The organism is Ralstonia pickettii, assembly GCF_030582395.1.
In the GTDB taxonomy this organism is placed as follows: Bacteria; Pseudomonadota; Gammaproteobacteria; order Burkholderiales; family Burkholderiaceae; genus Ralstonia; species Ralstonia pickettii_D.
This window is the reverse complement of record NZ_CP104381.1, coordinates 2,477,273-2,587,150: the sequence shown is the minus strand read 5'-3', so window position 1 is coordinate 2,587,150 and position 109,878 is coordinate 2,477,273. Positions and strand designations below refer to the sequence as shown.

Annotated in this window: 117 protein-coding genes (2 of these 117 only partly in view); 40 read left to right on the top strand and 77 right to left on the bottom strand. The window is 64.8% G+C overall.

Annotated features, from left to right (window positions below):
* The 4 genes from N5B55_RS12570 to N5B55_RS12555 form a co-directional block, all read right to left on the bottom strand.
* A protein-coding gene (locus N5B55_RS12570; protein ID WP_304538345.1) for a S8 family peptidase crosses the window boundary here: on the bottom strand, window positions 1-266 show its start. Its footprint begins 1,387 nt before the window's first position; the window shows 266 of its 1,653 coding nt (coding positions 1-266); the start codon lies at window positions 264-266; its stop codon lies off the left edge, out of view.
* 260 nt (window positions 267-526) lie between these two features.
* A complete protein-coding gene (locus N5B55_RS12565) occupies window positions 527-991 on the bottom strand; it encodes a hypothetical protein (protein WP_304538344.1) in 465 nt (154 codons plus the stop codon).
* A 90-nt stretch (window positions 992-1,081) separates the two neighbouring features.
* A complete protein-coding gene (recN, locus tag N5B55_RS12560) occupies window positions 1,082-2,788 on the bottom strand; it encodes a DNA repair protein RecN (protein WP_009241446.1) in 1,707 nt (568 codons plus the stop codon).
* A 145-nt stretch (window positions 2,789-2,933) separates the two neighbouring features.
* Window positions 2,934-3,872, bottom strand: a complete 939-nt coding sequence (locus tag N5B55_RS12555; protein ID WP_065859827.1) for an NAD kinase — start codon at window positions 3,870-3,872, stop codon at window positions 2,934-2,936.
* A gap of 111 nt (window positions 3,873-3,983) precedes the next feature.
* Between N5B55_RS12555 and hrcA the strand changes: the two genes are divergently transcribed.
* The 4 genes from hrcA to N5B55_RS12535 all read left to right on the top strand — a co-directional run bounded on the left by hrcA (window position 3,984) and on the right by N5B55_RS12535 (window position 7,886).
* On the top strand, window positions 3,984-5,042 hold the full coding sequence (gene hrcA / locus N5B55_RS12550) for a heat-inducible transcriptional repressor HrcA (RefSeq protein ID WP_009241444.1): 1,059 nt from the start codon (window positions 3,984-3,986) through the stop codon (window positions 5,040-5,042).
* A 125-nt stretch (window positions 5,043-5,167) separates the two neighbouring features.
* Window positions 5,168-6,232 (top strand): taurine ABC transporter substrate-binding protein, encoded by a 1,065-nt coding sequence (gene tauA, locus N5B55_RS12545; protein WP_304538343.1) that lies wholly within the window; start codon window positions 5,168-5,170, stop codon window positions 6,230-6,232.
* Complete coding sequence (locus N5B55_RS12540) at window positions 6,229-7,020, top strand: taurine ABC transporter ATP-binding protein (RefSeq protein ID WP_304538342.1); 792 nt, start codon at window positions 6,229-6,231, stop codon at window positions 7,018-7,020. Before tauA ends, N5B55_RS12540 begins: the two co-directional genes overlap by 4 nt.
* Complete coding sequence (locus N5B55_RS12535; protein WP_304538341.1) at window positions 7,017-7,886, top strand: ABC transporter permease subunit; 870 nt, start codon at window positions 7,017-7,019, stop codon at window positions 7,884-7,886. Before N5B55_RS12540 ends, N5B55_RS12535 begins: the two co-directional genes overlap by 4 nt.
* Before the next feature lie 7 nt (window positions 7,887-7,893).
* On the opposite strand, the gene hutC is transcribed toward N5B55_RS12535, so the two are convergent.
* The gene (gene hutC, locus N5B55_RS12530) at window positions 7,894-8,607 is read right to left on the bottom strand and encodes a histidine utilization repressor (RefSeq protein WP_012762808.1); all 714 of its coding nucleotides are present in this window, start codon (window positions 8,605-8,607) and stop codon (window positions 7,894-7,896) included.
* Window positions 8,608-8,761: 154 nt separating this feature from the next.
* Here hutC and hutU point away from each other — a divergent pair, with 154 nt between their 5' ends.
* Genes hutU through N5B55_RS12500 form a run of 6 tightly spaced genes read left to right on the top strand, consistent with a single transcriptional unit; the run spans window position 8,762 to window position 15,836 of the window.
* Window positions 8,762-10,480, top strand: a complete 1,719-nt coding sequence (gene hutU, locus N5B55_RS12525; RefSeq protein WP_012762807.1) for a urocanate hydratase — start codon at window positions 8,762-8,764, stop codon at window positions 10,478-10,480.
* A 24-nt stretch (window positions 10,481-10,504) separates the two neighbouring features.
* Entirely contained in the window at window positions 10,505-12,061 is a 1,557-nt protein-coding gene (gene hutH / locus N5B55_RS12520) for a histidine ammonia-lyase (protein WP_304538340.1), read from the top strand.
* A 2-nt stretch (window positions 12,062-12,063) separates the two neighbouring features.
* On the top strand, window positions 12,064-13,041 hold the full coding sequence (gene hutG, locus N5B55_RS12515; RefSeq protein WP_304538339.1) for a formimidoylglutamase: 978 nt from the start codon (window positions 12,064-12,066) through the stop codon (window positions 13,039-13,041).
* Window positions 13,034-14,269, top strand: a complete 1,236-nt coding sequence (gene hutI / locus N5B55_RS12510) for an imidazolonepropionase (protein ID WP_304538338.1) — start codon at window positions 13,034-13,036, stop codon at window positions 14,267-14,269. Before hutG (N5B55_RS12515) ends, hutI begins: the two co-directional genes overlap by 8 nt.
* 56 nt (window positions 14,270-14,325) lie before the next feature.
* Window positions 14,326-15,441, top strand: coding sequence for a ferrochelatase (gene hemH / locus N5B55_RS12505; RefSeq protein WP_116575630.1), 1,116 nt, complete (start codon window positions 14,326-14,328; stop codon window positions 15,439-15,441).
* Window positions 15,438-15,836, top strand: coding sequence for an RNA-binding S4 domain-containing protein (locus tag N5B55_RS12500; protein ID WP_304538337.1), 399 nt, complete (start codon window positions 15,438-15,440; stop codon window positions 15,834-15,836). The genes hemH and N5B55_RS12500 overlap by 4 nt, the downstream gene beginning before the upstream one ends.
* A gap of 21 nt (window positions 15,837-15,857) precedes the next feature.
* On the opposite strand, the gene N5B55_RS25315 is transcribed toward N5B55_RS12500, so the two are convergent.
* Window positions 15,858-16,055 (bottom strand): hypothetical protein, encoded by a 198-nt coding sequence (locus tag N5B55_RS25315; protein WP_369812405.1) that lies wholly within the window; start codon window positions 16,053-16,055, stop codon window positions 15,858-15,860.
* A gap of 262 nt (window positions 16,056-16,317) precedes the next feature.
* Between N5B55_RS25315 and grpE the strand changes: the two genes are divergently transcribed.
* The 3 genes from grpE (at window position 16,318) to rnk (ending at window position 18,144) form a co-directional block, all read left to right on the top strand.
* Window positions 16,318-16,965, top strand: coding sequence for a nucleotide exchange factor GrpE (gene grpE, locus N5B55_RS12490; protein WP_304538336.1), 648 nt, complete (start codon window positions 16,318-16,320; stop codon window positions 16,963-16,965).
* 14 nt (window positions 16,966-16,979) lie between these two features.
* Window positions 16,980-17,405, top strand: coding sequence for a thioredoxin family protein (locus N5B55_RS12485; RefSeq protein ID WP_178960626.1), 426 nt, complete (start codon window positions 16,980-16,982; stop codon window positions 17,403-17,405).
* Between the two features lie 331 nt (window positions 17,406-17,736).
* Entirely contained in the window at window positions 17,737-18,144 is a 408-nt protein-coding gene (rnk, locus tag N5B55_RS12480; RefSeq protein WP_178960625.1) for a nucleoside diphosphate kinase regulator, read from the top strand.
* 12 nt (window positions 18,145-18,156) lie between these two features.
* Here rnk and N5B55_RS12475 read toward each other — a convergent pair whose 3' ends face one another.
* Complete coding sequence (locus tag N5B55_RS12475; RefSeq protein WP_178960624.1) at window positions 18,157-19,452, bottom strand: phospholipase A; 1,296 nt, start codon at window positions 19,450-19,452, stop codon at window positions 18,157-18,159.
* 264 nt (window positions 19,453-19,716) lie between these two features.
* On the opposite strand from N5B55_RS12475, the gene dnaK reads away from it, so the two are divergent.
* From dnaK to N5B55_RS12460, 3 genes are all read left to right on the top strand, one after another.
* Window positions 19,717-21,672: a molecular chaperone DnaK gene (dnaK, locus tag N5B55_RS12470; protein ID WP_012762799.1), complete on the top strand. Its 1,956-nt coding sequence runs from the start codon at window positions 19,717-19,719 to the stop codon at window positions 21,670-21,672.
* A 135-nt stretch (window positions 21,673-21,807) separates the two neighbouring features.
* Window positions 21,808-22,956 carry a molecular chaperone DnaJ gene (dnaJ, locus tag N5B55_RS12465; protein WP_304538334.1) on the top strand — a complete coding sequence of 383 codons (1,149 nt, stop codon included), beginning with the start codon at window positions 21,808-21,810 and terminating at the stop codon, window positions 22,954-22,956.
* A gap of 149 nt (window positions 22,957-23,105) precedes the next feature.
* The gene (locus N5B55_RS12460) at window positions 23,106-25,004 is read left to right on the top strand and encodes a bifunctional chorismate-binding protein/class IV aminotransferase (protein ID WP_304538333.1); all 1,899 of its coding nucleotides are present in this window, start codon (window positions 23,106-23,108) and stop codon (window positions 25,002-25,004) included.
* Here the strand turns inward: N5B55_RS12460 and N5B55_RS12455 are convergent.
* From N5B55_RS12455 to N5B55_RS12415, 9 genes are read right to left on the bottom strand one after another with little or no spacing between them, the layout of a single operon-like run.
* Complete coding sequence (locus N5B55_RS12455) at window positions 24,948-25,646, bottom strand: ABC transporter ATP-binding protein (protein WP_304538332.1); 699 nt, start codon at window positions 25,644-25,646, stop codon at window positions 24,948-24,950. The genes N5B55_RS12460 and N5B55_RS12455 overlap by 57 nt on opposite strands.
* Window positions 25,643-26,350, bottom strand: coding sequence for an ABC transporter permease (locus N5B55_RS12450; protein WP_004631691.1), 708 nt, complete (start codon window positions 26,348-26,350; stop codon window positions 25,643-25,645). The genes N5B55_RS12455 and N5B55_RS12450 overlap by 4 nt, the downstream gene beginning before the upstream one ends.
* A gap of 11 nt (window positions 26,351-26,361) precedes the next feature.
* Window positions 26,362-27,180, bottom strand: a complete 819-nt coding sequence (panB, locus tag N5B55_RS12445; RefSeq protein ID WP_178960619.1) for a 3-methyl-2-oxobutanoate hydroxymethyltransferase — start codon at window positions 27,178-27,180, stop codon at window positions 26,362-26,364.
* Between the two features lie 56 nt (window positions 27,181-27,236).
* Window positions 27,237-27,881, bottom strand: coding sequence for a deoxynucleoside kinase (locus tag N5B55_RS12440; RefSeq protein WP_304538331.1), 645 nt, complete (start codon window positions 27,879-27,881; stop codon window positions 27,237-27,239).
* Between the two features lie 28 nt (window positions 27,882-27,909).
* A complete protein-coding gene (gene folK / locus N5B55_RS12435; RefSeq protein ID WP_009241422.1) occupies window positions 27,910-28,425 on the bottom strand; it encodes a 2-amino-4-hydroxy-6-hydroxymethyldihydropteridine diphosphokinase in 516 nt (171 codons plus the stop codon).
* On the bottom strand, window positions 28,422-29,984 hold the full coding sequence (gene pcnB / locus N5B55_RS12430) for a polynucleotide adenylyltransferase PcnB (RefSeq protein WP_178960618.1): 1,563 nt from the start codon (window positions 29,982-29,984) through the stop codon (window positions 28,422-28,424). The genes folK and pcnB overlap by 4 nt, the downstream gene beginning before the upstream one ends.
* Window positions 29,985-29,996: 12 nt before the next feature.
* On the bottom strand, window positions 29,997-30,671 hold the full coding sequence (locus N5B55_RS12425; protein ID WP_012762792.1) for an HAD family hydrolase: 675 nt from the start codon (window positions 30,669-30,671) through the stop codon (window positions 29,997-29,999).
* Between the two features lie 51 nt (window positions 30,672-30,722).
* On the bottom strand, window positions 30,723-31,424 hold the full coding sequence (gene hda / locus N5B55_RS12420) for a DnaA regulatory inactivator Hda (protein WP_004631704.1): 702 nt from the start codon (window positions 31,422-31,424) through the stop codon (window positions 30,723-30,725).
* A gap of 58 nt (window positions 31,425-31,482) precedes the next feature.
* Window positions 31,483-32,553, bottom strand: coding sequence for an AI-2E family transporter (locus N5B55_RS12415; protein ID WP_065859811.1), 1,071 nt, complete (start codon window positions 32,551-32,553; stop codon window positions 31,483-31,485).
* A 162-nt stretch (window positions 32,554-32,715) separates the two neighbouring features.
* On the opposite strand from N5B55_RS12415, the gene purM reads away from it, so the two are divergent.
* Entirely contained in the window at window positions 32,716-33,771 is a 1,056-nt protein-coding gene (gene purM, locus N5B55_RS12410; RefSeq protein ID WP_045202671.1) for a phosphoribosylformylglycinamidine cyclo-ligase, read from the top strand.
* A gap of 72 nt (window positions 33,772-33,843) precedes the next feature.
* Here purM and N5B55_RS12405 read toward each other — a convergent pair whose 3' ends face one another.
* The 23 genes from N5B55_RS12405 to mutL all read right to left on the bottom strand — a co-directional run bounded on the left by N5B55_RS12405 (window position 33,844) and on the right by mutL (window position 52,400).
* Window positions 33,844-34,284, bottom strand: coding sequence for a hypothetical protein (locus N5B55_RS12405; RefSeq protein ID WP_304538330.1), 441 nt, complete (start codon window positions 34,282-34,284; stop codon window positions 33,844-33,846).
* A gap of 38 nt (window positions 34,285-34,322) precedes the next feature.
* A complete protein-coding gene (locus N5B55_RS12400; RefSeq protein ID WP_178960616.1) occupies window positions 34,323-34,586 on the bottom strand; it encodes an Ada metal-binding domain-containing protein in 264 nt (87 codons plus the stop codon).
* Between the two features lie 6 nt (window positions 34,587-34,592).
* Entirely contained in the window at window positions 34,593-35,678 is a 1,086-nt protein-coding gene (gene ada, locus N5B55_RS12395) for a bifunctional DNA-binding transcriptional regulator/O6-methylguanine-DNA methyltransferase Ada (protein WP_304538329.1), read from the bottom strand.
* A 95-nt stretch (window positions 35,679-35,773) separates the two neighbouring features.
* Complete coding sequence (gene ccmI, locus N5B55_RS12390) at window positions 35,774-36,673, bottom strand: c-type cytochrome biogenesis protein CcmI (protein WP_304538328.1); 900 nt, start codon at window positions 36,671-36,673, stop codon at window positions 35,774-35,776.
* Window positions 36,670-37,140, bottom strand: coding sequence for a cytochrome c-type biogenesis protein (locus tag N5B55_RS12385; RefSeq protein ID WP_304538327.1), 471 nt, complete (start codon window positions 37,138-37,140; stop codon window positions 36,670-36,672). The genes ccmI and N5B55_RS12385 overlap by 4 nt, the downstream gene beginning before the upstream one ends.
* Entirely contained in the window at window positions 37,133-37,675 is a 543-nt protein-coding gene (locus N5B55_RS12380; protein ID WP_304538326.1) for a DsbE family thiol:disulfide interchange protein, read from the bottom strand. The genes N5B55_RS12385 and N5B55_RS12380 overlap by 8 nt, the downstream gene beginning before the upstream one ends.
* A complete protein-coding gene (locus N5B55_RS12375) occupies window positions 37,672-39,690 on the bottom strand; it encodes a heme lyase CcmF/NrfE family subunit (protein ID WP_304538325.1) in 2,019 nt (672 codons plus the stop codon). Before N5B55_RS12375 ends, N5B55_RS12380 begins: the two co-directional genes overlap by 4 nt.
* Complete coding sequence (gene ccmE / locus N5B55_RS12370; RefSeq protein WP_304538324.1) at window positions 39,687-40,157, bottom strand: cytochrome c maturation protein CcmE; 471 nt, start codon at window positions 40,155-40,157, stop codon at window positions 39,687-39,689. The genes N5B55_RS12375 and ccmE overlap by 4 nt, the downstream gene beginning before the upstream one ends.
* On the bottom strand, window positions 40,154-40,303 hold the full coding sequence (locus N5B55_RS12365) for a hypothetical protein (RefSeq protein WP_304538323.1): 150 nt from the start codon (window positions 40,301-40,303) through the stop codon (window positions 40,154-40,156). The genes ccmE and N5B55_RS12365 overlap by 4 nt, the downstream gene beginning before the upstream one ends.
* Window positions 40,300-41,085 (bottom strand): heme ABC transporter permease CcmC, encoded by a 786-nt coding sequence (gene ccmC, locus N5B55_RS12360; protein ID WP_304538322.1) that lies wholly within the window; start codon window positions 41,083-41,085, stop codon window positions 40,300-40,302. Before ccmC ends, N5B55_RS12365 begins: the two co-directional genes overlap by 4 nt.
* Before the next feature lie 4 nt (window positions 41,086-41,089).
* Window positions 41,090-41,758, bottom strand: coding sequence for a heme exporter protein CcmB (ccmB, locus tag N5B55_RS12355; protein WP_304538321.1), 669 nt, complete (start codon window positions 41,756-41,758; stop codon window positions 41,090-41,092).
* Window positions 41,755-42,387 (bottom strand): cytochrome c biogenesis heme-transporting ATPase CcmA, encoded by a 633-nt coding sequence (gene ccmA, locus N5B55_RS12350; RefSeq protein ID WP_304538320.1) that lies wholly within the window; start codon window positions 42,385-42,387, stop codon window positions 41,755-41,757. Before ccmA ends, ccmB begins: the two co-directional genes overlap by 4 nt.
* 54 nt (window positions 42,388-42,441) lie before the next feature.
* Window positions 42,442-43,029: a cytochrome c3 family protein gene (locus N5B55_RS12345; RefSeq protein WP_116575649.1), complete on the bottom strand. Its 588-nt coding sequence runs from the start codon at window positions 43,027-43,029 to the stop codon at window positions 42,442-42,444.
* Between the two features lie 12 nt (window positions 43,030-43,041).
* Window positions 43,042-43,545 carry a nitrate reductase cytochrome c-type subunit gene (locus N5B55_RS12340; RefSeq protein WP_304538319.1) on the bottom strand — a complete coding sequence of 168 codons (504 nt, stop codon included), beginning with the start codon at window positions 43,543-43,545 and terminating at the stop codon, window positions 43,042-43,044.
* Window positions 43,546-43,585: 40 nt separating this feature from the next.
* Window positions 43,586-46,102 (bottom strand): periplasmic nitrate reductase subunit alpha, encoded by a 2,517-nt coding sequence (gene napA, locus N5B55_RS12335; protein WP_304538318.1) that lies wholly within the window; start codon window positions 46,100-46,102, stop codon window positions 43,586-43,588.
* The gene (locus N5B55_RS12330) at window positions 46,074-46,418 is read right to left on the bottom strand and encodes a chaperone NapD (RefSeq protein WP_304538317.1); all 345 of its coding nucleotides are present in this window, start codon (window positions 46,416-46,418) and stop codon (window positions 46,074-46,076) included. Before N5B55_RS12330 ends, napA begins: the two co-directional genes overlap by 29 nt.
* 88 nt (window positions 46,419-46,506) lie before the next feature.
* Window positions 46,507-46,671: a periplasmic nitrate reductase, NapE protein gene (gene napE, locus N5B55_RS12325; protein ID WP_009277398.1), complete on the bottom strand. Its 165-nt coding sequence runs from the start codon at window positions 46,669-46,671 to the stop codon at window positions 46,507-46,509.
* A gap of 157 nt (window positions 46,672-46,828) precedes the next feature.
* Window positions 46,829-47,479 (bottom strand): DNA-3-methyladenine glycosylase family protein, encoded by a 651-nt coding sequence (locus tag N5B55_RS12320; protein ID WP_304538316.1) that lies wholly within the window; start codon window positions 47,477-47,479, stop codon window positions 46,829-46,831.
* A gap of 14 nt (window positions 47,480-47,493) precedes the next feature.
* Window positions 47,494-48,150 carry a DNA oxidative demethylase AlkB gene (alkB, locus tag N5B55_RS12315; protein ID WP_304538315.1) on the bottom strand — a complete coding sequence of 219 codons (657 nt, stop codon included), beginning with the start codon at window positions 48,148-48,150 and terminating at the stop codon, window positions 47,494-47,496.
* Between the two features lie 10 nt (window positions 48,151-48,160).
* Window positions 48,161-48,901, bottom strand: a complete 741-nt coding sequence (locus tag N5B55_RS12310; RefSeq protein ID WP_304538314.1) for a 2OG-Fe(II) oxygenase — start codon at window positions 48,899-48,901, stop codon at window positions 48,161-48,163.
* 80 nt (window positions 48,902-48,981) lie between these two features.
* Complete coding sequence (locus tag N5B55_RS12305; protein ID WP_304538313.1) at window positions 48,982-49,512, bottom strand: GNAT family N-acetyltransferase; 531 nt, start codon at window positions 49,510-49,512, stop codon at window positions 48,982-48,984.
* A complete protein-coding gene (gene miaA / locus N5B55_RS12300) occupies window positions 49,509-50,486 on the bottom strand; it encodes a tRNA (adenosine(37)-N6)-dimethylallyltransferase MiaA (RefSeq protein WP_304538312.1) in 978 nt (325 codons plus the stop codon). The genes N5B55_RS12305 and miaA overlap by 4 nt, the downstream gene beginning before the upstream one ends.
* A gap of 6 nt (window positions 50,487-50,492) precedes the next feature.
* Window positions 50,493-52,400: a DNA mismatch repair endonuclease MutL gene (gene mutL / locus N5B55_RS12295; protein WP_304538311.1), complete on the bottom strand. Its 1,908-nt coding sequence runs from the start codon at window positions 52,398-52,400 to the stop codon at window positions 50,493-50,495.
* Window positions 52,401-52,525: 125 nt separating this feature from the next.
* Here mutL and N5B55_RS12290 point away from each other — a divergent pair, with 125 nt between their 5' ends.
* Window positions 52,526-53,170, top strand: a complete 645-nt coding sequence (locus N5B55_RS12290; protein WP_037027145.1) for a VTT domain-containing protein — start codon at window positions 52,526-52,528, stop codon at window positions 53,168-53,170.
* A gap of 3 nt (window positions 53,171-53,173) precedes the next feature.
* Here the strand turns inward: N5B55_RS12290 and N5B55_RS12285 are convergent, their stop codons facing one another.
* Both N5B55_RS12285 and murJ read right to left on the bottom strand, forming a co-directional pair.
* The gene (locus N5B55_RS12285; protein WP_065859801.1) at window positions 53,174-54,019 is read right to left on the bottom strand and encodes a SirB1 family protein; all 846 of its coding nucleotides are present in this window, start codon (window positions 54,017-54,019) and stop codon (window positions 53,174-53,176) included.
* Window positions 54,019-55,572 carry a murein biosynthesis integral membrane protein MurJ gene (gene murJ / locus N5B55_RS12280; protein ID WP_041668532.1) on the bottom strand — a complete coding sequence of 518 codons (1,554 nt, stop codon included), beginning with the start codon at window positions 55,570-55,572 and terminating at the stop codon, window positions 54,019-54,021. The genes N5B55_RS12285 and murJ overlap by 1 nt, the downstream gene beginning before the upstream one ends.
* A gap of 315 nt (window positions 55,573-55,887) precedes the next feature.
* On the opposite strand from murJ, the gene rpsT reads away from it, so the two are divergent.
* Window positions 55,888-56,154, top strand: coding sequence for a 30S ribosomal protein S20 (rpsT, locus tag N5B55_RS12275; RefSeq protein WP_004631753.1), 267 nt, complete (start codon window positions 55,888-55,890; stop codon window positions 56,152-56,154).
* Between the two features lie 143 nt (window positions 56,155-56,297).
* Here the strand turns inward: rpsT and N5B55_RS12270 are convergent, their stop codons facing one another.
* On the bottom strand, window positions 56,298-56,621 hold the full coding sequence (locus tag N5B55_RS12270) for a DUF3579 domain-containing protein (protein ID WP_304538310.1): 324 nt from the start codon (window positions 56,619-56,621) through the stop codon (window positions 56,298-56,300).
* 368 nt (window positions 56,622-56,989) lie between these two features.
* Here N5B55_RS12270 and argF point away from each other — a divergent pair, with 368 nt between their 5' ends.
* A complete protein-coding gene (gene argF, locus N5B55_RS12265; protein WP_065859799.1) occupies window positions 56,990-57,916 on the top strand; it encodes an ornithine carbamoyltransferase in 927 nt (308 codons plus the stop codon).
* Between the two features lie 84 nt (window positions 57,917-58,000).
* Here the strand turns inward: argF and argG are convergent, their stop codons facing one another.
* The 3 genes from argG to murB form a co-directional block, all read right to left on the bottom strand.
* Window positions 58,001-59,338, bottom strand: a complete 1,338-nt coding sequence (argG, locus tag N5B55_RS12260; protein ID WP_065859798.1) for an argininosuccinate synthase — start codon at window positions 59,336-59,338, stop codon at window positions 58,001-58,003.
* A gap of 148 nt (window positions 59,339-59,486) precedes the next feature.
* On the bottom strand, window positions 59,487-59,804 hold the full coding sequence (locus N5B55_RS12255; protein WP_065859797.1) for a pyrimidine/purine nucleoside phosphorylase: 318 nt from the start codon (window positions 59,802-59,804) through the stop codon (window positions 59,487-59,489).
* Window positions 59,805-59,951: 147 nt separating this feature from the next.
* Window positions 59,952-60,980: a UDP-N-acetylmuramate dehydrogenase gene (gene murB / locus N5B55_RS12250; RefSeq protein WP_304538309.1), complete on the bottom strand. Its 1,029-nt coding sequence runs from the start codon at window positions 60,978-60,980 to the stop codon at window positions 59,952-59,954.
* A gap of 105 nt (window positions 60,981-61,085) precedes the next feature.
* On the opposite strand from murB, the gene N5B55_RS12245 reads away from it, so the two are divergent.
* Complete coding sequence (locus N5B55_RS12245; protein WP_009241389.1) at window positions 61,086-61,571, top strand: YajQ family cyclic di-GMP-binding protein; 486 nt, start codon at window positions 61,086-61,088, stop codon at window positions 61,569-61,571.
* A 66-nt stretch (window positions 61,572-61,637) separates the two neighbouring features.
* On the opposite strand, the gene N5B55_RS12240 is transcribed toward N5B55_RS12245, so the two are convergent.
* Complete coding sequence (locus N5B55_RS12240) at window positions 61,638-64,025, bottom strand: acylase (RefSeq protein ID WP_304538308.1); 2,388 nt, start codon at window positions 64,023-64,025, stop codon at window positions 61,638-61,640.
* A gap of 160 nt (window positions 64,026-64,185) precedes the next feature.
* On the opposite strand from N5B55_RS12240, the gene N5B55_RS12235 reads away from it, so the two are divergent.
* Window positions 64,186-65,202, top strand: a complete 1,017-nt coding sequence (locus N5B55_RS12235; protein WP_304538307.1) for a GlxA family transcriptional regulator — start codon at window positions 64,186-64,188, stop codon at window positions 65,200-65,202.
* On the opposite strand, the gene plsY is transcribed toward N5B55_RS12235, so the two are convergent.
* The 7 genes from plsY to queG all read right to left on the bottom strand — a co-directional run bounded on the left by plsY (window position 65,199) and on the right by queG (window position 71,038).
* Window positions 65,199-65,822 (bottom strand): glycerol-3-phosphate 1-O-acyltransferase PlsY, encoded by a 624-nt coding sequence (gene plsY / locus N5B55_RS12230; protein ID WP_065859793.1) that lies wholly within the window; start codon window positions 65,820-65,822, stop codon window positions 65,199-65,201. The two genes, N5B55_RS12235 and plsY, sit on opposite strands and share 4 nt — an antisense overlap.
* Window positions 65,823-65,892: 70 nt before the next feature.
* Complete coding sequence (gene ybaK, locus N5B55_RS12225) at window positions 65,893-66,384, bottom strand: Cys-tRNA(Pro) deacylase (protein WP_116575675.1); 492 nt, start codon at window positions 66,382-66,384, stop codon at window positions 65,893-65,895.
* A 22-nt stretch (window positions 66,385-66,406) separates the two neighbouring features.
* Complete coding sequence (gene xerD / locus N5B55_RS12220; protein ID WP_304538306.1) at window positions 66,407-67,342, bottom strand: site-specific tyrosine recombinase XerD; 936 nt, start codon at window positions 67,340-67,342, stop codon at window positions 66,407-66,409.
* A complete protein-coding gene (locus tag N5B55_RS12215; protein ID WP_304538305.1) occupies window positions 67,339-67,815 on the bottom strand; it encodes a methylated-DNA--[protein]-cysteine S-methyltransferase in 477 nt (158 codons plus the stop codon). The genes xerD and N5B55_RS12215 overlap by 4 nt, the downstream gene beginning before the upstream one ends.
* A gap of 60 nt (window positions 67,816-67,875) precedes the next feature.
* Window positions 67,876-68,853, bottom strand: a complete 978-nt coding sequence (locus N5B55_RS12210; RefSeq protein ID WP_304538304.1) for a tripartite tricarboxylate transporter substrate binding protein BugE — start codon at window positions 68,851-68,853, stop codon at window positions 67,876-67,878.
* A 122-nt stretch (window positions 68,854-68,975) separates the two neighbouring features.
* A complete protein-coding gene (locus N5B55_RS12205) occupies window positions 68,976-69,626 on the bottom strand; it encodes a chalcone isomerase family protein (RefSeq protein ID WP_304538303.1) in 651 nt (216 codons plus the stop codon).
* A gap of 260 nt (window positions 69,627-69,886) precedes the next feature.
* Window positions 69,887-71,038 carry a tRNA epoxyqueuosine(34) reductase QueG gene (gene queG, locus N5B55_RS12200; RefSeq protein ID WP_304538302.1) on the bottom strand — a complete coding sequence of 384 codons (1,152 nt, stop codon included), beginning with the start codon at window positions 71,036-71,038 and terminating at the stop codon, window positions 69,887-69,889.
* A gap of 16 nt (window positions 71,039-71,054) precedes the next feature.
* Between queG and tsaE the strand changes: the two genes are divergently transcribed.
* From tsaE to N5B55_RS12185, 3 genes are read left to right on the top strand one after another with little or no spacing between them, the layout of a single operon-like run.
* Window positions 71,055-71,633, top strand: a complete 579-nt coding sequence (gene tsaE / locus N5B55_RS12195; RefSeq protein WP_304539792.1) for a tRNA (adenosine(37)-N6)-threonylcarbamoyltransferase complex ATPase subunit type 1 TsaE — start codon at window positions 71,055-71,057, stop codon at window positions 71,631-71,633.
* On the top strand, window positions 71,627-73,150 hold the full coding sequence (locus N5B55_RS12190) for an N-acetylmuramoyl-L-alanine amidase (protein WP_154206761.1): 1,524 nt from the start codon (window positions 71,627-71,629) through the stop codon (window positions 73,148-73,150). Before tsaE ends, N5B55_RS12190 begins: the two co-directional genes overlap by 7 nt.
* A gap of 3 nt (window positions 73,151-73,153) precedes the next feature.
* Window positions 73,154-73,699, top strand: a complete 546-nt coding sequence (locus tag N5B55_RS12185) for a GNAT family N-acetyltransferase (RefSeq protein ID WP_304538301.1) — start codon at window positions 73,154-73,156, stop codon at window positions 73,697-73,699.
* On the opposite strand, the gene N5B55_RS12180 is transcribed toward N5B55_RS12185, so the two are convergent.
* Window positions 73,700-74,731, bottom strand: coding sequence for a bile acid:sodium symporter family protein (locus N5B55_RS12180; protein ID WP_065859784.1), 1,032 nt, complete (start codon window positions 74,729-74,731; stop codon window positions 73,700-73,702). It lies immediately after the preceding gene.
* A 118-nt stretch (window positions 74,732-74,849) separates the two neighbouring features.
* Between N5B55_RS12180 and N5B55_RS12175 the strand changes: the two genes are divergently transcribed.
* Entirely contained in the window at window positions 74,850-75,746 is an 897-nt protein-coding gene (locus N5B55_RS12175; RefSeq protein ID WP_012762754.1) for a LysR family transcriptional regulator, read from the top strand.
* A 13-nt stretch (window positions 75,747-75,759) separates the two neighbouring features.
* Here N5B55_RS12175 and N5B55_RS12170 read toward each other — a convergent pair whose 3' ends face one another.
* The 7 genes from N5B55_RS12170 to N5B55_RS12140 all read right to left on the bottom strand — a co-directional run bounded on the left by N5B55_RS12170 (window position 75,760) and on the right by N5B55_RS12140 (window position 80,923).
* Entirely contained in the window at window positions 75,760-76,518 is a 759-nt protein-coding gene (locus tag N5B55_RS12170) for a 3-hydroxyacyl-CoA dehydrogenase (protein ID WP_304538300.1), read from the bottom strand.
* A gap of 156 nt (window positions 76,519-76,674) precedes the next feature.
* Window positions 76,675-77,343: an adenylate kinase gene (gene adk, locus N5B55_RS12165; RefSeq protein ID WP_065859782.1), complete on the bottom strand. Its 669-nt coding sequence runs from the start codon at window positions 77,341-77,343 to the stop codon at window positions 76,675-76,677.
* Between the two features lie 345 nt (window positions 77,344-77,688).
* Window positions 77,689-78,495 carry a 3-deoxy-manno-octulosonate cytidylyltransferase gene (gene kdsB, locus N5B55_RS12160; protein ID WP_304538299.1) on the bottom strand — a complete coding sequence of 269 codons (807 nt, stop codon included), beginning with the start codon at window positions 78,493-78,495 and terminating at the stop codon, window positions 77,689-77,691.
* 16 nt (window positions 78,496-78,511) lie between these two features.
* Window positions 78,512-78,700, bottom strand: coding sequence for a Trm112 family protein (locus N5B55_RS12155; protein WP_004631803.1), 189 nt, complete (start codon window positions 78,698-78,700; stop codon window positions 78,512-78,514).
* A 68-nt stretch (window positions 78,701-78,768) separates the two neighbouring features.
* On the bottom strand, window positions 78,769-79,818 hold the full coding sequence (gene lpxK / locus N5B55_RS12150; protein WP_154206756.1) for a tetraacyldisaccharide 4'-kinase: 1,050 nt from the start codon (window positions 79,816-79,818) through the stop codon (window positions 78,769-78,771).
* A 27-nt stretch (window positions 79,819-79,845) separates the two neighbouring features.
* Complete coding sequence (locus N5B55_RS12145) at window positions 79,846-80,274, bottom strand: ExbD/TolR family protein (RefSeq protein WP_004631807.1); 429 nt, start codon at window positions 80,272-80,274, stop codon at window positions 79,846-79,848.
* 28 nt (window positions 80,275-80,302) lie between these two features.
* A complete protein-coding gene (locus N5B55_RS12140) occupies window positions 80,303-80,923 on the bottom strand; it encodes a MotA/TolQ/ExbB proton channel family protein (RefSeq protein ID WP_009241370.1) in 621 nt (206 codons plus the stop codon).
* Between the two features lie 1,069 nt (window positions 80,924-81,992).
* Here N5B55_RS12140 and xseA point away from each other — a divergent pair.
* Together xseA and sodB are read left to right on the top strand one after the other, a co-directional pair.
* On the top strand, window positions 81,993-83,402 hold the full coding sequence (xseA, locus tag N5B55_RS12135) for an exodeoxyribonuclease VII large subunit (RefSeq protein WP_304538298.1): 1,410 nt from the start codon (window positions 81,993-81,995) through the stop codon (window positions 83,400-83,402).
* A gap of 147 nt (window positions 83,403-83,549) precedes the next feature.
* Window positions 83,550-84,128, top strand: a complete 579-nt coding sequence (gene sodB, locus N5B55_RS12130; RefSeq protein WP_009241368.1) for a superoxide dismutase [Fe] — start codon at window positions 83,550-83,552, stop codon at window positions 84,126-84,128.
* Window positions 84,129-84,180: 52 nt separating this feature from the next.
* Here the strand turns inward: sodB and N5B55_RS12125 are convergent, their stop codons facing one another.
* The 3 genes from N5B55_RS12125 to N5B55_RS12115 form a co-directional block, all read right to left on the bottom strand.
* On the bottom strand, window positions 84,181-84,900 hold the full coding sequence (locus N5B55_RS12125) for a site-2 protease family protein (RefSeq protein WP_012762747.1): 720 nt from the start codon (window positions 84,898-84,900) through the stop codon (window positions 84,181-84,183).
* A 3-nt stretch (window positions 84,901-84,903) separates the two neighbouring features.
* A complete protein-coding gene (locus tag N5B55_RS12120; protein ID WP_304538297.1) occupies window positions 84,904-85,833 on the bottom strand; it encodes a DUF2167 domain-containing protein in 930 nt (309 codons plus the stop codon).
* Window positions 85,834-85,979: 146 nt separating this feature from the next.
* Window positions 85,980-86,522 carry an ester cyclase gene (locus N5B55_RS12115; protein ID WP_304538296.1) on the bottom strand — a complete coding sequence of 181 codons (543 nt, stop codon included), beginning with the start codon at window positions 86,520-86,522 and terminating at the stop codon, window positions 85,980-85,982.
* 249 nt (window positions 86,523-86,771) lie between these two features.
* Here N5B55_RS12115 and N5B55_RS12110 point away from each other — a divergent pair, with 249 nt between their 5' ends.
* From N5B55_RS12110 to N5B55_RS12080, 7 genes are all read left to right on the top strand, one after another.
* Entirely contained in the window at window positions 86,772-87,269 is a 498-nt protein-coding gene (locus tag N5B55_RS12110) for a hypothetical protein (RefSeq protein ID WP_304538295.1), read from the top strand.
* 123 nt (window positions 87,270-87,392) lie between these two features.
* Entirely contained in the window at window positions 87,393-88,163 is a 771-nt protein-coding gene (locus N5B55_RS12105) for an IclR family transcriptional regulator (protein WP_178960590.1), read from the top strand.
* 62 nt (window positions 88,164-88,225) lie between these two features.
* The gene (locus tag N5B55_RS12100; protein WP_304538294.1) at window positions 88,226-88,990 is read left to right on the top strand and encodes a glutamine ABC transporter substrate-binding protein; all 765 of its coding nucleotides are present in this window, start codon (window positions 88,226-88,228) and stop codon (window positions 88,988-88,990) included.
* 18 nt (window positions 88,991-89,008) lie between these two features.
* Window positions 89,009-89,677 carry an amino acid ABC transporter permease gene (locus tag N5B55_RS12095; RefSeq protein ID WP_147213372.1) on the top strand — a complete coding sequence of 223 codons (669 nt, stop codon included), beginning with the start codon at window positions 89,009-89,011 and terminating at the stop codon, window positions 89,675-89,677.
* The gene (locus tag N5B55_RS12090) at window positions 89,674-90,474 is read left to right on the top strand and encodes an amino acid ABC transporter ATP-binding protein (RefSeq protein ID WP_012762741.1); all 801 of its coding nucleotides are present in this window, start codon (window positions 89,674-89,676) and stop codon (window positions 90,472-90,474) included. The genes N5B55_RS12095 and N5B55_RS12090 overlap by 4 nt, the downstream gene beginning before the upstream one ends.
* Complete coding sequence (gene hutG, locus N5B55_RS12085; protein ID WP_116575498.1) at window positions 90,471-91,418, top strand: formimidoylglutamase; 948 nt, start codon at window positions 90,471-90,473, stop codon at window positions 91,416-91,418. The genes N5B55_RS12090 and hutG (N5B55_RS12085) overlap by 4 nt, the downstream gene beginning before the upstream one ends.
* Window positions 91,415-91,993, top strand: a complete 579-nt coding sequence (locus N5B55_RS12080; RefSeq protein ID WP_304538293.1) for a HutD/Ves family protein — start codon at window positions 91,415-91,417, stop codon at window positions 91,991-91,993. Before hutG (N5B55_RS12085) ends, N5B55_RS12080 begins: the two co-directional genes overlap by 4 nt.
* A 96-nt stretch (window positions 91,994-92,089) precedes the next feature.
* Here N5B55_RS12080 and N5B55_RS12075 read toward each other — a convergent pair whose 3' ends face one another.
* Window positions 92,090-92,374 (bottom strand): HU family DNA-binding protein, encoded by a 285-nt coding sequence (locus N5B55_RS12075; protein WP_003272088.1) that lies wholly within the window; start codon window positions 92,372-92,374, stop codon window positions 92,090-92,092.
* Between the two features lie 311 nt (window positions 92,375-92,685).
* On the opposite strand from N5B55_RS12075, the gene N5B55_RS12070 reads away from it, so the two are divergent.
* Entirely contained in the window at window positions 92,686-93,438 is a 753-nt protein-coding gene (locus N5B55_RS12070; protein ID WP_304538292.1) for an oxidoreductase, read from the top strand.
* Window positions 93,439-93,487: 49 nt separating this feature from the next.
* On the opposite strand, the gene N5B55_RS12065 is transcribed toward N5B55_RS12070, so the two are convergent.
* Complete coding sequence (locus N5B55_RS12065; RefSeq protein WP_304538291.1) at window positions 93,488-94,819, bottom strand: MFS transporter; 1,332 nt, start codon at window positions 94,817-94,819, stop codon at window positions 93,488-93,490.
* 180 nt (window positions 94,820-94,999) lie between these two features.
* On the opposite strand from N5B55_RS12065, the gene N5B55_RS12060 reads away from it, so the two are divergent.
* On the top strand, window positions 95,000-95,332 hold the full coding sequence (locus N5B55_RS12060) for a hypothetical protein (RefSeq protein WP_173004181.1): 333 nt from the start codon (window positions 95,000-95,002) through the stop codon (window positions 95,330-95,332).
* 163 nt (window positions 95,333-95,495) lie between these two features.
* Complete coding sequence (locus tag N5B55_RS12055; protein WP_304538290.1) at window positions 95,496-96,896, top strand: GntP family permease; 1,401 nt, start codon at window positions 95,496-95,498, stop codon at window positions 96,894-96,896.
* Between the two features lie 68 nt (window positions 96,897-96,964).
* Here N5B55_RS12055 and N5B55_RS12050 read toward each other — a convergent pair whose 3' ends face one another.
* The 5 genes from N5B55_RS12050 to N5B55_RS12030 form a co-directional block, all read right to left on the bottom strand.
* Complete coding sequence (locus N5B55_RS12050) at window positions 96,965-97,408, bottom strand: hypothetical protein (protein ID WP_304538289.1); 444 nt, start codon at window positions 97,406-97,408, stop codon at window positions 96,965-96,967.
* 167 nt (window positions 97,409-97,575) lie between these two features.
* Window positions 97,576-98,343: a sulfite exporter TauE/SafE family protein gene (locus N5B55_RS12045; RefSeq protein ID WP_178960584.1), complete on the bottom strand. Its 768-nt coding sequence runs from the start codon at window positions 98,341-98,343 to the stop codon at window positions 97,576-97,578.
* 68 nt (window positions 98,344-98,411) lie between these two features.
* On the bottom strand, window positions 98,412-99,968 hold the full coding sequence (locus N5B55_RS12040; RefSeq protein WP_304538288.1) for an ABC transporter permease/substrate-binding protein: 1,557 nt from the start codon (window positions 99,966-99,968) through the stop codon (window positions 98,412-98,414).
* On the bottom strand, window positions 99,950-101,158 hold the full coding sequence (locus N5B55_RS12035; protein WP_304538287.1) for an HD-GYP domain-containing protein: 1,209 nt from the start codon (window positions 101,156-101,158) through the stop codon (window positions 99,950-99,952). The genes N5B55_RS12040 and N5B55_RS12035 overlap by 19 nt, the downstream gene beginning before the upstream one ends.
* A gap of 279 nt (window positions 101,159-101,437) precedes the next feature.
* Window positions 101,438-101,710: a hypothetical protein gene (locus N5B55_RS12030; protein WP_304538286.1), complete on the bottom strand. Its 273-nt coding sequence runs from the start codon at window positions 101,708-101,710 to the stop codon at window positions 101,438-101,440.
* Window positions 101,711-102,119: 409 nt separating this feature from the next.
* Here N5B55_RS12030 and N5B55_RS12025 point away from each other — a divergent pair, with 409 nt between their 5' ends.
* The gene (locus N5B55_RS12025) at window positions 102,120-102,926 is read left to right on the top strand and encodes a hypothetical protein (protein WP_304538285.1); all 807 of its coding nucleotides are present in this window, start codon (window positions 102,120-102,122) and stop codon (window positions 102,924-102,926) included.
* A gap of 193 nt (window positions 102,927-103,119) precedes the next feature.
* Here N5B55_RS12025 and N5B55_RS12020 read toward each other — a convergent pair whose 3' ends face one another.
* Complete coding sequence (locus N5B55_RS12020; RefSeq protein WP_065859761.1) at window positions 103,120-103,935, bottom strand: transporter substrate-binding domain-containing protein; 816 nt, start codon at window positions 103,933-103,935, stop codon at window positions 103,120-103,122.
* A 74-nt stretch (window positions 103,936-104,009) separates the two neighbouring features.
* Entirely contained in the window at window positions 104,010-105,422 is a 1,413-nt protein-coding gene (locus N5B55_RS12015; protein ID WP_304538284.1) for a M20 family metallopeptidase, read from the bottom strand.
* 233 nt (window positions 105,423-105,655) lie between these two features.
* Here N5B55_RS12015 and N5B55_RS12010 point away from each other — a divergent pair, with 233 nt between their 5' ends.
* A complete protein-coding gene (locus N5B55_RS12010; protein ID WP_012762729.1) occupies window positions 105,656-105,931 on the top strand; it encodes a hypothetical protein in 276 nt (91 codons plus the stop codon).
* A gap of 30 nt (window positions 105,932-105,961) precedes the next feature.
* Here N5B55_RS12010 and N5B55_RS12005 read toward each other — a convergent pair whose 3' ends face one another.
* The 4 genes from N5B55_RS12005 to N5B55_RS11990 form a co-directional block, all read right to left on the bottom strand.
* A complete protein-coding gene (locus tag N5B55_RS12005; protein ID WP_012762728.1) occupies window positions 105,962-107,272 on the bottom strand; it encodes a HipA N-terminal domain-containing protein in 1,311 nt (436 codons plus the stop codon).
* A 498-nt stretch (window positions 107,273-107,770) separates the two neighbouring features.
* The gene (locus tag N5B55_RS12000; protein ID WP_304538283.1) at window positions 107,771-108,703 is read right to left on the bottom strand and encodes a DMT family transporter; all 933 of its coding nucleotides are present in this window, start codon (window positions 108,701-108,703) and stop codon (window positions 107,771-107,773) included.
* A 58-nt stretch (window positions 108,704-108,761) separates the two neighbouring features.
* Window positions 108,762-109,310 (bottom strand): methylated-DNA--[protein]-cysteine S-methyltransferase, encoded by a 549-nt coding sequence (locus N5B55_RS11995; protein ID WP_304539791.1) that lies wholly within the window; start codon window positions 109,308-109,310, stop codon window positions 108,762-108,764.
* Between the two features lie 13 nt (window positions 109,311-109,323).
* Window positions 109,324-109,878, bottom strand: partial view of a DNA-3-methyladenine glycosylase 2 family protein gene (locus N5B55_RS11990; RefSeq protein WP_304538282.1) — the final stretch only. Its footprint extends 921 nt past the window's final position; the window shows 555 of its 1,476 coding nt (coding positions 922-1,476); its start codon lies beyond the right edge, outside the window — the gene reads right to left on this strand; its stop codon occupies window positions 109,324-109,326.

Sequence of the window (109,878 nt, the reverse complement as noted above, 5' to 3'; positions counted from 1 at the left end):
TGCGCGTTCGTGGCCAGCGTGCGTTTGACCTGCAGCGCGCTGCCCGCAGCTTGCGCCACCGACAGCAAGCGGTTGCTCGCCTCGCTGGCCGGGAGCGTCTTGCGCGTGCCGCTCGTATCGTCACGCCATTTGATGATCAGGTCACCGGTGTATTGCGGCTGCGGTGCGGCTGCGGCGGCGACTTGGCCGCCCATGGCCCAGGCAAGACAGGCAAGGCCGGCACCTGTGCGGAGCCAAGACTTCAACCGGAAAAGGGAGGGGGTCATCAGCGCGTGCTCCGTGGTATCTCGTTGTGATGAGAAACGTCGTCAGGATGTGATCGTTGACAGACCGTTACACAAAAGCAAAGGTAGCACGCGACTCGTCCGCTCGGTGCGGGGACGAAGGCCGATGACGTTTGCGTCGGAAAAGGACCTGCCGGTGCGCTGCCATCGCAGCAGAATACGGACCTGGAAGCGAGGTGGAACCGTATTTCGGACGCCACGCGGCGCCCGATCATTCACAGTGTGGAGCGGGTTGCGGTGGTTCAGCGTTGAATCTTCATGACGCGATCTGGATCGGCCGAAGCAATGCCTGGCGTGCTGCGCAACGCTGTCACCGCGCCATCCAGCGTCGCCGAAGCGTCCCCTGAGCTGGCGCGCACCACCCAGAATCCACCAGACATCGGTCTTACCACCGCAAAGGCCAGTCGAGGCGTCGCACGCGCGCCGGCAGCATCCACCATGCCCTGCACCGTGGCGGATGACGTGGTCGGCGTGTTCAGGCCGATGATGACGTCGCCCACGCTGTGTGCAGCCGACACGGAAGCCGGTGGCTGGCTGTTGGCCGATGCAGAGTCCATGGCAGGCGGCTTGCCCGGATCAATCGCCGGCACGGACTTGCACGCGGCCAGCAGACACAGGCCGAGCGCCACAGCCAGCCCAGGTTTTGCAGACGACAACAGCGAGCGAGGACGGGTAGCCGGTTGGATCGTGCGGGCCATGCGGGCCATGAAGTTCTCCTTGGATTCGTTGGGCGATTGCGTCGGGTGCAGCCGGAACCTTCGTGCCAACGACGGCAGCCATGATTCCGGTATAGGCGATCACTGGGCCACGCGGCGGGATTTCCGCGCCGAGGGTTCTGGTGCCGATTGTGCACGGCCTGCGGCGAGCATTTCGTCCGCATGGCGGCGCGTCGTGTCGGTGAGGGACGCCCCTCCCAGCATGCGGGCGATCTCGTCCACGCGGCCCGTGGCGTCCAGCACCACGAGGTCGGATCGCGTGCTGCCGGCCACCGTCTGCTTGGCGACCTGAATGTGGTGGTTGGCCAGCGCGGCCACCTGCGGCAGGTGCGTGACGCACAGCACCTGGCGGCGCATGCCGAGTTCGCGCAGGCGTCGTCCCACGACTTCGGCCACTGCACCGCCGATGCCGGAATCGACTTCGTCGAAGATGAGCGTGGGCGTCGGGCTCGCCTCGCTGGCGATCACCGAGATGGCCAGGCTGATCCGCGCCAGTTCGCCGCCCGAGGCGACCTTCGCCAGCGGCCGCGGTGAAACACCCGCATGCCCGGCAACGAGGAATTCGACCTGCTCCAGCCCCGCCGCGCCGCCGTGTTCCAGCGCGTGCAGCGCGATGTCAAAGCGCCCACCGGCCATGGAGAGGCCTTGCATGGCGCCGGTCACCGCGTCCGCCAGCTCGCGCGCGGCCTTGGCGCGGTCGCGCGACAGCGCTTGCGCGACCGACATATATGCGGCGTGCGTTTGCGCTTCCTGGGCTTGCAGCGCATCCAGATCGGACGCGGCTTGCAGTGCAGCGAGTTGCGCCTGGCGCTCCGCCAGTTCAGCCGGCAGCGTTTCAGGAGCGACGCGGTATTTGCGCGCCATCGTGTGCAGGGCCTGCATGCGCGCGTCGACTTCGGCCAGGCGGTCCGGATCCAGTTCCGCGCGATCGGCATAGCGAGCGAGCGTATGCACCGCTTCCTGAATCTGCACCTCGGCCGGCTCCAGCGCGGCCAGCACATCGGCAAGCGCCGGATCGATCTCGGCCAGTTCACGCAGCGTATGGAGCGTCGTGCCCAGTTGCGTGAGCACCGCGCCTTCGGATTCGGACAAACCATCGAGCGCCGCGCGCGTGCCTTCGATCAGGCTGGCGGCGTGCGACAGACGATGGTGCTCGGCCTGGACTTCTTCCCACTCGCCGGGTTGGGGGCCAAGTTTCTGCAATTCGTTGACCTGCCATTCGATGCGCTCGCGCTCGAGCTGGGCTTCGCGCGACTGCTGCTCGGCGGCTTCGCGTGCGCGCACCACGGCGTGCCACTCGCGGTAGCGCTCGCCGACCACGCGCACAGCGCCTTCCAGGCCTGCGTGGGCATCGAGCAGGCTGCGCTGCGCATCCGCCTTGAGCAGCAGTTGATGCGCATGCTGGCCGTGAATGTCGACCAGTTGCTCGCCCACTTCGCGCAGCTGTGCGAGCGTGACGGCCGCGCCGTTGATGAAGGCTTTGCTGCGGCCTGCGGCATCGACTGTGCGGCGCAGCAGGATCACGCCCTCGTCGTCATGCAGTTCATGCGCTTCCAGCCATGCAGCTACATGCGGATGCACGTCGAACTCGGCGGTGATGTCGGCGCGCGGCGCGCCTTCGCGTACGACGGCCGCATCGGCGCGCTCGCCCAGCGTGAGTGCAAGCGCGTCGATCAGGATGGATTTGCCCGCGCCCGTCTCGCCCGTGAACACGGTGAAACCGTCGGCCAGATCAAGATCCAGCGCGTGAACGATGACGAAATCGCGGATGGTGAGGCTGCGCAGCATGGAAGCGGTGAGCGTGGGGTTTTAGAAGCTGCTCATGGTTCGTAGCGAGCGGCTCGAGGTTGAAGCGAAAAGCGCAGCCGTACACGCGTACGGCAAGCATCGCAGGTTCAAGATCGGGCCGCGCAGCAGGATCATGGGCAGGTTCCTAGAGCCGGTTGTCTTCGGTCGGGTACTCGTGCCAGTGCAGCTTTTTGCGCAGCGTGGCGTAGTAGTTGTAGCCGATGGGGTGCAGCAGCCGCACCGTGCGCTCGGAGCGGCGCACCACGATGCGGTCGCCGGGCAGCAGCGACGTGAGCGACTGCATGTCAAAGTTGACGCTGGCATCGCGCCCGCTGGTGACCTGGATGACCACCTCCGCGTCTTGCGGAATGACGATCGGCCGGTTCGACAGGGAGTGCGGCGCGATGGGCACCAGCACCAGACCCGAGAGCGCCGGATGCAGGATCGGCCCGCCAGCAGACAGCGCATACGCCGTCGAGCCGGTCGGCGTCGAGACGATCAAGCCGTCCGAACGCTGGTTGTACATGAAGAAGCCGTCGACGGACACGGCCAGTTCCACCATCCCCGAGGTGCCGGAGCGGTTGACCACCACGTCGTTGAAGGCGAGGGCCGAGAAGATGACTTCGTCGTCGCGCACGACCTGGGCCTGCAGCAGCGTCCGGGTTTCGGCCTCATAGCGGCCCGCCAACATGTCGGGCAGCACGGTGTGCACGTCGTCGAACGGGATGTCGGTCATGAAGCCGAGCCGCCCGTGGTTGACGCCGATCACGGGGACGCTGGCGCCGGCCAGGTGACGCCCGATGCCGAGCAGCGTGCCGTCGCCGCCGAGCACGACGGCCACATCAGCGTGGCGCGCCATCTCTTCGGGCGGCAGGGCGGGGTAGTCCTGGACGCCGATGTTGAGTGCCGTTTCGCGCTCGAACACAATGTCATGCCCGCGCCCGGCGATGCACGATGCCAGCTCCATGAGCGGGCCGGCAATGTTGGCGGCCGAATACCGGCCGACCAGCGCAACGGTCTTGAAAGGCGAGACAGGCGAGGCGGCGGGAGCTTGCGGGGCCACGGCGGACGGGGAAGTCGACATGCGCGCATTACACCATATCGATATGACCGTCGCCACGTTAGCGCGTGTTTCGTGGAGAAACGCCGACATCACCCGCAGGCGGGCGCCGATTTTGCGTAAAATTGACGAATCATGGACAAGCGCGCCACCATCCTCCTCAAGACCCTGATCGAACGGTATATCGCCGAGGGCCAGCCCGTGGGCTCCCGCACCTTGTCGAAATATTCGGGGCTCGATCTGTCGCCGGCCACCATCCGTAATGTGATGTCTGACCTGGAAGAGATGGGCTTCATTGCCAGCCCGCATACTTCGGCCGGCCGCGTGCCGACGCCGCGCGGCTACCGGCTCTTTGTCGATACGATGCTGACCGCCAGCCCGCTGGACGTGCTGAGCACGCAAGACCGCATGGCGCAACAGATGGTTGGCGCGATTGCCGAGCAGGTGCGTACGCAGCTGGCCTCGCATGGGTCGGAATCGTCGCAGCGGGTGATTGCGGCCGCTGCGCAAACCTTGTCCAACCTCTCGCAGTTTGCCGGCATCGTGATGACGCCGCGGCGCACGCATGCATTCCGGCAGATCGAATTCCTGCGCCTCTCGGAGTCGCGCATCCTGCTCATTGTCGTCACGCCCGAAGGCGACGTGCAGAACCGGATCATCCATACCGATACACCCTACACTCCGTCGCAGCTGGTGGAAGCGGCCAACTACATCAACGCGCATTACGGCGGCCAGACGTTCGATGCGGTGCGCGAAAGCCTGCGGGGTGAACTCTCTGCCCTGCAGGCCGACATGACGGCGCTGATGCAGGCGGCCGTGGAGGCGGGCAGCAGTGCCGTGTCAGAAGAGGATCCGGTCGTCATTTCGGGTGAGCGCAAGCTGCTGGAGGTGGAAGACCTGTCTTCGTCCATGGACAAGCTGCGCCGGCTCTTTGCCGTGTTCGAGCAGAAGACCGGCCTGCTGCAACTGCTCGACGTATCCAGCCGCGCCGAGGGCGTGCAGATCTTCATTGGCGGCGAAAGCAGCCTCGTCCCGCACGAGGATATGGCCGTCATCACCGCACCGTACGAGGTGGACGGCAAGATCGTCGGCACGCTCGGCGTGATCGGGCCGATGCGCATGGCATATGAGCGCGTGATCCCGATCGTGGATATCACGGCCAAGCTGCTGTCCAGCACACTCAGCCAATATTGATCTAACGGTTGTTCTGTCTGCGAGCTGCATAAGCTCAGCCGATTTTCTTCGACGACAGGCCACGCTGCCGTCTCTCACAATCGACTCCGGCGCATGTGCGCGATTCTTTTCTGCCGGAGTCTTTCATGGCTGGTTTTTCCTTCTCCCGTTTGCTGGCTGCAGCGATGTCTGCGGCCATTTCGCTCGCCTTGTTTGGAGCTGCTCCTGCACGGGCAGCCGACCGCGAGGTTGTGATCGCTTATCAGGACATGGTGCTGCCCTGGCGCTACGCCCAAGCCACGGGCGAGGTCGAGCGTGCCACCGGCTATAAGGTGACGTACCGCCAGCTCGCCAGCGGTGCCGACGTGGTGCGCGCCATCGCCTCGGGTTCCGTGCAGGTCGGCGAAGCGGGCTCCAGCCCGATTGCTGCCGGCGTGTCGCAGGGCGTGGACCTGTCGCTGTTCTGGATTCTCGACAACATCAACGATGCGGAAGCCCTGGTTGCCCGCAACGGCAGCGGCGTGTCGCGCGTGGCCGACCTGAGGGGCAAGACCTTGGGCGTGCCGTATGTGTCGACCTCGCATTTCCATGCGCTGGTCGCGCTGCAACAAGCCGGGCTCGAGCCGCGCGACGTGAAGGTCGTGAACCTGCGTCCGCAGGAGTTGTCGGCCGCGTGGGACCGGGGCGATGTCGATGCCGCTTTTATCTGGGATCCGGTACTCGCCAAGGTAAAGAAGACCGGTACGGTGCTGACCACCTCCGGCAAGATCGCCGCCGCCACCGGCAAGTCGACCTTTGATGGCTTCGTGGCGGACCGCAAGTTTGCGCGCGACCATGCCGAGTTCATCGCCAAGTTTGTCGAAGTGCTCGCCAAGGCCGATGCGGCCTATCGCGACAACAAGGCCGCGTGGACGGCGACATCGCCGCAGGTGGCAGCCGTGGCCAAGACGTCGGGCGCGGCGGCGGCGGACGTACCGGCAAGTCTTGCGCTATATGCCTTCCCCGATGCGGCGGAGCAGGCTTCCAAGCGCTGGCTGGGCGGCGGCGCGCAGTCGGGCGCGGCTCAATCCCTGCTGGCCACGGCGCAGTTCTTGAAGACGCAGGGCACGATCCAGACGGTGCTGCCGGACTACGCTGCCACCATCGACTCACGGTTTGTCCAACGTGCGGCCAACGCTGCCAACAAGGCCGTCGCCACCGCAGCCCGATGAGCCGCATCGATGTGCGCGGCCTGGGCGTCGACTACATCGACGCGCACGGCCGCACCACCCGCGCGCTGGCCGGTGTGGATTTGTCGATCGACGCCGGCGAATTCGTCGTTGCCCTGGGCGCCTCCGGCTGCGGCAAGACCACGCTGCTGAACTGCCTCGCGGGTTTTGTTGCCCCCACGTCGGGCCAGATCCTGCTGGACGACCGCGAAGTCGATGGCCCCGGCGCGGACCGCGGCGTGGTGTTCCAGCGCTATGGGCTCATGCCGTGGCTGAACGTGCGTGACAACATAGCGCTTGGCCTCAAGCTGCGCGGTGTCGACCGCAAGACGCGCCATGCGCGTGCGCTGGAGTTGCTCGGGCTGGTGGGCCTGGAAGCGCATGCCGCATCGCCCGTCTATGCGTTGTCAGGCGGCATGCAGCAACGCGTTGGCATCGCCCGTGCGCTGGCCACCGAGCCCCGCGTGCTGCTGATGGACGAACCGATGGGCGCGCTCGACGCGTTCACGCGCGAGACCATGCAGACGCTGGTGCTCGACGTCTGGAAACGCACCGGCACGACCGTCTTCTTCATCACCCACGACGTGGAGGAGGCGCTGTTCCTGGCGACGCGCCTGATCGTGATGTCGCCATCGCCGGGGCGCATCGTGCAGGCATTCGATTTGCCGTTCTCGCGGCAGGCTCTGGCAGGCGGGGACGCCCGCGCGGTGAAATCGTCGCCGGAATTCATTGCCTGGCGCGAGCGTGTGCTGGCGCTGATTCACCATGCGCCCGAGGCGCTGCTCGCATGAGCGCGCTCGAAACTGCCGTGCTGCAGCGCACCTCTGCCGAGGCAGCGCCGCCCTCCAGCAAACCGGTGCGCAAGCTGCGCGGCTATCGTTTGCCGGGGGAGGGCAGCGCATTCGGGCTCAGCGTGTTGTCGGTGACTGCGCTGCTCGTGCTCTGGTGGGCGGCCACCACCTTCCATTGGGTGCCGCCGTTGTTCCTGCCCTCACCGCAGGCCGTGGGGCGCGCATTCATCGATGCCTGGCGTGGCGATATTCAAGGCGGCCAGCCGCTGGCGGCACATCTTGGCTGGAGTGCGCTACGCGTGTTCGGCGCGTTTGCACTGGCTGCCGTGACGGCCATTCCGATCGGCCTCGCGATGGGTGTCTCCCGCACCGCGCGCGGCTTGCTGGACCCGCCCATCGAGTTCTATCGCCCGCTGCCGCCGCTGGCATACCTGCCGCTCGTGGTCATCTGGCTGGGCATTGATGAGCGCGCGAAGATTGTCGTCATCTATCTTGCCTGCTTCGCACCGATTGCCATGGCCGCGCGTGCCGGCGTGCGCAGCGCCACGCTTGAGCAGATCAACGCCGCGTATGCGCTGGGCGCGAGCTTCACGCAGGTGGTGCGGCATGTGATCTTGCCGGCGGCGCTGCCCGAGATCCTGACCGGCTTGCGCATCGCCATCGGCTTCGGCTGGACCACGCTGGTGGCGGCGGAAATGGTGGCGGCCACCGTGGGCGTGGGGCAGATGGTGCTCAATGCGTCGAGCTTTCTGCGCACCGACCTCGTGGTGATGGGCATCGTGCTGATCGGCGCGATTGCATGGGCGTTCGACTTGGCCATGCGCGCCATCGAAGCGCGCGTGGTGCCCTGGAAGGGCCGCAGCTAGCCGCGACTCAGAAGCTGCCCGTGAACTGATAACGCCCGCCGGGATGCCACATGGTCGCCACCGAGGCGACCTGGCCCTGCGACAGCGTTTTTCGCCGCAGCATCAGGCAGGGCTCGCGCACGTCCATGTGCAGCATCTCCGCAATCTCGCGCGGCGGCAGGCGCGCCTCGATGCCGTAATCCACGCCCTGCAACGGGGCGGCACGCATCAGGTAGGCGTTCGGCGTGGTCTGCGTGAAATCCTGCTCCATGTATTCGGGCGCTAACGCCGCGTTGACCCAACGGTCTTCTACCTGGATCGGCAGGTCGTTTTCAAAATGCACGATCAGTGAATGGAAGAGCACGCGGCCGGCGGGCACGCCAAACGAAGCCGCCATTGCCTCGTTGGCGCGGGCACGCTCCAACTTGTGCAGTTCGGCGCGATGCTGATGACCGCGCGCTGCAATTTCCTCGGCGATGTTGCGGATCGCCACCAGCGTCGCCTGGTACTTCTGCTGCGCGACGAACGTTCCCAGCCCCTGGACGCGCGTGAGGATCTGCTCGGCCGTCAACTCGCGCAGCGCCCGATTGACCGTCATGCGCGACACGCCAAAGGTCTGCGCGAGCGTCGTCTCCCCCGGAATCATTTCCCCTTCCTGCCACTCCCCGCTGCGAATGCGCGTGAGGATGTCTTCCTTGATGCGCTGGAAGGCGGGGGTGCTGGCGGACGGGTCGTGTGACATGGGCGTGGCTTGCGGTGCGGTTAGGGCCGCGGAAGTGATGTGCGGTTGGCGGTCATCATCAGGGTTTGCTCTTAGCTTGTAAAGTTTTCTTGCCTAAGTTGTATATACAACATAAGATGCGCTCCATGACAAAGGAGTTCGCAGGAGACCTCACATGAACGCCCCGACCAACGCTGCCCACCTGACCAACGACCCGCGCTACGACGCCTCGCGCGAAATCCGCGCCCCCCGCGGCACCGAACTGCACTGCAAGAGCTGGCTGACCGAAGCGGCCTATCGCATGCTGCAGAACAACCTCGACCCCGATGTGGCCGAGAACCCCAAGCACCTCGTGGTCTACGGCGGCATTGGCCGCGCCGCGCGCGACTGGGCCTGCTTCGACAAGATCCTGGAAACGCTGCGCGAACTGAACGACGACGAATCGCTGCTCGTGCAATCGGGCAAGCCGGTGGGCGTGTTCAAGACCCACCCGGATGCACCGCGCGTCTTGATCGCCAACTCCAACCTGGTGCCCAAGTGGGCGAACTGGGAACACTTCAACGAGCTGGATCGCAAGGGGCTGTTCATGTACGGCCAGATGACTGCCGGCAGCTGGATCTACATCGGCAGCCAGGGCATCGTGCAGGGCACGTACGAGACGTTTGCCGAAGCCGGCCGCCAACATTACGACGGCAAGCTGGCCGGCAAGTGGATCCTGACCGCCGGCCTGGGCGGCATGGGCGGCGCCCAGCCGCTGGCCGCCACGCTGGCCGGCGCCGTGTCGCTGAACATCGAATGCCAGCAATCGAGCATCGATTTCCGCCTGCGTACGCGCTACCTCGACAAGCAAGCCAAGGACATCGACGACGCATTCAACCTGATTCGCCACCATTGCGAGCGCGGCGAGGCCGTGTCCATCGGCCTGCTCGGCAATGCGGCGGAAATCCTGCCGGAGCTGGTCAAGCGTGCCCGCGCCGGTGGCCTGAAGCCGGATCTGGTGACCGACCAGACCTCGGCGCATGATCTGGTCAACGGCTATCTGCCGATGGGCTGGACGGTCGAGCAATGGCGTGCTGCGCAACGTGACCCGTCGCAGCACGCCCGCCTGACCGACGAGGCTGCCAAGTCGTGCGCCGTGCACGTGCAGGCCATGCTGGATTTCCAGGCCATGGGCATTCCGACGGTCGACTACGGCAACAACATCCGCCAGGTCGCGTTCGACCAGGGCGTGAAGAACGCCTTCGACTTCCCGGGCTTCGTGCCGGCCTACATCCGTCCGCTGTTCTGCGAGGGCAAGGGCCCGTTCCGCTGGGTGGCGCTGTCGGGCGATCCGGAAGACATCTACAAGACCGACGCCAAGATCAAGGAACTCTTCCCGCACAACACGCACGTGCATCGCTGGCTCGACATGGCGCGTGATCGCATCGCCTTCCAGGGCCTGCCCGCGCGCATCTGCTGGCTGGGCCTGGGCGAGCGTCACCTGGCCGGTCTGGCTTTCAACGAGATGGTCAAGAATGGGGAGTTGAAGGCGCCGATCGTGATCGGCCGCGATCACCTCGACACGGGCTCGGTGGCCAGCCCCAACCGCGAAACCGAAGCCATGCGCGACGGCACCGACGCCGTGTCGGACTGGCCGCTGCTCAACGCGCTGCTCAACACGGCCGGCGGTGCGACGTGGGTGTCGCTGCATCACGGCGGGGGTGTCGGCATGGGCTATTCGCAGCACTCGGGCGTGGTGATCGTCGCCGACGGCACCGACGCTGCAGCCAAGCGCCTGGGCCGTGTGCTCGTCAACGATTCGGGCTCGGGCGTCATGCGCCATGCCGATGCCGGTTACGAGACCGCCATCGCCTGCGCCAAGCGCAACGGTTTGAACCTGCCGATGATCGGCTAAGTTAAAGACATCCCTCGCATTGCTATGAACACCATGACCACGCCCACCATCATCACGTTGCAGCCGGGCGAAATGTCCTTTGCCGACCTGCGTCGCGTATGGCTCGCACCCACGCCTGTTGCGCTGTCGGGCGATTGCGCGGCCGCCATCGAAGCGTCGGCGGCCACCGTGCAGGCCATCGTTGCCAAGGGCGATCCGGCCTACGGCATCAATACCGGATTCGGCCTGCTGGCCAAGACGCAGATTCCCACGCACGAGCTGGAGCGCCTGCAACGCAACCTGATCCTCTCGCACGCCGTCGGCACGGGTGAAGACCTCAGCGATAACGTCGCGCGGCTGGTGCTGCTGATGAAGGCAGCGAGCCTCGCCCGTGGTTATTCGGGCGTGCGCCGTGTCGTGATCGATACGCTGCTCGCACTGCTGAACGCCGGCATCGTGCCGTGCATTCCGTCCAAGGGTTCGGTGGGCGCGTCGGGCGATCTGGCGCCGCTGGCGCACATGACGCTGGCCCTGCTGGGCGAAGGCGACGTGCGCGTGAACGGCGTACGCACGCCGGCACGTGCGGCATTGGCTGCCGCAGGCATCGAACCGATTGCGCTCGCCGCCAAGGAAGGCCTGGCGCTCATCAACGGCACGCAGGTGTCGACCGCGCTGGCGCTCAACGGCCTGTTCCTGGCCGAGCGCCTGCTGCAAGCCGCCACGGTGTCGGGTGCGTTGTCGGTGGATGCCGCCAAGGGCAGCGACGCGCCGTTCGATCCGCGCGTGCACACGGTGCGTGGGCAAGCCGGCCAGATCGCCACCGCGGCCGTGTATCGCAACCTGCTGGCCGGCAGCGCCATCCGACAGTCTCACCTGGTGGGCGACAAGCGCGTGCAAGACCCGTACAGCCTGCGCTGCCAGCCACAAGTCATGGGCGCGTGCTTCGACCTGATCCGCCAGGCTGGCGCCACGCTGCTCACCGAAGCCAACGCAGTGACCGATAACCCGCTGGTCTACGCCGATGCCGGTGAGGTGATCTCGGGCGGCAACTTCCACGCCGAGCCAGTGGCGTTTGCCGCCGACATGCTCGCGCTGGCGATTGCCGAAATCGGTGCGCTATCGGAGCGACGCATCGCGCTGCTGATCGACTCTACGCTGTCGGGCCTGCCGCCGTTCCTGGTCGAGCAGCCGGGCCTGAACTCGGGCTTCATGATCGCGCACGTCACGGCCGCGGCGCTGGCCTCGGAAAACAAGACGTTCGCCCACCCGGCCAGCGTCGACAGCCTGCCGACTTCGGCCAACCAGGAAGACCACGTCAGCATGGCGACCTTCGCCGGCCGCCGTTTGCAGGACATGGCGGAGAACACCGCCACCATCGTCGGCATCGAAGCGCTGGCGGCAGCGCAGGGCATCGACTTTCACAAGCCGCTGGCGACGTCCGACACGCTGCAGAAGGCACATGGCTGCATCCGTGCGCGCGTGGCGTACTACGGTGAAGATCGCCTGTTCGCTCCCGACATCGAAGCCGCCCGCCGCCTCGTGCTCGATGGCGACCTGGGTGACTCGTGCCGCGCGCACGTGGGCGAACTCGCACTCGTCTGACCATGCTCGCCCAAGCCGAACCGAACGTCTGGCAAGGCCGCGTTGATGCGGAGGAAGGCCCCCTGGGCAAGCGTTGGCACCAGACGGTGCGCCGTATCGATGCATCGACCCCGCTGGCCAACACCGTCGCCCTGGCGGGTTTTGCCTGCGATGCGGGTGTCGCGCGCAACCACGGGCGAACCGGTGCCCACGCGGGCCCCGCTGCCATCCGCAAGATGCTGGCGAACCTGCCCGCGCGTGCCGGCCGTGAGGTCGTCGACGCGGGAGATGTGACATGCCAGGGCGATGCGCTGGAAGACGCGCAAAGCGAGTTGTCCGGCGTGCTGCACGATCTGCTCGACCGCGGCGCATTTCCGATCGCGCTCGGCGGCGGGCACGAGATCGCATGGGCCTCGTTCGGCGGCTTGGCGCGGCACCTGGCGGCAAAATCCGACCAGCCGCCGCGTATCGGCATTCTCAACCTGGACGCGCATTTCGATTTGCGCGCCGGCGAGCGCGGCAGCTCGGGCACACCCTTCCGCCAGATCGCCGAAGACTGTGCGCGGCGCGGCTGGCCGTTCCACTACGCCTGCCTCGGCGTGAGCACTTACGCCAACACCGAAGCGCTGTTCGCGCGTGCGCGCCAGCTCGGCGTGCGCTGGATGCACGACGACGAGATGGACGTCACGCAGCTGGCGCACGTGCTGAAGGTGGTCGAGGTGTTCCTGAGTCAGGTCGACCACGTTTATCTGACGATGTGCCTGGACGTGCTGCCGGCCGCGGTGGCCCCGGGCGTGAGCGCGCCGTCGGCACGCGGCGTGGGGATGGACGTGATCGAGCCCATCGTCGATCGCGTGGTCAGCTCGGGCAAGCTGCGGCTGGCGGACGTGGCGGAACTGAACCCGGCGCTCGACATTGACAACCACACGGCACGTGTTGCTGCCCGCCTTGTGGCACGGGTAGCAGACGGCATTGGCCTGCAAGGAACCACACATGGCTGATCCGGCCAATCCGCACTGGGATGCGCTCTGGACCAACGTCCACCTCGCTACGCTCACCGCCGACGCTGACGGCTACGGCGAGATCCGCGACGGTGCCATCGCCGTAAAGAACGGCCGCATTGCGTGGCTTGGCTACCGGGCCGATCTGCCCGTCAACGCCCGTGCCACGCTGGAGCACGACGGCGGCGGCGCGTGGCTCACGCCGGGCCTGATCGATTGCCACACACACCTCGTCTACGCCGGCAACCGCAGCAATGAATTTGAAGCGCGCCTGAATGGCGTGCCATACGAAGAGATCGCGCGCGCGGGCGGCGGCATCCTCTCGACCGTTCGCGCCACGCGGGCGGCCAGCGAAGACGCGTTGGCCGAAGCCAGCCTGCCTCGCCTGAATGCGCTGCGCGCCGAAGGTGTCACCACAGTCGAAATCAAGTCCGGCTACGGCCTGAACCTCGAAACCGAGCGCCGCATGCTGCGTGTGGCGCGCCGCTTCGGCCAGGCATTGCCGGTGCGCGTGCGGACCACGTTCCTCGGCGCGCATGCCGTACCGCCTGAATTCGCCGGCCGCGCGGATGACTACATCGATCATCTCTGCGCCGATGTGCTGCCCGCGCTTGCCGCAGAAGGTCTCGTCGATGCGGTTGACGCTTTCTGCGAAACCATTGGTTTCACGCCCGCACAGACGGCGCGCATGTTCGACGCGGCGCAGCGCCACGGCCTGCCGGTCAAGCTGCATGCGGAACAGCTTTCCGACCAGGGTGGCGCGGCGCTGGTGGCTCGCTACGGCGGCCTGTCAGCGGATCACCTTGAATGTCTGACCGATGCAGGCGTTACCGCCATGGCGCAAGCCGGCACGGTGGCCGTGCTGCTGCCCGGCGCGTTCTACTGCCTGCGCGAAACGCGCCTCCCGCCGATGGCCGCGCTGCGCGCCGCCGGTGTGCCCATGGCCGTGTCGACCGACTGCAACCCCGGCACATCGCCGTTGTCGTCGCTGCTGCTGGCGATGAACATGGCGTGCACGCTGTTCCGCATGACGCCGTTGGAAGCGCTGACGGGCGCCACGCGTCATGCTGCCGCAGCGCTCGGTTTGTCCGGCACTTGTGGCGTGCTGGCTCCGGGCTGCGCGGCTGACTTCGCTCTGTGGCGCATCGACCGGCCCGCCGATCTGGCGTACGCGATGGGGCTTAACCCGTGTCTGGGTGTGGTCAAGGACGGCGCTGTGGCGGCGTAAGGAACACGCGGTGAGTCGGCTCGTATAATCGGCCGGTCTATCGCGAACCCGCGCCCATGCCATTCCTGCCCGAACCCCTGTTCCAGCACGGCCAGCCCGATCGCACGGCGATCCTGCTCGTCAACCTCGGTACGCCTGACGGTACATCGCCGCGCGAGGTCGGCCGCTACCTGCGTCAGTTCCTGTCCGACCCCCGCGTGGTCGAAATTCCGCGCGCGGTGTGGTGGTTCATCCTCAACGGGCTGATCGTGCCGCTGCGTTCGCGCGCGTCGGCGCACAAGTACGAAAGTATCTGGCTGCGCGAGGCCAACATGACGGGCTCGCCGTTGCTCGTCTACAGCGAGCGTCAGGCGCATGCGTTGCAGCAGTTACTAAACACCCAGGGCCACGATGTGGTGGTTGCCTGCGCGATGCGCTACGGCAATCCGTCGATCCCGTCCGTCATGCAGGCACTGCGCAAGCAGGGCGTCGAACGCATCCTCGTGCTGCCGATGTATCCGCAATATTCCGGCACCACCACCGCAACGGCCTTCGATGAGGTTTTCCGTGTGCTGGGCGAAATGCGCAATCAGCCGGAGTTGCGGCTGGTCAAGCATTTTCACGATGACCCTGCCTACATCAATGCGCTGCACCAGCAGGTGGGGGCGTATTGGGCACAGCATGGGGCACCCGACTTCGCGCACGGCGACAAGCTGGTGCTGTCGTTCCATGGTGTGCCGCGACGGACGCTGGAATTGGGCGATCCGTATCACTGCGAATGCCTGAAGACCGGTCGCTTGCTGGGTGAGGCGCTCGGCCTGCAGCCGGGTCAGTATCTGGTCACGTTCCAGTCACGCTTTGGCCGCGCCGAATGGCTTCAGCCGTACACCGCGCCCACGCTGGAAGAGCTTGGCCGCGTCGGCACCAATCGTGTGGACGTGTTCTGCCCGGGTTTTCCGGCCGATTGCCTGGAAACGCTGGAAGAGATCGCCATGGAAGGGCAGTCGACCTTCCGTGTCGCCGGCGGCAAGGAGTTCCACTACATCCCGTGCCTGAACGACAGCGAAGCGTGGATTGCCGGCATTGCCGACATCGCGCTGGCGCATCTGCAGGGCTGGCCGCTCACCCTTACGCATCCGCATGTACTGGAGGCCAGCCGCACGCGTGCGCAGAGCAAGGGGGCCGCCGCATGAAGGTGAGCACGGACGCTGCCGATCGCGTGCGCATCGACAAATGGCTGTGGGCGGCACGCTTTTTCAAAACGCGGTCTCAGGCGACGGATGCGGTGGAGCGTGGTCGCGTGCAGATCAACGATCAGGCGGTTCGCCCAGCCAAAGAAGTGAAAATCGGCGATCACGTGCGAGTGCACGCGCATGAACAGCAATGGGAAGTGGAGGTGGTGGCGCTGGCGGAAGTCCGCGGCCCGGCTTCGGTCGCTCAAACCCTCTATGCCGAGACGGACATCAGCCGCTTAAAACGCCAGGAGAGCGCCGACAAACGCCGACTGTATCGGGAACCCGCTACACAAATTGCCGGCCGGCCTACTAAGCGAGACCGGCGGCGCATCGACAAACTCGGCGGAGAATGAAGCAATCCGCGCGAGTGTGTGCTAACTTGACATGCTCATCAAGCCGCGCGGCATCTGCTGCATCTGTGCAGGCTTGATGATGTAATGCTTGAAAAATGCCTTACCGCTACCGTACTCCGTATAACGCGGCGTGACGGCACCAGACAGGCAAATGAACGTTGTGGCTGCGGTCAGGGTCAACAGCAGGAGCACGGTCAGAACGGGCAATTTGTTGTGCATGGTACGAACCCTCAAAGAAGCTCGCGCCCCCCAATTTTTTCTTGCATCATAGGCGGCCAATTGGGGCGTCGCAATTGCTGTGCCGTGGCAGTCTGATGAAAGTTGTAACCCCATATTTCGTGATGCACGGCGCACAGTTGTCGCGCATCCGGCGCCCTTGAAAAGCGCGCCAAATGCCCCATAACGGGGACAAATCGTTTGTAAAAATCCAGCGGATCGATTCCGGGCACATGCCGTGCGTCGATCCCCTTTATCCAGCGCTATGAAACACACTTCGGACACCCCCTCGAACTCGGACATGCCATCGGACAGCCAAGCCATCCAGCCGAACGCATCGGCGACGGGCCAAGCGGCCCATGCCTATTCGAGCCAGGCGCAGCGCGCAAGCGCGGACGCCCAGGCTGTCGCCGGTGACGAAGCCGCCGTGGCAGAAGCCGTGGCTGACGTAGACGTCGCTGAACTGCGCCGTCAACTCGAAGCCGCGGAAGAGAAGGCCCGCCAGAACTACGAAAACTGGGCCCGCGCCACCGCCGAATGCGAGAACATCCGCCGCCGTGGTCAGGACGATGTGGCCAAGGCCCACAAATTCGCCATCGAAGGCTTCGCTGAATATCTGCTGCCCGTCATGGACAGCCTGCAAGCCGCCTTGGCCGACACGTCGGGCGATGCCGCCAAACTGCGCGAGGGCGTTGAACTGACGCTCAAGCAGTTGTATGCCGCATTTGAAAAGGGCCGCGTCACCGAGTTGAACCCGGTGGGGGAAAAGTTCGACCCCCATCGCCATCAAGCCATTTCGATGGTGCCGGCAGATCAGGAGGCCAACACCGTGGTCGCCGTCCTCCAGCGCGGTTACACGCTGGCTGACCGCGTGCTGCGTCCGGCCCTCGTGACGGTGGCAGCGCCTAAGTAAGGCAAACGCGCCTCATGCTCCACAGCACAGCCACTTCGCCAGATGCCCACGGCGCGATCCCGGTCGACAAGACCGCGTTCGCGGCGTTCGGCATGCGCGAAGTGAATACCGAGACCTTCGACGCGGCCGTCACCGCTGCGGGGGATGCGCTGGTGTGCGTGTTTTTCTGGGGCGTCGATTGCTTCAACTGCGAAATGGCCAAGAAGGCCATGCTTGCGCAATTCGGTGCTGTGCGTGAACTGGGGCTGAAGTGGCTCCATGCCAACGTGTACGCGCACCCGGAGTTGGGCCAGCGCTTTGCCCTGCACGGTATTCCCGTGTTCATGTTTTTCCACCGTGGCAAGAAGCTGGGCCGGGCGACCGGCTGGCATGGCCACACTCAGTTTGCCTCCGCCGTTGCCAATGCGCGCAACAAGCTGGCCGGCAAGCCGCTTGTCTGAGGCTGCGACCGTCATGACGTCGATGCCCATGGCTGCGGCCTTCTTTCTTGCTTCGCCTTTCCGTGCTGTGCGCCGCAAGCGCATGGCGCGCACCTTGCCGCGCGCCGCTCAGGCGTTGACCGCGGCCCTTGCCGCCGCCCGGCGGTCGTTCTAGTGCCCCTGCGGCACGTTGCCGCCGGGCTCGCTCTCTTTCACCAGCAGTTTTAGTGCGTGTTACCCGCCGGCCGGCCTGCGTGCCCGCTGGTTTCCTTGCCGCTGCTTTGCGTTGGCCCTGTAGGGCGATCGGCAGCGGCTTTGCTTCGTGTTGAACACAGACTTGTAGGAGATCGTCATGGCCAAAGCAGCCGCCATCTACTTGACCGAGCTGGACCTCACCCGCCTGGAAAACGCCGCCAACCGGGCCGGCAGCAACTCGCCGCTGGCAGGTCTGGTCGACGACCTGATTGCACGTGCCAATGTGGTGCCCGGCAACAAGATTCCCGCCGATGTGGTGACCATGAACTCGGTCGTGTGCGTGGTGGATGACACCGGTGCAGAGCAAGAGTGGACGCTCGTCTACCCGGAAGAGGCCAACGTGGCGTCGGCCAAGCTGTCGGTGCTCTCGCCGATGGGCGCTGCGCTGCTGGGCGCGCGCGCGGGCAAGTCGGTCAAATACTCCGCGCCCAATGGTGCTCAGCATTCGTTGCGCATCGATCGCGTGGCGTTCCAGCCGGAGGCCGCTGGCCAGCACACGCTGTAAGCCGGCTGCATCCTATCGCGAGAGGCTGTACCCGACGCGCAACTGCGAGCCCAGCTTGTGGTTGTAGTCCAGCAGGCTCTCGCCGTAGCCGGTGAAATACTGAATGAACAGATAGCCGGCCGTGCCGGTGAAGATCCGGCTCATGGGGTACGTCAGTTGCGCGTCCACGCTCCCATAGGCCTTACGGGTGCCCTTGCGCAGCGTGGCGGCCAGTTCCCAGCCGTTGGGCGCACCGTACGACACGCGGAAATCGCCAAAGCCACGGTAGTGCGCGATATCGGTGTTGCCGCTGCGTGTGAGGTAGGCGTAAAGCTTGGGCTCGAACTTCCAGTGGTAATCATTCAGGTCACCAAAGTGGAATGTCGGCCGTACGAAGACGGTGTTGATGGCGCGTGAGGCATCGCCGTCGCGGCCGTTCGATTCGTGCTCGATGCCGCCCGCGAACGATAGCCGTGTGAGCGCGCCGCCATGGATGCCCGTGTCGGGGCGGTAATAGAAGACGCTCGGCCGGTAATTCGTATCCCGGAATGGCGCCGATTCCTTGCCCAGATCCCACAGCGAGAACTGCGTGTAACCGAAATACACGTTATCGAGCAGCGCTGCCGATGCCGGATTCTCGGGTTGAAAAATCCGAAATTTGAAGCTCAGCTGGAACTTGGCGTTCAACCCTTCGTGCGCCCCGATGGCGGCGAACATCGGTTCGTGGAAAGTCAGGCGCGCCGTTTCTTCGGGCGGCCGGGCAGCCTCGCCGCTGCCCGCCACGGCTACGGGAATGGGGGGTGTAGCGGTTGCGTTGGCAGCAGGGGCGCTGGGGTTGGTGCCCAGCGCGCCGCCTGGCCGGATCGCTTCGGCCGCGGCGTTACGGACGGCGCCATCGGGCGCGCCTTCCGCAGCGATTTGCGGGGCGTCAGGGCCGCGCACGAGTGTGACCAGTACCGGCGCCGCATCCAGATCGGGAGCATCGATTCGAACCGTACCGCGCAGCACCTCCGGCAGCGTGCCCGTGTAGGCGATGGTGCGGACCTGCCCCGGACGCAGATGCAGGGTCTCCGCCCCAGCGTTAAGTCGATGGAGGATCACTTCCACAGCGCCTTGCAGATCCGCGGTGGCCGTTACGCGCAGCCTGGCCGGTACCGCGTAGCTGCGCTGCGCGGCGTCACCGGAAATGACCAGGGTCAGGGTGAAGGGCTGGTTGGCATCGATGCGGCGGGAAGGCTGGAGCAGGGCAACGGCGGCATCGGCAGAGGGCACGGCGCATGCGGCAAGGACTGCGGCGCCAAGAGCGGATCGGAGAGGGAGCAAAGGCATGGGCGCAAAAGCCGGGTTGGCGTCCGGCACGTGGCAATGCGCGCAAGGGTAACACCGAGACCTTTTGTGCCCGGTTTGAGGCTGCGGGCGTTCGAAACGCACGTTTTTGCCCGGTAGCGCACGTTTTCGGGTGCTTTCCCAAGAAAAACCGGCCAAAATGCTCAACTTTTCAAAATTCGGCCTTGAAAAGCCGGACGGCACTCCCACATCCGTTCCAAGTTTGTATTCAGTGCAGTCCTGACACCAGATTCGAGGAGCAAGAACATGGGCAAAATCATCGGTATCGACCTTGGTACCACCAATAGCTGCGTCGCCATCATGGAGGGCAACACCCCCAAGGTGATCGAAAACGCCGAAGGCGCACGCACCACCCCGTCGATCATCGCCTACATGGAAGACGGCGAGATCCTGGTCGGTGCCCCGGCCAAGCGCCAGGCCGTGACCAACCCGAAGAACACGCTGTATGCCGTCAAGCGCCTGATCGGCCGCAAGTTTGAAGAAAAAGAGGTCCAGAAGGACATCGGCCTGATGCCGTACACCATCACCAAGGCCGACAACGGCGACGCCTGGGTGGAAGTGCGTGGCCAGAAGCTGGCGCCGCCGCAGATTTCCGCTGAAGTCCTGCGCAAGATGAAGAAAACTGCCGAGGACTACCTGGGCGAGGAAGTGACCGAAGCCGTGATCACGGTGCCGGCGTACTTCAACGATTCGCAGCGCCAAGCCACCAAGGATGCCGGCCGCATCGCCGGTCTGGACGTCAAGCGCATCATCAACGAGCCGACCGCGGCTGCGCTGGCATTCGGCCTGGACAAGAACGAGAAGGGCGACCGCAAGATCGCTGTGTATGACCTCGGCGGCGGCACGTTCGACATCTCGATCATCGAGATTGCCGACGTGGACGGCGAGAAGCAGTTCGAAGTGCTGTCGACCAACGGCGATACGTTCCTGGGCGGCGAAGATTTCGACCAGCGCATCATCGATTACATCATCGGTGAGTTCAAGAAGGAGCAGGGCGTCGACCTGTCGAAGGACGTGCTCGCACTGCAACGCCTGAAGGAAGCCGCTGAAAAGGCCAAGATCGAGCTGTCGAGCACGCAGCAGACCGAAATCAACCTGCCCTACATCACGGCGGATGCCTCGGGTCCGAAGCACTTGAACCTGAAGATCACGCGCGCCAAGTTGGAAGCGCTGGTCGAAGACCTGATCGCCCGTACGATCGATCCGTGCCGCACCGCCATCAAGGATGCTGGCGTGAAGGTGTCGGACATCCACGACGTGATCCTGGTGGGCGGCATGACGCGTATGCCGAAGGTGCAGGAGAAGGTGAAGGAGTTCTTCGGCAAGGAAGCCCGCAAGGACGTGAACCCGGACGAGGCCGTTGCCGTGGGCGCTGCCATCCAGGGCCAGGTGCTCGGCGGTGACCGTACCGACGTGCTGCTGCTGGACGTGACGCCGCTGTCGCTGGGCATCGAAACGCTGGGTGGCGTGATGACCAAGATGATCGGCAAGAACACGACCATCCCGACCAAGTTCTCGCAGACGTTCTCGACTGCTGACGACAACCAGCCGGCCGTGACGATCAAGGTCTACCAGGGCGAGCGCGAGATGGCCTCCGGCAACAAGCTGCTCGGCGAATTCAACCTGGAAGGCATTCCGCCGGCACCGCGCGGCACGCCGCAGATTGAAGTGTCGTTCGACATCGACGCCAACGGTATCCTGCACGTGGGCGCCAAGGACAAGGCGACCGGCAAGGAAAACAAGATCACGATCAAGGCAAGTTCCGGCCTGTCGGAAGCCGAGATCGAGCGCATGGTGAAGGACGCCGAGGCCAATGCCGAGGAAGACAAGAAGCTGCGCGAACTGGTCGACTCCCGCAACCAGGGTGAAGCGCTGGTGCACTCGACCAAGAAGGCACTGGGCGAGTACGGCGACAAGCTGGAAGCTGGCGAGAAGGACAAGATCGAAGCCGCGATCAAGGAACTTGAAGAGACCCTGAAGGGCACCGACAAGGCCGCGATCGACGCCAAGACCGAAGCGCTGGCCACCGCCTCGCAGAAGCTCGGCGAGAAGGTCTATGCCGACATGCAAGCCAAGGGCGAAGCCGGCGGTGCTGAACAAGCCGCCGCCGGTGCCCACGCAGGCGCGCAAGCCGGGCAAGGCGCACCGCACGACGATAACGTCGTCGATGCCGAGTTCAAGGAAGTGAACGACAAGAAGTAAGCCAGATCGTCCGCCAGGCGGACGTTACGGTACGCCGGGCAGTGGTCATCGGGTTGTGCGGGACGCACCTGATGTCACGCTCGGCTTTTTTGCTATTCGACACGCAGTAAAAAACAGGCGACGACTGAAGCCACCATGGCAAAACGTGATTACTACGAAGTGCTCGGGGTGGGCAAAAACGCGAGCGACGACGAGATCAAGAAGGCGTATCGCAAGCTCGCGATGAAGTACCACCCGGACCGCAATCCGGACAGCAAGGAAGCGGAAGAGAAATTCAAGGAGGCCAAAGAGGCCTACGAGATGCTCTCCGATGCAGAAAAGAAAGCTGCCTACGACCAGTACGGCCACGCGGGCGTCGACCCTAACATGGCCGGCGGCTTCGGCGCGGGCGGTGCAGGCTTTGGCGGGGGCTTTGCCGAAGCCTTCGGCGACATCTTTGGCGACATCTTCGGTCAAGCCCAAGGCCAGGGCGGGCGCCGCGGCGGCGGCCCGCAGATGTATCGCGGTGCTGACCTGCGCTACAGCATGGAGATCACGCTGGAGCAGGCCGCGCATGGCTACGACACGCAGATCCGAGTGCCGCACTGGGACGAGTGCGACCACTGCCACGGCAAGGGCGCCGAGCCGGGCTCGAGCGTGGAGACCTGCCCGACGTGCCACGGCGCCGGTCAGGTCCGTGTGTCGCAGGGCTTCTTCACGATGCAGCAGACGTGCCCGAAGTGCCACGGCAGCGGCAAGTACATCCCCAAGCCGTGTACCAAGTGCCACGGCCAGGGCAAGCTGAAGAGCCAGAAGACGCTGGAAGTGAAGATCCCCGCCGGCATCGACGAAGGCATGCGCATCCGTTCATCGGGGAATGGCGAGCCGGGCATCAACGGCGGGCCGCCGGGCGATCTGTATGTGGAGATCCACATCAAGCCGCACCCGGTGTTCGAGCGCGACGGCGATGACCTGCATTGCCAGATGCCGATTTCGTTTGCGACGGCAGCCATTGGCGGCGACATCGAAGTGCCGACATTGGGCGGGCGCGCCTCGTTCACGGTGCCAGAGGGCACCCAGGCCGGCAAGACGTTCCGCCTGCGCGGCAAGGGCATCAAGGGCGTGCGTTCGGGCTATGCGGGCGATCTCTATGTGCACATCAACATCGAGACCCCGGTCAAGCTGACGGAGCACCAGAAGGAGCTGCTCAAGCAGTTCGACAAGTCCGTGCACGAAGGCGGCTCGCGGCACAGCCCGCAGGAGCAGTCGTGGATGGACAAGGTGAAGAACTTCTTCTCTGCGTAAGAAGCCGCGCAAAGCTAATGCGCAGCCCGAGCTTGGCACTGTGATGCTCGCCGTACCGATGTACGGCTGCGCTTCTCGTACCAACCTCGGGCCGCTCGCTACGCTTTTCGAGGCTTCTTGAACACCAATTCTTCGATCAGGACTTCGTCATGCAGCCGCTCCAAGCGCCAGAAGCCGGCGCGCCGTTCGCGCTGCTGGACGATGCCACCTCGGGCGGCGTGCCGTGCTCGCGCTGGTACACCGGATATGCCGGCGAGTTCTTCCGGCCGGCGGGCATCCTGGATGGGCTGGACGATGACCTTCGTGCCGCCTGGCGCCAGGGCTTGCATGCTCTGATCGTTGCGCCGTATGAGTTTGGCGAGCCGCTGGTCGGTCTGCCGGCTTCCACCGAAATCTCTTCGTCCTTGCCCGGACACGACGGCCGCCTGCGCGTGCTGCTGTTCCGCACGATGCAGGTGCTGTCGCCGGCAGAGGTCGATACGCTGTTCGACGCCTGGCCTGACGCGACCGGTGCAGCCGGTCTGTTTGACTGTGCGGCCAGCGTTGATCACGGCACCTACACCGACGCCATCGCGCGCATCCACGACTGGATTGCGGCGGGCGACACTTACGAAGTCAACTACACGTACCGGCTGCGCATGACTGCGTTCGGCGCGCCGGCGGCGTTGTATCGGCGCCTGCGTGCGCGCCAGCCGGTGCCGTACGGCGCCTTCATCGGGCTGCCCGAAGGCGCCGCGATTCTGTCGTGCTCGCCGGAGCTGTTCTTTTCGCATCGCGCGGGCCAGCTTGTCGCGCGGCCGATGAAGGGCACCGCGCCAGCCTCGGGCGACGTCGAAGTCGACGAAGCCCGCGCCATCGCACTGGCCGCAGACGAAAAGAACCGCGCCGAGAACTTGATGATCGTCGACCTCTTGCGCAACGATCTGGGCCGCCTCGCGCGCGCGGGGTCAGTGCGCGTGCCGGCGTTGTTCGAGGTGACGCCGTTCGGCAGCGTGCTGCAGATGACATCGACGGTGGAGGCCGAGATTCCGCCCGCCACCGGCCTCGCCGGTTGCCTGCGCGCGTTGTTTCCGTGCGGCTCCATCACGGGCGCGCCCAAGCGGCGGACGATGGAAATCATCAAGGCGCTGGAGCCGGAGCCGCGCGGCCTGTACACCGGCGCGATCGGCTGGATCGATGCGCCTGCCGACGATCGCGCGATGGGCGATGCATGTTTCTCGGTGGCGATCCGCACGCTGGTGCTGAGCGCGCCCGGCACCGATGGGCTGCGCCGCGGCGAACTTGGCATCGGCTCCGGCATCGTGCATGACAGCGTCGCCGACGACGAATATGCGGAGTGCCAACTGAAAGCGCGCTTCGTGACGGCGCTTGACCCGGGGTTGTCGTTGTTCGAGACAATGCGCGCGACGCGCGAGGGCGTGCCACTGCTGGATTGGCATCTGGCGCGGCTGGAGCGGTCGGCGGCCGCATTCGGCTTCCCGTTCGATCGCACTGTACTGACGAATGACGTGGCGCGTGCGTGCGCAGGGCTCGAAGGCGAGGGCGCTTATCGGATGCGCTTATTGCTGACGCCGAATGGCTCGGCAAACGTATCGGCCGTGCCGCTGTCGCCGCTGCACGCGAGCTGGGATGCACCGGTCCGCCTGCTCGCCGCCGCGCAACCGCGCGAGATCACGCACAGTCTGCCGACGCACAAGACCACGTTGCGCGAAGGCTACGACGCTGCCTGGCAGGCGGCCGAGCGCGAGGGTGCATTCGATGCGGTGTTCTTCAACGCCGATGGCACCCTGGCCGAAGGCGGGCGCAGCACGTTGCTGGTCAAGCTCGATGGCGCGTGGTGGACGCCGCCGCTGTCAGCGGGGGTCTTGCCGGGGGTGATGCGCGCCGTGCTGCTGAAAGACGCTTCGCCGTGGCTGGGCGGGCCGCTGCAAGAGCGCTTGCTCACCCGCGCGGATGTCGCCCGCGCCGAGGCCATCGCCGTATGCAATGCCCTACGCGGCGTGGTGCCCGCGCATTTCGAGCCGGCCCTGTCCGTCGACGTGCTCTAGCTTCCAGCGCGCCACGCCGGGCAGGTTGATGAGTTCGCGGTCGTGGCAGACCATCAGCAGCGTGCGGCCCTCTGCTGCCAGTTCTCCCACAAGTGCAATGACTTGCTCGCGTGCGGCGCCGTCCAGATTCGACGTCGGTTCGTCGAGCAGCAGCACATCCGTGTGCAGAGCGCGCGCCCGCGCCAAGGCAAGACGTTGCGTTTCGCCGCCGGACAGGCGCTCGGGCGGCACATCCACCACATGTTGCAGGCCTGCCCAGCGCAGCGCATCGTCGACGCGGGCATTCAACTCTGCAGGTGCCACGCGATGCGCGCCCGTGATGAGCCCATAAGCAAGATTCGCGCGTACCGAAGTGCGGAACAGGTAGGGATGCTGGTGCACGTAAGTCAGCCGCGCGCGCAGCTCGGCCGGGTAGGGGGATAGCGCCTGCTGCCCGCGGCCCAAATCGACGGTCGCACCATGGGCGGGTGCGAGCCCGGCCAGCATGCGCAGCAACGTTGTCTTGCCGACACCGTTTGCGCCAGTAATGACGATCGCGTGCCCTGCCGACAGCGCCAGACGCGGAATCTCGAACAGAACGCGCGCGCCGTGCTGGCAGCGCAAGCCTTCAAACACCATCGTGGGCTGCGACGACGCACTCATGCCGGCTCCCTGCGATAGTTGCCAGCCCCTTGCAACCACGCCAGCACAAGGTTGACGAGCAGTGCCAGCACGATCAGCACGATGCCAAGCGCAATGCCTTGTGCGAACTCGCCCTTGCTTGTTTCCAGCGCAATCGCGGTGGTCATGGTGCGCGTGACGCCCTCGATGTTGCCGCCGACCATCAGCGCCGAGCCCACTTCGGCGATGACGCGCCCGAAGCCGGCCACCACTGCAGCCATGAGGCCGAAGCGCAATTCACGAAACACCGTCAACAGCAAACGGACGCGCCCGGCGCCCAGCACACGAGCGGTTTCTGCGAGCCGCGGATCCGCGCGCTCAAGTGTGGTGAGCGCAAACGCGACGATCACCGGCAGCCCAAGCACCGCTTGTCCGAGGATCATGCCGCCTTGGGTGAACAGCAGCCCGAAGCCGCCCAACGGGCCCTGGCGCGAAAGCAGCAGATACAGCAGCAACCCGATCAGCACGGTCGGAAACGACAGCGATGCCTGCGCCAGCACCACCAGCGCACGGCGCCCCGCAAACCGGTGCATGGCGATGAGGTAAGCGATGAGCAGACCGGGGGGCGCCGCCAGCAGCAGCCCCGCGATCGCCACCTTCAACGACACCCAGACGATCCGCCACAACGCCGCATCGCCGCTGGCAAGCAGGGCGAAGGCGTCGACGGTGGCCGACCAGATTTCCATGCGGATGCCGCTCAGGCGAAGGTGTGTTCCGGGCCGGGGAACGTACCGTCCTTGACGGCAGCCACATAGGCGGCGACGGCGCCATCGATGGTGGTCTGCCCGTCCATGAAGTTGCGTACGAATTTGGGGCGATGACCCGGGAACACGCCCAGCATATCGTGCATGACGAGCACCTGGCCGGAGCACTCCAACCCGGCGCCGATGCCGATAGTCGGGATGGCAAGCAGACGCGTGACTTCACCGGCCAGCCCCGCCGGAATGGCTTCCATGACGACGAGTTGCGCGCCGGCGTCCTGCACGGCCAGCGCGTCGGCCTTCAGTTGTGCGGCCGCCTCGTCGCCGCGGCCCTGCACTTTGAAGCCGCCAAATGCATGCACCGATTGCGGCGTCAGGCCGATGTGCGCGCACACGGGGATGCTGCGTTCAACCAGGAACTTGATGGTCGGCGCGAGCCACACGCCGCCTTCGAGCTTGACCATCTGCGCACCGGCCTGCATCACGCGTACGGCGCTGTGGAAAGCCTGTTCGGGCGTGCCATACGTGCCAAACGGCAGGTCCGACACGAGTAACGCCTTGTCGATGCCGCGGGATACGCATTCGGTGTGATAGACGATGTGATCGAGCGTAACGGGCAGCGTGGTCTTCTGGCCCTGCATGACGTTGCCGAGCGAATCGCCGACGAGCAGCACGTCGGTGCCGTTGCGATCCATCAGGGCGGCGAAGCTGGAGTCATAAGCCGTCAACATGGCGATGCGCTCGCCGGCGGCGCGCATGGCCTGCAGCGAAGTCACCGTGACGGCCTTGCGGTTCGATTCCTGGAGATAGCTCATGGACTGAGACTCATTGGGGCATCGCGAGCGCCCACGCAGACCATGTGGTGCGTCGACTAGCGCGTTGCCAGCTTGATGAATTCCTTGGGCCCGCGCATCGCGTCGATGCGGGCGAGCAAGGTGCGGAAATCGTCGTCGTTGCCTGCGGGGTCGAAGGCAGCGGTGTCGACGATCATCGTCGGTGCGGCATAGTAATACAGAAACAGCTCGCCGTACGCGGCGCAGATGCGTTCGAGATACTCCGCATCGATGCCGGTTTCGTAAGGAACGGCCCGACGGGTGACGCGTGGCAGAAGGTCCTCTGCGCGCGCCTGCAGACAGACGACGAGATCGATGCGCTGTTGCGGCAGGGCCAGCGCATTGGCCATTGCGTCGTACAGCGCGAGTTCATCGGCGGGCAGCGTGAGCTGGGCGAACAGGCGGTCGCGCGGCAGGAAGCTGTCAGCGACGATGCGCTCTCCGGCAAGCGTCGCCTTGTGCCATGCCTTCAGGCGCTCGGCACGCTGCAGCAGGAAGCGCAGCTGCACCGGCAGCGCATAGCGCGCGGGGTCTTCGTAGAAGCGGGCGATGAAGGCGTTTTCGGCAGGCGTTTCGAACAGCGTCGACGCGCGCAGATGATCGGCCAGACGCTGGGCCAGCGCCGTCTTGCCCACGCCAATGGGCCCTTCGACAACGATGCGGCGCAGGTGATCCAGTGCCATCAGCGGGTGATTTGTGTGGTGCCTGTGATCAGGCGGCAGGCTGCTTGGCGCGCATGCACTGGCACATCATGGTCTTTTCGATCCGCTGGTCGGCCACGCCGGGCAGCAGTGCCGCCACGGCACCAATGCCCGGAATCACGAGATCGGGCGCCAGTTCATGCAGGGGCAGCAGGGTAAAGGCGCGTTGGCCCACGCGCGGGTGGGGCACCGTGAGCTCCGGTGAGGTGAGGACGTGGTCGCCGTAGAGCAGCAAGTCCAGGTCGAGCGTGCGCGGCGCGTTGTGGAACGGGCGCTCGCGGCCGAACTGGTCCTCGATGTGGTGACAGATGCGAAGCAGCTGGTCGGCAGTGAAATGCGTATCGATGCGCACCACGGCGTTGATGTAATCGTCGCCGCTGGATTCGACGGGCGCGCTGCGATACAGGCTCGATTTGCCGGTGACGGTGATGCCGACCTGCTGCGCGAGGCAGACCACGGCGTCTTTCACTGCCTGGCGTGCGTCGCCCAGGTTGGCGCCGATGCCGATGTACGCCACTGTCTTCACGTTTCCTCCGAACTTCCCGGATTGACGTCAACGACTGTATCCGATTTTGCCGGACCACGTCGGCGGCGACGCCGCTTGCCCGGGCTGGCCGAACCGGTATTTGCAGAGGGGCTCGGTGCGTGCTTGGCTTGGGCCATGAGGGCTTCGCGGGCTTCGCCGTCGCCGCTCTGGAAATCGGTCCACCAGTCGGCCAGTTCTTGCGGCAATTCGCCCGACGCACAACGCAACACGAGGAAGTCGTAACCGGCGCGGAAGCGCGGCGATTCGAGCAAGCGATACGGCATGCGGCCCGAGCGCTTCTCAAAGCGCGGCTGCATGCTCCAGATTTCCTTCATGTCGGAGGTAAAGCGGCGCTGGATGGCGAGTTGCTCGGTCTGGCGGTCGAGCACTTCGTCCATGGCGGTGTGCAGCGCGGGGATCAGCGGCTCGCCGGCGGCGCGGCGGCGGTTCCAGTGCTCGACCACGTGATGCCACAGCAGCGAGGCAAACAGGAAGCCCGGCGAGACCGGCTTGCCGGCCTTGACGCGATCGTCGGTGTTGTCGAGGGCAAGCTGCACGAAGCGCTGGCCCATCGGCTGCTCCAGTGCGACGTCCAGCAGCGGCAGCAGGCCGCGGTGCAGGCCCGCCTTGCGCAGTTCCTGCAGCGATGCCCAGGCGTGGCCCGACATCAGCAGCTTCAGCATCTCGTCGAACAGGCGTGCGGCCGGCACGTTGTGGATCAGCGGGCCCAGCTCCGCGATCGGCGCGCGCGTGTCGGGATCGATGTCGAAACCGGTCTTGGCCGCGAAGCGCACCACGCGCAGCATACGGACCGGGTCTTCGCGGTAGCGGGTGAGCGGATCGCCGATCATGCGCAGCGTACGCGCGCGCATATCTTCCATGCCGTGATGGTAGTCATGCACGGTTTCGTCGGCGGGGTTGTAGTACATCGCGTTGACGGTAAAGTCGCGGCGGGTGGCGTCTTCGGCCTGGGTGCCCCAGACGTTGTCGCGCAACACGCGGCCGCTGGCGTCGACGGCATGCGTGTGGTGGTCCAACTCGGTGCGCTTGACGCGCTTGCCCGCGGGCACCTGCTCGGCGTCCACCGCGTCGACGAGCGCGCGGAAGGTCGAGACTTCGATGATTTCCTGATCGCGTCCGCCGTAGAACGTGACGTGCACGATCTGGAAGCGGCGTCCGATGATGCGCGAGCGGCGGAACAGCGCCTGAACCTGATCGGGCGTGGCGTTGGTCGCTACATCGAAGTCTTTCGGCTTGATGCCGAGCAGCAAGTCGCGCACGGCGCCGCCAACGATGAAGGCGCTATAGCCGGCTTCCTGCAGCGTGGATGTGACCTTGACCGCGTTGCGCGAGAGCAGCTTCGGGTCGATACCGTGCTCGTCCACGCTCCATACGCGCGCCTGGCGCGGCACGCCTCCGGCAGACTTGGTGCGCGCCTTGGCCGTTCTCGGTGCCTTGGGCGAGCGGGCCTTCCTGGCGGCGGGCGCCCCCGGTTCAGCGGGTGCCTGAGGCTCTGCGGAGGTTTTGCCCAGCAGGCGATTGATGAGTTTCTTGATCACGCCACGCCCTGCTTAGAAGAGATCCATGATGCGCCAGTTGCGCGCGGCTGCGAGGTTGCGCAGCGTGTCGTCCGGGTTGGTGGCGACGGGGTCGGTCACTTCTTCCAGCAGCGGCACGTCGTTGGCCGAATCGCTGTAGAAGGTACTGCGCTCGAAATCGCTCCAGCCCCGGCCCATGTTGGCCAGCCACTCGTGCACGCGCGCGACCTTGCCTTCGCGGAAGCTGGGCGTGCCCGCCACATCGCCGGTGAAGGCGCTGTCCGGCTTGCCGTCGGCGGTGGCCGGCTCGGTGGCGATCAGGTGGTCGATGCCGAACGCCTGTGCAATCGGGCGGGTGACGAAGCTGTTGGTGGCGGTGACCACGCAGCACAGGTCGCCGGCGTCCAGATGCTTGTAGACCAGCGCTTGCGCCTGTGGCGTGATCTTCGGACGGATCACGTCGTGCATGAACTCGGCGTGCCACTGGGCGAGCGTGTCGCGCGGGTGGGCGGCCAGCGGTGCCAGGGCAAAGCGCAGAAACGCATGAATATCCAGCGTGCCGGCCTTGTAATCGGCATAGAACTGATCGTTCTTCCGCTGGTATTCGGACGCATCCACCACGCCGCGGCGGATGAGGAAGCGTCCCCACTCGTGGTCGCTGTCGGTGGGGATGAGGGTGTGATCGAGGTCGAAGAGGGCCAGATTCATGGGGCGCGATTTTACCCGAACGTTACATAACCGGCCGCGCCAGAGCCCCGATCACTTCATCAACGCGAGCATGTCGCGCACGAGCGGCAGGGTGACGGCGCGCTTGCGGGCGAGCGAATAGGTGTCGAGGGCGTCCAGCAGGGCCATCAGGCTCGGCATGTCGCGGTAGGAGTGCGTCACGAGCCACTGCGGCACATCGGCCGAAAGCTGCATGCCGCGTTCGCGAGCGGCCTGACGCAGCGCTTCCACCTTGTCGGCGTCGGACAGGGGGCGCAGCCAGTAAACCAAGCCCCAACCCAAGCGGGTGCGCAGGTCTTCACGCAGCGGCATCGCCATTGGCGCGGCAGCCCCGGAGATGGCGATGGCGGCATGCGGGTGCGCGCGCACTTCATTGACGAGGTTGAACACGGCGATCTGCGCCCATTCGTCAAGCCGCTCGGCGTCATCAATGGTCCAGACGGTAATGGTGGGGTCGAATTCGAAGGCTTCGGGCGGGGCGTCGGGTTCCAGCGTGCGGACTTCGTAGCCGCCAGCCTCGGTCTGGGCGCAGATGGCTTGCAGCAGGTGGCTGCGGCCGCTGCCTTCCTCGCCCCACAGGTAGACCAGGCGGTCTGTGGCGGTGCCGTCCACCACCTGCGGAATCAGGGCGCGCAGGCGCAGCACCGCCTCTTCGTTGCCGGTGGCGACGAAGTTGTCGAAGGTCGGGGCGGGTGTCGCACCGAGTTCGAGCGGGAGCTGTTCGGGTGTGGCCATGAAACGTGGAGTGGAGTCGCCGTACTTTTCAGTTGCCTTCAGTTGCCATGGGTGGCTTTCAGTCCTGGTAGAGCCGGCTGCCCAGATAAAGCTGTCGGACCTGCCGCAAACCGACCAGCAGCACAGCGCTCATCGGTAGGGCGAGGAGGATACCGAAAAAACCGAACAATTGGCCAAAAGCCAGCAAGGCAAGGATGACCGCCAGCGGATGCAGGCCGATGCGTTCGCCCACCAGGCGGGGCGTCAGGTAGAAGCCTTCCAGAAATTGGCCGATGCCGTACACCACGGCCACCGCCAGCAAGCCGTAGAGGTTGCCGAACTGCAACAGTGCGGCAAGGATGGCCAGTGTAAGCCCCACGCCAAAGCCGATGTACGGAATGAACACGGCAAGGCCCGTAAAGATGCCCACCGGCAGCGCCACGTCAAAGCCGGCGAGGGTCAGCCCCGCCGAGTAGTACACCGCCAGCACCAGCATCACGATGATCTGCCCGCGCAGGTATTGGGAAAGCAGGCCATCGGTTTCGGCGGCCAATTCGCGCGCTTTTGGCAGCCAGCGGCGCGGCACGGCCGTTTCGACGCGGCGCATAAGCATGTTCCAGTCCATCAGCAGGTAGAACATCACGATCGGCACGAGGAAGAAGAGGCCCAGCACCTGGACGGCCGCCGAGCCCGACACGCGCAGATAAGTCAGCACCCTGGCCACCACGTCGTCCGGGCTGGCGGCGAGCTGTTCCGTGAGCAGCGCGCGCAGGCCCGGAAAGTCAAAGCTGACATGCAGGCCCAACTCGTCCAGCTTGGGCGATAGAAACGCGTTGAGCTTGGCAAGCATTCCGGGCAGTTGCTCGCGGATGGCCGGAATTTCCCGCTGCAGGACCGCCAGGATCAACAGCATCAGCGCCACGCCCACCACCGTCAGCACCAGGATCATCAGAAACACGCCCAGCACGCGCGGTACGCGATGGCGCTGCAGCCATTCCACGCCCGGGTGCAGGATGTACGACAGGATGAACGCGAAGACAAAGGGCGTCAGCGTCGGCGCCAGCGCCTTGAGCAGGGCCAGGAAGACAAGCGCCACGGCGATCCAGGCGAGCGTGCGCTTGGTTTCCTGCGACAGCACGGGGGCGTTCATGGGGCGACGGGTCCGAAGGCGGGGTGGAGGAGTCGGAAAAGCGGCCATCGGGACGGCCGCATCCGGTAAAATCGCGATTTTACTGGACCGGCGGGTCCGATTTTTGTGACTTCCCGCCGCCGTCTCGCTTTCCTTCCCGGTTTTTTCAATTCAGACGACTGTATGAGCGCTTCCGAAACCCCATCCGCATCGACCGGCCTGTCTTACCGCGACGCGGGCGTCGACATCGAGGCGGGTGACGCCCTTGTCGACCGCATCAAGCCGTTTGCCAAGCGCACCATGCGCGAAGGCGTGCTGGGCGGCATCGGCGGCTTCGGCGCGCTGTTCGAGCTGTCCAAGAAGTATCAGGAACCGGTGCTGGTGTCCGGAACCGACGGCGTGGGCACCAAGCTCAAGCTGGCCTTTGCGCTGAACCGCCACGACACGGTTGGCCAGGATCTGGTCGCCATGAGCGTGAACGACATCCTGGTGCAGGGCGCCGAGCCGCTCTTCTTCCTGGATTACTTCGCCTGCGGCAAGCTCGACGTCGACACCGCTGCCACCGTGGTCAAGGGCATCGCCCAAGGCTGTGAGCTGGCAGGCTGCGCGCTGATCGGCGGCGAAACCGCTGAAATGCCGAGCATGTACCCGGATGGCGAATACGACTTGGCCGGCTTTGCTGTCGGCGCGGTCGAAAAGCGCAAGATCATCGACGGCACCACCATTGCCGAGGGCGACGTGGTGCTGGGCCTGGCCTCGTCGGGTGCGCATTCGAACGGCTACTCGCTGGTGCGCAAGATCATCGAGGTGTCGCGCCCGGACCTGAATGCAGATTTCCACGGCCAGCGCCTGCAGGACGCCATCATGGCGCCGACGCGCATCTACGTGAAGCCGCTGCTGTCGCTGATCGAGAAGCTGACCGTCAAGGGCATGGCGCACATCACCGGCGGCGGTTTGACCGAAAACGTGCCGCGCGTGCTGCAAGACAACCTGACCGCTGTGCTGCACAAGGACGCGTGGACGCTGCCGCCGCTGTTCCAGTGGCTGCAGAAGGCCGGCAACGTGGCCGATGACGAAATGCACCGCGTGTTCAACTGCGGCATCGGCATGGTGGTGATCGTGTCGGCAGCCGATGCACCGGCCGCCATCGCGCACCTGAAGGACGCCGGTGAGACGGTCTACCAGATCGGCGAGATCCGCGCACGGCAAGCCGGCGAAGCGCAGACGATCGTGGTCTGACGCAAGGTTCGCACCCACAAAAAACCGCCGATGCAACCGGCGGTTTTTTTGTGCGCGTCGTCTTGCAGGCTCCTATTTGAGCGGGACGTATTCGCCGCTGGCGGGGTCGTCCTTTTGCAGCGCGCCGGTGTTCTTGTCGATGAGCAGCGTGACGACGCGCGGGGCGGTGTTGGGGTCGCCGCCGCACGCCGGCGTGTGGTTTTCCAGCACTTCGACGCTGTTGTGGGAGTCATCGGCTCGGTCCACCAGGAACGACAGGCATTCCTGCGACAGGGTGGTCAGCTTGTATTTCTCGATGGCGGCGCGGGCCAGGTCGACGGCCTTGGCCTGTTCGGCTTCGCTGACGGCGGGCGCGCTGGCGGCCGGTGCATCAGCGGCGTTGGATACGCCAGGCGCGGGGGCCGCAGGTGCAGAACCGGGGGCGGACGCGGCAGGCTTGTGTGCGTCGTCGGAGCGGCCGCAGCCCACCAGCGCGAGCGAGGTGAGCGCGGCAAGCAGCAGGAATCTGGTCATGGTGTGCGGAGCGTGTCGGCGATGTTCAGCCCACGACTTTACCCGCAACCGGCCGATTTTTTCCATGCTGCATACGCCTGTGGCATGCACACGGCGCAGGGCCGATAGCCGGCGTCGCGCGCATCGGCTTCGTTCAGAAAGAACACGCGGTGGCGCACATAACCGCCGCGCGCGATGGCCCGGCGTGCGGCGGCGCAATCCAAGCGGCCATAGATGCGAGCACGCCGATGCCCGCCTAGCGTGCCGGGCACGGCGCTCTCATAAGGCTGGCCGCAGGCGCCGATGAGCGTCCACGTCCTCACGCGATTTCATGCGGCGGAGTGCGACTCGCGCTCCAGCAGCGCCAGCTTGCGCTCCACGCCCCAGCGATAACCGGAGGTGTTGCCGTCCCGACGGATCACGCGGTGGCACGGAATGGCCACTGCGATGTGATTGGCCGCGCAGGCCTGCGCAACGGCGCGGACGGCCTGGGGCGCACCGATGCGCGCGGCAATCTCGGTGTAGCTGGTGGTGCTGCCGGGCGGCACTTCGCGCAGCGCCTGCCACACGCGCTCCTGGAACGCGGTGCCGCGCACGTCCAGCGGTAGGTCCAGGCCGATGGACGGCGCTTCGACAAAACCCACCACCTTCGCGACCAGATCCTCAAAGCCCGCGTCGCCGCCGATGAGTTCGGCCTTGGGGAAGGTGTCCTGCAGATCGCGCACGAGCGCGTCAGGGTCGTTGCCCATCAGGATCGCGCAGATGCCGCGATCGCTCTGCGCGACCAAGATGGAACCGAGCGAGCACTCGCCCACGGCAAAGCGGATCGTCGTCTGTACGCCACCGGCACGGTAGCGGCTGGCCGTCATGCCCAGCACGTTGTCCGACGCCTCGTAGAAGCGGCTGCTGGCGTTGAATCCGGCGTCGTAGATGGCCTCGGTGACGGTGCTGCCGCGTCCCAGTTGCGCGCGCAGCTTGCGGGCGCGATGCGCATCGGCGTAACCCTTGGGCGTCAGACCCGTGACGCTCTTGAACAGGCGATGGAAGTGATAGGGGCTCAGTCCGGCGTCTTGCGCGAGCGCGTCGAGCGTGGGCGGCGTGTCGGCTGCCTCGATGCGTCGGCAGGCCTGTGCGACGAGCGCGGTTTGCTGCGCGCGCACGGTGGTCTGATCCGGGCCGGCGCGGCGGCTCGGGCGGTAACCGGCTGCCTCCGCGTCGGCGGGCGTGTCGAAGAATTCGACGTTCTCGGGGCGCGGAATGCGCGACGGGCTGCTCGGCTGGCAATACACGCCGGTGGTCTTTACCGCATAGACGAATTGCCCGTCGGCGGAGGCATCGCGTGCCAGCACGCGAGCCCAGCGCGGGTCGTGTTCGACGAGGGTGGAGTCCGGCACGGTGCGGGCGGAGGTTTGCATGGCGTCATCCAGTGGACTGGGATGACTGTACTGTAGGTGTGGCCCCTTGGCGGGACACTCCGGGTCTTGCGGTCAAATTCGAAGCAGCGCACGCGTCACTTGACGCGGGGTGCTTTTTGCTGGTCGGCGCGCGCGGCAGCCAGGTTGGTGGCGATCTGCCTCGCGCCGGCAGATTCGGGCGGCAGCGACTGGTAGAGGCGCTCCCACTGCGCGATTGCATCGCTCACGTCACCACGTTCGACGGCGGCGGAAGCGGCTAGGGCCAGCGCTTTGGGCTCGTCCGGGTCGGCCTTCAGGGCTAGGCGCACCTGCTCGATGGGTGCACCAGCCAGGGTGCCGCCCTGGGCGGTTGCGAGTGCGTCGGCGTAATCGGCACGCAGGCTGGCGACCTCGGGGGCAAGGGCCACCGCCTTCGCATAGGCGGCGACGGCGTCGGCGGGGCGCCCCATCGTGCTGTAGGACCTGGCAAGCAGCGCCCAGCCGGGTGCGTCGTCAGGCGTGTCGCGCAGCCGTTGGGCCAGGCTGTTCACCATCGATTCGATTTGCGCGTCTCCACCGGTGTGGTCGCTGCGGGCGGCGGTCGTCATGTCGCCCGGCATCCACAGCGACGCGGGCTTGCCCAGATGCTGGTAGAGCAGCACAGCAGACGTGGGCAACGCAGCCAGCAGCACTGCGGCGAGCAGAACGGGGCGGCGGTCGGGCCGCGCCTGCGGGGTGCTGGCGGTGCCGGCTGTGTCGTCCAGCAGCCGCCGGCCAAGCTCTGCGCGTGCGTGCGCGTGGCCTGCGGCATCCATAGCGCCGGCGCGCAGATCGGCATCCAGCTCGCGCAGTTGATCGTGGTACCAGTGGACCATCTGGCTGCGCGCCGTGGGGCGTTGGACGCGCGTATCGAGCTGATTGGTGCGCGCGCGCCGCAACAGCGGCGTCAGCAACACCGCCATGGTGACGGCCGTGAGGGCAGCCGCCAGCAGCCAGAACAGGGTCATCACAGTCATGGGCGGGGGTCATCCGATGACGACGGCGCAAGCAGTGCAGCGAGGCGCGCCTCTGAGTCGGGGTCCATCTCGGCAGGGGCCGGCTTCCGCCGTTTGCGGGACGACACGATGCCGAACACCACCGCCATCAGTAACAGCGCCGGGCCGAACCACAGCAGATACGTCAACGGTTTGACGGGCGGCCGATATAGGACGAAATCGCCATAGCGCTGCACGAGATAGTCCTTCACGTCGTCCTCGGTGGCGCCGGCACGCAGTTGTTCGCGAATCTGGCGGCGCAGGTCGATGGCGAGGTCGGCGTTGGAATCGGCGAGGGTCTGGTTCTGGCAGACGAGGCAGCGCAGCTGCTCCGACAGCGCATGGACGCGGGTGTCGAGATCGGTGTCCGACGCTGCGGCACAGGCGGGCGTCTGCAACATGAACGCCGCGACGCCTGCCAGAACGAGGGCAGCCAGGCGCTTACGCATGACCATCCTCCTGTTCCAGTTGCTGCAGAAGCGGCACGATCCTGCGTTCCATGGACTCGGCCGTCACGGGGCCCACCTGCCGATAGCGGACCACGCCAGCGCGATCGATGACGAAGGTCTCGGGCACGCCGTAGACGCCGTAGTCGATGCCGACCTTGCCGTCAGCGTCGATGAGCGAGGCGACATACGGGTCGCCCATTTGCTTGAGCCACGCGCGTGCGGCGTCGGCCTCGTCCTTGTAGTTCAGCCCGTAGATCGGCACGGTTGACTGCTTCGCGAACGCGTTCAGCACGGCGTGCTCTGCACGACAGGCGGTGCACCACGATGCCCAGACATTGAGCATCCAGACCTTGCCGCGCAGGTCTTGCGGCGTGATCGGGCCGGCAGTCGATTCCAGCGCTGTCAGCCTGAACGCCGGTGCGGGCTTGCCGACCAGCGGGGAGGGCAGTTCGCGCGGATCGCGCGACAGCCCCGCCGCCAGCGCAATCACCAGAACGAGGAACGCTGTCAGCGGCAGCACGTAGCGCAGCTTCACCGTGGCTCCTCGGTCGCTGGCATCGCTAATGACGGGCCGCCGCGTGCAGTGTCGGGCGCGGCGCGCGATGACGTGGAGCGGCGGCGCAGCCGGTAGCGGCGGTCGCACACGGCCAGCAGCCCGCCCAGCACCATCAGCACACAGCCTGCCCAGATCCAGCCGACAAAGGGCTTGATGTAGATGCGCATGGCCCAGTTGTCTTGTCCGAGTGATTCACCAAGCGCGACATAGAGATCGCGCGTGATGCCGCTGTCGATGGCGACTTCGGTCGTGGGATTTTCCTGGCTGTGGTACAGGCGCCGCTCGGGTAGCAGCGTGGCCACGGGTTTGCCGTTGCGGCTGACTTCGACGTGGCCGCGCAAGACGTCGTAATTGGGGCCCTGGGCCGGCGCAACCCTGGTGAGGTGGAACATGTAGCCGCCCACCTCCACCTTGCCGCCCACGCGCACCGGCAACTCGCGTAGCGTCTCCTGGCTGAGCACCAGCGTGACGCCCGCAATGAACACGCCGACCCCCGCGTGCGCCACCAGCATGCCAAAGTAGCTCGGCGGCAATTGCCGCAGCGTCGTCAATCGATTGCCGGGCTGGCGAAGCTTTTCGGCCAGACTGGCCAGCGCACTCAGAAGACACCATGCGGCGAGCGTCAGCCCCAGGCCCGCCAGCGCGGACGTCCGATACATCACCGCCAGTCCGAGCCCGACGGCAATACTCGCCACTGCTGCCCATCGCAGCCGCACCGCCATCGACGGCAGCGCACCGTGACGCCAGCGCGCCAGCGGCGCCGCACCCATCAACAGCACCGCAGGAGACATCAGCGGCACAAAGACTTGCTCGAAATATGCCGGACCGACCGAGATCTTGCCCAGCCGCAACACATCCAGCACCAGCGGATACAACGTGCCGAGCAACACCGTGGCGGCCGCCACCGCCAGCAGCACGTTGTTGGCCAGCAGGAACGATTCACGCGAGAACAGCGGGAACGTCGCGCCTTCCGAGGCGCTGCTGGACAACCGCTTCGCGCGCCATGCAAACAGACCGAGGGCGCCGCCCGTTACGATGCCCAGCAACGCGAGGATGAAGAGACCGCGCTTCGGGTCGACCGCAAAAGCATGCACCGACGTCAGCACGCCCGAGCGGACGAGGAACGTGCCGAGCAGACTGAGCGAGAACGTGAAGATGGCCAGCAGCGCCGTCCATGCGCGGAACACGCCGCGCTTTTCCGTCACCGCCAACGAGTGGATCAGTGCCGTGCCCGCCAGCCACGGCATGAACGACGCATTTTCGACCGGGTCCCAGAACCACCAGCCGCCCCAGCCGAGTTCGTAGTACGCCCAGGCGCTGCCGAGCATGATGCCGGTCGTCAGGCATGCCCAGGCGGCGATCGTCCACGGCCGCGACCAGCGCGCCCAGGTGGCATCGAGCCGGCCCGACAGCAGCGCGGCCATCGCAAACGAGAACGCCACGGCAAAGCCCACGTAACCCATGTACAGCATGGGCGGATGCGACACCATGCCCGGGTCTTGCAGCAGCGGGTTGAGGTCGCGCCCTTCCAGGGCAGGCGGCAACAGGCGCAGGAATGGGTTGGATGCGAACAGCAAGAAAAGCAGCAGCCCCGTGCTGATGGCGCCCATCACGCCCAGCACGCGCGCCGCCACGGGCAACGGAAGTTGGCGGCTGAACAACGACACGGCCAGTGACCACAACGCCAGCATCGCCGTCCACAGCAACATCGATCCCTCGTGTCCGCCCCACACGGCGGCCACGCGATAGGGCAGCGGCAGCGCGCTGTTCGAGTTGGCGGCGACATAGAGCACGCTGAAGTCGTTGCTGACGAAGGCCCATGTCAGCGCGCCATACGCCACGAGAACCAATCCACATTGCATGCGCGCAGCAGGGCGCGCCACGGCCATCCAACGCTCGCCGTCGCGCGCCGCACCAACCAGCGGCAGCACGGACTGCATGGCCGCAGTCAGCAGCGCGAGGATCAACGCAAAGTGGCCCAGCTCGGCGATCATCGTGACGCGCTCCGGACAGATTCCTTCGCCATCTGTTCGTTGACTTGCGCAGCGCGGCGTAGGGCATCAGCAGCTTCGGGCGGCATGTAGTTTTCGTCGTGCTTGGCCAGCACCTCGTTGGCGACGAAGACGCCGTCCTCACCCAGCCGGCCGCGTGCCACCACACCCTTGCCCTCGCGGAACAGGTCCGGCAGCAAGCCGCGATAGACGACCGGCACCCCGCGCGCTGTGTCAGTGACGATAAAGCGGATGGTCATGCCGTCACGTTCACGTTGGATGGAGCCGCGTTCGACTAGCCCACCCAGTCGAAAGACTTGTGCCACAGGCGCTTCCTTGGCGGCGATCTGGCTCGGGCTGAAAAAAAACACCAGATTGGAGCGGAACGCATTCAGCGTGAGTGCGGTAGCCGCACCTGCGCATACCAGTGCGGCGAGCAGGATGCCGAGACGGCGTTGTCTGCGTGTCATTGGTCGCGGCCGTCAGGATGAGGGTCAGTGCGATTGGCGGTGCGCCAGCGGTGGGCCAGCAGCAGCACCTCGGCTGCGATAAAGATGGCGGCCACGGCAAACGCGCCCGCAATATAGTCGACGTGGTTGACGGAGAACTGGCTCATGCCGACATGCTCAGGTTGTGGTCATCGTCGGCGCGCTCGCGCACGATGCAGCGCACGCGAATCAGCGCCACGCAGATGCTGTACATCCAGCACGCGAGCGTCATCAGCAGCATGCCGAGCAGCATCGTCATCGCCATCGACGGAGCCGCCGTCAGGCCGACGGATGCGCCTTGATGCAACGTGTTCCACCACTGCACCGAGAAATAGATCACGGGGATGTTGACCACGCCGACCACGGCTAGCAAGGCGCAGGCGCGCTCGGCACGGCGGGGGTCTTCAATGGCGCTCTCCAGCGCGATGAAGCCCAGGTACAGAAACAGCAGCAGCAACTCCGACGTCAGCCGCGCATCCCACACCCACCATGTGCCCCACGTTGGCTTGCCCCACAGCGCGCCTGTCCACAGCGCAATGGCGGTGAACAGTGCGCCGGTGGGCGCCAGCGCCGAGGCCATCATCGACGAAAGCCGCGTGCGCAGCACCAGCGCCAGCGCGCAATAGCCCGCCATCACCAGGTAGATGAACATCGACATCCACGCGGCCGGCACGTGCAGGAAGATGATCCGGTAGACCTCACCCTGCTGCGCATCGGTGGGCGCCACCACGAAGCCGACGTAGAGGCCGGCGATGAGGAACACGAGGGCTACTGCGCCAAACCACGGCACCAGCTTGCGCGCGAGCGGATCAAACCGCACGGGCGACGCATACGCGAGCCAGTTCCAGCGTCGCGACGCACGTTGGCGCACGGCGATGGGCGTGGTGTGGAGTCCGGATCGATTCGTCATCGGGTCATTCCGCGGCAATGCGCAGCCCGGCAGCCGTGGCCAGCGGGCAGACAAACAACGACAACGCCAAGCAAGCGCCCAGCAGCGAGAAATGCGGCATGACATCAAGCCCCGCATCGGCCGCCGAACCTGCGCCCGCGCCAAACACCAGCACGGGCACACACAGCGGCAGGACGAGGATGCACAGTAGCGCTGCTCCGTTGCGCACGCCCAGTGTGAGCGCTGCACCAACGGCGCCGATCAACGCAATGGCAGGCGTGCCGATTAGCAGCGTGGCTGTCAGCAGTAGCGTTGCATGCAGCGGCAGACTGTACTGCTGCGCCAGGATGGGCGTCAGCAGCAACAACGGCAGGCCACTCGCGAGCCAGTGCGCTGCGATCTTCGTCAGTACGATCAGCGCAAGCGGGTGCGGCGACAACAGCAGTTGATCCAGGCTGCCATCGGCGTGTTCCTGCGCAAACAGCCGAGAGAGCGAGAGCATCGACGCCAGCAGCGCCGCGACCCACAGGATGCCCGGCGCGAGCATGCGCAACTCCTGCGGGTCGGGGCCGATGGCCAGCGGGAATAGGCTCGCCGCAATGACGTAGAACACCACGCCGCCGACAAGGTTGCCGCGCCGCCGCCATGAGAGCGTAAGGTCGTGCAGCAGGATGGCCATCAGCATCGGCTTCATGCGATGCCTCCCAGCCTGAGCACGCGATTCGCCCCTTGCGGGCGCGACAGCAGGTGGTGCGTGGCCATGATCGCCATGCCGCCTGCACGCAAGTGCGCATCGAGCTGCGCGGTGAAGAGGCTGACTGCATGATCGTCGAGCGAGGCGATCGGTTCATCGAGCAGCCACAGTTCGCGCCGCGCGAGCAGCAAGCGCGCCAGTGCCACCCGCCGGCGTTGGCCTTGCGAAAGCTTGCGCACGGGCGTGGCGGCAAGCTTGCCGAGTTCGAGTGCTTCCAGTGCGAGCCCGATGCCAAACGGCTCGGATGCCGAATCGCGCAACCCGGCTAACTGCATGGCCAGACGCAGGCTCTCCGTCACAGTCAGATCTGGGTCGATACCGTTGGTGTGGCCAACATAGCAAAGCGTATTGAGGAAGGCAGCGTCGCCGCTGCGCACCGGCGCGCCATGCCACGTCAGCGAGCCGCTCGCCGGTGCGAGAAGGCCACAGAGCACGCGCAGCAGGGTGGTCTTGCCGCTGCCGTTCGCGCCCGTTACCTGCACCAGCTCGCCCGCCGACACCGAGAGGTCCAGCTCGCGGAAGATCCGGCGGCCGGCGCGCGAAAACGTCAATTGGCTGGCAACAAGCACGGCAGTGGTGGCTGAGTCAAACGGGGTCTGGCATCGGCAGCACGTTCACGTGCTTTACTCGGTCTTCATCTTCGACATGTCGGGCAGATGGTGCGCAATACCCTTGTGGCAGTCGATACAGGTTTTCTCTTTGCTGCCCAGATACTGGGCATGCATGGCCGACGCGCGTGGGCTCTGCCGAGTGAAGTCCATCGATTCGTAGTTGTGGCAGTTGCGGCATTCCAATGAATCGTTGGCCTTCAGCCGATCCCATTCATGCTGGGCCAGCTCGAGTCGGTGGGCCTCGAATTTCTCGCGCGTGTCGATGGTGCCGAAGATCTTGCCCCACACTTCCTTGGAGGCCTGCATCTTTCGTGCAATCTTGTTCGTCCAGGCGTGCGGAACGTGGCAGTTCGAGCAGATGGCGCGCACACCGCTGCGGTTGGTGTAGTGGATGGTGCTCTGCAGCTCTTGATACACGTTGTCGTGCATTTCGTGGCAACCCGTGCAGAACGCTTCGGTATTTGTCACTTCCATCGCGGTGTTGAACGCGCCCCAGAACACCACGCCGGCAACAAAGCCGCCCAACGTCAGAAAGCCCAGGCTGAAATACGCGCTGGGCCGGTTGATGGTGCGCCAGTAGCGCTTGATCAGGTCGAACATGACTGCACCGCCTCAGTTCTTGCCAACGCTCTTGCCATCAGGCTTGCGTTTGAGCAGTTGATCGACATCGACAAACGTATTGGTGACAAGCGGCTTGGCGTCGGCCTGCGGCACGTGACATTGCGTGCAGAAGAAGCGGCGCGGCGAAACGTCGGCCAGTTGATGGCCACCGCGGTCAACGTAGTGCGTGGGGCTGATCGCGATCGCGCGCATCTCTTCGGCCTTCGTACGCGCGTGGCAGGACAGACAACCGTTGTGGTCCTTATTGATCTGATACATGTAGGTGCCGTCGATCTTGTGCGGAATCGTCGGCGGCTGCCCGGTGTAGTTGCGCTCGCGGCGCACGTCCTTGTTCTCGGTGGGATACAGGATCGGCGGTGTCGATTCGGCGGCAATCGGCGTGGGGCCGCGCATGGCGTCGACCACGCCTTGGGCTTGCGCGGGCAATTGGGCAAGGGTCGCCAGGAGCAGCGCACAGATGGCGGCTGGCAGTCCCAAGAGTCGGCTGAGCTTCATGACGTTTTCCTATTGCGCGTGTGTCGTCTGCCCGTGCTCGTCAGACCTTCACGATCTTGACGGCGCATTTCTTGAAATCCGTCTGGAGCGAGATCGGGCAGGTTGCATCCAGTGTGACCTTATTGATGAGCTGGCTCGCATCGAACCACGGCACGAACACCAGGCCCTTCGGTGGCTGGTTGCGGCCGCGTGTTTCAATGCGGGTGCGCATCTTGCCGCGCCGCGAGATCACTTCGACCTCGACACCACGTCGCAGTCCCAGCGCTTTCGCATCTTCCGGGTGCATGAAGCAGACCGCGTTCGGGAAGGCGCGATACAGCTCGGGTACCCGGCGCGTCATCGAGCCCGAGTGCCAGTGCTCCAGCACGCGGCCGGTCGACAACCAGAACGGGTATTCCTTGTCTGGCACTTCCGGTGGGGCCTCGTAGGGCAGGGCGAAGATCACCGCCTTGCCGTCCGGGTTGCCGTAAAACTGGTAGCCGGTGCCGGCCTTGACGTACGGATCGCTGCCTTCCTTGTAGCGCCAGCGCGTTTCCTTGCCGTTGACCACCGGCCAGCGCAATCCGCGCGCCTGGTGATAATCGTCGAACGGCGCCAGGTCGTGGCCGTGGCCGCGCCCGAAGCTTGCGTACTCCTCGAACAGGCCCTTCTGCAGGTAGAAGCCGAACGCCTTGGCTTCGGCATTGTTGTATTCCGGGTCGACGTCCTTGAGCGGGAACCTGTCGACATTGCCGTTGCGGTACAGCACGTCGTAGAGCGTCTTGCCGCGCAGCTCCGGCTTTTTGGCGATAAGGTCTTCGGGCCAGACTTCTTCCACCTTGAAACGCTTGGAGAACTCCACCAGCTGCCACAGGTCGGATCGCGCCTCACCCGGCGCATCCACGAGTTGATGCCAGAACTGCGTCCGGCGCTCGGCGTTGCCGTAGGCGCCTTCCTTCTCAACCCACATCGCGCTCGGGAGGACCAAGTCGGCGGCCAGTGCGGTGACGGTCGGGTACACGTCCGAAACAACAATGAAATTCGCCGGATTGCGGTAGCCCGGGTAGCCTTCCTCGTTGATGTTGGCGCCGGCCTGCATGTTGTTGTTCACCTGCACCCAGTACGCGTTGAGCTTGCCGTCCTTCAGCATGCGGTTTTGCAGTACCGCGTGATAGCCGGGCTTTTCAGGGATCGTGCCGGGCGGCAGCTTCCAGATGTGCTCGGCTTCTTCACGGTGCTTCGGGTTGGTCACCACCATGTCGGCCGGCAAGCGGTGCGAGAACGTGCCCACCTCGCGCGCGGTGCCGCATGCCGAAGGCTGGCCCGTCAGGGAGAAAGGGCTGTTGCCCGGTGTGGCGATCTTCCCTGTCAGCAGGTGCAGGTTGTAGATCATGTTGTTCGCCCAGGTGCCGCGGGTGTGCTGGTTGAAACCCATGGTCCAGAACGACACGACCTTGATCTTCGGATCGGCGTACAGCTCGGCAAGCTTCTGGAGCTGCTGCTTGAACTCCTTCTCCTTGCTCTTGTCCGGGTTCGCCAGCTTGGTGGTGTAGTCCAGGTCGTACGTCGAGACGAACTTCGCAAACTCGTCGAATGAGATCGGCTTGGAGTCACCCACCTTGTCGGCGTTCTTGGCGGCCTTCTGCACGGGGTTGTCGGGCCGCAGGCCGTAGCCGATGTCGGTCACGCCCTGCTTGAAGACGGTGTGCTTGTTGACGAAGTCCGTGTTGACCTTCTTGTTGGTGATGATGTAGTTCGCGATGTAGTTGAGCATCGCGAGATCGGCCTGCGGTGTGAAGACGATCGGGATATCGGCCAGATCGAACGAGCGGTGCGTAAACGTCGACAGCACCGCGACCTTCGTCTTGGGCGCGGAGAGGCGCCGGTCCGTCACGCGCGACCAGAGGATGGGGTGCATCTCCGCCATGTTCGAGCCCCACAGCACGAACGCGTCAGCGACTTCGAAATCGTCGTAGCAGCCCATCGGCTCGTCCATGCCGAACGTTCGCATGAAGCCGGCCACGGCAGAGGCCATGCAGTGGCGCGCGTTGGGGTCGAGGTTGTTCGAGCGGAAGCCCGCCTTCATTAGCTTGACGGCGGCGTAACCCTCAAAAACGGTCCATTGACCCGAGCCGAACATTCCGACAGCCGTCGGGCCCTTTTCCTTGATGACGCGCTTGAACTGCACCGCCATCTCGTCAAACGCGCGGTCCCAGGTGACGGGCGTGAACTCGCCGTTCTTGTCGTACTTGCCGTTCTTCATGCGCAGCAGCGGCTGGGTCAGCCGGTCCTTGCCGTACATGATCTTGGAGAGGAAATAGCCCTTGACGCAGTTCAGGCCTCGGTTGACCTCGGCCTTTGGGTCGCCCTGCGTGGCAACCACGCGATTGTCTTTGACGGCCACTTCAACGCCGCAGCCCGTGCCACAGAATCGGCAAGGCGCCTTCGACCACTTGAGCTGCGTCAGCTCTTTGTCGGTGACGAGGTTGGCGGCGCCGGCAGGAAGCGTGACGCCAGCTACCGAGGCGGTGGCGGCGGCAGCGGTCTGCTTAATGAACGCGCGGCGAGAGACTTTCATCGTCCATTTCCTCATGCATGGCGTCGGCCATTTCGTTGTGCTGGTAGATCAGGGCGGTGTTGAGCACACCGTCGATCTGCTGAATGAACGCCAGGTGCGCTGCAATGGCGCGCGAACTGGGCGCCTCAAGCGTGACCACGAGCTTGCCGTTATCGCTGGCTGCATGGATTTCGCTGCCGGCGATGCTTTCGATGGATTCGCTCACCCGTGCAATATGGGTTGGCCGCGTCTGGACCAGAACGCCGGCGATGTGCCACTCGTCGTCACCGAGTGGCGCCGGCCGAACGGGGATATCTATTTTTTTTGTGTTTCGCATGACCGTGTTCTGGCGATGAACGCCTTTTTCTAATCAGTGCTGCGCGAACATACAACCCGACTCGCCCCCGGAACCCCCCGGGCGTATTTCAATGCGTTGGCGGACCGCTCAGCAATTGCGTTGCCCAGACGATAAATCCATATCCGGCCACGATAATGACGGAAAGAACCGGCACCATGACGGCCGTCAGAAACAGAAAGCTCCGCAGCTCTTCGGATTTACGTTGCGCGTCGACGTTTTGGGGCTGTTCCACGATGACTCGACCAATGAGGGCGGCGCTAATGGCGCGAACGTTTTCCAGTAAAGTGAACGTCGCAAGGGAATTCAAGGTTTTTGCATGATCCCGGCGTGACATATATCGCGCAAGCAATATGTCGTCGTGGCGTGATCTAGCGCAAGATTTGCCGGATTCACGAGCCTGAAACATTGACGGGCACGCGCCATAAGTACCAAGCCGCGACGGTTCGATACGGGCTCCACGCAAGACCAATCGTCTCCATCTGCTTGCGTGTGGGTGTGGACTCGAGGCGCTTCAGGCGTCGGTAACCATCGCGGACGCCGAAATCATCCGCGGGCAAGATGTCCGAGCGCTCCAGCGTGTAGATCAGCAGCATTTCGACCGTCCACCGGCCAACCCCGCGCAGTGTCACCAGCCGCTCGATGAGCGCTTCGTCGGGCATGGCCAGCGCCTGCTCCCGCGTGGGCACGACGCCGTCGAGCGCGGCTTGGGCGATGCCGCGAATGGTCGCCAGTTTGGTGGCAGAAAAGCCGCACGCGCGCAGCTCCGCCTCATCCGTGTCGAGCACTTGCTGCGGGGCAGGAAACGCAGCAGCCGGATAGAGCGCGATGAACCGGCCGAGGATGGCGTCACCCGCCTTCGCGTGCAGCTGCTGATAGGCGATGGCGCGGATCAATGCTTCATAGGGCTCGCGCGCTGGCTTGGCGGCGTGGCCGCAGGGCCCGACGGCGGCGACGTGGCGCGCCCAGTCTTCGTCCAGCGTCGCCAGAAAAGTTTCGGCTTGTCGGTAGGCGCTTTCGGACAGGTCTGCGGCGATGGTCATGCGATGGATTGCCGTCAGCCGGCCTTGCGGAACGTGAGGTTGATCCGCTGGCTGCCGAGCAGCGGATGCGGGTGGTCTTTGAGCGGCGCAATGCCGTGATAGCGCAGGCGATCCGGCCCGCCCCAGACGACAACATCACCGTGAAACAGGGGAATGCGTTGCGGCTTGTCGGCACGGCGATGGCCGCCAAACAGGAAGACGGCCGGCATGCCGAGTGACACTGAGACGATCGGCGCGCCGTAGTCCTGCTCGTCTTTGTCCTGATGCAGCGACATGCGGGCGCCGGGTACATAGCGGTTGATGAGGCAGGCGTCTGGCGTGAAGCCGTGGAAGCCTGCTTCGGCGGCCGCGTTGTGCGCGAGACGCAGGAACACATCGGGCAGCGGCGGCCACGGGTTTCCTGTGAGCGGGTCGAGCGTGGCATAGCGGTAGCCGCGGCGGTCTGATGTCCAGCCCAGCGTGCCGCTGTTGGTCAGCGCGACCGACATCTCGAAGCCGCCCGGCGTGACCATGTGCCGAAACGCGGCCTGCTGCGCGATGGCATCCACCGCCGCGATCAGGCCCGTCGCTTCCGACAGCGCAAAGCCGCGCAGCACAAACGCCGCTTCGCCGAGCGCAATGCGTGTGTCGTCAGCGGGTGAGTGATCGGCAAACAGATCGCCGGTGGTCATGGTCAAGCCTCTACAGCGCGTCGTGGAAGATGATGCCCACAGTATGCCGCTGACCCGAGAGCAGGCGGCTCACACCGTGGCGCATGTTCACGCGATACGTACCGCGCGTGCCTTGTACGGGCCGATGGTGCACCGCAAAGACCACGGCATCGCCTTTGCGCAGCGGCACCACTTCGGGCCGCGACTGCATCCGCGGGCGCTGCTCCGTCATGACGAATTCGCCGCCGGTGAAATCGACGCCCGGTTCCGACAGCAGGATGGCCACCTGCAGCGGGAAGACGTGCTCGCCATACAGATCCTGATGCAGGCAGTTGTAGTCACGGGGGCCGTATCGCAGGATCAGCGGCGTGGGGCGCAGCTGGCCGGCTTCGTGGCAGCGACGCAGGAAATCGGCGTGCTTGGCCGGATAGCGCACGTCGATATCCATGGCTTGGTTCCAGCGGTCGGCGATGGTCGCCAGCGGCGGATAAAGCGACGTGCGCAGTTGCGCGATGAGGTCCGGCAGCGGATACGCGAAATACTGGTATTCGCCGCACCCGAAGCCATGGCGCTCCATCACCACACGCGAGCGAAACAGGCGGTCTTGCGGGTACAGCGCGGTCAAGGCATTGCAGGCGTCCTCGTCCAGCAGGCTCGGCAATACGGCGCTGCCGACATCGTTGAGGGCGTCTTCAATGGCGGCCCAGTCGATGCCGTCAAGGGTTGGGCGGTGCCCCGCGCTGACCTGCGCGGCGGCGGTGGAATGCGGCATATGCGCTCCTTTCGGAGATTCGGTACGCCAAGCCTACGCTCACCGGCGCGCGCGTGACACTCCGGAGCTTGCGGTCAAATTCAGGCCTGTGCGGCCAGGCTGGCGGGCATGATCGTGGCGGCCAGCTTGGTCAACGCGTCGCCGGTGGCGCGGCAGATGCGCCACTCGGGCAGCACATCGGCGCCCATGGCTTCGTAGAACGCGATGGACGGCGCATTCCAATCGAGCACGCTCCATTCGAAGCGGCCGCAGTCCCGCTCCTGCGCCAGGCGCGCGAGGTGGATCAGGAGTGCCTTGCCGATGCCCAGGCCGCGGTATTCGGGCTCGACGAAGAGGTCTTCCAGATACAGGCCCGGCTTGCACAGGAAGGTCGAGAAGTTGTGGAAGAACAGCGCAAAGCCCACGGCCCGGCCGTCGACTTCTGCCAGCACCGCCTCACAGTACGGGCGCGGCCCGAACAACATCGTCGCCAGCGCTTCGGGCGTGGTCTGCACCAGGTGCGTGAGCTTTTCGTATTCGGCCAGCGCAGAGATCAGACGAACGAGCGAGGCGCAGTCATCGGGGGTGGCGGGGCGCAGCGTGAAGCGAGTCGCAGTGGTGGTGGCGGTCATTGGGATTGCGATTCCAGTGAGGTTTGGACCAGGCGCGCGACCTGATCGACGTAATCGGGCGCGAGGCAATCGACCACGTGCCGCTCGGGTGTGCTGCGCAGCCAGGTGATCTGGCGCTTGCAGAGCTGGCGCGTTGCGGCGATGCCTTGTTCACGGAGGGCAGCCATGTCGATTTCGCCTTCGAGGTAAGCCCACGCCTGGCGATAACCGACGCAGCGGATGGATGGCAGCGTGGGCGAAAGATCGCCGCGGCGGCGCAAGGCCTCCACCTCGTCGAGCAGCCCGCCGGCGAGCATCGCGTCAAAGCGCTGTGCGATGCGCGCATGCAGCACGAGGCGGTCGGACGGTTCCAGCGCGATCGTCAGATACGGCGCGGCTGCATCGTGCTGCTGGAACGCATTCGCGCCGACCTCGCGTGCGAGCAGGGCGGACATCGGCTGGCCCGTCAGCCGATACAGCTCCAACGCGCGCTGGATGCGCTGCGCGTCGGTTGCGTGCAGTCGCGCGGCCGTCACCGGATCGACCTGCGCCAGTTTGGCGTGCAATGCCGGCCAGCCATCGCGGGCGGCTTCGGCATCGATCTCCGCGCGGATGGCGGGATCGGCGCCGGGCAAATCGGAGAGCCCTTGCGTGAGCGCCTTGTAATAAAGCATCGTGCCCCCGACGATCAGTGGCAGCCGGCCGCGTGCGCGGATGGCATCGATCAGCGCATTCGCATCGTTGGCAAACTGCGCGGCGGAATACGCATCGAGCGGATCAATGATGTCGATCAGGTGATGCGGCGCGATGGCCTGTTCTTCGGCGCTGGGCTTTGCCGTGCCGATGTCCATGCCGCGATACACCAGCGCGGAATCCATGCTGATGATCTCGACCGGCCAGCGTTCGGCCAGCTTCAATGCGGCGGCGGTCTTGCCGGACGCGGTCGGGCCGAGCAGGCAAATCGCGCGCGGGGCGCTTGCAGCGGACGCAGTCATCGGAATTTACTGGCCACGCAGGAAGAGGCGATCCAGGTCAGCCACGGTCAACTGGATCCATGTCGGGCGGCCGTGATTGCACTGGTCGGCGCGTTCGGTGGCTTCCATCTGGCGCAGCAGCGCGTTCATCTCGTCCAGGTTCAACCTGCGGTTGGCACGCACGGCAGAGTGGCACGCCAACGTGGCCAGCAGCTCGTTCTGGCGTTCGGCCAGCACGCGCGAGCCGCCGTACGCGTGCAGATCGCGCAGCACGTCGCGCGCGAGCGCCTGCGCATCGGCCTTCTGCAGCAGTGTCGGCACCGATCGCACGGCCAGCGTGGTGGGCGACACGGCGGAGATGTCGAAGCCGAGCAGGGTGAGCGTGTCGCGGAATTCCTCTGCGGTGCCGATCTCCACCGGGCTTGCGGCAAACGTGACGGGAATGAGGAGCGGTTGCACCTCGACACGCTTGGTTTCCAGTGCGATCTTGAGTTGCTCGTACAGGATGCGCTCGTGCGCGGCATGCATATCGACGAGCACCATGCCGCGCGTGTTCTGCGCCAGCACGTAGATGCCGTGCAACTGGGCCACGGCAAAGCCGAGCGGGTGCGCATCGTCGTCATCGGCGGGTGGTGCAGCGACCGGCTCTGCAACAGCAGCAGGCGCTTGCGCGGTCGCGGTGCCGCCGTCGAACAACGTTGCCGCGCTCGGCACGTCGGTCATCCAGGCGGGGCGTATCGCCGGCATGGGCGTGCTATCGCCGCGCATCATCGACAGGTATTCCGCACGCGGCTGTGCAATGCCGAGCGACGTCTGCCGCGCGGCCATCTGGTTGATCCAGCGCGTGGTGTTGTCGGCGGGCGAGGGCGCCGTCGTGACCCCGGCAACTTCGGGCGCAGCGGCGATGTCGGTGCGCAGGCTGTCGCCCTGTTCGCCGGCGTGGCGGGACAGGGCGCGCTGCACCGCGTGATAGACGAACTGGTGCACCGCGCGGCTGTCGCGGAAGCGCACCTCGATCTTGGACGGGTGCACGTTGACGTCCACCGCTTCGGGCGGCAACTCCAGGCACAGCACGTAGGCCGGGAAGCGGTCGCCATGCAGCACATCTTCGTAGGCGCTGCGCACGGCATGCGTCAGCAGGCGATCGCGCACGAAACGGCCGTTGACGTAGAAGAACTGGTGGTCGGCCCTGCCGCGCGAGGCGGTCGGCAGGCCGGCAAAGCCGAACAGGCGCAGTTCCCCGGACGATTCCTCGAAAGGCAGGCGTGCGCGGGCGAATTCGGTGCCGAGCACGGCTGCGGAGCGTGAATCCGCCTGTGTGGCGTTCCAATGCTCCAGCGGCTTGCCGTTGTGATGCACGGAGATGGCTACGTCGGGCCGCGCCAGCGCGGTGCGGCGGATCACTTCCATGCAATGGCCCAGCTCGGTCTGCTCGGTCTTCAGGAATTTGCGGCGCGCCGGCGTGTTGAAGTACAGATGCTGCACATCGACGGTGGTGCCGACACCGCCAGAGGCCGGCTGGGCCCGCCCGGTTTGCGCGATGATCTGCGTGGCATGGGCGTCATTGGCGGTGCGCGACGTGAGCGTCAACTCCGCCACCGAGGCAATCGAGGCCAGCGCCTCGCCCCGAAACCCCAGCGTCGCCACCGATTCCAACTCTTCCAGCGAGCCGATCTTGCTGGTCGCATGCCGCATCAGCGCGACGGGCAGTTCGTCGGCCGGAATGCCGACGCCGTTGTCGGTGATGGCAATGCGCCGCACGCCGCCTTCCTCCAGCTTGATCTGGAGCTGCGTGGCACCGGCGTCCAGTGCGTTTTCCAGCAGTTCCTTGACCACGGACGCCGGCCGTTCGACCACCTCGCCGGCCGCGATCTGGCTGATCAACTGGTCGGGAAGCGGGCGGATGGGGCGGCGGGAAGTCGAGGCGGAAGTCATCGCGGCATTATAAATGTCACGCCCTGTGCGGCGCACCGACGCAAGCCCCGCCAAGGGCTAGGGGAAATCTAAGTCACATCCGGTATCATTTCCCGCTCGTTCAGGGGGATGGTTTGGATATCGTGATGCAATTGGTCGACATCGTGCTGCATGTCGACAAGTCGTTGGGCTTGCTGATTCAGCAATACGGCGCATGGGTCTACGTGCTGCTGTTCGCCATCGTGTTCGCCGAAACCGGCCTCGTGGTGCTGCCTTTTCTGCCGGGCGACACGCTGCTGTTCATTGCCGGGGCCATGTGCGCCACGGGTCAGATGGATGCCTGGCTGCTCATCGTATTGCTGGTGATTGCCGCCACAACGGGCAACACCGTCAACTATTTCGTCGGCTCCTGGATCGGCCCCAAGGTATTCGACGGTCACATCCGCTTCCTCGATCACGAAGCGTTGATGAAAACGCACGGCTTCTATGAACGTCACGGCGGCAAGACGCTGGTGATGGCGCGCTTCATCCCGGTGGTGCGCACGTTCGCGCCGTTTGTGGCGGGCGTGTCGAAAATGACGTTCGCGAAGTTCCAGCTCTTCAACATGATCGGCGCCGTGCTGTGGGTGGCGATCCTGGTGCTGTCCGGCGAGGCGTTCGGTAATGTGCCCGTGATTCGCGATCACCTGAACACGATCGTACTGATCGGCCTGGGCGCGGCGATCGTGCCGCTGGCGCTGGGCGGACTGTGGAAGCTGCTCAAGCGCCGTCGCGGCGTGGCGCCGAAGTAGACGTCAGTTCAAATGCTTGCTCATGGCGCGCAGCGTTGGCATGCGCTCCTTGAGCTTGGCCGTATCGGCTGCATCGGGCCGGGCATCGACGTACGCTTCGAGATCTTCCAGCGCGGGCCGGAAGCACTCCAGATTGGCGTAGGCCAGCCCCCGGTCGCGCACCTCCTCGATGGAATCGGGGAGCAGAATCACCAGCCGCTGCTGCACCGCCAGCAGGCGCTGCCAGCGCGATTCCTGCAGGTAGATCGCCTTCAGATTGCGCAGCATGCGCGCGATGATCTCGCGGTGCGTGGCCACCTGCAGGAACACCCCGAGCGGCACCGAGTTCGGGTCTTCGATGCCTTCCTTTTCCAGGTACGGGTCGAGCATGTCCTGCAACTCTTCCTTCGACAGTGTCTGCCCCGTTAGCGGATCGAGCACGACCTCGCCCGCAGGAATGCTCATGCGCACCAGGAAGTGGTTGGGGAAAGACACGCCCTTGAGCGGCAGGCCGATCTGCTGCCCGATTTCCATCAGCAGCACGGCCAAGGAGATCGGAATGCCGCGCCGGCTCTGCAGCACCGCATTCAGATAAGAGTTCTCGGGGTCGTAGTAATCGTTTGCATTGGGGCCGAAGCCCAGCTCCCGATAGAAGAACTGATTGAGCAGGCGCAGGCGCTGGATGGCGGGCGTGCCCTCGGCGATGCGGTTTTTGATCCGCGCGACAAGCACGTCAATGGCGGCCAGCTCTGCCTGCAGGTCCAGATCCGGATACGCGTCCTGCGCAATCGACAGGGCGGTTTCTGTGAGAGGGATGCTGTCGTCGTCCGCGACCAGGGCCGAAAAGTAATCGAGGACTTTAGTGGTCATCAGATGGCCTTTTTTCGGAACGTGGAGAACTTCAATCCGGTGAGCCACAGTGTACCGAAATAGACCACCGCGCACAGGACCAGGCTTGCCCCGAGCAGCGCGATGCGCACAAGCGGCTTGGCGCCCAGTCCAACCCAATCAAAATTGCGGGCGAGCCACAGGAGCACACCGGCCAGCAGCAATACGGCTGACGTCACCTGCGCGATGAACAGCTTCCAGCCCGGCAGCGGGTGGTAATAACCGCGTCGGCGCAGGCCGAAGAACAGCAGCGCTGCATTGATGGTCGCGCCAAAGCTGATCGACAGCGCCAGCCCCGCGTGCCCGAAAATCGGCACGAAGACGTAGTTGGACAGCTGCGTCGCCACCAGCACCACCAGCGCAATCTTTACCGGCGTGCGAATGTCCTGCCGCGCATAGAAGCCGGGCGCCAGGATCTTGATGACAATCAGCCCGATCAGCCCGACGCCGTACGACGTCAGCGCCTGGCGCGTCATCTCGACGTCGATGCCGTTGAATTTGCCGTAATGAAAGAGCGTGGCCGTGAGCGGTGCGCCAAACACGAACAGCCCCACCGCAGAGGGCACCGCCAGCAGCACGGTCAGCCGCAGGCCCCAGTCGAGCAGCGATGAGTACTCTTCACGGTTGTTCTCGGCGCTGGCTTTGGACAGGCTTGGCAGCAGAATCGTCCCGAGCGCCACGCCCAGCAGCGCGGTGGGGAATTCCATCAGGCGGTCCGCGTAGTTCAGCCACGACACGCTGCCCGTGGGCAAGCGCGACGCAATGTTCGTATTGATGATCAGACTGATCTGAGCGACGGATACCGATAGCGTGGCCGGCAACATCTGCTTGAGCACGCGTCGTACGCCCGGGTGGTGCCATGCCGCCCGCACGTTGATCGACACGCGCGGCAGCATCCCGACCTTGCGCAGCGAGGGAATTTGAATGGCGAGTTGCAGGATGCCGCCTACCATCACCGCGTAGGCCTGCGCGTAGATTGGCGTTTCGAGGTGCGGCGCCACAAACACCGCCGCCACGATGAACGACAGGTTGAGCAGCACGGGCGTGAAAGCCGGCACCGCGAACTGCCGCCACGTATTCAGAATGCCCGACGCCAGCGCCACCAGCGACACCAGCCCGATGTACGGAAACATCACGCGCGTCATGAAGATCGCCGAGATGTAGGCCTGGCTTTCGTGCTCTTTGAAACCCGTCGCGACGGCGGTGACGATCAACGGCGCGCCAATCACGCCCAACGCCGAGATGATTACCAGGAACCACGTCATCACCGTCGCTACGGAGTCGACCAGCGCGCGTGTTTCAGCTTCGCCCTGGCGGTTCTTGAATTCACCCAGGATCGGCACGAACGCTTGCGAGAACGCGCCCTCGGCCGAAAGCCGGCGCAGCAGGTTGGGGATACGGAAGGCGACGTTGAAGGCGTCGGTGTAAACCGAGGCGCCGAAAGCGCGGGCGATGAGCGTCTCGCGAATGAGCCCCGTGATGCGCGAGAGCATCGTCAGGCCGCTGATCGTGGCGAGGGTTTTGAGGAGATTCAAGATGAATGCGTGGTTGGGCGCCGCCAGGGAGGCAAACACGGCGATGGCGGTCTGACCGACAGCACCATGCGGGGTTCGCGCCCGGCGTGACGAACGTGACCGGAGGACACAATTGCGGCCGTATTATAGGGATCGGCTCACCACGCGCCTAAAAGTGCCGCAGAAGCCCCAAACTGCACGTATCCGGGCGAATTCACAACAGGGTTTGCGTTGAAGGAAGAACTCTGCGTATAATTGCCGTCTTTCACCAATTTGCGCGCTTCGGCCTTCCGTGTCTCCCGGGGCGCTTGCTACCGTTTCTTCAGGGATTTTTCCATGGCAAACACCGCACAAGCACGCAAGCGCGCACGCCAAGCCGTCGTTCAGAACGCTCACAACTCGGCTCTGCGTTCGCGTCTGCGTACCGCAATCAAGGGCGTCCGCAAGGCTGTGGCCGCTGGCGACAAGACTGCCGCTGCTGCTGCATTCAAGACCGCCCAAAGCACGATCGACAGCATCGCTGACAAGAAGATCGTCCACAAGAACAAGGCTGCACGCGCCAAGTCGCGTCTGTCCGCTGCCATCAAGGCAATGGCTGCCTAAGTTCGGGTGATGCCGGCCTGGCCGGCATGGCGCGACAAGCAACGTCGCGCTCCGACGATAAAAAAGCCCGTCTTTGGACGGGCTTTTTGCATTCAGTGCGCCTCGAATGTGCGAGGCGCACCTTGGTGCGGCGGTCTTGGGGATTAGGCTTTCCCGGGAGCGCTGCCTTCCGGCAGGATGCAGGCTTCCACGAGCTGCAGGTTGTTGTCGTGCGCGAAGTTCAGCACGAAATCCAGCGCCTTGGGTTCGATGTCGCGCAGGCGCTCGTCAACGAACACGCTGCGGATGCCGCCCGACATGACGGGGCGCACATAGGGGGAGTAGGTGAAGCGGGGATCTCCGGTATCCCCGGCCGGGCGGAACTGCGCCATCACACCGCACAGCCGATCGGCCCAGTCGCTCGGGCGGAAGGTTTTTCCGTCGCGGGTGACGCCCTGGATAAAGAATTGGCGAGGGTTGGCTGCCATGGACTGCGTGGGGCTGTGGAGATTTGCAAACGACTTCGACCGTGCGGGTGCCGCAACGTTCGAACAGGGTGCACTTGTGGTGCGGATGATGCGCCTGCCTGGTTGCCGATTCGTGAACTGGGCAGACCGGCTTGTCGTGCCGGTTTGCGGACGGCTGGGGCATCCGAGGCAGCCAGTATTATATCTTATATAAGACTTTCATCGGCCTTTCACCCGGGCCTTTACGGTAGCGGCGCGCACTGGCGCGAAACTCGCCAAATGGGTGGCGATCCCGTATGATGGACTGAATCTTCAACAGGCAAGGCGGCTAGGGCGACGTGTCACGGGATGTTTCCGATGCGTCATCTGCAGGCCGCCTTCGTTGTTTTATGAACCCACCAAGCTCGATCAAGCACTACCTGCAGTTCAAGGACTTTTCGCTGGAAGAGTACGAATACCTGCTGGACCGTTCCGCGATCCTCAAGGCCAAGTTCAAGAACTACGAGACATGGCACCCGCTGCACGACCGCACGCTGGCCATGATCTTCGAGAAGAATTCCACACGTACGCGTCTGTCGTTCGAAGCTGGCATTCACCAGCTCGGCGGCCACGCGGTCTTCCTGAACACGCGCGATTCCCAGCTCGGGCGCGGTGAGCCGATCGAAGACGCGGCGCAGGTCATCTCCCGCATGACCGACATCATCATGATCCGCACCTTCGGGCAGGAGATCATCGAGCGCTTCGCTGCGCATTCGCGCGTGCCGGTCATCAACGGGCTGACCAACGAATACCACCCGTGCCAGGTGCTGGCCGACATCTTCACCTTCATCGAGCACCGTGGCCCCATCAAGGGCAAGACCGTCACCTGGGTGGGCGATGCCAACAACATGGCCTACACGTGGATCCAGGCAGCCGAGATCCTCGGTTTCCGCTTCCACTTTTCTGCGCCGAAGGGCTATCAGCTGGATGCGGCCATGGTAGCTGACTCCGCTTCGCCGTTCGTGCATGTGTTCGAGAGCCCGCTCGAGGCCTGCGACGGCGCGCATCTGGTGACCACCGACGTGTGGACCAGCATGGGCTACGAAGCCGAGAACGAAGCGCGCAAGAAGGCCTTTGGCGACTGGATGGTCACCGAGGCGATGATGCAGCGCGCACAACCCGATGCGCTGTTCATGCACTGCCTGCCCGCGCACCGGGGCGAGGAGGTCGAGGCAGCTGTCATCGACGGCAAGCAGAGCGTCGTGTGGGATGAGGCGGAGAACCGCCTGCACGTGCAGAAGGCGCTGATGGAATACCTGCTGTGCGGCCGCTACTAAGGCTGGCAGCCTAGATCTGCAGCCATGAAAAAGGCCGCTCCGATTGATGTCGGAGCGGCCTTTTTGCCTTGAAGCGGCAGGCGGTTACTTCTTGCCGCCGTCGAGTTGGGGCAGCGCGTTGGCAGTACCCAGCGACAGCAGGCCAGCCTTCGAGTAGATCGACAGTTTCTCGCGCGTGTCCATCAGGTCCAGGTTGCGCATGGTCAGTTGGCCGATGCGATCTGCCGGGCTGAACGGCGCGTCCTCGACCTTCTCCATCGACAGACGCTCAGGAGCGTAGGTCAGGTTGGGCGATTCGGTGTTCAGGATCGAGTAGTCGTTGCCGCGGCGCAGTTCCAGCGTAACGGTGCCGGTCACGGCGCGCGCCACCCAGCGCTGGGCGGTTTCGCGCAGCATGATCGCTTGCGGGTCGAACCAGCGACCTTGGTACAGCAGGCGGCCCAGGCGCAGACCGTTGATGCGGTACTGCTCGATGGTGTCTTCGTTGTGAATGCCGGTCACCAGGCGTTCGTAGGCGATGTGCAGCAGCGCCATCCCCGGGGCTTCGTAGATGCCGCGGCTCTTGGCTTCGATGATGCGGTTTTCGATCTGGTCGCTCATGCCCAGGCCGTGACGGCCGCCGATGCGGTTCAGCTCGAGGAACATCTCCACCGGGTCGGCAATCTCGCGGCCGTTGACGGCGACCGGACGGCCTTCGTCAAACGTGACCGACACTTCTTCCGCCTTGACCTCGACTTCCGGCTTCCAGAACGCCACGCCCATGATCGGGTTGACGATGCGGATGCCGCTGTTCAGGTGCTCCAGATCCTTGGCTTCGTGCGTGGCGCCCAGCATGTTGCTGTCCGTCGAGTAGGCTTTCTCGGCGCTCATCTTGTAGCCGAAACCTTCCTTCGTCATAAAGGCCGACATTTCGGCGCGGCCGCCCAGCTCGTCGATGAAGGCCTGGTCCAGCCACGGCTTGTAGATCTTCAGCGCCGGGTTGGTGAGCAGGCCGTAGCGGTAGAAGCGCTCGATGTCGTTGCCCTTGAAGGTCGAGCCGTCGCCCCAGATGTTGACGTCGTCTTCCTTCATGGCGGCGACCAGCATGGTGCCGGTCACGGCGCGGCCCAGCGGCGTGGTGTTGAAGTACGTGATGCCGCCAGTGCTGATGTGGAAGGCGCCGGACTGGATAGCGGCAATGCCTTCATTGGCCAGCTGCGGGCGGCAGTCGATCAGGCGGGCCTTCTCTGCACCGTACTCCATCGCCTTGCGCGGGATGGCATCGTAGTCTTCCTCATCGGGCTGGCCGAGATTGGCGGTGTAGGCATAGGGCAGCGCGCCCTTGTTCTTCATCCAGCGCAGCGCAGCGCTGGTGTCGAGACCGCCCGAGAAGGCAATGCCGACCTTCTGGCCGACGGGAACATGTTGCAGGATGGTTTCCATGGTGTGTCTCTTCAGTCTTTCAGTTCTTTGAACCTGTTCAGAATCCGTAGCGAGCGGTTCGAGGTTGGCCGGAGAAGCGCAGCCGTACACGGGTACGGCGAGCATCACAAGGTCAAGATCGAGCCGCGCAGTAGGATCCTGGACAGGTTCAGGCGTAGTGGCAGATGTAGTGGTAGGCCTCGGTCACCCGAATGTCGAACTTCGAGTTGGCCGGAACCTGGAAGCTTTCGCCGGCGCTGGACGTCTTCCATTCATCGGTGCCGTCGAGCTTGTATTCGCACGAGCCCCCCACGCATTCCATGATCTCGGCGGCGGCCGTGCCGAAGGTCAGCGTGGCCGGCAGCACCACGCCCACGGACTTCTTGGTGCCGTCGGGCAGGGTAAAGCTGTGGCTGACGCACTTTCCGTCGAAGTACACATTGGCCTTGGTGGTCAGGCGGACGCCGTCAAAGGTTTCGGTGGTCATGAAATGGAACGCGAAAAGGGTGGTCGTAGGGTCAAACCAGCCATTTTAGGCCATTGGACCGACCGCGGGTACGTCAGGCGAGTGCTGCTCGGGTCCATAGGCGTGCGATGTGGCGCAAGATGCCCAGCGCGCCCTCCGCCAGCCCGGTTACACCACCACCGGTTCAGGCTCGATGCGCACGCCAAAGCGCGCATGAACCGCATCCTGGATCTCGCGCGCCAGCGTCATCAACTGGACCGCGCTGCCGCCGCCTCGGTGCACCAGCACCAGCGCCTGTTTTTCATACACGCCCACTGCGCCGCTCTGCCGGCCCTTGAAGCCGCACTGATCGATCAACCAGCCGGCGGCGAGCTTGTAGCTGCCGTCGGGTTGCACATATCCGACCAGATTCGGGAAACGCTCGGCGAGGGCATCGCGCGTGGCGGCATCGACGATGGGGTTCTTGAAGAAACTGCCGGCGTTGCCGATTTCAGCCGGATCGGGCAGCTTGCGGCGGCGGATGGTGACCACCGCATCGAAGATGTCCTGCGCCGTCGGGCGGGCGATGTTCTGCGCGGCCAACTCGCGCGCGAGTTCGGCGTAATGCGTGTCGGGCTGCCAGTCGACCGGCAGGGCGAAGGTGACTTCGGTGATGACGTAGCGATCGGCGCCGGCGCGCTTGAAGAGGCTGTCGCGATAGCCGAAGGCGCAATCGGCGGCGGTGAGGGTGACGAATTCGCCGGCGTGGCGGTCGTAGGCGCGCAGCGAATGGAACCGGTCCTTGATCTCGACGCCGTATGCGCCAATGTTCTGGATGGGCGCGGCGCCCACCGTGCCCGGAATCAGCGCGAGGTTTTCCAGCCCAGGCAAACCATGCGCCACCGTGTGGGCGACCAGGCCATGCCACGATTCGCCCGCGCCTGCGGTGACGGTGTGGACTGCGCGGCCATCGACCATGCTTCGGCCGGTGGCGATGCCCGGAATCTCGATCAGCAGCACCAGGCCTTCGAAATCGCGCGTGAGCACGACATTGCTGCCACCGCCCAGCACCAACACCGGCAAGCCCTGCACGCGCGGGTCGGCCAGCGCGGCGGGAATGTCGTCCGGCGTGCGAACGTGGGCGGCGTAGCGCGCAGTGGCTTCGAAACGGAACGTGTTGTGCTGGCCTAGGGGATAATGCGTGTCGAGCAACGCCATGGCGCCAAATCTGCTGGGAAAGCCGAGATTATAGAAGCCATGGCGCACGCGGCCCCCGCACACAGGCGCCGCAGCAACCCGATTCAAGTCTGCAAGGAGAACACGATGCCGTCGTTTGACGTGGTATGCGAAGCCAACATGGTGGAAGTGAAGAACGCCGTGGAACAGGCCAACAAAGAGATCTCGACGCGATTCGACTTTAAAGGCTCCGACTCCCGCGTCGAGCACAAGGAGCAGGAACTGACCTTGTTTGCCGATGACGATTTCAAGATCGGCCAGGTCAACGATGTGCTGATGAACAAGCTCGCCAAGCGCAACGTCGACGTACGCTTTCTGGATTACCAGGACAAGCAGAAGATCGGCGGCGACAAGATGAAGCAGGTCGTCAAGATCAAGAAGGGCGTCTCTGGCGACTTGGCCAAGAAGATCGTCAAGACGATCAAGGACAGCAAAATCAAGGTGCAGGCGAGCATTCAGGGCGATGCGGTGCGTGTGACCGGCGCCAAGCGCGATGACCTGCAAAGCGTGATCGCCATGCTGCGCAAGGACGTGAGCGACACGCCGCTGGATTTCAATAACTTCCGCGACTGAGCCGGTCGCGCTTCCAAGCAAAACGCCCCGCACGAGCGGGGCGTTTGCATTTGCCGCGGCCAAACCTCACTGCGACAGCTTGGTCACCTTCAGTGCCGGATCGGCGGCGATGGCGGCTTCTGAAAACGGCAACCGGTTCCAGCGCTTGGCCGAGAACTCGCGCATCTGGTCGAACGCATGCGGTGAGGCCGGATCGGTCGATTCACCGTAGGTCAGAAGCGCATCGGCCACGGGGCCCTGATCGTCGAACGTGACGGTCTGGATGTAGCTCGTGCCGAAATACACCTGCAAGCCTTTCGGTCCGATCGGCGTGCTTTGCAACTTGTTCAGCACGCCTTCGTACTCCTCCCCGCCGTGCAGGGCGATGTCCCCGCCGGGCGCGTGTGCCGCCTGCACAGCGCCCAACGGCGCATCGAGCGCAAAGCCGGCCGTGCGGACGGCGCCCACGGCATCCTTCAACGCTTTGAACACGGCCGTGCGTACGGATGGATCGGCCATGCGCAGGCTGCGCGGCGTGTAGACAGGATCCGCCGGGTTGAAGTCGACCGCGTAGACATTCGGGATGTCCTTTGCGCGCATCCAGAACTCGCGGAACAGGTGTGCGGCTCGGGCGTCGACGTTGTCCGTCTGGTTCCATTGCGCAAGGGCCGCGCAGCCGTCGCGGACATCGGCATCGAGATTTGCCGTGGCTTTGCAGGCGGCCAGCAGATCGTCGCGCACGAGGTGGCCGGCGAGGTTTGCGTCGCGGAAGATCATCGCTTGCAGGTTCGGCAGATCGACCTTGTTGCCGGGCAGCCCGTCGGTGCCGTTCAGGCGGCGCTCGATTTCGATGATGCCGATGCGGGTGCGCAGGCGTTGCGGCACGTCGGTCGAACCCATCACCGGCGAGAAGCCGGTCAGCCTCTGCGCCGGGTTGGTCAGCCACGAGCTGTCGTTGCTGTTGGCGACGTAGTCATCGCGCTCGAGCACCGGCATGCGCGCTGGCGCCACGAGGCCTGGCACGGGCGATGCCGGATCGACGTGCCAGTTACACGCGCTGCGTGAACCGTCGAGCAGCACGAGGCCCACCCCCTTGAAGAGCTTGTCCGCCAGCGGTGACGGCGCGCAACGCTTGAGGGCTTCAGCCGATACATCCGGCGTGGTCGACACATCGGCAAACAGCGCACGGCCGTTGCGGTCGGTGGCAATCGTGTTCACCCACGGAATGCCGAGGTTGCCGATGGCCTGCCGGATGCCCACCACGTCCGTGGCTTGCGCGATATGCAGCCACGTATCGATGGAGCGCGTGTTGTTGCGATTGGCGTCGCGAAGCGTGTAGGCCTTCTGCGACGTCCACGGCATGCCACCGGCGGGCATCGACAGCACGGGGCCATACACCGTGTTGTAGAAGGTGTGGGTGCGGCGCTCGAGGCGGCCGTCCGGCAGCTTCACGTCAAAGGCCACGGTGCGCGTGGTCATCTTGTGCGGCTTGCCGTCGATCAGGTAGGTGGTCGGGTCGTTCTCGGCCAGCTTCAGCTCGAACAGCGTGAAGCGGCGGCCCGTGGAAACGGTGTGCGTCCACGCCACGTCTTTGTTGAAGCCGATGCTGACGACGGGGAAGGCGGCAATCGACGCGCCCATCACGTCCAGCTTGCCGGGCACGGTCAGGTGGACCTGGTAGAAGCGGTTGGTGGTCGTCCACGGGAAGTGCGGGTTGCCGAGCAGCACACCGCGACCGTTGCCCGTGGCGGCCTTGCCGAAGGCCCAGCCATTGGAGCCGATCGGCATGTCGCGCAGTTGCAGCTCGCGGTCAAGCGCGGCGGTGTCGACGGCATGCGGCGGAACGACCGCAGAGGCGGGCGCACCGCCCGGCGGCTGCGCGGCGACGATGCTTTGCAGCATGGCGCCCGCGCTTGCCTGGATGGCCTTTTCTTCGCCCATCAACATCATGTCGGCCACCGTAAGCGGGCGCACCCAGTCGGCATTGCGGCAGGCGGCCGGGCGGCTTGCGGCCGGCGTGTCTTTCAGATAGCGGTTGTAGCCCGCGATATAGCCGCGCAGCAGCTCGCGCGCTTCAGGTGACATCTGTGCATAGCCGGCGCGCAAGCCAGCTTCGTCGAATGCCCCCTTGAAGAAGGCGTCGGCTTGCGTGTTCGGCACCGGCTTGAACGACACCACGACCGCGCCGTCCGGCCCGAACGTCTTCGAACGTTCGCCGTTGACAGTGACGACCTGGTCGGCCAGCAGGCAGATGTTGTCCTGCGCATAGGCGTAGGCCATGCCGAAGCCAAGGCTGGCGTAATCGTTGGCGCGGACGTGGGGAATGCCGAAGCGGGTGCGGCTGATTTCGGCGGAAAGGCCGGTGTCCGAAGGCGTTGTCCAGCCGCTGTCTGTGCTGGCGCAGCCGGCCAGCGCCGCAAGTGCGGCCGTGGCAAGTGCGCTGCGCAGTGCGAATCCCTGCATGAATCGCTGCATCGTGCGTTGTCTCCTGATGTCGGTGTTGTTATGGGCGGGTGCGTCTGCGCGCAGCCACCGTCGCATCGTCAATCGGGCGGGGCTGATTCGAAAGAGGTATTCCCGCCAGAATTGGGGCCAATACCGCCACGCAGATTACCGCGCACGCCTATACTCGGGCATGCCGAAAATTGACCTGCTGACCTTTCCCGATGCCGCCTTTTCCACGTTGGCCACCGCTGCCGACACGCTTGGCGTGGCCAATGCGCTGGCTTCGATGCAGGCCGGCAAGCGGGCCAATGCCGCCAAGACGCCGGTGTTCGGCTGGCGACTTGTCGCTCGGGACCCTGCGCGTTGGCAGGCGGCCGCAGAGACGCTCGCTTGCCGTTGTGAGGCCCTACCGCAAGACGACGCGCAGTTGGGTGACGCGTTGATTGTCCCCCCGCTGCATTTCGACCACATCGGCACCCTGGAGCAGCGCCTGGCCTTGCTGGAAGCGGAGCGCGCCACAGTCCGCCGATATCTCGACGCGGGCCGGCTGGTGGCGTCGCCGTTCACTGGTGTGGCGATGTTGGCTGACGTACTGCCGCCCGGCCAGCGCCTGACCGTCACGTGGCTGATTGCCGGGTGGGTGCAGGGCAATTTTCCCAGTCTGAAGGTCGTGCCGGCACAGGCCATTGTCAGCAGCGGCAACGTCATCACCGCGCGGGCGATGGAACATGGCGTGGCGCTCATGCACCGCGTGGTTGCGCGATTGGCGGATGCGCGGCTCGCGCGCACACTGGGCAATACGGCGCTCGATCACCCGTCGCGCGGCGAGGCCATCGGCATATGGCTGCGCAGCAAACCGGCCATTCGCGACAGCGTCGTGCTGCGCGCGCGGCGATACCTGCAGCAGCATCTGCACGAACCGTTTCATCTCGGAAAACTCGCCGCAGCCGCCTCGACCAGCGAGCGGACGCTGCTGCGTCATTTCACGAAAACCGTGGGGATGTCGCCGCTGCAATTGCTGCACCGGCTGCGTGTGGAGCGCGCGTGTCACTTGCTGGAAGTCAGCACGCTGAGCCTGACGACGATTGCCGAGCAGTGCGGCTATCAGGACATGTCCGCCTTTCGGCGACTGATCCGGCGGCATACGGGGCGGCCGCCGGGAGCACATCGGCGCGCGCATTCGGTGCGCGCCGAGCTGCGAAATTAAGCTGTTTTCTTTTTCTCGCCGATGCGGCTTTCCTTGCCGGCGAGCAGCTTGGCGATATTGGCGCGGTGGCGCGCGATGAGGAGCACTGCCATCAGCGCAACCGCGCCGGCAATCCAGTCGAAGCCGTTCATCAACACATAGAAGAACGGCGCGAACACCGCCGACACCAGCGCCGCCAGCGACGAATAACGGAAGAACACCGCGATGATGAGCCACGTTGCCAGCGTGGCCAGCCCCAGCCACACGTTCAACGCCAGCAGGATGCCCGCTGCCGTGGCCACACCCTTGCCGCCCTCAAAGCGGTGGAACACCGGAAACAGGTGGCCCAGGAACACGGCGATCACTACCAGCGCAATGCCGGTCTCGTCCACGCCAAAGCGCGGCGCCAGCCATTGTGCCAGCCACACCGCCAGCCAGCCCTTGGCTGCGTCGCCGAGCAGCGTGAGAATGGCCGCCTTCTTATTGCCCGAGCGCAGCACGTTGGTGGCGCCGGGGTTGCCCGAGCCGTAGGTACGCGGGTCTGCCAGACCCATCGCGCGGCTGACCACCACGGCGAACGAGATCGAGCCGATCAGGTAGGCGGCCAGGGCAAAAATGACGGTTGCGACGACTGGAGACATAGGAAATCGATGAAATCAGGCTGCGGGATTGTAGCGTGCCGCATAGGTTGCCCCAGCCGCCGTGCTCGTTTCAATCGGGGTTTGCACAGTTGACGGGCTGCGCGTTCAGCACGGTCGTCAGCACGCTCGGCGCGAGGCTCACGAGAAAGCCCCGCCTGCCGCCGTTGATGTAGATGCGCTCAAGCTCCAGCACGCTCGCCTCCACATACACCGGCATCGCCTTGCGCACCCCAAACGGGGACGTGCCGCCGACGAGATAGCCGCTGTGCCGCTGCGCCACTTCGGGCTTGCAGGGCTGTACGGACTTGCGGCCGGTCTGGCGTGCGAGGTTCTTGGTCGAGACCGAACAATCGCCGTGCATCAGCACGATCAGCGGCTTGGCGTGCTCATCTTCCATCACCAGCGTCTTGATGACGTGGTGCTCGTCCACGCCCAACTGACGCGACGACTCTGTTGTGCCGCCCTTGTCGACATAGTCGTAGGTGTGTTCGGCAAACACCACGCCATGCGCCTTGAGATACTGGGTGGCGGGCGTCTCGGAAACGTGCTTTGACTTGCTCATACGGGGCAGTGAAGAACGGTCGCTATCCGCGTGGATGGTGCTGCGCATGGAGTGTGCGCAGCCGCTCGCGCGCGACGTGAGTGTAGATCTGCGTGGTGGAAATATCCGCGTGGCCGAGCAGCATCTGCACGACGCGCAAGTCTGCGCCGTGGTTTAGCAGGTGCGTGGCAAACGCGTGCCGCAACGTATGCGGAGACAACGGGGCGTGGATATCGGCGAGCAGCGCATAGCGTTTGATGAGGTACCAGAACGCCTGGCGCGTCATGCCTTCGCCGCGCGCGGTCACGAACAGCGCGTCAGCCGTACGTTCGCCCAGCAGCGCCGTGCGGCCATCGCGTAAATAGCGCCGCAGCCAGTCGCCCGCTTCGGCGCCGAACGGCACCAGGCGGTCCTTGCCGCCCTTGCCGCCGACCACACGCACCACGCCTTCGTTCAGGCCGACTTCCACCGTTTTCAGCGCGACGATTTCCGACACGCGCAGCCCGCTCGCATACATCAGCTCGATCATCGCGCGGTCGCGCAGGCCGAGCGGCGTGTCGACATCCGGCGCGTTGATGAGCGCCTCGACTTGGGTTTCGGACAGCGTCTTCGGAAAGCGGGGCGGCTGCTTGGCCGTCGGCAGCAGGCGCGACGGATCGGTGCTCACCACGTGCTCGCGCAGCGCCCACTGGAAGAAGCGCTTGAAGACGGTGCGGCGCCGGTTGGCCGACGATGCACGGCTCTCGGCATGGCGTGCGGCGAAGTAATCGGCCAGGTCGCCGTCTTCGGTTTCGGCGATGGACTTGCCGCGCTCGGCCAGCCAGTGCGCGTAGAGCGTCAAGTCGCGCCGGTACGCATCCAGCGTATTGCGGGCGAGGCCGTCCTCCAGCCACAGTGCGTCGCAGAAGCGCTGGATGGCGTCTGCGCTCTGCGGCGACAGGGACGGCGCTTCGGCGTCTTTCCGTGCGGCCTTTCTCATATCAGCATCACGCCTTCGTGGCGCAGCAGCCAGTGCTTGATGTTCAGCAGGTAGCCATCGGTGTGGTGCGAAAACCCGCCGATACCGGACGCGCTCACCACGCGGTGGCAGGGGATGAGGATGGGGAACCAGTTGTCGCCGCATGCCTGCCCGACCGCTCGGGGCACGCTGCCGATCTGTTGCGCGATGGTGCCGTAAGTGATGACACTGCCGCACGGGATGGCGCTGATGGCCTGCCACACGCGGAGCTGGAAATCTGTGCCGGCGGGTGCGAGCGGGATGTCGAATGTCGCGCGCGCGTCGCTGTAGTACGCGTCGAGCTGGCGAGCCAGCCTGGCGATCAACGCGTCGGATGAATCGACAGTCGGCGTACTTTCGGGCAGATAAGCGAGTTCGCGCAGCGCAACGTTGGCCACGCGCACGCCCAGCTTGCCGAAGGGCGCTTCGAGAACGGCGTCGAAAGGGGATCGCATGACGGAGGCCGGCGCTGAAAACAATCCCGCGAATCTAGCACAGGCCCCCGGCGGGCAGCGTTACTGCTCCAGCTTGATGTTCTGCTGCTTGACGAGGGTGCGCATCTTTTCGAATTCGCGCTTAATTTCGGCCGTGTATTGCTGCGGCGTGTTGCCCACAGGCTCGGCACCGGCGCCGCGAAATCGATCGACCAGGCCCGGTTCTTTCAGCGCCTTGACCGAAGCTTCGTTGAGCTTGCGAATGACCTCGTCCGGCGTGCCGGCCGGCGCGACGAGTCCGTACCATGCAGGGTCGTTTGCATCTTTCAGGCCGACTTCGGCAAAGGTCGGCACGTCGGGCAGGCTATCGATGCGCTTGTTCCACGCCACCACGATCGGCCGCAGCTTGCCGCTCTTGATGAACTGCATGGACGAGGGCAGGTTGTCGACCATGATCGGCACCTGGTTGGCCAGCACGTCGTTCAGCGCCGGGCCCGCACCGCGATACGGCACATGGACCATCTGCGTTTTGGTTAGCACCTTGAACGCTTCACCCAGCATGTGGCCGATGCCACAGGTGCCGGATGTCGCGAACGAATATTTGCCGGGGTTGGCCGTCAGCGCCGCGACAAATTCCTTGTAGTTCTTAGCCGGAAAGGTCGGGTTGACCGCAATCACGTTGGCCACCGTGGCCAGATTGGTGATCGGCTTGAAATCCTTCAGCGGGTCGTACGAAAGCTTCGGGTTGCACGCCGGGTTGACCGCATGCGTGGAGACGGTGGCGATGCCAATCGTGTAGCCATCCGGCGCGGCCTTGGCGATGGCATCGGCGCCGATCGACCCGCCGCCGCCGCCCTTGTTTTCCACGACCACGGCCTGGCCCAGCACCTTCGATAGCTGATCGGCCACGCTGCGCCCGACGATGTCGGTCGTGCCGCCCGGCGGAAATGGAATGATCAGCTTGAGCGGCTTGGCGGGATAGTTGTCGGCCACTGCTGGACCGCACAACGCCATGCCTGCGGCGCCGATCAGGTTGGCGATCAGTCGTCCCTTGGGCATCGTCATCCTCCTTGTGGCTTGGTGCGCGTTCTGCGTTCTTGTAGGAATCTGCTGAATAGCACAACTGCAAACGCCAACCACGCGGCGACCGGGGAAACCCTGAAAAGCCGATCGTCAGGCTGTCAGCTTCCGAGCAACCCGTTTTTCAGCTCGCGGTCCACCGGGCTGTTGCCGATGAAGATGCTGAGCACGGCCTGGTAGAAATCTTCGCCGGGGATGGCCTTGGTGCGCGCCACGCCATTGATGCTGATGGTGGTGCCAGCATCGGGGGCGTAGTCGAAGTTGATGGTGTCGCCGCGCTTGGTGGAGCCGATCTGGCGCATCGCGTCTTCCAGCTGCGTGAGCCGGTCGGCGAGCTTCTGCATTTGAATTTCGGTCTGGTTGCGATGGATGCCGTCGTTCAATGCGTGGATGAACGTGTCGGCGCCCACATTGCGCAACGGATGAATCTGCAACCGCTTCGGGCCTTTCATGCCGAGGACGACGGCCGCGTTCTTTGCGCGCTCGGGCAGATACAGACCCGCGACATAGCCCTTGATAACGAACACCGAACGCAGGCCCGTGCCGTTGAGCAGCAGTTCGCGGCCGGCCACGCGCGCGGCGTCGTCGAAGGGCACCCCCTCGACGTTCACCGTGGACCATGCCGGGCTCACACACGCGGCGCAGAGCAATGCGCCAAGGATGCCGTCGCGCCACGCGCGTGCAATCCAGGATGCGCGGACACGGATTGCAGCCTGCAATGCGCAACGGAGATCAACAAGAGCGGAAAACATCGATGTGAGCGGTTTAGGATTAGGCCGCCATTTTCCCGATATTTTATTAAGAAACAATTGGTGTCTGCCCTGATGCCCAAGCGTTTGCGTACTAGGCGGTATAAGGGTCTGCCTGTGCCAGCATTAAGGTGCATTCATGGGTTTGTGCTAACCGCGTATTGTTTTGTTTTTAAAACAATCTGCAAGCAACGTAAAAAACAGATTAACCACGCGTCACAGTGTTGATGCACTGGTACGTTGCGCCACAGGGAGTGCTCACGTCATTGGGCGAGCGCCCATGCGACGTGTTCACGCACGAGTTCCGACGCGTGTTCAGCGCGTTCATGCAGGGCGGCCGTCAGCAGCGTGCGCGTTGTATCCAGCAGCTGCCCGCGCAGCGCGTTGCCGATCGCCACGGCAATGTTGCGCAGCCAGCGCTCGTGCCCGATGCGGCGGATGGGGCTGCCCTCGAGCCGTTGGTTGAATTCGGTGTCCGTCCAGCTGAACAGCTCAGCCAGCGTAGCCGCGTCCAGTCCGTTGCGCACGTCAAAGTCCGCCAGGTTGGCCGGTACGGCAAACTTGTTCCACGGGCAGATGAGCTGGCAGTCGTCGCAGCCATAGACGCGGTTGCCCATCGCCGGGCGCAGCTCAACCGGAATGCTCCCCTTATGCTCGATGGTCAGATACGAGATGCAACGGCGAGCATCCACCGTGTATGGCGCGACGATGGCCTGCGTAGGGCAGACGTCGATGCAGCGCGTGCAATTGCCGCAGTGGGGCTCCGCGGGCGGATCAACGGGAAACGGGAGGTCGACGAGGATTTCTCCGAGAAAGAACATCGAGCCCGCATCGCGGTCGAGCAGCAGCGTGTGTTTGCCGCGCCAGCCGAGGCCGCCGTTCGTGGCCAGTGCGACTTCCAGGACCGGCGCTGAATCGGTGAACACGCGAAAGCCGTACGGCCCGACAGCGACCGCAATCTTTTCCGCCAGCTTCTGCAGGCGTTGGCGCAGCACCTTGTGATAGTCGCGGCCCCGGGCGTACAGGGAGATGGTCGCGTCTTCTGGGCGGCGCAGCCGGTCCCACTCGACGGTGCGCCAATCGCTGCCGGCCTTTCGCGGATCGTTCAGATGTGGCAGATACGGCATGCGTGCGACGATCGCGCGTACCGTTCCGGCAACAAGTTCGGCCGGGCGTGCGCGGAGCATGCCATGGTTCGCCATATAATCCATGTCACCGTGAAACCCCTGCGCAAGCCACGTCTGGAGCCCTTCTTCAGCGTGCGACAGGTCGACATCGGCGATGCGGACCGCATCGAAACCGAGTTCGGCACCCCAGGAGCGAATCTGCGCGACAAGCGCGTGCATGCCGGCCGCATCGGCTGGCAGGCGTGCATGCAGGTTCGTTTCGGGCGATGACGTGGGGGTGGCGGACATGCCCAAATTGTACGCAATGCCCACCGTGCTCCCTGCTGACGCGCCTTCTGGTCTGACCCCTCCGCTCGCCGAGCGCACGCTTTCGCTCACCGATGAAGCGGCCACGTCGGCCTTTGGTGCGTCGCTCGCGCAGGCCGTGCGGGCATTGGGCGCGCGGCCCGTGCAGGTGCAGCTTTCCGGCGATCTGGGCGCGGGCAAGACGACGCTCTCTCGCGCCATCCTGCGCGGCCTCGGACACACCGGGCGCGTGCGCAGTCCCACCTATACGCTGGTCGAGCCGTACGACGTTGCCGGAACTACGGGCACGCAGAAGGTCTATCACTTCGATCTGTATCGCTTTGCCGATCCGGAAGAGTGGACCGACGCCGGCTTCCGCGATTGCTTTGCCGAACCCGCGCTGTGTCTCGTCGAATGGCCAGAGAAGGCGCAGGCGCTGCTGGGCACGCCTGACTTGCACATCGCTTTATCGGTCGACGTTGTGCACGAAACCTACGATGACGGCGTTGAGCATGCACCGCGCGCCGCACGCCTGAGCGCACGCACACAGACCGGCATTCAACTTCTACAGTCGCTGCAACACCTGTTCCCATGCTGATCAAGCATCTGCCGACCGACCAACCGGATGATCCCCACCTGCCGAGCCAGGCCCGCCGCCAATGGCTCTCGCGCATGGCCAAGGCTGGCGCAGGCACGGTCATCCTGAGCCTGGTGGGCCCGCAGATTGCGCGCGGCGCCAACATCGTCGCCGTACGCGTGTGGCCCGCCGAGGACTACACACGCGTGACGATCGAATCCGACGTCGCGCTCAAGGCCACGCATCAGCTCATCAAGGATCCGGATCGGCTGATGGTCGACATCGACGGGCTCGAACTGAACCCGACCTTGCGCGAGCTGGTCGCCAAGATTGCGCCGAACGATCCGTACATCCGCCAGGTGCGCGTGGGTCAGAACCGGCCGAGCGTCGTGCGTCTGGTGTTCGACCTGAAGGAAAGCGTCAACCCACAGGTGTTCACGCTGCTGCCGATTGCCGGCTATCGGAACCGGCTGGTGTTCGACCTGTACCCGACCAACCCGCCCGACCCGCTGATGCAGCTCGTGCAGGCCACCGAGGGCAAGCAGGAGCGCTTTGCTGCGTCCGGCGGCACGCCCATGCCGGCGCCGTCGGATGACGATGATCCGATCGCCGCGCTGGCACGCCGCGATAGCAGCGCAAGCCCTACCAAGCCAGCGATCGAAGAGCCGCAACCTCCGGCACTTGCGAGCCGTACACCGCCTCGCAAGGCGCCGCCTCCCACGTCGACGACCTCTCCGTCGACGCTCGCCAACGCGCCGAACACGCCGCCGCTGGAGGTCCTTCCCGAGCAACCCGTGCCGCGTGCGCCGTCGAGCGGCCCGCGCATGCGCCGCCTGCTTACGGTCGCCATCGACCCCGGCCATGGCGGCGAAGACCCGGGCGCCACGGGCGGCGCCGGCACGCACGAGAAAGACGTGGTGCTGTCGATCGCTCGCATGCTCAAGGCCAAGATCGACGCCCAGCCCAACATGCGCGCCATGATGACGCGCGATTCCGACTACTTCGTCCCGCTGGGCGTGCGCGTGCAGAAGGCGCGCCGCGTGCAGGCGGATCTGTTCGTCTCCATCCACGCCGATGCATTCGTCACCCCGGAAGCGCGCGGTGCCTCGGTGTTCGTGCTTTCGGATCGCGGCGCCTCCAGCGCGCAGGCCAAGTGGCTCGCCAACAAGGAAAACGCCGCCGACATGATCGGCGGTGCCAATCTCGGCTCGAAAGACGCCCAGGTCACGCGCGTGCTGTTGGATTTGTCGACCACCGCCCAGATCGGCGACAGCATGAAGGTCGGCAAGGCCGTGCTGGACCAGATCGGCGGCATCAACCGGCTGCACAAGGGGCAGGTGGAGCAGGCGGGTTTTGCGGTGCTCAAGGCGCCCGACATTCCGTCGATCCTCGTCGAGACGGCCTTCATCTCCAACCCGGAAGAAGAAGCCAAGCTCAACGACCTGGGGCACCAGAACCAGCTTGCCGAGGCGATCCTGCGCGGCATTCGCGCCTACTTTGCCAAGAACCCGCCGTTGTCGCGCAACCCGGGCGTCTGACGCATGACGAAAATTGTGCTGCGCGAGGGCGGTGCGTCTGACGCCAGCGTCATCGCCGACATCCACACGCGAAGCTGGCAGAGCGCGTATCGCGGGCTCGGCATCCTGACCGACGCGTATCTCGATGACGTGGCCAACGTGGAGATGCAGGCCAAGTGGCACGAACGCATGGCTGCACCCCCGGCCGGGCAATACGTGTGGTGTGCCGATCTGAACGGCGAGACCATTGGGTTTCTGTGTGCCTTGCGTGGGGACGATACGCCCTGGGGCGCGCTGGTCGACAACCTGCATCTGCTGCCGGCGTCACGCGGCCATGGTGTCGGCAAGCGCCTGATGGGCGAAGCGGCGCGCTGGGCCGCGGCTCAGGGCATCACACAGTTACATCTGCTGGTGTACGAGGCGAACACCGCCGCGATCGGCTTCTACGAAGCCCTGGGCGGTGTGTCGGTCAGCCGCGACTGGCTGGAGACGGCCGATGGCGGGCACGCTTGGGTGCGCACCTACCACTGGCCAGAAGCGGAATTCGAGAATCTGACGCGCTTGCCTTGATCAAGCCACGCGGCTCGCCGGGGTAGCTGGGCTGTTCTCGGCGTGGGCCACGCGATCCGCATACCTGCGCGCGAGCGTCGAGCACACGATCAGCTGCAACTGGTGATAGATCATCAGCGGCAGCACAATCAGGCCGAGCGCGGAGTTGCCGGCAAACAGGATCTTCCCCATCGGCACGCCGTTCGCCAGGCTCTTCTTCGAGCCGCAGAACACGGCGGTGATTTCGTCGGCAAGGTTGAAGCCCGCGCGCCGCGACAGCCATGTCGTTGCACCGAGCACGACGAACAGCAGCGCGCTGCTCATGACCGCCACGGCCACGATGGTCTCCCACGGATACTTCGACCACACCCCTGCGTGCGTCGAATCGGCAAACGAGTTGAACACGATCAGCAGGATCACCGCGCGGTCGACCTTGCTGATGATCGCCTTGTGCTTGTTGATGAAGCCGCCGAGCACCGGGCGCAGCAACTGACCCAGCACGAACGGCAGCAGCAGTTGTTCTGCCACGCCCAGCAGCGCCTTGCCCACCGACAGGTCCGCGCCCGACGCCTGGATCACAAAGCTCATCAGCAGCGGCGTGGCGATCATGCCGATCAGCCCCGAGATCGTTGCATTGAAGATGGCGGCCGGTACGTTCCCCTTGGCCATGGCTGTCATCGCCACCGACGACGAGACGGTGGACGGCAGCGCGCACAGATAGAACACGCCCAACAACAGCTCAGCCGGAATGAACGGCTTGCAGACAAACAGAATGACCGCGCCGATCAGCGGAAACAGGATGAACGTGCAGCTCTGCACGAACAAATGCAGGCGCCAGTTACGCGCGCCTTCCACGATTTTCTCGCGCGAGAGCGCTGCGCCGTGCAGGAAGAACACCAGCGATACGCCGACGATGGTGACGATGTCGAGTCGCAGCGGCCCATCGCTCGCGCCTAGCGCGGGGAAGAACAGGGCGAGCGCGACCATCACGAGCATGGCGCGGATAAACCCATCGATCTGGGACAACAACGGAGACAACAGCGGAATCTTCATGTGCGTGCGCGGTCACCATTACATGACGGCGCGGTTGGATGGCGGGATAGCCGCTATTGCACAACATCCCTATCTAGAATACAAATGCATTGATCAAATCAATTCATACGCTATCAGCATGAATGTGACGTTGCGCCAGTTGCGCGTCTTTCTCGCGGTGGCACGCGCGCACAGCTTTAGCCGGGCGGGCGACACCATCGGCCTGACCCAGCCGGCCGTGAGCCGCTCGATCTCCGAGCTGGAAGGCGAACTGGGCTTGAAGCTGCTCGATCGCACCACCCGCGAAGTCGTGCTGACGGAAGTGGGCCGTTCGCTGGCGACGGCGCTGGATCGTCTCGTCGCTGATCTGGACGACACGTTGCAACAGGCGCGCCAGGTGAGCGAGCAGCGGCGCGGCCGCGTTGTCGTGGCGTCCAGTCCGACCGTGTCGACCCGATTGATGCCGGTCTACGTGGCGGAGTGCGCGGTGCGCTATCCAGACATCCGCATGATCGTGCGTGACTCCGTGCAGGTCGACACGTTGCAATTGATCCGCACAGGCGGAGCTGATTTTGGGGTGGTGGTGGAACCCCTCGATACCGAAGGCCTATGGACCGAGCCTCTGCTGATCGATCCCTTCTGCCTCGTCTGTCGCAAGGATCACCCGTTCGCGCAGCGCAGCAGTGTGCGCTGGAAAGATCTGCATCGGACGGCAGTCGTCCTGCTCGACCATGCTTCGGGCAGCCGCCCGCTCATCGACCGCATTTTCCTGCGCCACGGCGTTCACCCGGACGTTGCGCAGGAGATGGGTCACAGCAGCGCCGTATTCGGCATGGTGGAAGCCGGTATCGGCGCGGGCGTGGTGCCGTCGCTATCGTTGCCGCTGCCGTCTTCTTCGCCATTGGTCGCGGTACCGTTGTCGCCTAAGGAAACGCGCGCGATCGTGCTGGCGCGCCGGCATGACCGGTCGTTGTCGCCGGCGGCCGAAGCGGCGTGGCAGATGATTCGCCGGATGGCGCTGCCAGCCGCCTCATGACCTGATCACACGCTTATTTCGGCTGCATGCGGATGGCGCCATCCAGGCGGATGGTCTCACCATTGAGCATCGGGTTCTCAACGATCGCACGCGCGAGCTGCGCATATTCCGACGGCTTACCCAGGCGCGGTGGGAACGGCACCATCTTGCCCAGCGCGTCCTGTACTTCGGCCGGCATGCCGAGCAGCATCGGCGTTTCGAAAATGCCCGGCGCAATCGTCATCACGCGGATGCCGTCACGCGACAGGTCACGTGCAATCGCCAGCGTCATCGCCACCACGCCGCCCTTGGACGCCGCGTAGGCCGCCTGACCAATCTGCCCGTCAAATGCCGCCACCGAGGCCGTGTTGATGATCACACCACGCTCGCCGCCGGCATCAGGCGCATTGCTGGCCATGGCCGTCGCTGCCAACCGGATCATGTTGAACGTGCCGATCAGGTTGATGTTGATCACGCGTGCGAACTGGTCCAGCGGGTGCGGCCCCGTCTTGCCCACCGTGCGCGACGCCGTGGCAATCCCGGCGCAGTTCACCAGCCCGCGCAGCGTGCCCAGCGATGTGGCGGCTTCCACAGCGGCTTGCCCGTCCGCTTCGGACGTGACGTCGCAGCGCACGAAGCGACCGCCCAGTTCCTGCGCCAGCGCCGTGCCGGCCGCTTCGTTCAGGTCTGCAATCACCACCTTGCCGCCGGCTTCCGCTAACGTGCGTGCTGTGCCGGCGCCCAGTCCCGACGCACCGCCGGTGACGATGAATACCTGATCGCGAATCTCCATGCCGTGTCTCCTCGTGTGTGGATTGCGAGTTACTTGACGTTTACGTTCGCGTCAAGTTCAGCGGCATATGTTAGCGCGAAGCGGCCGGCGATCCAGCAAAAAAAAAAGCGCCTCATGATCGAGGCGCCTTTCTTCCTGGCGGGTATTGCTGGGTGCTCAGTCCTGCAGCGCACCGAACACACGGGCCGTGATTTCGTCGACGGTGCCCACGCCGCTGATCTTGCGGTACTTCGGCGGCGCGACCTTGGCGGCGCTGTTGCCGTTGGCGGCCCATTGCGAGTAGTAATCCACCAGCGGACGCGTCTGGTTCTCATACACGTCCAGGCGCTTGCGCACCGTCTCTTCCTTGTCGTCGTCGCGCTGGATCAGCGGTTCGCCCGATTCGTCGTCCACGCCTTCGGTCTTGGGCGGGTTGTACTTGACATGGTACGTGCGGCCCGATGCCACGTGCACGCGGCGGCCGCTCATGCGCTCGATGATGGCGTCGAACGGCACGTCGATCTCCAGCACGTAGTCGATTGCCACGGCCGCGTCCTTCATGGCTTCGGCTTGCGGAATGGTGCGCGGGAAGCCGTCGAACAGGTAGCCGTTCTTGCAATCGGGCTGCTGCAGGCGGTCTTTCACGAGGCCGATGATGATGTCGTCCGACACCAAGCCGCCGGCATCCATCACCTTCTTCGCTTCGATACCCAGCGGGGTGCCCGCCTTGACTGCCGCGCGCAGCATGTCGCCGGTGGAGATCTGCGGAATGCCGAATTTTTCGCAGATGAATTTGGCTTGCGTACCTTTGCCGGCGCCAGGCGCGCCCAACAGAATCAACCGCATGGTGACGAGTTCCTCAAGTTTTCGAATCCTGTCGCGCTGTCAGGCTGTGTGAAGCGCGTTGGGAATCGGTCCAAGAGGGCGGATTCCCAATACGCCTGCGGATAAAACCATGGCGACGTAATCGACGCGAACAGGCAGCCTAGCGGGCGAAGTTGACGCCAGCCTTACCGGACTCTGGGGAATCAGGCGTCCGCCGGACGGCGGCACCCATGGCTCGATTTGTCTCCCTGTCGCCGCTGTGGCGCCTGCGTGGGCGCCGTCATGCGGCTTGTCGTCCTCGCGATTATGCCATGCCGGGGCCTGGGTTTTGGCAGCCCCGCGCGCAAACTTCAGAGAAATGCGGGCTCAGGGGCCGTCCTGGGCAAGGAGCTCGCCCCAGGCAGCGCGCACCCGTGCGAGGTCTTCGGGGGTGTCGACACCGGCGGCGGGGGCGTCATGGGTGGTCAGCACGGCAATGCGCTCACCGTGCCACATCGCGCGTAGCTGCTCCAACTGTTCGGTCTGTTCGATGGGGGCGGCGGCCAATTGCGGGAAGCGGCGCAGGAACCCGGCGCGGTACGCGTAGATGCCGATGTGGCGCAGCACGGGCATGGTCGGCAGCGGGCGTTCCGCAACGGACCGGGCCATGACGGCGGGCGTCCAGGTGTCGCGCGCCCACGGCAGCGGTGCGCGCGAGAACAATAGTGCGCGATCGGCGGCGTCGAGCACCACCTTGACGACATTTGGATTGAATACGTCGGCCGGGTCGTGGATCGGATGCGCAGCAGTGGCGATGGCGCAGTCGGGGTGGTCGCGCAGATGCGCGGCCACGTTGTCGATCAGCGTCGGTGCGATCAGCGGCTCATCGCCTTGCACGTTCACGACGATGGCGTCATCGGGCAGCCCCAGAACGGTGGCCACTTCGGCCAGACGGTCGGTGCCGGATGCGTGGTCGGCACGCGTGAGCACGGCTTCCACGTGATGTTGCATGCAGGCGTCGGCGACCGACGCTGCATCGGTGGCAACCACCACGCGCGCGGCGGATGACTGATGCGCGCGTTCAGCCACGCGCACCACCATCGGCTTGCCGTCGATGTCGGCCAGCGGTTTGTTGGGCAGCCGCGTGGACGCCAGCCGCGCGGGAATGACAGCGATGAACGGCGCGTGCGACATGGCGGCGACCTTCGTATCAGGCCGGATCGACCGGCGTGCCTTCCACGGTCTGGCGTGCTTCATCGGCCAGCATGACGGGGATGCCGTCGCGGATCGGGTAGGCCAGCTTGTCGACGTGGCAGATCAGTTCATTGTTGGCGCGGTCGTGTTGCAGCGTGCCCTTGCACAACGGGCAGACGAGGATTTCCAGCAGGCGATTGTCCATGGCGGTAGAGGCTCCGTGGCGGCCGCTCAAGGCGGAGGGCGGCGCGCCGGTACAGCGGAAGGGTGGCGTTATTGTGCGCTTGCCTTGAGCGTTGCGCGATCGGCCAGGGCGCGCACGCGCTGGCAGACCTGTTCGACCAGCGCCGGGTCGACCACCGGTGTGGTCGGCACCACCCAGATGCGCGGGTCGTCGAGATGGCCGCATTTTACGGCATCCTTTTCCGTGATCAGGATGACCTCGGCGTGGCTGTCGGTGAACGGGTTGTCAGCGAAATCGTAGTGATCGGGCAGCGGCAGCGTGCTCGGCTTGAGGCCGGCGGCGCGCAGCGAGGCGAAGAAGCGCTCGGGGTTGCCGATGCCGGCTGCAGCCAGCAATTGACCGCCTTCGATGCGTGCGAACTGAGCCAGCGGGCGGCGCAGCCCGGGGTCGGCCAGGTTGTAGGCGTCCTGCAGCTCGAGGTGCATGCCGAACACGTCCGGGCGGTCGGGGGTGGCACGGTAGTTCGGGTCGTTGATGAGCGTGGCGTCACGGCGGCGCGTCATCGGCTCGCGCAACGGGCCGGCGGGCAGCAGGAAGCCGTTGCCGCCCATGCGCGTGTCGAACACGATGATTTCGATATCGCGGCGCAGGCGGTAGTGCTGCAGGCCGTCGTCGCAGACGATCACGTTGCAGCCCGGGTGCGAGGCCAGCAGCGTCTGCGCGCACAGCACGCGGTCGGGGAACACCCACACCGGCAGATCAGTGGCGCGGGCGATGAGCAGCGGTTCATCGCCCACGTCTTCTGCGCGGGAATGTTCGCGCACGGGGCGCGGATGCTTCAGCTGTGCCCCGTAGCCGCGCGAGACGATGCCCGGGCGCAGGCCGGCTTCAGCCAGCGCCGAGGCCAGCGCGATCACGGCGGGCGTCTTGCCGGCGCCGCCCACGGTGACATTGCCGATCACCACCACCGGCATCGGCAGCCGCACCGAGCGCAGCACGCCGAGGCGGAACAGCAGCCGGCGCAGGGCGCTCACCGCTCCAAACAGCCACGACAGCGGCCACATCACCCACGCGAACCAGCCGCGTTGCTGCCATTGGCGGGTAACGAAGCTGGCGAGACGGTGCTGGGCGACGGGCATGCGTGATGGTGGTTGAGAAGCGGTCTCTTAGCGGGCGTTGCCGGTTTGCGTGGCGAAGGTCAGGTGCGACAGACCGGCCACGCGCGCGGCTTCCATGACATTGACCACCGCCTGGTGCGCGGCTTGCGCATCGGCGTTGACGATGACGATGGGCTCGGGGCCGCCGGCCTTGCCCGCGGCATTGCGCAGCGCATCGGCCAGGCTGGTGACATCGCGCGTGTCGAGCACTTGCTTGTCGACAGAGTAGACGCCGTTGGCGGTGACGGACACGACGATCTGGCCCGGGCGCTCGGTGGCTTTTTCAGCCTCGGCGGTGGGCAGGTTGACCTTCAGTTCGGTGTAGCGGGAATACGTGGTCGTGATCATCAGGAAGATGAGGATCACGAGCAGCACGTCGATCAGCGGGATCAGGTTGATCTCCGGCTCTTCGCGGGCACGGCGCGGGCGGAAGCGCATGGCTGGTTCCAGTAAGGCGTGGCCCGGATCAACCGCGCCGCGGCGGCAGGATCGCGTCGAGGAACGTGGTGGAGAGATGCTCCAGCTCGACCACGTAGTTATCGACCACGCCACGGAAGTAGCGCCAGAAGATCAGCGTCGGGATGGCCACCACCAGGCCCAGCGCCGTGTTGTACAGCGCGACCGAAATGCCGTGCGCCAGCGCCTGCGGGTTCGTGCCGGCGGCGGTCTGGCTGCCGAAGATCTCGATCATGCCGACGACCGTGCCGAACAGGCCCATCAGCGGCGCCACCGAGGCAATCGTGCCGAGTGCGTTGAGATAGCGTTCGAGCCGGTGGGCAACGTTCTGGCCGGCTTCTTCCACCACTTCCTTGGCGGCATCGCGCGAGGTGTTCGGATGCAGCACCACGTGACGCAGCGCAGCCGCCAGCAGGCGGCCCAGCGGGGATCCCTGCTCCAGCGTGTTCACCACTTCCGGGGTGGCGCGGCGCTGATGCGCGACGGCGAGCGCCTCGTCATAGACCTTGGGCGGAATGATCTTCTTGCGTTGCAGGGCGACGAAGCGTTCGATGATGAGCGCGAGTGCGAGCACCGAGGCGATCAACAGCGGCCAGATCGGCCAGCCGGCGGCTTGAATGATGGAAAACACTGGACAACCCGTTTTGTCGTTGTGAAAGGAGTGTGATTCTGATGGTGTGCTCGTGCCGTCCGCGTCCCCGAACGCTGTCCGTTGCGGCAAAAACAGGCAGCACTCTAGCGCGTCGGACCTGCCTCGGCAACACGATGGCGCAGCATCGTGACATGCGCAGGCGATGGTCAACGGGCTGTCATGAAAGATGCGGGCCGCGCAATCCACAGCCAGGCGGGACAGTCTTGTGGACGGGTTGTGGACATTGCCCGGACAAGCAAGCTAAGTATTTGATGCGAAAGGCACTTCGGTGCCCTGCTCAAAAAATGTGCAACCGGCTTTTTCAGTGTCAATCCAGGCGAAACAGCCGGCGGACCGTGCTGAAGAGCGGGTAATCCACACTGCAGCGGGACAGTGTTGTGGATGGGTTGTGGACATTGCCACAACAAGCACGCTAAGTGCTTGATATGAAAGGAAGTGCGATGGAGCGCCTAAAAATGAGGCAAACGTGGTCTGGGCGTTGATCCAGAGAAAAACGGGCCCGCGCCGCGACAGAGGAGGAGGAAATCCACACCCGCGCGGGACAGTCTTGTGGATGGGTTGTGGACATTGCCCGGACAAACACCTTAAGTGACTGATTCAAAAGGGTGCTCGATGCTGCGCTCAAAAATTGAGCAGCGTTGTTTACCCCGAAAAACCATGGAGACGAGGCTCGCGCATGTGAGAATCCACGGCGGATTTATCCACTGCCGAGGCGTCACACCACGGTTTTCCAGCGATGCTGTGGATAACTTTGTGAACATCCTTGGGGCGCTCGTGCTAAATGCTTGACGCAGAACGAAATTACTTGCGCTGCTGAAATTTTGACATGGGCGGTTTTTCCAAAGAAATCAATGGGTTGGGCCAAAATGCACAGAGCGCGTCACCTGAGCGCTGTCAAGCTTGACAAGCGCGTTATGCTGTGGACAGGTGACCCACTTCGCTTGAGTTGCCTCCCCTATTCAAGGTAGATGTCGCCTTCAGGCCTCATCGATTTGCGCTCCTTGCACCACTTATGACTCCGCCACCGTCTTCCCGCCGACCTTTCTGGATGGATGCGACCGCGCCCACGCCCGCATCTGCTCCTGAAGTAGGGGCTGCCCCAGCCGCCGCGTCTGCACCGACTCGGGGCTCGCAGGATGTACTGACCGTCAGTGAGGTGAACCGCCGCATTGCCGGGCTGCTCGAACGCAACTTTCCGCTGGGCTGGGTGCGCGGCGAGATTTCCAACTTCACCCGCGCGGGCAGCGGCCATTGGTATTTCTCGCTCAAGGACGCGGGCGCGCAGATCCGCTGCGTGATGTTCAAAGGCCGCAACCAGTACGCCGATTTCACGCCGCGCGAAGGCGAGGCGGTCGAAGTGCGTGCACTGGTCACCCTGTATGAGGCACGCGGCGAACTGCAACTGAGCGTTGAAGCGATTCGCCGGGCCGGCCTTGGAAATCTCTATGAGGCTTTCCTGCGGCTGAAGGCCGCGCTGGAGGCGCAAGGCCTGTTTGACGCCGACCGCAAGCGGCCCCTGCCGCGGCATCCGCGCGCGATTGGCGTGGTGACGTCGCTGCAGGCGGCGGCCCTGCGCGACGTGTTGACCACGCTGCGTCGGCGCGCCCCGCACGTGCCGGTAGTGGTCTACCCCGTGCCGGTTCAGGGCGCCGGTGCCTCGGAGCGCATCGCCGCCATGCTGGAACGGGTCAATGCCCGGGCAGAGGTCGACGTGGTCATCCTGTGCCGGGGCGGCGGCAGCATTGAAGACCTCTGGGCCTTCAACGAAGAGCCGGTGGCGCGTGCGGTGGCCGCATCCGGCATTCCCATCGTGGCAGGCGTCGGACACGAGACGGATGTGACTATCGTCGACTTTGTGGCCGACGTACGCGCGCCCACGCCCACGGCAGCGGCCGAACTGGTCAGCCCGGACCGTGCACGCATGCTGCGCGACGTGGGGCGTGACTGGGATGCGCTGTCGGCCCAGTTCCGCCGGCAGCTCGATCGCCGCGCGCAGACCGTCGATTGGCTCGCGCGCCGCCTGCGCAGCCCGCAGGCGCAGATGCGCGAACGCCGCACGCAACTCGCCCATCTGGAGGGCCGTCTGCGCTTTGCCCTCACCGGCCGCGTGCAGCGCGCGGAACATCTCCAGCGTCTCCTGACGATGCGCCTGAACGCGGCGCGCCCGGATGCCACGCGAGAGCGCACGCGCCTCCAGCAAGCCGAAGCGACGCTGGCACGCGCCATGCGGGACACGCTGTCTCGCGCCCAAGAACGCCTGGCGCGTCAGCATGCCGGCCTGGAACTGCTGGCGCCGCAGCGCACGCTGGAGCGCGGGTATGCGGTGCTGCTCGATGACAAGGGCCACGCCATCCGCGATCCGAACGCACTGCATGCCCGGACGCACATCGAGGCGAGGCTGGCGCAGGGCACGGCCGACATCGAAATCGCCCGGGTGCAACCGAAGCTCGAACTGTGACCAGCGCATGACCTTATAGCGGCAATGATCGCGATTCCGCACGCGTTTAGCGGGTATTCCGACTATTTAGCCTGCGGTTTGCGCCGGTTTTGCAAGTCTCCTACAATCGTCGCTCCCAACCTGTACAACCCACAGAAGGCAAGAACAATGGAACACACGCTCCCCCCGCTGCCGTACGCCCAAGACGCTCTGGCGCCGCACATCTCCAAGGAAACGCTGGAGTTCCACTACGGCAAGCACCATCAGACGTACGTCACGAACCTGAACAACCTGATCAAGGGCACCGAGTTCGAGAACCTGAGCCTGGAAGACATCGTCAAGAAGTCCTCGGGCGGTGTGTTCAACAACGCCGCACAGGTCTGGAACCACACGTTCTACTGGAACGGCCTGAAGCCGCAAGGCGGTGGCGCTCCGACCGGCGCGCTGGCTGACGCCATCAACGCCAAGTGGGGCAGCTTCGACAAGTTCAAGGAAGAGTTCACCAAGACGGCCATCGGCACGTTCGGTTCGGGCTGGGCCTGGCTGGTGAAGAAGGCCGACGGCTCGCTGGATCTGGTGTCGACCTCCAACGCTGCCACGCCGCTGACGACCGACGCAAAGCCGCTGCTGACCTGCGATGTGTGGGAACACGCTTACTACATCGACTACCGCAACGCCCGTCCGAAGTACGTCGAGGCGTTCTGGAACCTGGTCAACTGGGACTTCGTTGCCAAGAACTTCGCCTAAGGCGAATCGCCCCGGCGATTCAGAAAAAGCCTCCGCACCAGCGGAGGTTTTTTTATGCGCGCACGCTGCCGAGCATGTCGTGCAGTTCGTGGCTCATCATCGCCAGGAACACGACCAAGCCGATGTAATACACGGTGTAGGTCAGGCGAGATTCGTTTGAGATGCTGTAGTACGCGCGGTTTTCCGGCGCATGTGGGTCGTAGCGCCACGCCTTCATCAACTGCGGCACGGCCAACACCGCAATCAGGATCAGGATCGGACTCGGCCGCCAGACGAACAGCGCCACCAGCACCGGCACGCCCAAAAACCAGATGCGCGGCGACAGCACCGCCGTAATGCGTCCACCGTCAAACGGCGAGAGCGGGATCAGGTTGAACAGGTTCAGGAAGCAGCCGGCGTAGGCCAGGGCCAGCAGCAACTGGCTGTCGGTGTAGCGTGCGAGCCCATAGCAGAGCATCGCGCCCACCGTGCCGGCGACGGGCCCGGCCAGGCCGATATGGGCCTCGGTTTCCACATCCATCGGCTGCTCTTTCAAATCGATCCACGCGCCCACGAAGGGGATGAAGGTGGGCGCTCCCACGGTCAGCCCGCGCTGGCGTGCCGCCATGAAGTGGCCCATCTCGTGGATGAACAGCAGCACCACGAAACCCACCGCATAGCGCCAGCCGAACACGAAGGCATAGGCGGCCACCGACAGCAGCATCGTGCCGCCGGTGGTCAGCAGCTTGCCGAACTTCAGCCCGGAAAACAGCAGGATCAGCAGCTTGGCCACGGCTTATGCGCTCGGCTTGCGCTTGAAGAACTTGGCGATGGCCGCTCCAAAACCTGCCACCGCCAGGATCGCCACCTTGGCGAACTTCGCCAGGAACGCGGCGATCACCGCAAACAGGCCCAGCTTCTTGGCGGCGATGCCGCCGACCAGCGCGGCCAGACCGTACTCGGCCACCTTATCGGTCTTCGCGTTGAAATCGGTGTAGCGCTTGCCGTCTTTGAAATCGAGATCGGCGAGCAGCTTTTGCACGGCGGGCTTGTCGGCGTCGACGTGGTTGCGGCCGGTGATCAGGTTCAGGCTGATGTAGCCGTCGCGGCCCAGGGCGTACGTGTTGTAGTTGACCGCGCCGGGGTCATCAGCGGGCTGGCCCTTGGAGCGTGCAGCCATCGACCAGATGAGGCGGTGCGTGGCGGCGTCATAGTGCGGACGCTCGACCCAGCCCTGGATTTCCAGAGCCGGGATGCCGCGCTTCTCACGCTCTTCATTGGCTGCGGCCGTGCCTTCCTTGAGCGATTTGTACAGATCGTCGACGTTCCAGTCGCGGGCGTCGTCGTCCTTGATGTAGCCGGAGGCCTCGTACTTGGCGACGACCATCCATTCATCATCGTCGCTGGTGGGCATGACCAGGCCGAGCATGTCGGGGCTGTTGCTGTTGCCCATGGCGTGCATGAGCTGCCCCGCGGCCGGCTGCGGAATGAACACCTCGTCCTTGCCGATCTTCAGTGTGGCTTGGTCACGCAGTTCGATCGAAGTGGGGCCCACCTTCGCAGCGGCCTGGGCGGCGGCCCAGGCCTGCTTCATCTCCTGTTGCCGATCGCTGGCCTGCTGTGCGTGGGCAGCCGTAGCGCCCGCCAAGCTGGTTGCGCCGAGCACCACTGCGCAGGCGAGCGCGCCCGCGCAGGCGCGCAACGCGCCCTGAAACCCCTTTCCCATGGACTTCTCCCGAAGATGTTCTTGTGTGTTGATTGGCTCGATTCTTCTGACGCTTGGGCATCCGCATCAGCGGTTTGCAAGCTGGGCCGAAGCATAGCGGGCGCAGGGAGCAGGGCTGTTAATGGGCGTTAATGAAGCCGTGTGGATTACGGTTGAAGGCCCATCTGCCGCAGCAGCGTCTGGTTGTCTTCAAGGTGCCAGTTTTCGGCGATCTTGCCGTCGGCGATGCGGTACAGGTCGAAAGCCTGGAAGTCGATCGGCTGGTTCTGCCCGTGCGTGCGGCCGAACTCGCCGGTGAAGTGTCCGCGAAAGCGCAGGTGAACCGAGACACGGTCACCTGCGACGACCATGTCTTCGATCTCCACGCGCATGTCCGGCACGGCCGTGCGGAACGCCTTGGACGCATCGAGTGGGCCTTGCGTGCCCTGCACGCGCCCGGCGGGCAGTGTGCGGTCGACAAACGCAGGCGACAGCGCTTCCGTGGCATAGCGCGCATCGCCGGTATGCCAGAAGGTGGCGTAGCGGCGCGCAGCGAGCACGGCAGCCGCGGCCTGCGGCGTGTCCCCTGCGGCGACGTGGTCCGGGCGGATCAGATCGGCATCGGACGTTGCCGCAACGGCAGGCGCGATGGCGAGGGCAGCGGGCAGCGTCATCACGGCGGCGGCAAGCAGGGCGGGGCGGATGAACATGGTGAAACTCCGTTGGGGTGGCAATGCGCTGCACTGTAGATTTCCAATCGCAGACGATAAAGGTCTCGTGAGTCGATCTGGTTTCAATTCACATTTGACGGTCGATGGCCATGCCCCTCGCCCGCACGCAATGCCGCGCACGTGATAGTCGGTATCTACCCCCACACGGCGTTCTAATGGTCCGCGTAGCGCCGGGTTTTTCTAGACTGGCCTCTCTTCGAACAGATGCAAAAAACAAGGGAGGGGACGGTGGATCTGAGCCATATCCTGTCGCGCACCGAGCGCGGCACGCAGGAACTGCAAGCGCGCAGCGGGCACGTCACGCATCGGCAGCGGGCAATCCTGCTACTGGTCAATGGCGAGCGCTGCGCCGCGGACATCCTGGCGCAGTTGAGCAGCGCCGGCCCCGACATTGAAGATCGCGCCGAAGACCTCGCGCGCCTGATGGCCGACGGCTATGTCGCAAGCCACGCGCCCATCAAGACCGCGCCCCAGCCGCCCAAGCCGGTGCCGGCTGCGCCGCGCCACGTGCGGCAGGCCTCGATTGCCGACTGGCGCCTGAGCCAGGCCGGCGCCTTCTCGGCTTTGCAGCGCTATCTCGCCGAAGGTCCGGACGCGCCCATCGACTTTCTCAACGGCCTGGCCGCACCGCTGTACGCCGCGCTGACGACATGCCGCAACGAGGCATCCGCCCACGCCGTGGTCGCGTTTCTGGAAGCGCGCCTGGACGAGGGCGCCGGAATGTGACTCATGCGTCCTAGGTGTAAATACCGAATTCGCGATGCATTCCCGTTCGATGGGAATGTCGCGTTGATGGATTGAGAAAATCGTCGCATTCTCCGTCGCAACATCACTCGACGGAGTATCGCGATGACCGAGCCGGGCTTGGGCCCTTCGCCAGCACTATCCGCTGCCGCCACGAGCGGATCGGACCGCGTGCTGATGGTGCTCGCCACCATCGCGCGCCACGGCCGCCCGGTCGCGGCGCGTGAGCTGGTCGAACTGACCGGCCTGCCGCAAAGCACGCTGTACCGCCAGGTGGCGATGCTCAAGCGCTGGGGCTTCGTGCTGGAATCGGCCGGCACCTATGCCCCGGGCCCGATCAGCCTGCAGCTCGCACTCGGTTTCGACCACGCTTCGCATCTGGTGCAGGAAGCGCGCATTGGTATGGCCAAACTCGTGGCCGAGTCGGGCGAATCGGTGGGGCTGGTCGTGGCCGTAAAGGACCAAGCCGTCTGCCTGGAGATGGTCGAGAGCCAGCAGTCGCTGCGCTGCTCGTTCGAGAAAGGGCGCGGTGTGCCGCTGCTGGCCGGCGCCTCTGCCAAGTCATTGCTCGCGTTCATGCCGCCCGCTGCGGCGCGCGCCATCCTCGCCGATCTGCTGGCCATCGATGCCGACACCCAGGCGCAACTGCAAGCTGAACTCTCCGACATTCGCGCCGCGGGCTATGCGCTGTCCGAAGGCGAGGTCGACCCCGGCGTCTGGGGCGTGAGCGTGCCGGTGTTCCGGCTGCCCGGCCACGCGCTCGGCTCCATTACGTTGATGGCGCCAGCAACGCGCGTGCGCGGCAAGGAGCAGCGCCTGATCGACATGACCGTTGCAGCGGCGGCGTCCATTTCCGCACGGCTGCAGGACCTTTGAATTTTCAAATTTTGCGCTTCGTTTTTCTTTCACCCCACATGCATCACACAAGGAGACCACTCATGGGGAATCGTCGTCATTTCATGCATTCGATGCTGGCTTGTGCCGTGGCGTTGTCCGCTGCGGCGTCTTTCGCAACCGCTGCGCACGCTGCTGGGGAGCCGCTGCGCGTCGCCACCGATGCCACGTTCGCGCCGATGGAGTTTGTCGAAAACGGCAAGCGCACCGGCTTTGATGTGGACCTGATCGAAGCGCTGGCCCGCACCATGGGCCGTCCGGTCGAATGGACGGACATCGACTTCAAGGGCCTCGTGCCGGGCCTGATCTCGCGCCGCTTTGACGTGGCCATCTCGGGCATCTACATCACGGAAGAGCGCAAGAAGGTGGTGGACTTTACGGTGCCGTACTACCACGGCGGCCTGGTCGCGATGGTCAAGCAAGGCAACACGGTCATCAAGACGCCGGCGGATCTGAACGGCAAGAAGGTCAGCGTGCAGGTCGGAACCAAGTCGGTCAACTACCTGAAGGAAAACTATCCGAAGGTCGAGCGCGTGGAAGTCGAAAAGAACGAGCAGATGTTCAACCTCGTCGAAATCGGCCGCGCCGATGCCGCCGTCACAGGCCGCCCCGCCGCCGCGTACTACGTCAAGGCGCGTCCGGGCCTGCGCCTGGTTGAGCCCGCGCTGACTACCGAGGAATACGGCATCGCCGTGCGTCGCGATCAGCCCGAGCTGACCAAGGCGCTGAACGCCGCGCTGGAGAAGATCAAGGCCGACGGCACGTACGACCAGATCGTCAAGAAGTGGTTTGGCGCCGCTGCCAAGTAACGACCGACGGGCACGCTGATGGAACTGGATTTCTCTCCTGTCTGGGCCGGTTGGACGGACATCCTGCGCGGTGCGCTCGTCACGGTCGAGGTGACGGCCGCCGCGCTGGTGCTCGGCTGCGTGCTCGGCTTGCTGATCGGCATCGGGCGGTTGAACCCGCGCCGCCGATTCATCTACGGCATCTGTACGGTGTACGTGACGTTCATCCGTGGCACGCCGCTGCTGGTGCAACTTTTCCTGCTGTTCTTCGGGCTGCCGCAGTTCGACATCCTGCTGCCGGCGTTTGTGTGCGGCGTGCTGGGGCTGGGCGTGTATTCGGGCGCGTATGTGTCGGAAATCGTGCGCGGCGCGATCCAGTCGGTGGATCGCGGGCAGATGGAGGCAGCGCGCTCGATCGGCATGTCGTCGGCGCAGTCGATGCGCGCGATCATCCTGCCGCAGGCCGTGGTGCGGATGATCCCGCCGCTTGGTAACGAGTTCATCGCGCTGATCAAGAACTCGGCGCTGGTGTCGCTGCTCACGATTCACGACCTGATGCACGAAGGGCAGAAGATCATCAGCGTGTCGTATCGCTCGCTGGAGGTGTATCTGGCGATTGCGCTGGTGTACCTGGTGCTGACCAGCGCCGCCAGCTATCTGCTGCACCGGCTTGAGCGCAACATCCGTGCGGGAGGCATGGTGCAATGAACATGACGAATGCGAACCCGCAAACGCTCAAATCCGCGCTGGATGTTCCCATGATCGAGATCCGCGGGCTCACCAAATCGTATGGCGATCACACCGTGCTCAAGGGCATCGACTTTGAAGTTGACGCGTCGCAGGTGGTCGTCGTCATCGGCCCCAGCGGCTCTGGCAAGAGCACGTTCCTGCGCTGCTGCAACGGGCTGGAAACAGCCGAAGGCGGCACCATCGACATCTGCGGCAAGCGCCTGATCGACAACGGCACGGTATTGCCCGATGGCGAGCTGAACCAGTTGCGCCAGCAGGTCGGCATGGTGTTCCAGTCGTTCAACCTGTTTCCGCATCTTTCGGTGCTGCACAACGTCACCGTTGGCCCGCGCATGCTGAGCGGCAAGTCGAAGCACGAAGCAGAGACGGAAGCGCGCGAGCTGCTGCAGAAAGTGGGCTTGGCACACAAGGCCGACGCCATGCCCGCGAGTCTGTCGGGCGGACAGAAGCAGCGCGTGGCCATTGCGCGTGCGCTGGCGATGCGGCCCAAGGTGATGCTGTTCGACGAACCGACCTCCGCGCTTGACCCAGAACTGGTTGGCGAAGTGCTTCAGGTGATGAAGGTGCTCGCCAAGGAAGGCATGACGATGCTCGTGGTCACGCACGAGATGGGCTTTGCACGCGAAGTGGCCGACGTGGTGGTGGTGATGGACGGCGGCGGCATCGTCGAAGCCGGGCCGCCGTCGGTCATCTTCGGCGAGCCCAAGGAAGCGCGCACGCGTTCGTTCCTGCAAGCGGTGCTGACACGCGCATGAGGACGATGTTCGATGCCTCCGTCTGGCAGGGGCGTGACGACACCGGCGAGCGCGGTGACGTGACGCGCCTGTTCCAGATCGTGCAGTCGGCCGATGCGACGACGTTGTCCGGCGTGCCCGCGCTGCTGGGGTTTGCGTGCGATGCGGGCGTCGTTCGCAACCACGGCCGGGCCGGTGCGGCACAGGGCCCGCGTGAAATCCGCCGTGCGTTGGCCAACGTACCTGCACATGGTCTTTCCGCGCTCGCCGATGCGGGCGATGTCACATGTGACGACGGTGATCTGGAACGCGCGCAAACCGCACTTGCGGAATGCGTGTGCGAATTGCTCGATGCGGGCGCGCGGCCAGTGTTGCTCGGGGGCGGTCACGAGGTGGCTTTCGGCACGTACCAAGGACTGCGTCAGCATTGGCAGAAACAAGGTTGGGGCGGGCGCCTCGCGGTCGTCAATTTCGATGCGCATTTCGACCTGCGCACGAGTCGCCCCGGGAACTCCGGCACGCCGTTCGACCAGATCGCCGAAGACTGCGCCGCGCACGGTATCGACCTGACGTATTGCTGCCTCGGTGTCAGCCGCCTGTCGAACACGCCCGCGCTGTTCGACCGCGCCGACGCGCTGCACGCGCACTACGTGGAAGATACCGACATGCAGGAGCGGCACCTCGATGCGCGCATGGCCGATCTCGATGCATGGCTGGCTGATGCCGATCACGTCTACCTGACCATCGACATGGATGTGCTGGCCGCCGCCGTGGCGCCCGGCGTGTCCGCGCCCGCAGCGTACGGCATCACGCTTCCGGTGCTCGAGGCCCTCGTGCAGCACGTTTGCGCCACCGGCAAGGTGCGCGTGGCAGACATCGCCGAGACCAATCCCGAATACGATCAGGATCGCCGCACCGTGCGCGTTGCGGCGCGCCTGGCGTATCACTTGTTGCGCCGCTCATGAAACTGATCCCTGCAAATGCAATGCGCCGCATGCCGTGGAAGAACGGCGGCGGTGTCACGACTGAAATCGCCATCGCGCCGGCTGGCGCCACGCTCGACCATTTCGACTGGCGCGTGAGCACTGCGCAGGTGGATGCGGCGGGGCCGTTCTCGCGTTTTGCCGGCATTGACCGCTCGTTGGCGGTGATCGCGGGTGGCCGGCTGACGATGCACCGCGCCGACGCCGAAGCCGTGACGCTCGCGCCCGGCGAGGCCCCCGCACGCTTTCCCGGTGAAGCCGATGTGCATGCCACGCTGGATGCACCGCTGTCGGATTTCAACGTGATGACGCGGCGCGACGCCTGGGCGCATCGTGCCGAGGCCATCGCTCTTGCGGCCGGCGAGCGTCGTTCACTGCCGCGCTTGCATGCGGGCATGCAATGGCTGGTGTATTGCGTGCACGGCGTGTTGTCGATCGGCGCCGACGACGTACCGCAGGGGGCTGCTGCATGGCTCGATGCAGAGGGCGATCCGGATACGGTTATCGCGCGTGTCGGTTCGGTCGGTTATCTGGTGGCTTTGTGGCCGGTTGGCTGACGTTGCCAGATCAAACGCACAAAAGAAAAGGGACCCCGTAGGGTCCCTTGCAAGTCTCCCGGCCCGGCACGCATGCCGGGGCTCGGCAGAAGACTCTTACTTCTTCTTGTTCACGGCGTCCTTGAAGCCCTTGCCAGCCGTGAACTTCACGGTCTTGGTTGCCGGGATCTTGATGGCTTCGCCGGTGCGCGGGTTGCGGCCGGTGCGTGCAGCACGCTTGCCCGACGAGAACGAACCGAAGCCAACCAGCGTGATGGTGCCGCCCTTGGCGACGGTCTTCTTGATGTTTTCCAGCGCGGAGTTCAGCGCGCGCTCAGCGGCGGCGTTGCTCAGTTCAGCGTCTTTCGCAATGGCGGCTACGAGTTCGGATTTGGTCGTCATGTCAGTTCCCCACTTCAGGTTTGTTGGACAGCGTTGTACTGCGACCCGTTTTATATCACCGTTGTGAAGGGTTGCACATCCCCTAACTGCAAGGGTTTGCGGGCCGTTGCTTGCAGCCGACACTTGCCCCGTATGGGTTTGCGGGAAGGCATCCGGGAAACACCTGATATCGACGCCGTTTGTTTGCATTTCCGCCAGCGTTCTTCACGCGAGGAGCGCACCGAAACCGCGCAAGCGGCATGGCAGCCAACCGGCTCTCCAGACGCCGTACACTGTGTTTCTGGGCCAGTGCCAACTTCATGGAGAACATCATGTCGAGTGCGCAAATGCCTGTCGGACAAGGCTTCGCGGCGGGTGGCGAAGCGCCTGAGCAACCGCGCGGACCGTCCGTTCTGGTGGCCGGCGCCAACGGACTGGTGGGCCGTGCGGTAGTGCGTCGGCTGGTCGCGCAGCCGTGGGCAGGCAGCGTGACCGCCCTTGTACGCCGACGCGGGGCCTTGACACCAGGGCAGGCCGCGCCGGGTCGATTGCGCGAATGCGTGGTCGATTTCGATCGCCTGGATGCCCTGGAAATCCAGTCTGCGTTTGCCGCCGACATCGTCATCTGCGCGCTCGGCACGACCATCCGCCAGGCCGGTTCCCAGGCAGCATTCCGGCGCGTTGATGTCGAGTATCCGGTTGATCTGGCGCGGCGCGCATTTGCTGCCGGCGCGCATCATTTTCTGCTGGTGAGCGCGTTGGGCGCCGACGCGCGCTCGCGCGTTTTCTACAACCGCTGCAAGGGCGAAGTGGAGGCTGAAATCCTGGCGATCGGCTTTCCTTCGGTGACGGTGGTCCGGCCCTCGCTGCTGCTCGGCGCGCGCACGGAATTTCGCCTCGGCGAGCGCATTGCGCAAGCCCTGTCGCGCGCAATCGGATGGATGGTGCCCCGGACGTGGCGGCCGGTGTCGGCGGAATCGGTGGCGGCGGCGCTCGTCACGGCAGCGCGCGTGGATGCGCCCGGTGTGCGGGTGCTGGAAAACGCGGCGTTGCTCGGCGCAAAAGACGAACGGCCGGTGGGATGATCCACCGGCCGTTGTTCACTCTTGTGTCGTCTGCGTCTATTTCACGCCATTACTTTTCGATCGGCTTGCCCGTGCGGTCGTGCATCAGCGACAGCGCAAGCACGCTGATGATCGCCGCGGCCATCACGTAGTACGACGGTGCGAGCTTGCTGCCCGAACTGGCAATCAGCCACGTCACGATCAACGGGGCGAAACCACCGAAGATGGTGACCGCCAGGTTGTATGAAATCGACAGGCCGGTGGAGCGCACCGCCGTCGGAAACTGCTCGGCCAGCACGGCCGGCGCCGGGCCCGTGAACGCCGCCAGCAACACACCCAGGATCACCTGCACCTGCAGCAGTGTCTGCACCGTCGGGTGGACGTTGAGCCAGTGGAAGAGCGGATACGCTGCCGCTGCGATGATCAGCGCCACCGTGCCCAGCATGCGCTTGCGCCCGATGCGGTCGGACAGGGTGCCCATGAGCGGGCACAGCACGAAGATGATCGCGCCGCACAGCGCTGTCGACTGGAATGTCGCGCCTAGCGGCAGACCCAGCTGTTGCTTCGCATACGTCGGCATGTAGAACACCAGCGTGTACGTGCAGACGGTCCAGAGAATCGTCACGCCCAGGCCGCCTAGCACCTCGCGCGGATGATCGCGCAGCACTTGCGACAGCGGTGCCAGGCGCGACTCTTTCGCGGCCTTTGCCTTCTGCGCTTCAAAGGCGGGCGGCTCGTGCAGGTGCGAGCGGATGTACATGCCGACCGGGCCGATCAGCAGGCCGAACAGGAATGGAATGCGCCAGCCCCATGCATCGATCTGCTCCGGCGACAGGCCGTTCGTGACGATCGCGCCCATGGCGGCACCGAGAATGAACGAGATGCCTTGGCTCGCCTGCTGCCAGCTTGCGAAGTAGCCGCGCCGTTCGTCTGGTGAATACTCGATCAGGAAGGCCGTGGCGCCCCCGACTTCACCGCCAGCAGAGAAGCCCTGGATGAGCCGCGCGATCACGATCAGGATGGGCGCGCCAATACCGATTTGCGCGTACGTCGGCGCAAGGCCGATGATGGCCGTGCCGATCGCCATCAGCATGATGGTGAGCGTGAGCGCAGCCTTGCGGCCGACGCGGTCGGCGTAGATGCCTAGAACGACGGCGCCCACCGGGCGCATGAAGAATCCCACGCCAAACGTGGCGACCGTCAGCATGAACGAGGTGAAGTCGTTGCCGGTGGGGAAGAACAGCTTGGCGATGATGACGGCGAAGAAGCTGTAGACCGTAAAGTCGAACCATTCGAGGCCGTTGCCGATCGTGGCGGCGATGATGGCCTTGCGTCGGGTGGCCGCAGAGATGGCCGGTGCCGGTGCCCGATCGCCCTGGGTGGGCGCTGCCGTGGCTTGCATGGATGTGTCCTCCAGTGTTTTATGGACATCGCCTGCCTCGATCTCTCCCCAGCCCGGGCGGCGAAGCGGTCATGGTAAGTGATCCGGCAGCGATCCGGTGCTGCGGCATGCGAAGTCCTTGGAATTGAGGCGGCCAAACACTGTCGAACGCATATCCACATGCATCCAACGGAGCACATGATGACCCCGACATCGCAACCAGGCCGTCGCGCCGCCATCCTGCCGGGCGTGGTGGTCGCATGCGCGGTCGTCCTGCTGGGCGGCTGTGTGGTCGCGCCGTATTACGACGCTTATGGCAACCCGATCGCGCCTGCCGCTGTGGCGCCTGCACCGGTGGCAGCGTATCCGTACGATCCTTATTACTACTACGGGCCGGCCTATTACCCCGCGCCGGTTTATCCAGCGCCTGTGTTCGGCAGCGTTTGGATTGGCGGAGGCGGCTGCTGGGGCTGCCATCGCGGCTGGGGTGGGCGCGGATGGGGCGGTCGCGGCGGGTGGGGACATCACCACTGATCGGTCATGTCGGCCTGTTTCAACGTGACGAGGACGCCCGTCGGGCGCACGCGAACGTCAGTTCCGCCGCCAGTTCAATACGCGTGATTGCGTAACGGAATCTGTTGCATCGCGACATACAATCCTTCGCTCTTAAAAAGAAAAGCATGCGAGGAGATTGTCGATGTCCGTCATCATTGTGCTGGCTGCGCTGGCATTTCTAATGTTCGCCGCGTATCGCGGATACAGCGTCATCCTGTTTGCACCGCTGGCTGCCCTGGCCGCGGTGCTGCTGACTGATCCATCGGCTGTGGCGCCGGTGTTCTCCGGCATCTTCATGGAGAAGATGGTCGGCTTCGTCAAACTGTATTTCCCGGTGTTCCTGCTCGGTGCTGTCTTCGGCAAGGTGATCGAGCTGTCGGGGTTTTCGCGCTCCATCGTTGCATCGGTCATCCGCGTGGTGGGGGCCAAGCGGGCGATGCTCTCCATCGTGCTGGTGTGTGCGCTGCTGACGTACGGCGGCGTGTCGCTGTTCGTGGTGGTGTTCGCCGTGTACCCGTTTGCAGCGGAAATGTTCCGCCAGGGCAACATCCCCAAGCGCCTCATCCCGGGCACGATCGCGCTGGGCGCGTTCTCGTTCACGATGGATTCGCTGCCGGGCACGCCCCAGATTCAAAACATCATCCCGACCACGTTCTTCCACACCACCTCTTGGGCCGCGCCGTGGCTGGGTACCATCGGTGCGCTGTTCATCATCGTGGTGGGCATGTCGTATCTGGAATGGCGCCGCCGCGTGGCACTGCGCAATGGCCAGGGCTATGACCACGGCCTGACCAAGCTGGTGAACGAGCCCGAAACGGCCGAGACCGGCACGCTGGCGCACCCGCTCGTCGCGCTGTCGCCGCTGGTGCTGGTGGGCGTGATGAACCTGCTGTTCACGCGCTGGATTCCGACGTGGTACGGCAAGGTCGTGACCGTTGCGTTGCCCGGACTGCCCAAGCCGCTGACCGTTGAAGCGGACAAGCTGACCGCGATCTGGGCCGTGGAAGCGGCGCTGTTGATCGGCATCATCGTGGTGCTCGTATTTGGCTTTCGCGCCGTGAAGGGCCGCTTTGCGGACGGCAGCAAGGCGGCCGTGTCGGGCGCCTTGCTGGCCGCGATGAACACCGCTTCGGAATACGGTTTTGGTGGCGTGATCGCCGCGCTGCCGGGTTTCCTGGTGCTGGCCGATGGCCTCCGCGCGATTCCGAATCCGCTCGTCAATGAAGCGGTGACGGTGAGCACCCTTGCCGGCATCACCGGTTCCGCATCGGGCGGCATGAGCATTGCACTGGCGGCCATGGCCGACCAGTTTGTGCAGGCCGCGCAGGCGACAGGCATTCCGATGGAGGTGCTGCATCGTGTGGCGGCGATGGCCTCGGGTGGCATGGACACGCTGCCGCACAATGGCGCCGTGATCACGCTGCTGGCTGTGACGGGCCTGACGCACCGCGAGGCGTATCGCGATGTGTTCTGCGTGACGATCATAAAGACGCTGGCAGTGTTCTTCGTGATTGCCGTGTTCTACGCCACCGGCATCGTCTGACGCAGACGCCGCCGCAATGAAAAAAGCCGACGCGCAAACGTCGGCTTTTTTTCATGGGCAGGGTGCGTTTATTGACCGCTGCCCGCGGTGTCCGAGCGACGCTCTCGGCAGACCCGCTGGGCTTCCCCCACCAGCGAGTCGCACTGGTTGGCGCGGCGCGACCAGAATGCGCGGTCCGACGATGACTCCGCCGCCGACGAGCCCTTGCCGTGACGGTGCGTGACGTGCTTGTCGACCCACTTGTCGGTCTTCACGTGCGCGCGGTGGACTTTCTGCTTGAGCGTGCCGGGCGTGGCTTCCGGCTGTGCGCCGGTCGCGGTGTTGTGATAGCCGGGGTTGGCAGCGGCATCGGCATTGCGCTGTACCTGGGTGCGCGGGCCCTCCATCGGGCTGTCGACGCCCGTCACTGCGCTGTGATCCTTCTGCTGGGCCTGCGCGGGCGCCGCGCCGATCCACGCACAGGCGGCCACGGCGATTGCGGCGGCCAGACTCGACATCTTGTGTGCTTGCATGCTCGTTCTCCTTGTTGTGAAACAGGGTCGACTTCAGGGCACGCATGCCGCGTGCCACGAGGTGCATCCAGAACGTCACAATAGGGAAGCGTTAACCCGACGGACAGTCGGCGCAGACTGAACCGCCTGTCGGACAAACGCTGTCAAGCCGCCAGCGGATGCTGCATTCAAGCGCGCATGAAGAGCCAGACCGTCAGGATGACCCCGACGATGACCACGAAGCCGCGCAGCACTTTTTCCGGCAGCCGGTGCAGCAGCCACGCACCGGCGAATCCGCCTGCGATGCCCCCGATGCCCAGCGCCACCACGGCAGCCCAGTTGACCTGCGGGGAGAACGCAAACACCGCCACGGCCGATGCATTCATCGTCATGGCGAGCACGTTCTTGGTCGCGCCCGCCATGCGCACCTGCTGGCCGGCCACCGTGAGCGCGGCGAGCATCAGGAAGCCGATTCCGCCGCCGAAGTAGCCGCCGTAAATGGCAATCGCAAATTGGGCGGTTGCGAGCGCGGTGGTCGACATGCCCGATGCCGCATGCAGCGGTTTGCGGCGAAAGCTGCCCCACGCAAACACGCTGGTTGCAAACAGCACGAGATACGGCACGAGCTTGGCGAAGAACGACGGTGGCGTTGCCAGCAGCAACAACGCGCCGAGCACGCCGCCCACCAGACTGATGACAATGAGCTGCCGCAGCGACAGGTGATGCTCGCCGGCATCGACGCCGCCGGCCAGTTTTCGCCCCGCGATCGACGAGGTGATCTGGCTGGGGAACAGCGCGATCGTCGAGGTCATGTTGGCGCCTAGCGGGTTGAGCCCGGCCAGCAGCAATGCGGGGAACGTGATGAACGATCCGCCGCCCGCGAGGGCATTCTGGGCGCCGGCATAAACGCCGGCCGCCGCGACGAGCAGGGCGGTTGAAAACGGAAGCGTAGTCATAAGCAGGGGCGGGGGGCAAGGCGGCTGGAATGTCCGCGATGGTAATGGAACGCCCGCGCGCGTGCTCGTCAGCGGAGCGGGGTGTCGCCGCGTCTTCGGCGCAGCCACCATTCGGCCATCTCGAACGCGGCCTGCACGAGCAGCGCCAGCCCTGCGGCAGGAATGGCGCCGGCAAGCAGCGTTGCGCTGTCGTTAAGGGCGAGCCCCGTGGCGATGCGCTCGCCATAGCCGCCGGCGCCGATGAACGCGGCGATGGTCGCAGTCCCCACACTGATGACCGCGGCGGTTTTGACGCCAGCCAGGATGACCGGCAGCGCCAGCGGAAGATCGACCACGCGCGTGCGTTGCGAGGGCGTGAACCCCAGCGCCAACGCGGCATCGCGCAAGCCGTCTGGCACCTGTTCCAGCCCGACGATCGTGTTGCGCACGATGGGCAGCAGCGCATAGACCGCCAGCGCAATCAGCGCCGGCACCACGCCAATCGACCCAACGATCGGGATGAGCATCGCCAGCAAGGCGAGCGACGGAATCGTCTGCAATACGCCCACGACGGCAAGGATTGGCTGCTTGATCCGGCGACGCGCTGCCATGAGGCCCAGCGGCACGCCGAGCAGCACGGCAACGCCGGTCGAGATGCCCACCAGCATCAGATGACGCTGCGTGAGCCGCCCCAGGCCGTCCGTCAGCCGGCCGAAGAACGCGCGAGCCGGTGTCGCGGCCAGCGCGTTGCCATGCCCGGCGAGAAACTGCTGCGCAGCTTGCGAGAACGACTGGCCTTCGAGTTCGACCGCCGCGTTCATCGCCACCATGTCGTCGCGCCCGATGCGCCCGGTCAGCGCGCTGATCGCCTGCCATTGCGCCGGATGCCGCTGCGCAACGTCGGCGCGGTAAAGCAGTACAGCGTCGTAGCGCGGGAAGACGTGCGCGGGGTCGTCGAGCACCCGCAGGTGTTCGCGGCGGATCTTCGCGTCGGTGGAGTAGATGTCGATCACGTCGACCTGGCTGGCGCGCAGCGCGTCATAGGCAACGCCGTGGTCGAGGCCTGTCGGGCGTTGCGGCAGCTTGTAGCGTTCGACAATCGGCGGCCAGCCATCGGCGCGGCCGAGAAATTCGTGCGACAGGCCAAGCCGCAGCGACGGATGTGTGGCCAGGTCGGCCAGCGTGCGGATGTGCTCGCGCTCGGCATCGGCGTCACGCATGGCCAGCGCGTAGGTGTCTTCAAAGCCCAGCGGCACGCCGGCCGCCAGGCCCATCGGCGCCAGGCCGCGGTTGACGTCGGCCAGCAGCGCGGCTTGATTGGGATTGGCCGCCTGCTCGGCGGGCAAGTGGAGGATTTCGGCGGCGATGGTGCCGAGGTAATCCGCATAGACGTCGATGCTGCCGTTCTTGAGCGCGGCAAAGACGATGGCGGTGTTGCCCAGGCCGGGTACGTGTTCGGCGGGGCCACGCGGGGTTGCGGTCTGCGTCAGGATTTCGCCCAACACGTACGACTCCGTGAAGCGCTTGGAGCCGATGCGCAGAGGGGGCTCGGCAATGGCCGATGTGCTGCCCGCCAGCCAGCCCAGCGCAAGACATGCCAGCAGGCGGCGGAGAAAGGGATGACGGATCAGTCGCCGTGTATCCAAAGTTCGTTGAGGTCGGTCAGGCCCCAGTCGCGGGGTTCTTCTCGGGAAACGATCTGGTCGCCAGTCTGCGCCAGATCGATGAGTTCGGGCGCAACCCGCGTGCCCGACGATATCGAGAAGAATACCTTGACCGTGGGCGTGAGCAAGGCGCCCGGTGCATGCTGCATGACCACCGCCAGCCGGCCCGAGCGTAGCCGGACGAGCGAACCCACCGGATAGATGCCCACGCTCTTGACGAAGGCGTTGAACACCATCGGGTCGAAATGGTTGCCGCGCCATTCGACCATGCGCTGCACCGCGTAGGCGGCTTCCCACGCTTTCTTGTACGGGCGGTCGGACGTGACCGCGTCATAGACGTCGCAGATGGCGCCCATTCGCGCGAACAGCGAGATGCCTTCTCCCTCGAGTTTGTGCGGATAGCCGGTGCCGTCCATGCGTTCGTGGTGGTGCAGGCACACGTCGAGCGCGATGTCGCGCATGCTGCTGTCGCCCGCCAGGATGTCGTGGCCCGCTTGCGGATGGACGATCACGTGGCGGAATTCAGCGTCGGTCAGTGCCCCGGGCTTGTTCAACACCTCGGGCGGAATCGCGATCTTGCCGATGTCATGCAACAGGCCGGCGAGGCCCGCATCGCGGACTTCGTCATCCGACAGCCCTAGCTGACGGCCCAGCGACACCATGAGCGCGCAAACGGCTACCGAATGCAGGAACGTGTAGCGATCTTTCGCTTTCAGGCGCACCAGGCTGGTCAGCGCGCTCGGGTGGCGGTCGACGGAGCCTGAAATGGCTTCCACCAATGGCAGTGCATCGCGCGCTTCGATCGTGCGGCCCATGCGAGCATCGGCAAACATGGCCTGGACGGCGACCTCCGCCTTACTGATGAGGCGGGCGGCACGGCGCATTTCTTCCGCATGCGTGATGGGGCGGGGCGCAATGTGGGCGTCGGCGGAGCAGGCCGGTGGCACCGGCATTTCGGGGGCCGGAGGTGCCGCGTTGGCGGCGGCCACGTCGGTGCCGCGCGTGGTGTCGATCCACACCTCGCGCACGCCGCTGGCACGCAGGCGTTGCAGTTGGGCGGCATCTTCCACGCGAAAACGGGCCCGCCAGAACGGGTGTTCCAGCCAGGAGCCGACGAATTCGTCGAGGTACATGCCCACCCGCAGGTGTTCGATAGCGATGCGCTTGCGCATGTTGATGTTCAGAGATCGGGCCGTGGCGGGGAGGGCACGTTTTTGCGCAACGGGTCCAAGTAAAGGCGTCCCGCCAACGAATGCATTCTCTTCTATCGGACAGGCGGCCGCAGCCTTGAGGGGGAAAAGTCCGGGCTCGCCAAGTGAGGTCTGCGAGTGTAGGCGAAAAAAAAAAGCGGCCGGAAAGGCCGCCTCAGTAAGCCGGTGCCGGTGCCAACGCGGGCTCCGGCATCGGGGAGGGAGAGAGATACAGGGTGATACGGACAGCCGATCTACGACTTATTGGCCGTCGGTGAACGGGTCAGCCTTGCCGACCAGGGCGCCTTCGGTGTACGGATCGGCCTTGCGCAGCGCGCCATCCGTGTACGGGTCAGCCTTGCGCACGGCGCCGTCGGTGTAGACGTCTGCCTTGCGGGCGCCATCGGTATACGGGTCAGCCTTCGTCACGGCCTGGCCGTTGGTGTACGGGTCCTTGTTTTGCACGCCGGCAGCGAAGGCCGGAACAGCGGCAACAGCGATCAGCGAGGCGAGAATCAGGTTCTTGGTCTTCATGATGGACTCCACAACAGGGGGGGTGAGCATTGCCGCAGGGCAGTTTTCGCTGCGGTGCGGTAACGCGATGGCATAAGCTTAGTCGTTGCTCGAACAGTAAAAAAGCAGTTCTATTAAACTCTTTGTTCAAAAATCACGAACAATTGTGACCGTTCGAGCACCGCAATTTGCACATAAGTCATTGAATTGACACGGGAATGTGGCATGCGGGATAACCCTTAATGCGAAGGTCTGACGACGGCGGCGGCAAAAAATTCCTGTCTTCATGTGCGCGGATTGTTGCGTCGCGTTACAGCCTTGGGGATTCCCCTGCCGTCAGCCCCCCTTGCGGCGGCTAAACATTCGGCGTGGATGGTCGTTGATGCAGGTACGGGCGGCGTTTTCCGCCCCTTGCAGCAGGAAGGTCACCATGTCCATCACCACCGCTTCCATCGCCCGTTTTGTGATTGACGGCGTCGCTTATCAGGCGAGGCTGTTTGCCATGCCGTTCCACGTGCCGGAAAACGGACGCGTGCGCGCGCATGCGATCGGGCGTCCGGACATGCCGTTCAGCGGTGTGCACGTGCTTGCAAACTGGCTGAAAGAGCGCGTGCTACTCGAAGGCGTGAACCTTGTGATGGCCGATCGCCTGTTCTCGCATGGCGCGGTGGAGCAGTGGTCGGGCGCCGACGGCGCACGCGCGGCCAAAGTGCTGGCGCAAGTGGCGCTGGGCAGCAAGAGCAGCCACCGCCTGTGGCGCAACACAGTGGCGGGTGGTTTCCGCGACGAGACCGCGTTCTTCCTGGGTGCCGCCTTTGTGCAGACCGATGCGGCTGTCGACGACATCCGCCTGCTGGGTGACCTGATTCCGGCGGCCGAATGGTCCAGCGTGGCCGATGCCGCTTCGACGATGATGGGGCTGCACCTGTATCGCCCCGACGAGCCCGAAACGCTGGTCAACTGTGCGCTACTCGCGCCGTCCTGGACGGAGGCCGCCGTAGAGCGCGCCGATGGCTACCGTGCGCTGACGCTGCTGCATTCCTTTACCGAAGACGACGAGGTCATCCACGTCGACATTGAACTGCTGCCGCCGGGCCAGGTCGTGCTGCAAGTCGAGTCATGCTCGACGCGCTTTTCTGCGCGCTTCGACCCGGCGCTCCTGGGGCGTGACATGACCGACGCACTGCTGCGCGATGCGCTGGCTCTGCAACACGGCGATCGGACCAGTCTTCACTGAGCTTGCCAGCTTCGCCAGCATGGCGGCCAGGACCAGTCCGCTGATCGCCACGGCGGTGAATGTGAGGAGCGGGCCGGTCTGGTCTGGCACGGTCTGGCCCCACGGCGCGCAGCTGAATGGCGTGTGCCTCGGCTGCTGACGGGCTGTGCGGCGAGGGCGCCACACCGCACGCGCATAGCGCTGCTCAGGCCGCTTACTTGGCCGGTGTATTCCACGGATACGCCAGCCACGCATCAAAGCGCTTGGCGAATTCACCGCTCTCGGTCGTCTGCCGCAGCCATTGGTCGACGAAGTTCTTGAACACGACGTCGCGGGGCAGCAGGTAGGCCTTCTCCGAAAAATCGAATGGCGCTTCCGGGTGCACGGCACACAACTCCGGGTGCAGCTTCTGCTGCAGCTTGGTTTCGACTGCGTCAGTCATCATCAGGTCTGCGCGGCCGGCGACGATCTCGTTGAAGATGGTCACGTTGTCCGGATACACGCGAATCTGCGCCTGCTTCAGATGTTCGCGCGCGAATTTCTCGTTCGTGCCGCCCGGGTTGACCACGGCACGCACGTTCGGCTGATCGATCTGCGCCAGCGTCTGATATTTCGACTGGTTCTCGCAACGCGTGATCGGCGTCTTGCCGTCGCGTTGATACGGAATCGAATAGAACGCCTTCTTCTGCCGCTCCAGCGTGACCGACACCCCGCTCATGGCGATGTCGTAGCGGTCAGCCGCAAAGTCCTGCATCAGCGTCGACCACGTGGTTGGAACGATGTCCAGCTTCACGCCGAGTGCCTTGGCCAGACGTTCGCCCATCTCGACATCCAGGCCGATAAAGCGGCCATCGGCAGGATTCTTGTAAGTGAACGGCTTGTAGTCGCCGGTGGTGCCGACGCGGAGCGTACCGCGCGCGATGATTTCGTCGAGACGGTTGGTGGCTGGCGCGGTTTGCGACAGTGCGGGAGCCGCGGCACAGGCGCACAGCAGCAGGGCGCTGCTGGTGCGGATGAAACGGTGGAACATGGAATCCCCTCCTGAAAAATCAAAAGGCGCGGCCGCCCGGTGACCAGGCGGGCCGCGCCCATCTCAACGCCGACTTACTGGCCCGACGCCTTGTTCCATTGCAGTGCATTGAGCACTGCCAGCGACATCGCCGTCACGCCGGTCTTGATGGACGGTTCGGGCACCGGTGCGAACAGCGGAGAATGATTGGTCGGCAGCGGCTTGGCACCCGGCTTGAGCGAGGCGAAGAATGTCTGCGGATCGTTCACGCCGATGAAGAAGAACATTGACGGGATGCCCGCGTCAACAAACGCCGAGAAATCTTCGCTGGCCGTGATGGGCGGCACGCGCAGCACGCGGTCGTTGCCGAAGGCGGTCTTGAACATCGCCTCGGTGCGCGCGACCACGGTCGGGTCGTTGTTGACCGCCTTGCCGCCTTCGGTGATCTTGATATCGGCGTCCGGCGCGCCCGACATCTCGGTGACGGCCTTGGCCGTGCGCCGGATACCGTCGAGCATCTTCTGGCGCACCGCCGGCTTGTACGAACGGATCGTCCCGCGCAGCAGCACGCTGTCCGGGATGATGTTCTCAGCGCTGCCGCCCTGGATGGCGCCGATGCTCACCACGCCAAATTCCTGCGGATCCTTCTCGCGGCTGATCACGCTTTGCAGGTCGACCACGAAGCGCGCCGCCATCATCACCGGGTCAATGGTCTTGTCAGGCGCGGAGCCGTGCCCGCCACGACCTTTGAACGTAATTTCCAACCCGTCGGAGTTCGACGTGATCGGGCCGCTGTTGAAGACGATCGAACCGTACGGCCCCGGGCCCGTGTGCAGCGCAAACGCATAGTCGGGCTTGGGGAAGCGCTTGAAGAAGCCGTCGTCGATCATGCTCTGTGCGCCCGATACGGTTTCTTCGGCAGGCTGTGCGACGAACACGAGCGTCCCGTGCCAGCGATCCTTGAGCGACACCAGCGTCTTCGCCGTGCCCACCCACGACGCCATGTGCAGGTCGTGCCCGCAGCTATGCGCGACGCCCACGTCTTCGCCGCGCCATTTTGTGTGGACGTGGCTCGCGTAGGGCAGGCCGGTTTTCTCTTCCATCGGCAGCGCATCGAGTTCGGTGCGCACCAGGATCGTCGGGCCGGCCCCGTTGCGATAGACCGCCACCACGCCGGTCTTGCCGACATGCTCCGTCACGTCAAAGCCGATCTTGCGCATCTGCTCGGCCAGCTTGGCAGCGGTGCGCGTTTCCTGAAACGCCAGTTCCGGGTGCGCGTGGATGTCTTTGTAGAGCAGGTCGAGCTGCCCATATTCGGCATTGACCGCCGCGTCCACCGCAGGCTTGATCTGCGCCACGTCGATCCCGCCCGCAGCGGGTGCAACCTGTGCTGGCGCGGACGATGCACCGCCGGGGCTGAACGGAATCTGTGCGAATGCCGGCAAGGCAGCACCGGCCAGCAGCCAGGCGAGCGCAGTACGTTTCAAACGGATGGGTGGCGTGATCATGTTGTCTCCTGTCGTTGTGGTGGCGCCGCCAAAGTCGTTGCTTGGTCAATCGATTCGATTATGCAACGTGATTCAGAGCATGTGCACCGGGGGCATCCCCAATTCGACCCTTGCGAACCAGACGACGCACGGAAACGCGCGCTCAGGGATGAGCGTCACGCTTGGCACTCGATAGGCGCTTTCCTAGACTGGGTCAGGTGTGCTGTTCCAGTGAATCGAACATCGAAACGCGGATGAATCCGACGACGTCCTGTCTACAGCTAGCGTTTCGCGATGCCCCGCCCGGGGAGACGGCGATTCGTGCGGCGCTGGAAGCCGCGCAGCGGGTGCTCGAGCGCAGTGGCGTGCCACCGCGCGAGGCATTCGCGGCGTACCAGGCCTTTGCTAGCGGCGCCGGAAGCCCCGATACGCTTGCGCTGACATTTGCCCGCGCCGAAGCCGAGGCCATGGATACGCTGGCAGCGCACGGTTACGCCCGCTACGGCTCGGTGAGTCTGGCGGCGCTTTAAGCACCCCTGTGGTGGCCGCGCGTTTCAGCGTCAGACTTCCGCCGTCTTGCCGCCCAGTCGCCGTGCCGTCTCGGACACATGGCGGTGGATGCGCGCGAGGAAGTCGATCTCCGCTGCGCGCGTCGGTGAATGTCCCAACGCCTGCGAGAGATGTGTCGCCACGAATGACGACTGCGGCGCCAGCATGCTGATCAGACGCAGCAGCTCGCGGCGCGCCTGGCTGGCGTCGTAGCCGAGGTGATCGGCCAGGGCGAGCAGCGCGTCTTGGTCGATGGCCTCATAGCGGGCTTGCGCGTCCGGCGAGAGTTCATCGGCATTCCATTCGTTGGCGTAGACCGCCGCACAGAACAGGTGATCGTGCGCCGCCAGGCGGATGCCGTCCGCACCGATGTGGAAATGCAGCGTGCCAGCCGAGGCGTTGCGTCCGCCGATCAACAGGCAAAACACCATCCAACGGAACAGCGCGGCCGTCGCGGAAGCCGGGTCCGCGCACAGACTGGCGCATTGCGCGACCTGCTCGACGGTGATCGGCAGGAAGCGATACTTGGGCGAGAGCCCCAGCAACTGCACCGCCGAGACGACATAGCGGGCCTGCACCAGCGCGGTGTCGTCGCTCTTGCAGCGCAAGGTGCGATCGAGGCGTTGCACCACGGCGGCGGTTTCCGGAAACTGACGCAGGCCGATGAACGGCGTGTCCAGCCCGATGCTGCGGCCCAAGAGCGTGGCCCAGCAGTGATTGATGGTCGCGTACGGAAGGTGCGCGCCTTCGCCAAAGTCCAACCGCACGAAATGGCTCGACTGCGCGGCATTGGCAGGCGCGGAAAACCGGCCCAGCCACATCGACACGGGCAGGCCATTCGAGGCCAGGAAAGGGAGGCTGATTTCTTCCGCAGCTTCTGCGGTATCGGTGCCGTAGCGTGCGCGAGGTTCCGCCGCGCGCAGCGGCGTGCTGCGGGGCGGGCGCCCAACGGTTTGCTGGAACTGCAGCACCAGATCGCGTTCGGACAGCCCGTCGGCGCGGCCGCTGCATGGCTTGAGTCCGCTGGGCACCAGGGCCAGCGGGCCATCCAGATGCGGCGCTGCTTGTGCGAGATGTTCTAGCGCCGCGGCCGCCGCCTTGGGCGTGCTGCGCGCCGCTTCCGGCAGCAGGTATTCAAAGAAGTGGCGTACCGGCTGGGCTTTTGCCGTGTCGGCGATCATGCCGGCGCCCCGCGGCAGGTGCGGGCTCAGATCGAAGCCCTGCGAAGAAGTCTGCCAGCGTGCATCGTATTCGAACGCCCAACCGCTGCGGCCGCACGATAGCTGACCGATCAGATGCTTGTTCAGGTAGACGTCCAGCATGCGCGTATCCAACGTATTTGATGGAGCGTGCGTAGTCGGCTGTGCAGCGGAGAACCCGCCGGCAATCGGGAATTTGGCGGTTTTGCAGTCAATGCGCCATTCCCTTGCACGCCCCTCATCGACCGAGGGCGAGCATAACAAAGAAAATCTTCGCATCGCGCGGAGATATCCGATTTCGATGATGCAATTTTCTCAAATCGGATTATCGGATTGCTAAGATCGAGTGCGCATTGGTCGATGTTTCAGGTATCTACTTCAGTTTTGCAGATTTTTTAATACTCGCTGCGGAGTCAATGCCCAGGCCATTGAATAAATTTCAGAGCGATGGCACTGGCGTGGCATTCATTACAAATGGTGGAATTAAGTCCGTCGCAATGCGCGAGGGGGAGAGGAAATAACGGCATTGCCCATGAATTTAGCCGAGCAATTAAGCGTCGGCTTCAAGTGGACTTTGAGCAAGCTATTGCGCCCCGGACAGCCGGTGCGCTCATTGGCCATTCAGCGGCCCGAACGCAAGAGCGAATCTTTATCGCTTGCTGGGGTGGTGCCATTTGCAGCTGCTTTTTTGCCGGGTGCGAACACGCCGGTCGACAGCGACGTCCCCAGCAGGATCACGGCGCAGCCAATCACCATGTTCAACGTCAGTTGCTCGCCCAGGAACAGGATGCCCCACAGCACACCGAATACCGGGATCAGGAAAGTGACCGACACCGCGCGCGTCGGGCCCACATGCGCAACAAGGCGGAAGAAGAGGATGTAGGCGACGCCCGTGCATGCAATACCCAGGGCGATGACGTGCAGCCACACGCCGCCGGTGGGCGTTTGCGCCGGCCACAGCCAGTAGGCCAGCGGTGCAAGTACGATGGCGGCGGCCAATTGGCTGCCGGTCGCCACGGCCAGCGGCGGCACGCCGGTCAGGAAACGCTTGGTGTAGCTGCTGGCGACGCCATACAGCACGGTGGCGGCCAGCGCCGCCGCCACGGCCACGCCGCCCTGTTTTGCGTCGATGACAGACGACCCGCCGACCAGCACGATCACGCCGACAAAGCCGATCGCCAATCCCAGCACGCGCAGCGACGACATCCGCTCAGCCAGCCAGGTGAAGGCGACGATGGCCGCAAACAGCGGGGCCGCGGCGTTGAGCACCGAGGTGAACCCCGCCGTGAGTGTCAGTTCGGCATAGGCAAACAGGCAGAACGGGATGGCCGAATTCAGCACGCCCACCGCCAGCAGATGCGGCCAGTGCGTGCGCAGCGCGCCCATGCCGCCGCGCAAGGCCAGCGTCGGGACGAGGAAGCACGAGGCGATGGCCACCCGCAACGCGATCAATGCAACCGGTCCGAAGGGCGGCGCGGCAACGCGCATGAACAGGAAAGAGCCGCCCCACAGGGCAGCGAGGGTGAGGAGTTCAAGCACATCGGAGCGGCGCATGGGGGTCTCGTTATCGTTGTTGGGATGTTGTGCGCGCATTGTCCGCGCGATTTGGTTTTTATGCAGGCAGCAACGCCAGCAAGCCTTGCCGGCCGTCGCCGGGCATGGGCAGGCGTTCGCCAACCTGCGCGGGGTGTCCTTCGATCCGCAGCAGCGCGGCCTTGCGTGGCAACCCGCCGGCATAGCCTGTGAGCGCACCATCGGCGCCTACCACGCGGTGGCACGGGATGGCAATCGAGATCGGGTTGCGGCCCACGGCGGTGCCGACCGCGCGCGCATGCTCGCGGGTAAGTCCGAGGCGGGCGGTGATCTGGCCGTAGGTGGTGCGATTGCCGAACTCGATGTCGCACAGCAGGTGCCAGACGTCTTGCTGGAACGGCGTGCCCTCAGGCGCCATCGGCAGATCGAAGTCCTGCAGCTTGCCGGCAAAGTACGCCGTGAATTGTGCCTGCGCCTCGCGGATGATCGGGATGTCCGCGCCCGGCGACATCCGCGCGGCGCTCATCGGAATCGTTTTCTGGCCGGGAAAGAATGCGCCGGTCAGGTGAGTCTCGGTGGCGGTCAAGAGCAGATCGCCGAGCGGGCACGCAAAGATATGGCGGTACATGGCGGTCGATTCTTCAATGCGATACAGGTTGGGGGAGCGCAATTTCGCGGTGCCAGAGATGCATGGCGGCATACGCGCGCCACGGCGCCCAGGGCTCGGCACGCTCGATCATGGCGCGGCGCCCGGGCAACGTACCGTCGGCGTCAGCAAGGCGTTTGCGCAAGACGTAGTCGCCCAGCGGAAACGCGTTCGGCCAGCTCAGCGCCCGCATGGCAACGTATTGCGCAGTCCATTCGCCCACACCGGGCAGCGCTTGCAGGGCAGCCAGCGTAGGGGCGAGCGGCACCAGGGGTTCGAGCCGCAGCCTGCCGCAGTCGATGGCGCGGGCAAGTTCGACGACGGCGGCAGCGCGGCTGGCCTGCAGACCGGTCTGCGCGGACAGCGCCTGCGCGTCGATGTTCGCCAGTGCAGCCGCGCTCGGGAACGCCGCCAACAGCCCTTCGCGCGATTGCTGCAATGGCACGCCATACGCGGCAGTCATGCGCGAAAGAATGCGCCGCGCCTGCGCCAACGAAATGACCTGCCCGGCGATGGCGCGCACGGCAATCTCGAAGCCGTCCACGGCGCC

What these genes read in the sequence shown, in the direction of transcription:
- N5B55_RS12385 (WP_304538327.1), bottom strand. Translation starts at nt 37,140, where the DNA reads ATGCGTAAGCGCCTGGCTGCCCTCGTTCTGGCAGGCGTCGCGGCGTTC.
- hda (WP_004631704.1), bottom strand. Translation starts at nt 31,424, where the DNA reads ATGGCCACACCCGAACAGCTCCCGCTCGAACTCGGTGCGACACCCGCC.
- ccmC (WP_304538322.1), bottom strand. Translation starts at nt 41,085, where the DNA reads ATGACGAATCGATCCGGACTCCACACCACGCCCATCGCCGTGCGCCAA.
- N5B55_RS12255 (WP_065859797.1), bottom strand. Translation starts at nt 59,804, where the DNA reads ATGACCACCGAAACCTTTGACGGCGTCCGCCTGACCACCAAGGCCAAT.
- recN (WP_009241446.1), bottom strand. Translation starts at nt 2,788, where the DNA reads ATGCTGCGCAGCCTCACCATCCGCGATTTCGTCATCGTTCACGCGCTG.
- N5B55_RS12155 (WP_004631803.1), bottom strand. Translation starts at nt 78,700, where the DNA reads ATGGACAATCGCCTGCTGGAAATCCTCGTCTGCCCGTTGTGCAAGGGC.
- miaA (WP_304538312.1), bottom strand. Translation starts at nt 50,486, where the DNA reads ATGACTGCGTCCGCTGCAAGCGCCCCGCGCGCGATTTGCCTGCTCGGC.
- N5B55_RS12030 (WP_304538286.1), bottom strand. Translation starts at nt 101,710, where the DNA reads ATGAAGACCAAGAACCTGATTCTCGCCTCGCTGATCGCTGTTGCCGCT.
- N5B55_RS12270 (WP_304538310.1), bottom strand. Translation starts at nt 56,621, where the DNA reads ATGGCAGCCAACCCTCGCCAATTCTTTATCCAGGGCGTCACCCGCGAC.
- N5B55_RS12455 (WP_304538332.1), bottom strand. Translation starts at nt 25,646, where the DNA reads ATGAGTGCGTCGTCGCAGCCCACGATGGTGTTTGAAGGCTTGCGCTGC.
- adk (WP_065859782.1), bottom strand. Translation starts at nt 77,343, where the DNA reads ATGCGGTTGATTCTGTTGGGCGCGCCTGGCGCCGGCAAAGGTACGCAA.
- N5B55_RS12050 (WP_304538289.1), bottom strand. Translation starts at nt 97,408, where the DNA reads ATGCAAGCACACAAGATGTCGAGTCTGGCCGCCGCAATCGCCGTGGCC.
- napA (WP_304538318.1), bottom strand. Translation starts at nt 46,102, where the DNA reads ATGAAAGTCTCTCGCCGCGCGTTCATTAAGCAGACCGCTGCCGCCGCC.
- panB (WP_178960619.1), bottom strand. Translation starts at nt 27,180, where the DNA reads ATGAGCTATCTCCAGGAATCGAACCGCAAGGCCGTCACGGTGACTTCG.
- N5B55_RS12035 (WP_304538287.1), bottom strand. Translation starts at nt 101,158, where the DNA reads ATGCGCAAGCGCATCGCTATCGAACACCTGCGGGTGGGCATGTACCTC.
- N5B55_RS12185 (WP_304538301.1), top strand. Translation starts at nt 73,154, where the DNA reads ATGACGAAAATTGTGCTGCGCGAGGGCGGTGCGTCTGACGCCAGCGTC.
- N5B55_RS12115 (WP_304538296.1), bottom strand. Translation starts at nt 86,522, where the DNA reads ATGTTCATCCGCCCCGCCCTGCTTGCCGCCGCCGTGATGACGCTGCCC.
- kdsB (WP_304538299.1), bottom strand. Translation starts at nt 78,495, where the DNA reads ATGTCGCACGCGCCGTTCATCGCTGTCATTCCCGCGCGGCTGGCGTCC.
- hutG (WP_304538339.1), top strand. Translation starts at nt 12,064, where the DNA reads ATGCTCGCCCAAGCCGAACCGAACGTCTGGCAAGGCCGCGTTGATGCG.
- dnaJ (WP_304538334.1), top strand. Translation starts at nt 21,808, where the DNA reads ATGGCAAAACGTGATTACTACGAAGTGCTCGGGGTGGGCAAAAACGCG.
- xerD (WP_304538306.1), bottom strand. Translation starts at nt 67,342, where the DNA reads ATGAGAAAGGCCGCACGGAAAGACGCCGAAGCGCCGTCCCTGTCGCCG.
- N5B55_RS12065 (WP_304538291.1), bottom strand. Translation starts at nt 94,819, where the DNA reads ATGCAAGCCACGGCAGCGCCCACCCAGGGCGATCGGGCACCGGCACCG.
- N5B55_RS12565 (WP_304538344.1), bottom strand. Translation starts at nt 991, where the DNA reads ATGGCCCGCATGGCCCGCACGATCCAACCGGCTACCCGTCCTCGCTCG.
- N5B55_RS12245 (WP_009241389.1), top strand. Translation starts at nt 61,086, where the DNA reads ATGCCGTCGTTTGACGTGGTATGCGAAGCCAACATGGTGGAAGTGAAG.
- N5B55_RS12500 (WP_304538337.1), top strand. Translation starts at nt 15,438, where the DNA reads ATGAAGGTGAGCACGGACGCTGCCGATCGCGTGCGCATCGACAAATGG.
- sodB (WP_009241368.1), top strand. Translation starts at nt 83,550, where the DNA reads ATGGAACACACGCTCCCCCCGCTGCCGTACGCCCAAGACGCTCTGGCG.
- N5B55_RS12175 (WP_012762754.1), top strand. Translation starts at nt 74,850, where the DNA reads ATGAATGTGACGTTGCGCCAGTTGCGCGTCTTTCTCGCGGTGGCACGC.
- N5B55_RS12320 (WP_304538316.1), bottom strand. Translation starts at nt 47,479, where the DNA reads ATGACCATCGCCGCAGACCTGTCCGAAAGCGCCTACCGACAAGCCGAA.
- ccmB (WP_304538321.1), bottom strand. Translation starts at nt 41,758, where the DNA reads ATGAAGCCGATGCTGATGGCCATCCTGCTGCACGACCTTACGCTCTCA.
- N5B55_RS12305 (WP_304538313.1), bottom strand. Translation starts at nt 49,512, where the DNA reads ATGACCGCCACCACCACTGCGACTCGCTTCACGCTGCGCCCCGCCACC.
- N5B55_RS12285 (WP_065859801.1), bottom strand. Translation starts at nt 54,019, where the DNA reads ATGACCACTAAAGTCCTCGATTACTTTTCGGCCCTGGTCGCGGACGAC.
- ybaK (WP_116575675.1), bottom strand. Translation starts at nt 66,384, where the DNA reads ATGAGCAAGTCAAAGCACGTTTCCGAGACGCCCGCCACCCAGTATCTC.
- plsY (WP_065859793.1), bottom strand. Translation starts at nt 65,822, where the DNA reads ATGTCTCCAGTCGTCGCAACCGTCATTTTTGCCCTGGCCGCCTACCTG.
- N5B55_RS12025 (WP_304538285.1), top strand. Translation starts at nt 102,120, where the DNA reads ATGTCCATCACCACCGCTTCCATCGCCCGTTTTGTGATTGACGGCGTC.
- N5B55_RS12450 (WP_004631691.1), bottom strand. Translation starts at nt 26,350, where the DNA reads ATGGAAATCTGGTCGGCCACCGTCGACGCCTTCGCCCTGCTTGCCAGC.
- queG (WP_304538302.1), bottom strand. Translation starts at nt 71,038, where the DNA reads ATGTCCGCCACCCCCACGTCATCGCCCGAAACGAACCTGCATGCACGC.
- N5B55_RS12375 (WP_304538325.1), bottom strand. Translation starts at nt 39,690, where the DNA reads ATGATCGCCGAGCTGGGCCACTTTGCGTTGATCCTCGCGCTGCTGACT.
- argF (WP_065859799.1), top strand. Translation starts at nt 56,990, where the DNA reads ATGAACCCACCAAGCTCGATCAAGCACTACCTGCAGTTCAAGGACTTT.
- N5B55_RS11995 (WP_304539791.1), bottom strand. Translation starts at nt 109,310, where the DNA reads ATGTACCGCCATATCTTTGCGTGCCCGCTCGGCGATCTGCTCTTGACC.
- ccmE (WP_304538324.1), bottom strand. Translation starts at nt 40,157, where the DNA reads ATGACACGCAGACAACGCCGTCTCGGCATCCTGCTCGCCGCACTGGTA.
- hutU (WP_012762807.1), top strand. Translation starts at nt 8,762, where the DNA reads ATGAACGCCCCGACCAACGCTGCCCACCTGACCAACGACCCGCGCTAC.
- mutL (WP_304538311.1), bottom strand. Translation starts at nt 52,400, where the DNA reads ATGACTTCCGCCTCGACTTCCCGCCGCCCCATCCGCCCGCTTCCCGAC.
- N5B55_RS12365 (WP_304538323.1), bottom strand. Translation starts at nt 40,303, where the DNA reads ATGAGCCAGTTCTCCGTCAACCACGTCGACTATATTGCGGGCGCGTTT.
- hutH (WP_304538340.1), top strand. Translation starts at nt 10,505, where the DNA reads ATGAACACCATGACCACGCCCACCATCATCACGTTGCAGCCGGGCGAA.
- N5B55_RS12440 (WP_304538331.1), bottom strand. Translation starts at nt 27,881, where the DNA reads ATGGCACTGGATCACCTGCGCCGCATCGTTGTCGAAGGGCCCATTGGC.
- N5B55_RS12075 (WP_003272088.1), bottom strand. Translation starts at nt 92,374, where the DNA reads ATGACGACCAAATCCGAACTCGTAGCCGCCATTGCGAAAGACGCTGAA.
- N5B55_RS12190 (WP_154206761.1), top strand. Translation starts at nt 71,627, where the DNA reads ATGCTGATCAAGCATCTGCCGACCGACCAACCGGATGATCCCCACCTG.
- dnaK (WP_012762799.1), top strand. Translation starts at nt 19,717, where the DNA reads ATGGGCAAAATCATCGGTATCGACCTTGGTACCACCAATAGCTGCGTC.
- N5B55_RS12330 (WP_304538317.1), bottom strand. Translation starts at nt 46,418, where the DNA reads ATGCGAAACACAAAAAAAATAGATATCCCCGTTCGGCCGGCGCCACTC.
- hutC (WP_012762808.1), bottom strand. Translation starts at nt 8,607, where the DNA reads ATGTCACACGACCCGTCCGCCAGCACCCCCGCCTTCCAGCGCATCAAG.
- N5B55_RS12000 (WP_304538283.1), bottom strand. Translation starts at nt 108,703, where the DNA reads ATGCGCCGCTCCGATGTGCTTGAACTCCTCACCCTCGCTGCCCTGTGG.
- N5B55_RS12425 (WP_012762792.1), bottom strand. Translation starts at nt 30,671, where the DNA reads ATGAATCTGGCCCTCTTCGACCTCGATCACACCCTCATCCCCACCGAC.
- N5B55_RS12020 (WP_065859761.1), bottom strand. Translation starts at nt 103,935, where the DNA reads ATGTTCCACCGTTTCATCCGCACCAGCAGCGCCCTGCTGCTGTGCGCC.
- N5B55_RS12540 (WP_304538342.1), top strand. Translation starts at nt 6,229, where the DNA reads ATGAGCCGCATCGATGTGCGCGGCCTGGGCGTCGACTACATCGACGCG.
- N5B55_RS12005 (WP_012762728.1), bottom strand. Translation starts at nt 107,272, where the DNA reads ATGCTGGACGTCTACCTGAACAAGCATCTGATCGGTCAGCTATCGTGC.
- grpE (WP_304538336.1), top strand. Translation starts at nt 16,318, where the DNA reads ATGAAACACACTTCGGACACCCCCTCGAACTCGGACATGCCATCGGAC.
- N5B55_RS12210 (WP_304538304.1), bottom strand. Translation starts at nt 68,853, where the DNA reads ATGCCCAAGGGACGACTGATCGCCAACCTGATCGGCGCCGCAGGCATG.
- murB (WP_304538309.1), bottom strand. Translation starts at nt 60,980, where the DNA reads ATGGCGTTGCTCGACACGCATTATCCCCTAGGCCAGCACAACACGTTC.
- lpxK (WP_154206756.1), bottom strand. Translation starts at nt 79,818, where the DNA reads ATGCCCGTCGCCCAGCACCGTCTCGCCAGCTTCGTTACCCGCCAATGG.
- N5B55_RS12120 (WP_304538297.1), bottom strand. Translation starts at nt 85,833, where the DNA reads ATGGGAAAGGGGTTTCAGGGCGCGTTGCGCGCCTGCGCGGGCGCGCTC.
- N5B55_RS12345 (WP_116575649.1), bottom strand. Translation starts at nt 43,029, where the DNA reads ATGTTCGACCTGATCAAGCGCTACTGGCGCACCATCAACCGGCCCAGC.
- hemH (WP_116575630.1), top strand. Translation starts at nt 14,326, where the DNA reads ATGCCATTCCTGCCCGAACCCCTGTTCCAGCACGGCCAGCCCGATCGC.
- N5B55_RS12340 (WP_304538319.1), bottom strand. Translation starts at nt 43,545, where the DNA reads ATGAAGCTCAGCCGACTCTTGGGACTGCCAGCCGCCATCTGTGCGCTG.
- N5B55_RS12290 (WP_037027145.1), top strand. Translation starts at nt 52,526, where the DNA reads ATGCAATTGGTCGACATCGTGCTGCATGTCGACAAGTCGTTGGGCTTG.
- N5B55_RS12475 (WP_178960624.1), bottom strand. Translation starts at nt 19,452, where the DNA reads ATGCCTTTGCTCCCTCTCCGATCCGCTCTTGGCGCCGCAGTCCTTGCC.
- hrcA (WP_009241444.1), top strand. Translation starts at nt 3,984, where the DNA reads ATGGACAAGCGCGCCACCATCCTCCTCAAGACCCTGATCGAACGGTAT.
- tsaE (WP_304539792.1), top strand. Translation starts at nt 71,055, where the DNA reads ATGCCCACCGTGCTCCCTGCTGACGCGCCTTCTGGTCTGACCCCTCCG.
- N5B55_RS12105 (WP_178960590.1), top strand. Translation starts at nt 87,393, where the DNA reads ATGACCGAGCCGGGCTTGGGCCCTTCGCCAGCACTATCCGCTGCCGCC.
- N5B55_RS12180 (WP_065859784.1), bottom strand. Translation starts at nt 74,731, where the DNA reads ATGAAGATTCCGCTGTTGTCTCCGTTGTTGTCCCAGATCGATGGGTTT.
- hutI (WP_304538338.1), top strand. Translation starts at nt 13,034, where the DNA reads ATGGCTGATCCGGCCAATCCGCACTGGGATGCGCTCTGGACCAACGTC.
- N5B55_RS12235 (WP_304538307.1), top strand. Translation starts at nt 64,186, where the DNA reads ATGCCGAAAATTGACCTGCTGACCTTTCCCGATGCCGCCTTTTCCACG.
- N5B55_RS12095 (WP_147213372.1), top strand. Translation starts at nt 89,009, where the DNA reads ATGGAACTGGATTTCTCTCCTGTCTGGGCCGGTTGGACGGACATCCTG.
- ccmI (WP_304538328.1), bottom strand. Translation starts at nt 36,673, where the DNA reads ATGACTGTGATGACCCTGTTCTGGCTGCTGGCGGCTGCCCTCACGGCC.
- N5B55_RS12100 (WP_304538294.1), top strand. Translation starts at nt 88,226, where the DNA reads ATGGGGAATCGTCGTCATTTCATGCATTCGATGCTGGCTTGTGCCGTG.
- N5B55_RS12010 (WP_012762729.1), top strand. Translation starts at nt 105,656, where the DNA reads ATGAATCCGACGACGTCCTGTCTACAGCTAGCGTTTCGCGATGCCCCG.
- N5B55_RS12090 (WP_012762741.1), top strand. Translation starts at nt 89,674, where the DNA reads ATGAACATGACGAATGCGAACCCGCAAACGCTCAAATCCGCGCTGGAT.
- N5B55_RS12045 (WP_178960584.1), bottom strand. Translation starts at nt 98,343, where the DNA reads ATGACTACGCTTCCGTTTTCAACCGCCCTGCTCGTCGCGGCGGCCGGC.
- N5B55_RS12205 (WP_304538303.1), bottom strand. Translation starts at nt 69,626, where the DNA reads ATGTTTTCCGCTCTTGTTGATCTCCGTTGCGCATTGCAGGCTGCAATC.
- xseA (WP_304538298.1), top strand. Translation starts at nt 81,993, where the DNA reads ATGGATGCGACCGCGCCCACGCCCGCATCTGCTCCTGAAGTAGGGGCT.
- purM (WP_045202671.1), top strand. Translation starts at nt 32,716, where the DNA reads ATGAGCGCTTCCGAAACCCCATCCGCATCGACCGGCCTGTCTTACCGC.
- rnk (WP_178960625.1), top strand. Translation starts at nt 17,737, where the DNA reads ATGGCCAAAGCAGCCGCCATCTACTTGACCGAGCTGGACCTCACCCGC.
- N5B55_RS12080 (WP_304538293.1), top strand. Translation starts at nt 91,415, where the DNA reads ATGAAACTGATCCCTGCAAATGCAATGCGCCGCATGCCGTGGAAGAAC.
- N5B55_RS12460 (WP_304538333.1), top strand. Translation starts at nt 23,106, where the DNA reads ATGCAGCCGCTCCAAGCGCCAGAAGCCGGCGCGCCGTTCGCGCTGCTG.
- N5B55_RS12215 (WP_304538305.1), bottom strand. Translation starts at nt 67,815, where the DNA reads ATGCGATCCCCTTTCGACGCCGTTCTCGAAGCGCCCTTCGGCAAGCTG.
- N5B55_RS12415 (WP_065859811.1), bottom strand. Translation starts at nt 32,553, where the DNA reads ATGAACGCCCCCGTGCTGTCGCAGGAAACCAAGCGCACGCTCGCCTGG.
- N5B55_RS12055 (WP_304538290.1), top strand. Translation starts at nt 95,496, where the DNA reads ATGTCCGTCATCATTGTGCTGGCTGCGCTGGCATTTCTAATGTTCGCC.
- N5B55_RS12145 (WP_004631807.1), bottom strand. Translation starts at nt 80,274, where the DNA reads ATGCGCTTCCGCCCGCGCCGTGCCCGCGAAGAGCCGGAGATCAACCTG.
- hutG (WP_116575498.1), top strand. Translation starts at nt 90,471, where the DNA reads ATGAGGACGATGTTCGATGCCTCCGTCTGGCAGGGGCGTGACGACACC.
- N5B55_RS12060 (WP_173004181.1), top strand. Translation starts at nt 95,000, where the DNA reads ATGACCCCGACATCGCAACCAGGCCGTCGCGCCGCCATCCTGCCGGGC.
- N5B55_RS25315 (WP_369812405.1), bottom strand. Translation starts at nt 16,055, where the DNA reads ATGCACAACAAATTGCCCGTTCTGACCGTGCTCCTGCTGTTGACCCTG.
- N5B55_RS12555 (WP_065859827.1), bottom strand. Translation starts at nt 3,872, where the DNA reads ATGTCGACTTCCCCGTCCGCCGTGGCCCCGCAAGCTCCCGCCGCCTCG.
- ada (WP_304538329.1), bottom strand. Translation starts at nt 35,678, where the DNA reads ATGCAAACCTCCGCCCGCACCGTGCCGGACTCCACCCTCGTCGAACAC.
- N5B55_RS12170 (WP_304538300.1), bottom strand. Translation starts at nt 76,518, where the DNA reads ATGGAGATTCGCGATCAGGTATTCATCGTCACCGGCGGTGCGTCGGGA.
- tauA (WP_304538343.1), top strand. Translation starts at nt 5,168, where the DNA reads ATGGCTGGTTTTTCCTTCTCCCGTTTGCTGGCTGCAGCGATGTCTGCG.
- rpsT (WP_004631753.1), top strand. Translation starts at nt 55,888, where the DNA reads ATGGCAAACACCGCACAAGCACGCAAGCGCGCACGCCAAGCCGTCGTT.
- N5B55_RS12535 (WP_304538341.1), top strand. Translation starts at nt 7,017, where the DNA reads ATGAGCGCGCTCGAAACTGCCGTGCTGCAGCGCACCTCTGCCGAGGCA.
- N5B55_RS12310 (WP_304538314.1), bottom strand. Translation starts at nt 48,901, where the DNA reads ATGCCGCATTCCACCGCCGCCGCGCAGGTCAGCGCGGGGCACCGCCCA.
- N5B55_RS12405 (WP_304538330.1), bottom strand. Translation starts at nt 34,284, where the DNA reads ATGACCAGATTCCTGCTGCTTGCCGCGCTCACCTCGCTCGCGCTGGTG.
- N5B55_RS12070 (WP_304538292.1), top strand. Translation starts at nt 92,686, where the DNA reads ATGTCGAGTGCGCAAATGCCTGTCGGACAAGGCTTCGCGGCGGGTGGC.
- alkB (WP_304538315.1), bottom strand. Translation starts at nt 48,150, where the DNA reads ATGACCACCGGCGATCTGTTTGCCGATCACTCACCCGCTGACGACACA.
- N5B55_RS12240 (WP_304538308.1), bottom strand. Translation starts at nt 64,025, where the DNA reads ATGCAGCGATTCATGCAGGGATTCGCACTGCGCAGCGCACTTGCCACG.
- N5B55_RS12485 (WP_178960626.1), top strand. Translation starts at nt 16,980, where the DNA reads ATGCTCCACAGCACAGCCACTTCGCCAGATGCCCACGGCGCGATCCCG.
- argG (WP_065859798.1), bottom strand. Translation starts at nt 59,338, where the DNA reads ATGGAAACCATCCTGCAACATGTTCCCGTCGGCCAGAAGGTCGGCATT.
- N5B55_RS12015 (WP_304538284.1), bottom strand. Translation starts at nt 105,422, where the DNA reads ATGATCACGCCACCCATCCGTTTGAAACGTACTGCGCTCGCCTGGCTG.